The following is a 115343-nucleotide window of genomic DNA, read 5'->3' as shown; positions in this document are numbered from 1 at the left end:
CATATTCAAAGACGCCACGAGGAACGCGCTCATCCCCGTCGTCACCGTCATCGGTACCGGATTCGGCGGATTGATGAACGGGGCCGTTTTGACCGAGTCCGTGTTCAGCTTACCGGGCGTTGGACGCCTCCTCATCCTCGCGATCAGCCGACGGGATTACCGGGTCATACAGGCGCTCGTCCTCTTCATAGCGATCGTCTTCGTGTTCATGAACCTCGCCGTCGACGTTCTGTATGCGTATCTCGACCCGCGAATCCGTCAGGAGGGGCAGAACTGACATGGCGACCGAAGACGCCACTCGGTCCGAGCGAATCGGACCACACCGAACGCAGTTGCAGCAGTTCTGGCACGACTTCCGGCGGAACCGACTCTCCTTGGTCGGTGGCGCGATCATCGGAATCGCCGTCTTCGCCGCGATTCTCGCACCGGTACTCGCGCCACATCCACCCGCCGCGCAGTACGACGCTCCGGGGATGTCACACAATCCACTCCCACCTGGCTCAACCGTCATGATAAAGAACGAGAACGGACAGGTCGTCGGATCGACTACCGTATTGCTCGGGACCGATAACCACGGGCGGGATATCCTGTCGCGAATACTGTTCGGGCTCCGAACGTTGCTCACGGTATCGCTCGGTGTCGTGATCTTCTCGATGATCGTCGGCGTGGCCGCGGGCGGAGTTGCCGGTTACTACCGCAACTCGTGGGTCGACGAGGGGATCATGCGATTCATGGATATCCTCTTTTCGTTCCCCAGTCTGATCCTCGCCATCGCTGTGGTGGGGGTGCTCGGCGTGGGAACGACGAAATTCGGTTCGTTCGTGATACCGAACATCCTGAAGATAGTGATCGTCATCGGCATCGGATACATCCCGAACTTCGCTCGGGTGATGCGCGGGGCGGTTCTCAGGGAGATGGAGGAGAACTACATCAACGCCGCGAAGTCCATCGGAGCGGGGGATATCCAAATCCTCACCCAAGAGGTCGCGATCAACACCATCCCGGTCATCATCGTTCAAGCGACGCTCTACATGGCGACCGCGATTCTCGCCAGCGCGGGACTCTCGTTCCTGGGGCTCGGGTTGCAGCCACCGACGTCCAGCCTCGGATTGATGCTTTCGAACGCCAGGAGCTACATTTACAGCGGTCAATGGTGGTTCCCGGTGTTCCCCGGAATCGGGATCATGCTGATCATCCTCGGGTTCAACCTGCTCGGCGACGGTCTACGTGATGCGCTCGATCCGCGGTACACCGAGGAGGGTCGAGAATGACGGCCGAAGCGGTTCTCCGGGTCGAGGACCTCGTGACGCGTTTCTACACGGAAGAAGGCGTGGTCAAAGCCGTCGATGGAAACTCGATCACGCTACACGAGGGAGAGATACTCGGAATCGTGGGCGAGTCCGGATCGGGGAAGAGCGTCAGCGCCCTGTCGATCATGGGCCTGATCGATTCCCCCGGACGAATCGAATCGGGGACGATTCGATACCGCGGTGAAGACCTGCTGGAGAAGACGGACGAGGAGATGAGACGACTCCGCGGTGACAAGATTTCGATGGTGTTCCAGGACCCGATGAGTTCGCTGAATCCCGTCTACACCGTTGGGAGTCAAATCGCACGGGTCGTCCGGGAGCACCGAGGTGTTTCGAAGCGGGATGCTCGGGAACGAACCATCGAACTGATGCGGGAAGTCGGTATTCCCGAACCCGAAGCGCGCGTGGACAACTATCCGCACGAGTTTTCGGGCGGGATGCTGCAGCGTGCGCTCCTGGCGATGGCGATTTCCTGTGACCCGGATGTGCTCATCGCCGACGAACCGACGACGGCGCTCGACGTGACCATCGAAGCGCAAATCTTCGAGGTACTCGACGACCTGCAAGAGAAGTACGGGATGAGCATCATCCTCATCACGCACGACCTCGGCGTCGTCGCCGGTACCTGTGACCGCGTCGCGGTCGCATACGCGGGCCGTATCGTCGAACGAGCCACCGTCGATGCGCTGTTCGAGAACCCACGCCATCCCTACACTCGCGGATTGATGCGCTCGATCCCGCGCGTTCGCGGGGGTCGAAGCCGACTGACGCCCATCGAGGGACAGGTTCCGAACCTCACCGCACTTCCGTCGGGGTGTTCGTTCTCCCCCCGCTGCGTCCACGCGACCGAGGAATGTCGGACGTACGACCCGGAGCTACGAACGGTGGAACCCGGACGGGAAGCGGCGTGCATCCATGCCCGAGGATACGGCGCACACGACGTAATCGCTTCGCGCGAGGAGGTGGCCGATGACTGACGACACCGAGGAATCGTTCCTCCGAGTGGCGGATCTTCGAAAGGAGTTCGTTCAGAACGACGGCGTCATCGACAGACTGCTCGGGTCGACCCGGGAGGTAAAAGCGGTACGTGACGTTTCGTTCGATATCCAGCAGGGAGAGACGCTCGGCCTGGTCGGGGAGTCCGGTTCGGGGAAATCGACGACGGCACGGAGTCTACTCAGACTGATCGAACCGACCGCAGGCACTGTCACGTTCGACGGAACGGACATCACTTCCCTTTCCGAACGGGAGTTGAAGCGATTCCGAAAGCGGATGCAGATCGTGTTCCAAGACCCCGCATCCAGTCTCAACCGTCGAAAGACGGTCGATCAGATCATCCGTCAGCCGATGAAGATCCACGGATTGTACGCCGGGGAACGAACGCAACGGGTTCGAGAACTGATGGAACAAGTGGGACTCCCATCGGGGTACTCCAACCGATACCCGCACGAGTTCTCCGGCGGGCAACGCCAACGGATCGGGATCGCACGAGCGCTGGCAGTCGAGCCGGATTTCCTCGTCTGTGACGAACCTGTCTCCGCACTAGACGTCTCGATTCAGGCGCAGATATTGAACCTTCTCACGGATCTTCAGGACGAGTACGACCTCACGATACTGTTCATCGCACACGATCTGTCCGTTATTCGTCATGTTTGTGACCGGGTCGCGGTGATGTATCTCGGTGAGATAGTGGAGGTCAGCGACACGGAGTCGTTGTTCAGGAGCCCACAACATCCCTACACGAAGTCGCTCATTCGTGCGATTCCCGAACCGGATCCGACGCTCGCCCGGAAGCGGGAAGCGCTGTCTGGAGAGGTTCCGTCCCCGATAGACCCCCCATCCGGGTGTTCGTTTCACCCGCGTTGTCCCATGGCAACGCCGGAATGTCAATCACGAGACCCATCCCTCGAACAAGTATCGGGAGCGAAGGCATCACATGAGGTGTCGTGCATTCACGTCGATAAGTTCGAAGAAGGGTCGGATATCCGAGTCGATGATCGGTCGGTGGATCGATACGCGCCGGAAGCGTTCGATCACGAGTCCGAAGCGACGCCGATATACGAGGAGGAACAGCGATGAATCTGCGGACGGACGACGTGCTGATGCCCGTGATCCACCTCGGGTTGACGTTCGTGATCGTGGCAGCGTATCACTGGTTGCTCCCCCTGTCCGGGATGGTCGGGTTCGTCGTTCTGATCGCCCTCTCGATCACGACGTGGGTGATCGTCCAGTTGCTGTTTCTTCGTCGGAACGGACCCCAGCATCGGAACGTGGAATTCCGGTAACACTCCGATCCAGATGGGAGTCGGACTGCGAACGTTCGATTCTGCGGGTGCGAATTCGACGGGTGCTACGCGCTGTCGTTTCGTAGACGTCTCGTAACCTCGTTGCATAACCGACGAACCGCCGAGGTAGAGTGCGGAACGTCTCGGCCACCGATCCTCGAAAGAGTTTGAAGATTTCATAAACTCGATGTCGCAATACAGATTCGAGGCGACTGGAAGGCACGCACCGAAGGATCGGGTCGGATCGAGATCCCCTAGCACCCTTCGGGAAAGAATCGACGTTTTACTGACGGTGCGCTCGATGCAAATGGCATCAGCTACTGGCTCGATTATTGGTTAATGCAAATGATCAGTTCATCGATGACGATGCGGTCGTAAACTCGAAAGGAGATGCGATCACTGCTGGATTCGTCCCCTAATCACGGACGAGCAGTATGTCGAAATCGGCACCACTACGCTTTTTGACGACCGGATAGTATGTCTCTGATGAGACCGCTTACGATACACCGATGACGAGCGGTCCACGGGGGGACATGGATGTACGCAACAAGCACGAACGACGGAAAGGGGGAGACGACGGTTCTCACGCAAACCGTCGATGGAGTATGAAACGAAGAACGTTCATCGCCGGTCTCGGTACCGGAGCGGCCGGGGCGACTGGAACCGTCGCCGCCCAGGATTCCGGCGATTCGGGGTCGGGAAACGGTGCCAATCCTCGGCGAGGAAGCGGAAGCAAATCCGACCCGTACGTCGTGGATATGGTGACGAGCGGATCGAGCTACTACTTCGACCCCGTCGGATTGTACGTCGAGAAGGGCAGTTACGTCCGCTGGGTGATCGAGTCGGGAGGCCACTCGACGACGTCGTACTCCAAGAACAATCCCAACTCGTCGTCGTCACTGATTCCCGACGGAGCGAAGTCGTGGGACAGCGGCGTCATCAACCAAGGACATTTCGACTACCAGTTCACCACCGAAGGGACGTACGACTACTACTGCATTCCGCACAAGACCCTCGGCATGGTTGGCCGCATCGTCTGCGGAAGCCCTGGCGGTCCGGCGGAGAAAACGCAGATTCCGGACGACGTCGGTTCCGGCATCATGCCGGACGGGAAGACCATCGTGAAGAAACAGTCGCTCTCGTACCCGTACGTTCCGACCACGGGCCACGGTGGGCCGCCAGCGTTGTTCTGGGCAGGGGCAGGCATATTCGGAGCCGTGAGTCTTTACCTGTTCCACATCTACGACGTGAAAACGGGGCGGTACGACGAGGACCACTCCGAATACCCGAAAACGAAGTAGGCGTTCAACCGTGACCGCGAAAGCCGAGTCGCATTTCCCACGCGGATCGGGTCACTTCGACCACCCGAGTCTTTATCGAAACGGATGAGCAATCACGGGGCATGTCTCCGACGGTCGAATACTGCCTGAGCAACGTCGAGGAGGACGTACGATGCCGGTTACGGGAAGTCGGCGCGGACGAACATCCTTGCCTGGAACACTGCGGTATCTGTTATGCGCGGCCGTTTCTGGTGGTCGATGGAACCCTCAGGGACGGCGACGACCACGAGGAACTGCTCGACGGTAGTAGACGTGAGACGGAGGACCGATGAACGTTCTCTTCGTCTCCATCGACAGTCTCCGCCGCGATTTCCTCGGTGCATACAGCAAGAAACCGGCCGTTGTCGGGTACGACGTCGAGACGGACAACCTCGACCGATTCGCGGAGAAAGCGGCCGTCTTCGACACGCACTACGCCGGGAGTCTCCCGTGCATGCCCACCCGGCGGGAGTGGCAGACGGGGACACAGGAGTTTCTCTGGCGGCCCTGGGGACCCATAGAGCCGTTCGACGCGACGCTTCCCCAACTGCTCCGGAAGAACGGCACCCTGACCGAACTGATAACCGACCATTACCACTATTTCCAACACGGGAGCCACGGCTACTACGAGGACTATAACGGTTTTTCGTTCGTTCGAGGGCAGGAGATAGACGCGTGGCGAACCGTTCCGAAGGAACCGGACGACCGGATGCGCGGACGACTCGCCGGAGCGGCCAGCACCCACCCCGACTCGCTCCGGTTTCGAAACCGAAACCAGTACGCTCGAAACGTCGATGAGTTCGAGTCGGTGGACGACTTCTTCGCGCCGCGGGTGTTCTCGTCGGTCACCGACTGGCTGGAACGGAATCAGGAGTGGGAATCGTGGTACTGTAACGTGGACAGCTTCGACGTGCACGAACCGTTCCACTGTCCGGAGCCGTACGCGTCGATGTACACGGACGAGGACCCCCGCGACGGCGACTTGCCCATTTGGCCCCACTACGGGAGAGTCGACAGCGGGCAGAGCGAACTGACCGAGCGACAACTCGACTTCCTTCGGTCGCAGTTCGCCGGGAAGGTGACGATGGTCGACCACCAGTTCGGGGACGTGCTCGACGCGCTCGATGAGCAGAACTTGTGGGACGAGACGATGGTCGTCGTCACGTCGGACCACGGATTCCTCCTCGGCGACCACGGCTGGATCGGGAAAAACGACGGGCCGGTGTACGACGTTCTCGCCAGAACCCCGCTGATGATTTGGCACCCGGACAGTCCGCGAATGGGCGAGCGGGTGTCGGAACTCACGTCGGCCGTCGACCTGTACGCGACGGTGCTCGACGCGCTCGATGTGGAGATACCGGGGCAGACTCACAGTCGGAGCCTGTACCCGCTCCTGATGGGCGAGACGGAGCGACACCGGGACTGGGCACTGTACGGCTACTGGGGGTCGTCGGTAAACGTCACGGACGGCGAACACACCTACCTCCATCCGTGCGACGGGGACGTTCCCACGGACTGTTACTCGACGACGATGATGAACCCCCGTTCGTGGTTCACCCCCGTCACACCGAAACACGATGCCGACGCCGGTGAGTTCCTCCCGTACAGCGAGTCTCCCGTATGGCGTTACGCCGGAAAGTCGTACGAACAGCACGATCGACCCATGCTGTTCGACGTTCGGACCGACCCCCGACAGCGAACGAACCTCGCCGGGGACGCGACCGACGTCGAAGGCGAACTGCGCGACGTCCTCCGCGATGCCATGGCGGAACTCGGCGCGCCGGAGACGCAGTTCGAGCGCCTCGGTCTCGCCGAATGAGCTTCCCGAGGGGAAATCGACGCCGCTTCCGGTCGGTACTCGGACGGGTCCGAGGGTTCTCACCCGCTCCGAGAACCAATTGGTAACACATATGCAATACATTGATGCGAGCGACGGCGACATCCTCCGTATGGACCATCACGAATACATCGAGGAGAATCGCGATCACTGGGACGAACTCGCGGAACACCATCCGGAAACCGACTTCTACGACGTCGAGGCGTTCCTCGACGGTGAGTCGTCGCTTCGGCGACTCGAACGGGAGGAGTTGGATATCGCCGACAGGAGGCTGTTACATCTCCAATGTCACTTCGGGATGGACACCCTCTCGTGGGTGCGGAACGAGGGTGTGGCCCACGCGACGGGCGTCGATTTTTCGCCGACCGCCATCGAGACCGCACGCGAGTTGCGGGACGAAATCGGCCTCACGCCGGAACGGGCGCGGTTCGTCGAGAGCGACGTCTACGAACTGCCGTCGAATCTGGACGGGACCTTCGAGGTGGTGTTCACCTCCTACGGCACCATTTACTGGCTTCCCGATTTGGGACGATGGGCGGACGTCGTCGCCACCCACCTCAAACCCGGCGGGACGTTCTACATCGCGGACGGACATCCGCTGACGAACCCTTTCGCGTACGAAAGCACCGCCGAGAGCTTGCAGGTCGCACATCCCTACTTCAACACCGAGGCGGTCACCGAGGAGTTCGACGGTAGCTACGCCGGGTGGGACTTCGGCCTGGAAAATCAGCGCTCGCACGGATTCTCGCACTCGATGGAGGACATCGTCACCGCGCTGATCGATGCGGGCCTCAGAATCGAGTTCCTCCACGAACACCCGTGGGCCACGTTCGGTCGGTTCGAAGCCATGGAACCGGACGACGACGACCGATGGCGACTTCCCGATATAGAATACGAGCTACCGTTCACGTTTTCGCTAAAGGCGACGAATCCCGCCTGACTATCGCTCCGGGTCGCGCCGTCGCTCGATGATGAGTTCGACGATCCGTTCCGGCTCCTCGGCCGCGAGCGAGAGGACGGCGTCGTGAATCTCACGCTTTTCCTCGTCGCGGATACCCTCCCGACGGAGTTCGGGGACGACGGAGATGCCGATCGCGTCCTCGAACTCGTCCCACGTCTCGCCGCGCGCATAGAGGGGGCGCTGGCGAACTTCGGAATAGTCGAACGACGGCCCCGAGACGGGGGCGGACGACTCCTCCGTTCGGTCCGACCCCTGGTCCGACGATGACTCCGGCGAGGTGGGGGCGTCCGTGGATTCGACGACGGGTTCGTTCGAACCCTCGACCGTGTCGTCCGAGTCGTCCTCGACCGCTCCCAAATCGTCGAACGGGTTCGCATCGGTCATCGTTCGACACCTCCGTTGGCGACGATGGTGGCCAACTCGTCGAAGTTTTCGAGTTGGCTGTTGTCGGGGTCGTAATCCATCAGTGGCTGCTGTGCTTTCAACGATTTCGAAAGCGCTGCGCTGTATCGGATTCCGGGTTTCGGGGGTTTCATCTCTCCATTATCGATGGCATCGAACTGGTCGGCCGTGATACGCGCGAAGTTCGGGACTTTTCCCTCCGTCGCGTCGGCGGTGTTGAGGTTTTCGAGCAGTTCGCGGTCTTCCGTTCGGTGATCGATCCGTTCGCGGAGTTTGTTCGGGACCAACGCGAGCACGTCGATGTCGATATACTCTCGGGAAGGGGTGATGAGTCGCTCCATCGTGCGTTTGTATCCGCCGATGGAACTGGATCCGGGTTCGAGCGGGATGATGACGTTGCCCGAGGCGACCAACGCGTTGTTGTTGAGCATGCCGGGGTAGGCCGGACAGTCGAACACGATGTAGTCGTACCGCTCGCCGAGCAGTGGGTCGACGATCTTCGTCTTCACCCGTGCGGAGCCCTGCAATGCCCCCGCGAGGTCCTTTTCCACGTCTTCGAGCGAATCCGACGACGGAAGGAGATCGAACCCGAACTCCGTCTCCTGGATCAGGTCGGAGACGGTCGCGTCCCCGTTGTCGAGGATAACGTCCCCGAGGTTCGTCTCCCCCCGATAGACGGTCCCGAAGCCGAGACCGTTGGTCGCGTGGCCGTTCGGATCGAGGTCCGCGAACAGGACGCGACCGCGTTCGGAAAGCTGTCGCGCGAGGTTCATCGAAATCGTTGATTTGCCGACGCCGCCCTTCAGGATGACCACGCTTACGGCGCGTGGAGTGTCTATGCTAGCTCCCATTTTGTGTAACCCAGCCGTCGCGATTTTTGGTAGGTAGCTCAGGTACAACAGCCACCTATTATGACTCGTACGCTCGTTTTGACGGTTAAAAGAGCCATCCTACCGAGAGGATATAAAGTTGCCGTAAGTAGATGCCTGAGCTACAATAGGTAGCTCAGATGCAATAGCTTAGTTACCTATTGTAGAAAATTGGGGCGTCACACCCGTGAAATCCGTAGCGGAATACGAACAGCGCACGAATACGGGTCGAACACGACGAACATCGATAGAGAGATGGTGGTAGAGTCACACATCCATAGAAATACGCTACATTTTTATTTTAGTAATTTGGAAGTAATAATCCAGAAAACGTTGACTTATAGGAAATTGTAGAAACGGTAGGGAAGTGTTCCGTCGTACTATCCGGTTTTATCGAATTATCCGTCCCCTTTCGTAAGTTCTGATATTCGAATTATTCCTGTGTTTCTACGACAATCGATGATTGTGGTGCTTCGTCGATGCGAGTGGCTACGTTACCCCAATCGAACCCCCTTCATCGTCGTCGTAATCGGACGATCACCCTTCCGGAATCCGCGTTCCGGACTTCGGTCTCGGTTCGATGTTCAACCGCGTCTAACGCCGTCAACTATCCGCGGAACCGTTGACCGAGGTCAACGTAGTGTTCGTGCGTGTTCGATATTTCTTCCAACTGTTCGTCCGTGAGCGGTTTGATCTCGGCGGGCGTTCCGTACGCCAGATGGCCTTCCGGAACGACTTGGTCCTGCAACACGACGGCGTTCGCCGCGACGATGCAGTTCGATTCGACGGTCGCACCGCCGAGAACGGCGCTCTGCATCCCGACGAGCGAGTGGTCCTCGACGGTCGCAAAATCGACGACAGCGCCGTGTCCGACCGTCACCTCGTCGCCCAACGTGGCCCCGTGCAACATCGTGAACTCCTGGACGTTCGTCTCCGCGCCGACGCGGACGGGACCGCGGTCCCCCCGCAAGCAGACGAACGGCCAGAGACTGGACCGTTCCCCGACGGTGACGTCGCCGACGAGGTACGCCATCTTCGAAACGAACGCGCTTTCGGCGGTCATAGGAGACCTCCCCTCGAATTTCTCCTGCATGGTCGACCGTATGAACGTCCGCCGACCTAATTTCGTCGATCGTTCGATAATCGTCCATCGAGCGAAAAGTGTCACACGCCAACGTACAACATTTTTCTACATCCCTCACGATTTAAAACTATGTTCGGCCAGAAGCCTTGGCAGTCATCTAGCCAACGGACTTGGAAACGGGAGGAAGACCAAGGGCAAGCAAAGACGATTCACGACGCTGAAACGGGTTCGTTCGAGACGATTCCGGTGTTGCGATTCCTGTTCGCGTTCTGCCTCGGCGTGTTCTTCTTCCTCGTTCCCGTTTCGTGGGAGGGCCAGATCACCGTGCCGTTCGACATCGCCGCCGGATTCATCACGGGAGCGTTTCCCACCCTCACCAGCGTCGCCGGGCTAGCGTTGATAACTGCCGGAGGTGCCCTCTCGCTCGTCGCTGAACTCCAGGACCGGGGAACCGTCGCGTTGGACGACCGAACCGTCGAACGATTCGACCTCGACTACTGGAAGACGACGCCCCTCTTCTGGCTCCTCCGGATTCTCGGCATCTTCGTGGCGTTCCTCCTGTTTTTCGACGTCGGTCCGGATATGTTGCACACCGACCTCGTCGGTGGTCTCGTCTGGGGGAAAATCGTCATGAGCATCGTCGTCATCATCCCGCTCGGGGCGGTGTTCGTGAACCTGCTCGTCGAACTCGGCGGCCTCGAATTCGTCGGCACGCTGGCGCGACCCGTCATGCGACCGGCGTTTCGACTGCCGGGACGTGCCGCACTCGACTCGCTCGCCTCCTGGATCGGCGCGTTCACGGTCGGCTACTACGTGACGTACAACGTCTTTCACCGCGGCGGCTACCACAAGCGCGACGTGTTCGTCATCGCCACCTGCTTCGCGCCGGTGAGTATCGGGTTCGTCGGCGTCGTCGTCTCGACGGTCGGTCTCCTGCAGATATTCCCGCTCATTCTGGTGTCGTGGGGCATCGCCGTACTACTCTGCGGGGTCATCCTTGTCCGCGTGCCGCCTCTCAGCAACATTCCCAAGGAGTACATCGCCGAGCCTTCGCCGGAACCCTCGTTCACCGGCACCCCGACCGACTACGGTCGGTTCGCCGTGGGGAAGGCCTTGGACGAAGCGGAGAACGGTCGCATCCTCTCCACGGCGGTTACCGGACTGATCGACGGGTTGAAAGTGACGGCGATAACGCTCGGAACGGTCGTCGCCATCAGCACGGTGACGCTCCTCGTCATCTCCCAAACCGACGTGTTTCGGGTGGTCTCCGCACCGCTCGGCGTCGTCATCGCCGGTCTCGGCATTCCACAATCGAATCAGGTCGCGTCCGCGATACTCATCAGCGGTATCGAGCAGGTGTCGGCGGCGGCCGTCGTCGCGAAGACGAGCGCGATGGCCCGCTTTTTCGTCACCATCGTGTCCATCTCCCAGATCATCTTCTTCGCCGCGTCGGCCCCGATGATGATGGACATGTTCAACGACATCCCGGTTCGATTCCGCGACCTCATCGTCATCTTCGCGCTTCGCACGGCGATTCTGATTCCGACCGCGGCGATCCTCGCACACGTCGCGAACTATCTGGGACTCCTGCCGTAGTCACGTCGAAAAAATCGATTCCCGACTCGACTCAGTGGTCGAGAACTCGTCGAATACCCTCCTCGATGCGGGGCGGATTCGGAAGGTAGTAGTCCTCCATCGAGAGCAACGGGACGGGAACGTCGAACCCGGTAACGCGCTCGACGGGCGCTTCGAGGTGGTACAGCGCGTCGTCGTTGATACGAGCGACGAGTTCGGAACCGAACCCGCCCGTCCGGGCCGCTTCGTGCACCACCAGCGCTCGGCCGGTCTTTTTCACCGACTCCACGACCGTCTCGTGGTCGAGCGGCGAAATCGTTCTGAGGTCGATAATCTCGGCATCGACGCCGAGGTTCGCCACGGCCTCCATCGTCGGTCGCATCATCGCGCCCCACGAGATGACGGTCAGTTCCGACCCTTCGCGCCGCACGGCGGCCGTTCCGAGCGGTTCTTCGTAGGATTCCTCGGGTATCTCCCCGCGGAACGACCGATAGACGTGTTTCGGTTCCATGAACAACACGGGGTCCGGGTCGCGTATCGCGGCGATGAGGAGTCCCTTGGCATCGCGCGGCGTGCTCGGAACGACGACCTTCAAACCGGGGACGTGACCGTACGCGCCTTCCAGGCTCTCCGAGTGATGTTCGAGCGCCTTGACCCCCGCGCCGTACGGCGTCCGAACGACGAGCGGCGCGGTCCATTCGCCGCGAGTTCGCCACCGCATTCGGCTTGCCTGCGTGACGAGTTGGTCGAACGCCGGGGTGAGAAAGCCCGAAAACTGTATCTCGGCGACGGGGCGGAAGCCGTACGCCGCGAGTCCGACAGCACCGCCCACGATGGCGATTTCCGAGAGCGGCGTGTCGACGACCCGTTCGCCGCCGAATCGGTCCTTCAGTCCGTCGGTGGCGCGAAAGACGCCGCCGCTCTCCGCGACGTCCTCGCCGAAGACCAACACGCGGTCGTCGTCCGCCATTTCGCCGTGTAACGCGTCGTTGATTGCGCCGACGATGGTTTCTTGCATGTTCGGTCACCCCTTGGGCCGCTGTTCGATGTGATCGTCGGCGTCCGGTCGCGCTTCGAGGAACGCCTCGAACTCGGCCAGTTGCCGCCGAAGAGACGGCGGCAGTTCGGCGTACAGATACTCGAACATCTCGCGGACGCTCCGCTCCTCGTACTCGTCCGCGGCGGCCAGCGCGGCGTCGAACTCGTCGTCGATGTCGTCCACGAGTGCTTCCCGGTCGATATCCCCCCACAGCCCTTCCGAGCGCAGAAACGACTCGTACCGCGTGAGCGGGTCTCGCTCCTCCCACTGGTCCACCTCGGACTGGTCGCGGTATCGACTCGGGTCGTCGCTGGTCGTGTGCGCGTCGAGACGGTACGTCACCGATTCCACCAGCGTCGGGTTCCCGTTGCGGGCGGCGTCGCGCGCTTCGGAGACCGCCTCGTACACGGCCAGCACGTCGTTTCCGTCGACGCGAATGCCGTCGATTCCGTACCCGACCGCTCGTTGTGCGAGTGAGCGGGCGTTCGTCTGCTTCTCGAACGGCGTCGAGATGGCGTACTGGTTGTTCTGACAGAAGAACACCGCCGGGGCGTCGAGCACGCCCGCGAAGTTCACCGCCTCGTGGACCGCACCGGTGCTGCTCGCTCCATCGCCGAAGTACGCCGCGACGACGGAGTCGCTGTCGGAGAGTTTCATTCCCCACGCGGCACCGGTGACGACGGGGAGGTGTCCGCCGATGGAGATGGCTATCATCTGGTCGTGTTTCGCCAGTTCCCGGTTCGCGTCCGCGACGCCACGCCAGAACAGGATCAGGTCCCGCATCGGTAGCCCTTGGAGCAACATCGCGCCCGCTTCGCGTCCCATCCCGAGCAACCAATCGTCGCGTTCGAGCGCGTATCCGGACCCGATGATGCTCGCCTCCTGTCCGCGGCCCGAACCGAACGTCCCGACCTGTCCGCGCCGCTGGAGCTTTACCATCCGTTCATCGAACGTCCGCTCGACGAGCATCCATCGGTACAGGTCGCAGAACGCTTCGTCGTCGAGGCTCGGAACCTCGTCGGAATCGTACGAACCGTCGGGAGCGAGGATTCGAAAGCGTCCGACGTCGAGATCCTCCTGTGAGACCCGCCCTCGGTTCGGTCCGGTCGACACCGTTGCGCTACTGTCGTTGGCCATGGCTTCTTACCACCGTTGTTTCGAACACGCACGGTCGAGAGATAAATCCATCGGGGACGTGTCATGGTGACAAGCCACACAAGAGACGTGGGCGAACGTCACTCCAACTCTCGGAGTTCGTATCGCAGTATCTTGCCACTCGGGTTGCGGGGGAGTTCGTCGACGAACGCGTACTCGCGGGGACGCTTGAAGTCCGCGAGGTCGTCGTTTCGCAGGCACCAGTCGTCCAACTCCGCCGCCGACAACCCGTCGTCCGCGACGACGTACGCCTTCACGATTTCGCCCCAGTTGTCGTGCGGTGCGCCGATGACGCCGACGTCCCGGATTTTCGGGTGGGAGACGAGGACATCTTCCACGTTCTCGGGGTGGATGTTCTCCCCGCCGCTGATGAGCATATCGTCGGCGCGGCCGGTGAGGACGATGTTTCCGTCCTCGGTCCGACGGGCCGCGTCGCCGGTGAAGAACCAGCCGTCGCGGACGGCCTCGGCGGTTCGCTCCGGCTTGTTCAGGTAGCCGTCGAACGCGAGCGGGGAGTCGGTGTTGACGATGAGTTCACCTTCCGTCCCGCGTTCGACCACATCGTCCGGTGTCCCGTCCAGTTCGACGATTCGCACCTCGTAGAAGAGATTCGCCGGGCCGGTCATCGCCGGGTTATCGTCGCCGTCCAACGCGGCGTGTGCGGTCGTTCCGAACGCCTCCGTCGTGCCGTACTGGTTCGTGATGTGCTCCGGGTCGAAGACATCCACGACGCGGTCGAAGAGGTTCGAACTCATCGGCGCGCCCGAATACCCCACGGCCCGCACGCTACTGACGTCCGCCTCGTCTATCGCGTCGGTTTCGAGGTACTGGTTGAATATCGTCGGCGCTTCGTGGAGGGCACTGACGTTCCACTCGGGAATCGACCGAACGCAGCGTTCGGGGTCGAATTCCGGCATACAGAGGTAGGTTCCGGAGACGCTCAACGCGGCGCACAGGACGCCGTGCAGTCCGACGGTGTGGTACAGCGGCATGACGCCGATGAGCGTCTCGCCGAGGTAGTACCGCTGGCCCATCGCGTTGACGAGCGTTCGCCCGGTCGTCGCTCGATGGTCGAGGGGGATTCCCTTCGGGTCGCCGGTCGTCCCCGAACTGTACAGGATGACGCTCGGGTCCTCGCTCGACGGGACGATTTCCGGTTCGTCCGCCGACGCGTCCAGCAGCGAATCGAACGCCGTCGTTCCCGACGGCGGGTCGTCTCCGACGTAGATTCGGCCGGAATCGAGCGAGTCGACGGCCGCTTCCACCGCCTCCCGCGACAAGTCGTCGTACAGTAGCACGTCCGCGTCCGAATCGGCGACGTGATATTCGACGCCGCCGGGAGCCACCCGGAAGTTGAACGGGACGGCGACGGCCCCGACGAACTGCGTCGCGAGGAACACCATCGCGTTCTCCGGCCGATTTCCCATGCAGACGGCGACCCTGTCCCCACATCCGATGCCGCGCTCGCGCAGTCCATTGGCGAGCGAATAAACCTGGTCTGCCAGTTCTCGGTACGTGAACTCCCGTCCGGACTGGAGGTTCACGATGGCAACGGTGTCCGGCGTCCGCGCCACCGATTGCCTGAACAGTTGCGGAAATAGCATACCCGCCTATTGAGAACATACCACAAATAATGTTCGGGGTACCGGGAGGTGCAAGCCTCGACCAAGAACCTTGACAGCGATCATACTTCTAGCAGTCAGTTCTGGCCGCCCTTCTGAACGTCCACGTCCTCGAATCGAACGTCGCTGCCTGTGACGTCGACGCTCATCGAACCGACGTTCTCGATTTCGGCGTCCACGGTGTCGCCGTCTTCGAGTGCGCTCACGCCCTCGGGCGTTCCCGTCGTGATAACGTCGCCCGCCTCGACAGTCGACCCGATGGACGCGTACTGGACGATGTCGGCGCAGGTGTACACCATGTCGCCGGTGTTCTCCTGCTGGCGCGTCTCGCCGTTGAGTCGGAGTTCCATTTCGAGGTCCTGCGGGTCGCCGATTTCGTCCGGCGTCACGACGCAGGGGCCGATGACGGTGAACGTGTCGTAGGATTTCCGGTTCGACCGGTCCTGGTCGCCACGAATTGAGATGTCCAACAGGATGGTGTAGCCGAAGATGTGGTCCCACGCGTCGTCCGCGTGAACGTCCTTGACGTCGTCGTCCATCACGAACGCGAGTTCGATTTCGTGGTCGGTGCGTCGGTCAGCGAACGGCAACTCGATACCGTGGTCCGGGCCGACGACGCTCGACGGAGCCTTCAGAAAGTAGCCCTTGTCCTCGATGGTAAACCACTCCTCGGTGGTGATATCGCGGTCGGCTAACGCCTCCTCGATGTGGTTTTCGTAGTTCAGCGGGGCGGCGATGACCTTGCCGGGTCGCTGGACGGGTGAGTTGAGTTCGACGTCGTCCCGGTCGTGGTCGGGAGATGCGTCCGCGTACTCGCTGGCGTCGTACTCGCCGCGGATGTATTCGAGCAGCGGATCGTTCGACTCGATGCCCAATCGCTCGGTCAGGTCGATGATACCGGTCCCGTCGTCGGTGAGCAGTCCCAGTCGGTCGCCGTCGAAGTGGACGAATCGCATGGAACCATATCCGTTCAGCGTACACATAAAAGATTGCGTTGGAAATCCGAATATAACGCGCAGTCGTTGGATGTGAGAGTCTCCGACAAGGAAACTAACTAATAGGGCGAATCCGTCGTTAGGTGTAGAATGGGTTCCGACGAAAGTGGCAGTGAGTCTTCAGTAATCGTCACCGGTGCCGGTCCGACCGGGATGACCGCCGCACTCGCGTTGCACGCTCGTGGCGTTCCGGTTACGATCCTCGAAGCAGATCCGCAGGACCGAGAACGACCCGGTAGCCGGGCGATATACATCCACGGCGCGACGCTTCACACCCTCGAACAGAACAGTCCGGGGTTGGGCAAAAAGCTCGCCGATGAGGGAATCGTCTGGCCGACGAGACGGACGCTCTGGCGCGGCAAACAAGTGTTCGAACGGACGTATTCGAATCCCGGTGGCTCCGGCGAACTACCGCACTTCACCAGTCTCCCACAGGTGTGGACGGAGGATTACATGCTCGAAGCGCTCGAAGACGCGGGCGTCGAAGTTCACTGGGATTCTCCCGTCGAAACGGTCGAGTCGTCCCTCGACGGCGTCCGCGTCGAGACGGAGGACGGCGACGAATGGGAGGCGTCCTATCTCGTCGGTGCCGACGGTGCCGGTTCGACCGTTCGCAAGCAAATCGGGGCCGAGTTCGACGGCGAGGAGTCGAAGAACTCGTTCGTCATCGCCGACGTGGAGGAGGACCCCGAAAATCCGAGACGACTTGAGCGGGTGTTCCACTACGACCACCCGGCCGTTGACGGCCGAAACGTCCTGCTAGTCCCGTTTCAGGGCGGTTGGCGGGTCGATATCCAGTGCAAGGAGACCGACGACCCCGAGCGTCTCGCCAACGACGACGTCATTAGCAACCTCGTGGCGACGACGCTCGGCGAACGCTACCGCGACCGCGTCTCGTGGGTATCGACCTACCAGTTCCTCCAAGTTACCGCGGACAGGTTCATCGACGACCACCGTCGCGTCCTGCTCGCGGGCGAGGCGGCACACCTGTTCGCCCCGTTCGGCGCGCGGGGGATGAACTCCGGTATCGCGGACGCCGACGCGGCGGCATCCGCCATCACGGTCGCATTGCAGTCGAACGTCGATTCGGTCAGACGGGCCGAAGTCGAGCAGTACGCCGCGCTACGCGAGCGGTCCGCAGCCTGGAACAAGGATGCCGCCGGGCAGGCGCTCGAATACCTCCAAGGGGACAGTCCGGTCACCAAGGCGAAAAAGCGCCTCGCGGCGGCCGCCTCCGACCACTGGGAGCGCGCCGGAGAGTGGCTCGACGACGCACCTTACGGCCCGCACGGCAGTCCGCCGACCTCAGTCGGCCAGTACTGAACGAGAAAACGAGGTCTTTTTTACATCTACGAGGGCTGTGCCTCGGCGTAGAAGTTGAACGCCTCGAACACCGGTCGGTCGGTCATGCCGAGGAGAATCGCCTCGTCGTCGGGTTCGTGGTGGTGAGTCGCGTCCGGCGGCACCACGAAGATGTCCCACTTGCCCCACTCCAGCGCCTCGTCGTCCACGTGGGTCGCACCCTCGCCCTCGATGACGAAGTACACCTCCGTCGCGTTGTGGAAGTGCGGGTCCGTCGGCCCTTCGTTCACCAACTGCGCGCGAAAGGACATCGTCGGGAACAGCGGTTGGTCCCCCGTCGCTGGATTGACGTACGCGAGACTGTACCCGTCATGCGGGTCGGGTTCGTCGTTGTCGGACCGCTGGCGGAGCGTCTCCAGCATCTCGTCCCACCCGAAGCGGTACGGCGGCGTCGCCTCGCGGACGCCCTCGAACGGTCCCGGAATGGAACCGTCGGACTGCTGATCGGCGGGGCGGCCGCGACCGTATTGGGAGTCCCAGTAGCCCTGCGTTTTGGTCACGGGTTGGCGTTCGAGTTCGTGATTCTCGAACACCTGTCGCTTGTTCAGCGAGTCCAAGAAGAGGGGGAGGTCGAGGACGTCCAGCCATGCGGCTGTCTCGTCAGAGTCGTTGACGTGGTCGTGCCACTCCCACTGCGGCGTCGTGACGAGGTCGTTGTCGCGCATCGGGAACTCCTCGCCCGCGACGACCGTCTTCATCTCCTCGTTACCGTCGATGGTGAACCGCAGGGCGTTCGCCGAGTGGCGGTGCGACGGGGCGGTCTCCCCCGGCGAAACCGTCTGCACCCCGACGTAGATAGTGTTCGAGATGGCGTTGCCGAGCGCGGTGTTGATCGGAACCGCGACCCGCCGCTGGAATCCCGGCGGCAGGTCGGCGATGGGCACGTCATCCTCGATGCTGTCGATGGCGGTCTGGATGTCCTCCCACTTCCAGATGTCCGGTTCGAGGTCGTCCATGACGTTCCCGAAGTCGTCCTCGACCTCCCAGAGCGGGCGGAGGCCGTGTTCCTCCAGAATGCTTCGCGTACCGGAACTCAGCTCTAAGAGTTCCTCCGGGTCCTTCTGAGCCATAGTCACACATTCGCACAGATTCATCATAAGTCTAGTGGACACGGCCATCTGGTGGTGGTCGGAGACGAGCGACGACGGGGATTTGGTTCGCTTCGAAGAGGCGTGTTTGCGTGGTGTAGAGTTACGGTTGCTGCGAAGCAGACCACCCCTGTCCGCTCGTTACGCAGAGATTTGGTTGGCCTTTCTTGGATTACAACTACCGAGCGGCAATGAAACCGCAACCGCACCGCCGCCGCATTGCACCACATTCCCTGTGCGAGACCGACCAATCGACACGGCGCGCGAGGTCCTCGTGAACGGAGTGAACGAGTGGCTCGTCAGAGCTCCGCTCTGACGGTGGATGACGACCAAGGAGCGAAGCGACGATGGGAGTTCTCGTGAGCGACAGGGGAGCGAACGAGCGGGGGGTTTCGGGGTCTGCCTTCCAGTAACTGCAATCACACACCAATCAAACACGTCTCGTTGTCGCGAACCAGAGAGAACGTTCGAAATCTGCCGCTCGGTGGTCCGATCACATCAAACCCAGAATCACCACGAAAAGACGAATCGTACACCGCGTATCGTCACTCCGCCTGCGCATCGAAAACTTCGTCGGAAGGGAAGACTGACCGGCAGTCTTCACAGACCATCTGGCCCTGAATGGCGTACTCCCAGAGCTTTCCGCCACAGCTCAGACAGTCGAAGTGCGCCTGCACGAACGGACTCTCCTCGGCGTAGATGTTGTCGAACTCGGCCATGGTAGTACATGACGATGGGAATCCCAAAAGCGTATCGTCCGCGACGAACTGCTCGAAGTTCGAGACCCGACTCAGTCGGCATAGGGTTCCAACGCTTCGCGGAGGTCGTCGGGCAGTTCCATCGAACCCTCACTGCCGGTGCGGGCGCAGACGCGTTGTTCGTACCCCGAGAACGCCACTTCGCCGTCGCAGCGCGCGACGTACTCGAACCGAACGCTTCGATTGCCGAGCGACGGCGTGAGTCCGACGGTAACTTTATCGCCCGCCTCCACGGGATTCTCGAACTCGAAGTTCACCTCGACAATGGGCAGACCGTACCCGTGGTCCTGTGAAATCTCCCAGAACGGAAAACCGATATCCTCCATGAAGATGTCGGAGGTCTCGTGGACGGCCTCGATGATACGCGGGTAGTAGGCGATACCGAACGGGTCGGCGTCGGAAAACCGCACCGTCCAGATGCGCTCGTACATTTCAGTTCACCTCGTCTCCGCTGTTTCCCGTCGTCCGGGACATCGAAACCCGCGATAGCGTCCGGAACGTACCAGTATCCACGATAGCGTCCGATTCGAACATTCGTTTGAAACTCACAGGGTGGCAATAGAGAGAGAACCGTGATATACGTTTTCCCGATCCAGCGGTATTCACACTCCGGTCCGAGTCGGCGTCAACTGAAGTGGCGCTCAACGAGACGCTCTCGCTGTATCGTTCCCGTGTCGGTTCGCGGCAGGGAGTCGGTGACAATGGCGTACCGTCGCGGGCGTTTGAAATCGGCGAGCGAGTCGAGGTTCCTGCAGAACGCGTCGAGTTCCTCCGCATCGAGTGACCCCCCATCGAGCGACTCCTCGGTGACCACGACGCTCGTGACTACCTCCCCCCAGTGATCGTCGTCCACCCCGAACACGCAGACTTCCCGTACCGCCTCGTGTTCCTCCAGCGCGCGTTCGATTTCGCGAGGATAGACGTTCTCCCCGCCGCTGACGATCATATTGTCGACGCGGTCGACGACGTAGAGGAATCCGTCGTCGTCCACCCGTGCCACGTCGCCCGTTCTGACCCACCCGTCGAAGTATGACTTCCGTTCGGCTCGTTCGTTATCGATATACCCGGTCGACATTCCGGGACCGCGGGCGATGATTTCGCCGCGTTCGCCCGCATCAACGACCGCCGTCGGGTCCGGATGCTCGGTCGGCGTCGCGGCTTCGACCACGCGCAACTCCCAGACGAACGACTCTTTGCCGATGGTTCCGGGATGCTCCGCTTGAACGGACGGGTGGGCGAACGCGAGATTCGGTCCGCCTTCGGTCAACCCGTAGGTGTTGTAGACGTTTTCGGTGAGCAGTGTCGCGGTCCGTTCGATCAGGCTCTCGGTCACTATCGAACCGCCGGTCCGGATGTACGACAGCGATTCGACACCATAGTTCGCGTCGGCCTGCGCGTCGTTCAGCGCGTTCAGTTGCGTCGGGACGGCGAGCATCCCCGTCACGTCGTGTTCCTCGATGAGTTCGAGCGCCTCGTCCGGATGGAATTGCGAGTGCAGGACGAGCGTGGCCCCCGCGAGCAGGTGAGGGTACAGCCACGCGTCGGTCGTCACCATGTGATACCATGGCGTCGTCACGAGTGCGACGTCGGTCTCGTCGATGCCGTGTTCCATGACGACCTGCGTCGCGCCGAGCCACATTTGTTCCTGATCGAACCGGACCGCCTTCGGTTGGCTCGTCGTCCCGCTGGTGTAGAACACGGCGCACTCGTCTCCGTCGGGCAATGCCTCCTCGCGATCGGATGGAGCAACCGAGAGCACGGTCCCGTATGACTCCACGTCGGGACGGTCGAGGCTCCGTGTTCCGACGTGAATCGCGGTCTCGAACGCCCCGCCGTCGAGCATCGAAAGCGCGGCCTCCGCGTTCGCGTCGTCGAATATCAGGCCCGCCGCGTCCGCCGTCTCGGCCATCGAAACTAGCTCCCTCGAACTCCCCCGAAACGGAAGTTGGACAGTGGCCGCGCCGCGCTTCTGTCCCGCGATCATCGATGCGACGGTGGCGGACCCATTGCGCGTGAGGACCGCACATCGCTCGGACGGGATTCGCGCTTCGAGAGCGTTCGCCAGTTCGGTGCTTCGTCGGTCGAGTTCCTCGTAGGTGAACTCGGTACCATCGTCGGTGACGATAGCGGTATCTGTCGTGTGCACTCGGGCGGTTCGGTCGAACGCCTCTAAGTAGTTCATAGTGTATCTGCGGTATGGTACAGCATACCGACAGTGACTATTAATTGTTGTGATTAGCGAGGTATCTGCACTCGTGTCGGAGGACGATTACGGGAGGATTTTTGTACGCCTTCGAGCAACGATACCCATGCTCGCCGAAACCGCCCGTTCACAGGGCCGCGGACTCCTCTCGTACCTCCACCCCGCGTTCATGGGTCCCGCCGTGGGGATGTCGCTGTTCGGGGGGCTTCTCGCCCGGGAGTTCGCCGCCGTTCCGGGTACGGTCCACGCTTTCGCGGTCGGACTCGCGCTCTACACGGCTCACCTGAAGGACGGCTACGTCGACGGCCACCTGCGCGGCGAGGAGACGCCAGCCCTGTCCGCCATAACGAACCGACAGTCGATTTGGGTCGCCAGCACCGGATTCGCCGTCGTTCTGGGTGCGCTGTGGCTGACAGTCGGGTTCGTCTCCGTACTGTGGGTCGTCCCGCTGTGGATACTCGCGATGCTCCACGCACCCTATCTCGATAAGAATCCCCTCGGCGGAACCGTCGGCTATCCGGTCGGTATCGCGTTGGCTATCGGCGGCGGGTTTTTCGTTCAAGCACACCGTCTCCCGGTTCGAATCATCGGAGTTTCGCTCGTGTTCCTCGTGCTCCTCTCGGCCGTCAAGATTTCGACCGACAGGGAGGATTACGAGTTCGACCGTTCGATCGAGAAACGAACCGTCCCGGTCGCGCTCGGTACGGACACGGCGAACGAGATCAGCATCGGGGTGTTCCTCCTCGCTTCAGCACTCGTCGTAGGATTGATTGCCGTCGGGACGTTTCCCCCACTGACGACCATCGCGGCGGTCTTCCCGCTTTGTGCGGCGTGTGTCTCCGCTTTCGTATCGAGGGACAGGTCGATTCGTCTCCAGATGCTGCTGATGTACCCGTTCGCCGCTACGCTCTTTCTAACGCTTCGATGAATCGAACGCTGTCGAGCGTTACACTACGGAACCCACAACCCACGAAGGTCTACTACGGAATCGACCATCGAGCGTTCCTCCTCCGGAACTCCCTATCGAGTGCTCACCCTCCACCACCGAATGTCCACCCTCGCTACCAATCAGCCGACCGCTATACACTCGCGATTCGATCGACGACATGTGTTCGATGCCAACGAACGATTGCATTCGGAAGAGAGTGAGGTCGAGGACGACAAAATGACCACGAGGGGACAACAAGAGCGGTTTATCGGCCATTTTCGGCCGTCTAAGAGCTCACAGTAGTATGACGCTGCTATGATTGTAACGTTGAACGCGAACGGCAGATACCGAAAATCGAACTGTGATTTCGGCGTTCGTTCGATGATAGCGAACTACGGGTGACGGTCCTGCCGTCCACTACTTTTTCGATGCGTTCGATTCGAAGACTCGCGGTAACCCGTAGAGACGGAGAACGTCGTGATTCCAGCCATGCCGAGAATCGGTTCGAGCGAGGGCACTGGCTGCCAAGATTTAAATATAAATCGTGATGTTTATCAACTATGGGCGCAGGCATCGATGGCACGGGGCGAATAAAATCCGACGAAACGCTATTCGCTATCATAGAACAGTTGCAGGAACGGGACGGGGCGGGCGTTTCGGAACTCGCCCGCGAGTTGGACATGGCCAAGAGTTCCATCCACAAGCATCTGAGCACCATGTCCGAGCACGGATACGTGGTGAAACGAAACGGCACCTATCACGTCGGACTCCAATTTCTGAACGTCGGCGAGTACGCTCGGGATAGCTACGAACTATATCATGCCGCGAAGTCACAAATCCACGACCTCGCGGCGGAGACCGGCGAGATGGTTTGGTTGATTGTCCCCGAAAACGGCCTCAGTTGGTTTCTATACGGTGCGAAGGGGAACACCGAAATCAGCGAGGAATCGATCATCGGATCACGGGCGTACCTCCACCACAACTCCGGCGGCAAGGCGATTATGGCACACCTTCACTCGGACGAAGTCGAGCGAATCATCGACCGGCACGGACTCCCGGCAAAAACCGAAAACACCATCACCGACCGGGAATCGCTGCGAACACAACTCGAAACCATCCGGGAACGCGGCTACGCGGTCAATCACGGGGAGGACATCGCGGGTATTCACGCCATCGGCGTCCCGCTGATTTTCGAAGGGGAAGTTCGCGGCGCGCTATCGGTCGCTGGCGCCGCACGGCGAGTTACCAGAAACGAGCGCGAAAGCGAACTAGTGGAACGACTCCTCGCCGCCGCGGACGACGTGGAGGTCAACTTGGCGTATCAGTAGCCCTGACGGCCCCCGATAGCCCCGTTTCGCGTCCCTGCCGTCCGACCGAAACGGAGCGTCGAATCGTTCGCTCACAGCGAACGATTAGAGTAATTAGGGTGCGACGATGGCCCATATGGCATTCGGTTACACGGACCACAATGTTGAAACGTATGCTCGCAGATATCCTGAGTGATGCTATCGGAGTCAATAGACCGCGTCACCGTTCTCGGTGCCGGAAGCATGGGGCACGGAATTGCGGAAGTGGCGGCTATAGCCGGATATCAAGTAGTGTTGCGTGACATCGAGCAGGAGTTCGTCCGGGACGGCTACGAGGAAATCGAGTGGTCGCTCGGGAAACTCGAAAAGAAGGGACGACTCGACGAGGATGCCGAGGCGGTCCTCGGCAGGGTCTCGACGGCGATTGACCTCGAAGAATCGGTCGCCGACGCCGACCTCGTCGTCGAGGCCATTCCGGAACAGATGGCGTTGAAACGGGAGACGTTTGCGACCATCGACGAGGCGGCACCCGACCGAGCCATCCTCGCTACGAACACGTCCAGTCTCAGTATCACCGAAATCGCTTCCGCAACCGAGCGCCCCGAACGGGTCGTCGGGACGCACTTTTTCAACCCGCCCGTGAAGATGGACCTCGTGGAAGTCATCGAGGGTGAGGTGACGAGCGACGAAACGGTCGATGCGGCGTTCGACTTCGTCGAGGCGCTCGAAAAGACGCCGATTCACGTCCGGAAGGACGTTCACGGCTTCGTGGTGAACAACGTGCTCCTCCCGTTCATGGAGGAACCCGCGCGGATGCTCGCCGCCGACGAGACGACGGTTCGGAAGGCCGACGCGGCGATGGTGTACGAACGAGGATACCCGATGGGGCCGTTCGAACTCCTCGATTACACCGGTATCGACATCGCCTACCACTTCCGCGAGGAGGCCGGGCAGAAACCGCCCGACCCTATCGCCGAACGAGTCGAGCGCGACGACCTCGGAACGAAATCCGGAGCGGGGTTCTACCAGTACGAGGACGGGGACGGTGCGACGTACGAACCCGACGACGGCGAAGGATTCGATACGCTCCGCGTCGAAGCGCTGATGGTCAACGAGGCGGCGAAACTCCTCGGGAACGACGTGACGACTCCGGAGGAGATCGACATCGGAATGCGACTGGGTGCGGGCCTTCCCGAAGGTACCTGCTTGACGGGGGACAAACTCGGTCTCGATACCGTCCTCGACAAACTTCGAACGCTCCACGACGAGACGGGCGAAAGCCGATTCGTCCCGGCGGATTACCTCGTCGAACTCGTCGAGTCCGGAAAAACAGGCGCGGACGCGGGCGAAGGGTTCTACCAACACGGCGAGGGTAGTCCGTTCCACTACGTCAGTTACGACCTCTCCGAGGACGGCGTTCTCACGGTTACGCTCGATAGGGCCGAGCGTCTCAACGCCTTCTGTCCCGAGATGTTCGAGGAAGTCGACCGACTGCTGTCGCGGGAAATCGACGGCGACGACGTGGTCTGTGTCGTCTTCGAGGGGGCAGGCGACCGAGCGTTCTCTGCGGGGGCGGACATCACGGGCTTTATGACGTCCTCGCCGACGGAGATGATGGACGTGGACGACGTGTTTCGGACGGTGTACCGGTACGACCGCCCGACGATCGCGAAGATAGACGGCTTCTGTCTCGGCGCTGGGTTCGAACTCGCACTCGCATGCGACCTCCGCGTCGCGACCGATTCGGCGCGGTTCGCGAGTCCCGAAATCGATCTCGGTCTCATCCCCGGCGGCGGCGCGACCCAGCGCCTCGTCCGTCTCGTCGGCGAGACGCGGACGAAAGAACTACTGTTCACCGGCGACCAGATCGACGCCGAGCGCGCACGAGACTGGGGAATCGTCAATCGAGTCGTACCGGAGGACGAGTTGAACTCGGCCGTGGACGAGTTCGTCCAAAACTTCGTCGGCGGGCCGACGACGGCACTGAAAATCGCAAAGCAGGTCGTTCACGAGGGGCAGGACGCCAGCCTCGACACCGCGCTGGCACTCGAAAGCAAGAGCTTCGGACTCCTGACCAGCACCGACGACATGCTGGAGGGCGTCACCGCCTTCCGACAGGGACGCGACCCTGAGTTCGGTGGTGGAGATGACGCGTAACGTCGGCATCGTTGGCGGCGGCCACACGTCGTGGGGGCGGCGACAGGCGACGTGGAAGGATTTGGCGCAGGAGGCCGGGAAGGCGACGTTCGACGCGGTTCCTGGCATCGGTCCGGAAGATGTTGAAGGGCTGTTCGTCGGTGCCGTCCAACCGGAACGGTTCGCGTTCCAATCGCACGTCGCGCCGCTCGTCGCCGAGTTATTGGGAATCGACGTGGATTCGATGATCGCCCGCACCGAACTCGCCTGTGCGAGCGGGCAGGCGGCGCTGCGGTACGCGTGGCTCGCCATCGCAGCGGGGCAACTCGACGTGGCGCTCGTCCTCGGCGTCGAGAAGATGAACCTCCCGAAATCTGCGAGCGAGGAAGCGCAGGCGAGCATGACGAACGTCCTCGACCGGGAGTTCGACGGCGTCAACGGGTTGAACGCGCCGCCCTACTTCGCCATGATCGCCCAGCGACACATGCACGAATATGGAACGACCCGCGAGCAACTCGCGCAGGTCAGCGCGAAGAACAAGAGCCATGCCGCCCACACCGACTACGCGCAGTTTCGGAAGGAAGTGAGCGTGGACGACGTACTGGAGTCGTTTCCCCTCTCCCCGCCGCTGTGTCTGTACGATTGCAGCGGCGTCACGGACGGCGCGGCGGGACTGCTTCTCGTGAGCGAGGAGAAGGCCCGCGAGGTGACCGACGAGGCGACGTGGATAACCGGGAGCGGACAGTCGTGTATGGCGAGTAACTCCATCAACAACCTCCCGTCGCTGTCGGCGTGGCCGCAGGCGACCGTCGCCGCCGAAAACGCGTACGAGCAGGCCGGGATCGACGATCCACTCCGCGACCTCGACGTGGCGGAGATTCACGACTGCTTTTCCATCAGCGAAATCGTCGAGTACGAGGACCTGGGCTGGGTCGAGAAGGGTGACGGCGGGCAGTTCATCGAGGACGGACGGAGCGAACTCGACGGCGACATCGCGGTCAACCCGCGCGGCGGCCTGTTGGGATGCGGACACCCGCTCGGCGCGACGGGCGTCTCGCAGGCGCTCGAAATCCACTCGCAGTTCACGGGCGACGTGCCGTCGGAACGACGCGTCCCCGATCCCGAAACCGGAATGATACACAACTTGAGCGGGAGCGGTTCCGTCCACAGCATCATGATTCTGGAGCGTGAGCGACCATGACCGACGAAGGGAACGAAACGCGGAGGAATGAGGATCGGACGAACGGGAAACGGATGAACGGCGAGAGCGACCGGCGGACGACGGTCGAACTCCCGGAAACCATCGAACTCCCGCGACTGCTCGACTTCTACGAGCTACAGACCGACGAACACACGCGAATCCACGAGTTCTACGACAATCTCCGCGCCGGGGTGCTCTCGACGACGCGCTGTCGGAACTGCGGCGAGCGACACTATCCGCCGCGAGTCGTCTGCCCGGAGTGTACGAGCGACGAACTGGAGTACGTTGCCCTCCCAGACGAGGGCAAATTGTACGCGTTCACGGCCGTTCGGGGCGGCGCACCGCTCGGAATGGGCGACGACGTACCGTTCACCGTCGGCGTCGTCGAACTCGACGGCGTCCGGTTGTCCGCACGTATCGACGACGCGGACGTGGACGACCTCGAAATCGGCGACCCGGTGGCCTTGAAAGTCGTCGAAATCGACGGCCCCGCCGACCACGAGCGTGTTTTCTACCGGTTCGAACCGAAGCGGCGGGGAGCTGACCGACCATGAGCGAGTACGAACTCACCATAACGAAGTGCCTGCAACGGGCGAACGACCTATACGACCACAAGGAAATCGTGACGAAACTCCCCGACGGGGGGATTCATCGCTACACGTACGGCGACGCGTACGAGCGGATTTGCCGACTGGCGAACGCGCAAGACGAGTTCGGTCTCGAAACGGGGGACCGGGTCTCGGTGATGGCGATGAACAACTACCGACACTACGAACTGTACTACGGGCCGAGTTGTAGTGGGCGGAGCATCCACACTACCAACCATCGACTCCCCGAGGAACACCTCATCGAGATCATCAACGAGGCCGAGGATCGCATTCTCTTCGTTGATCCAGCGTTCGTCGAGACGGTCGAGTCCATCGCCGACCGAATCGACACCGTCGAGCAGTACGTGGTCAACGCAGCCCCCGAGGAAGTTCCGGAGACGTCGCTCGATCCGGTCACGTCCTACGAAGCGTTCATCGAGGGACAACCGACGAGCTATGACTGGCCCGAACTCGACGAGAATACCGAGGCAGGGCTGTGTTACACGTCGGGGACGACCGGTCTCCCGAAGGGCGTCCAGTACACCCACCGCAAACTGTATCTCCACGCGATGATGCACGGGATGGTCGACACCTTCGGAATCGGCGAGAACGACGCCATCCTGCCGGTCGTTCCGATGTTCCACGTCAACGGCTGGGGATTCCCGTACTCGGGGACGCTCTACGGGTCGAAGCTCGTGCTTCCCGGCCACTACACGGACTCCGATGCCGTCCTCGAACTCATCGACGCCGAGGACGTGACCATCGGCACGGCGGTTCCGACGGTGTGGATAGAGATAGACGGCTACCTCCGAGACCACTCGGACCGCACCGTCGAGTCGCTGGAGAAGGTCATCATAGGCGGGGGATCCCCACCGGAGTGGCTCATCGAGCGGTTCGACGAGGTGTACGACGCGCCGGTTTACCAAGGGTACGGGATGACCGAGGCGGCACCGCATCTGGTGAACACGTTCGATACGACGGAAGTACAGTCGCTCCCGCAGGAGCGCCAGTACGAGTTCCGGATGAAAGCGGGAATCCCAGCGCCCGGCGTCCGACTCCGCCTCCGAACCGTGGACGGCGAACCGGTTCCGCACGACGGCGAATCCGAGGGCGAGATTCAGGCACGAGCGCCGTGGCTTATCGACCGCTACTACGACCGCCCGGCGAAAACCGAGTCGTCGTTCTCCGACGATGGGTGGTTCAAGACCGGCGACGTCGGCACCATCGACGAATTCGGCTACCTCACGGTCGTGGACCGACTCGACGACATCATCAAGAGCGGCGGCGAGTGGATATCCTCGCTCGAACTGGAGAACGAACTGATGGGTCACGAACGGGTCGAGGAGGCGGCCGTCATCGGCGTCGCCCACGAAAAGTGGCAGGAGCGACCGGTCGCCTACGTCACAGCGGACGGCGTTGCCGAGGGCGATCTCGAAGAACACCTCCTGAAACGATTCCCGAAGTGGTGGCTCCCCGACGAAATCGTCTTCGTCGATGCGGTTCCGAAGACGACCACCGGGAAGTTCAACAAGAAGGAATTACTCGAGGAGTTCGAGACAGAACACGGGTCGCTTCCGCTCGAAACGGAGTAACGACCCCGTCTCTCCTGACGTTGCCGTCCTCTCCGCGACTTCGGTGACGACGTCCGAGTACGAATCGACTCCGCGAGCAGGGTTTCGTACGAAACGATCCGACGCGGTCGGGGAGCCACTTTCTCGCGGATCGATAAATCGGTGCGGCAGTCGCTTTGCCCGACGACGACACCCTGTTGTTCAACGCTCTTCACCGCAGTTCGTTACGAACAGGCGAGTGGAACGGAGATGGTCGCTCCGATCGTCCGAAATAACCGAACGATTATGGGAGCGTACACTGTTCGCATCGGTATGGAACGAACATCTGCCCCCCTCCAAACGGTCGTCCGCGCATTCGAAATCATCGAACTACTGTGGGAAGGAAACGTAACCGGGCCATCCGACGTTTCGAAACAAATGGGAATGCCACGAAGCACCGCACACGATTACCTTAAGACGTTGCAAGCGACCGGCTACGTCGTTCGACGGGACGGTCAGTATCAGGTCGGATACCGATTTCTGGCCATGGGGAGTCGGTTGAAGCATCGGAGCCGTCTCTTTCACGCCGCGAAGCCGGTAGCAACGGAATTGGCCGCCGAGACGGGAGAACTCGTGACCGTCAGCGTCGAAGAACGGGGACGGTGGGTCGTTCTCCACAACGAAGGCGGGACGCGTGCGCTCAATCTGGGGACGTATCCCGGACGGCGAACACCGCTCCATTCGCACGCCGCCGGGAAGGTTCTGCTCGCGCATCACACCGACGAGTACGTCGAGGGGGTGTTCGAAACGCACGGCTTGGATCCGGTGACGGAACAAACGATAACCGACGCGGACGTGTTGTGGAGCGAATTGCGAACGATTCGAGACGACGGGTACGCGGTGGACTGCAACCAACAGATACCGGGGATGTGCGTGGTGGCAGCGCCGGTGTGCGCCGAGACGGATCTACTCGGCGTGCTTTCGATCGCGTGCCCGGTGGACAGATTACAGGATTCGACGTACCGCTCCGAACTGGTCCGGCACGTCCGGCAGAGTGCAACGGTTATCGGCGAACAGTACTAAAACCGACGGTGGGGACGTACACGGGATACAACCTGAAAACGACGGAAGATGGAGGCGTGAGTGAAATCGATGGAAGGACTCACATCGGGACGTACGACGTCCCTCGTACCCGTCGAGGTGCGTTCGGATATTTCGGACGGCGTACCGACGAGGTCGTAAAAAACGACGTCACAGCGGGTGACGATTTTTATTCGCTACCGGAAATTTCCCAGATGTTAAGATCCATAGTAATTTCATTGGCAACCACCAATATATGAATAATTCTATTCGTTTGCACCGGATAGTTTCAGTGAGTACGAGACGAAAATGGAGAATCCAACCGGCGAACTCCCGCAAGCGCGGCGGAGAAAAATCCCTCAAATATCGACTCCTGAAACATCCGACGAAAGGATAGAGAGCCCCGCTACCATTACAGAAATAGTACTGTAATTTTCTCGCACAGAAAATGAACCATTTATATTGGAGGAAGCACAACGAGTTCCTATGGAACTATCGGACAAAGCCTTGAACCAGGTGGATCTAAGCGTCCAAAACATCGGCGGCATCGACCAAACGGAAGTCAGCTTTTCCCCCGGAGTGACCGCCCTCACCGGTCGCAACGCGACGAACAGAACCTCCTTGCTACAGGCGATAATGGCGGCACTCGGTAGCGACCAATCCTCGCTGAAAGGGGACGCAGAGGAGGGTACCGTCGAGATGACTATCGGCGACAAATCGTACACGCGAACGTTGACACGCCAGAACGGGACGGTCGTGACCAGCGGCGACCCGTATCTCGCCGACCCGGAACTCGCGGACCTCTTCGCGTTCCTGCTCGAATCGAACGAAGCGCGCCGCGCGGTCGCACGCGGGGACGACCTGCGCGACCTCATCATGCGCCCCATCGACACCGATGCGATCCAAGCCGAGATCGAACAACTGCGGGACGAGAAACGGCGACTCGACGACGAGCTCGACGAACTCGATTCGCTCAAGGAGGAACTACCGGGGCTCGAAGAGAAACGAACCAAACTGCGAACCGAGATCGAGGAGAAACAGGACGAACTGGCCGAGAAGGAAGCCGAGTTGGAGGACGCCGATGCGGACGTCGGCGAGTCGAAATCCGAGAAGGCCGCACTCGAAGAGAAACTCGATGAACTGAGCGACACGCGCTCACGGTTAGAGGATATCCGATACAACATCTCGACCGAGGAGGAAAGCATCGAGGCGCTTCGGGACGAAGTTGCGTCGCTCGAAGACGAGCAGGCGGACGATTCGGATGCGTCGGAGACGGACGTATCGATGATCACGGAGCAAATCCAGCAACGGCGGGACGAAAAACAACGGCTGGATTCGACGATGGCCGAGCTCCAGACCATCATTCAGTTCAACGAGGAGATGTTGGAGGGAACGAGCCCCGAACTGCTCTCGGCGCTTCGAGATGGAGAGCACGGAGGGCACACGGAGTCGAACGAGTCCCTCACCGACCAACTCGTCTCCGACACGGAAACGGTCGTCTGTTGGACGTGCGGAACGGAGGTCGAAAAATCGTCGATCGAGGGGACGGTCGAACGGCTTCACGAGCTTCGACGGGAGAAACACGCCGAGCGCTCGTCGCTCGAATCCGAGATATCCGAACTTCGGGACGAAAAACAGGAACTAGAGGAGGCACAGCGACAGCGGGAACGCACGGAACAGCGCCTCGACCAACTCGAATCGGAACTCGAAGACCGAGAAGCCCGGTTGGACGACCTGCGCGGGACGCGGACGGAGTTGACCGACGAGATCGAAGACCTCGAGGGACGGGTCGAGGAACTCGAACAGGAGGAGTACAGCGACGTGCTGGCGCTTCACAAGGAGGCGAATCAACTCGAATTCGAACTCGGGCGACTCGAATCCGACCTCGACGACGTCGAGGCCGAAATCGAGGAGATCGAATCGCAGGTCGGCGAACGCGAGCGGATCGAGGAACGGCGGGAGGACGTTCGGGAGGAACTGGCGGACCTCCGGACGCGGATCGACAGGACGGAGTCCGAGGCGGTCGAGCAGTTCAACGAGCACATGGAGACCGTGCTCGACTTGCTCGATTACGCCAACCTCGAACGAATCTGGATCGACCGAACCGAACAGGACGTTCGGGAGGGACGCCGCAAGGTCACCAAAAGCGTGTTCAACCTGCACGTGATCCGGAGCACGGAATCGGGGACCACGTACGAGGACACCATCGACCACCTCAGCGAAAGCGAGCGTGAGGTGACGGGACTCGTCTTCGCCCTCGCCGGGTATCTCGTGCACGAAGTGTACGAATACGTGCCGTTCATCCTGTTGGACTCGCTCGAAGCGATCGATTCGAACAGGATCGGCACGCTCATCGAGTACTTCAGCGAGTACGCCGGATATCTCGTCGCCGCGCTGCTACCCGAGGACGCCGCCGCCGTCGACGAGCGACACGAACGCGTGACCGAGATCTGACGACGCGCTCACCGAGCGCGTTTACCGGTGCCGTACCGGTGGAACGGATCACCGTACCGAGGATGGAGAACGAGTGTCGGGAGAACCACTGTCGAATGGTTGTTGACATACGTTTTCAAATAGTCCAGAGTCGTCGAATATTATTCTAGATAGTAGTAAAGAAATATACAATAAGGCAGTATTTTGCCATATGGTTCGAGTATGACAGAAAATCCAGATATCGTTTTGTCGTTCCCTGATATGCACAACAGTGGACAGTTGGGTGGCCGTTCCGCGGTATAGTGACCGACCGTTCCATCGTATCGTTCGTGAACGAATATGAAAAATTAGTCCCAATACATTTTAAATAGTACTGCTCACTATTTGTTTCCCAACGGGTAGAAAACGGCGACACGCGGTTTTCTAGCCGGAGGTATACGAATGAGCAAGAACGATTCACGGAGTTCCGAGACGCAGAGCCGAACGGGGGCGACACGACGAACGTTCCTACAGATGACGGGGGCGGGTGCGCTCGTCCCGCTGGCCACCACCGAGGTGAACCGAGCGGCGGCGGTCGAACCGTCTGCAACGGACACACCGGAGACGGAGGGGGGCGGCCCCGGACGGATAGAGAACTTGACCGACTACATCGAGGACCCGAGCGTGTTCGCACAGCACCGCGAACCCACGCACACCACGCCGACGATACCGTACGGGTCCGCCGAAACCGCCCGCCGCGCCGACGAACCGTTCTCGGCGTTCGAGGAGCGGTTCGCGGAATCGGCGTACTTCGAACTACTGAACGGCGACTGGGAGTTCGCGTTCTACGAGCGCCCCGACGAACGGCCGTCGACGCACGACGAAACGGAGTGGGAGGACATCACCGTCCCCCGACCGTGGCAAATCGAGGGGTACGGCCAGTACATCTACACGAACTGGCAGGAGACGTGGGTGAACTACGACCCGCCGCTCGAAGGGGACCTGGTACCTGCCGACGACGGCACCGTCGATATCCCCGACATCAACCCGACCGGCACGTATCGCCGGACGTTCGACGTCCCGGAGGACTGGGACGGGAGGGAAACGTTCCTCCACTTCGAGGGCGTCAAGCAGGCGTACTTCGTCTGGGTGGACGGCGAGTACGTCGGCTTCCAACAGGGGTCGATGACGCCGGGCGAGTTCGACATCACGGACCACGTCACGCCGGGCGAAGAACACCGACTGACGGTGCAGGTGTACCGCTTCTCGGATGGCGAGGCAATGGAGACCATCGACATGTTCCGGTACTCGGGCATCTACCGGAGCGTCTACCTGTTCTCGACGCCGAAAGTACACGTCAGGGATTTCGACGTCGAATCGGGACTGGACGACGAGTACGAGGACGGCCACCTCCGAGTCACCGCCGAACTCGCGAACTACGGCGATGCCCGCGGCAGGTACGAAGTTCGCGGAACCCTGCACGAACCCGAGGATGACGACGAAGGGAGCGCTACCGTGGACTGTGGCGACGGAAGAGGACCGAAGAAAGTCGAGCTATCGGGCGCGACGGCGGTCGATTCCGACGGCGGGGTGGTGACGCTGGAAACCGACGTGGACGCCCCGAAACAGTGGTCCGCCGAACACCCGAACCTCTACACGCTCGTGCTCGAACTGGTGGCCGAGAACGGGCGGACGACGGAGGTCGTGCTCGACAAGGTCGGGTTCCGGACCTACGAGGTGAACCGCGGCGGTCCCGGCGCACAGGTGCTGGTCAACGGCGAACCGGTCAACCTCGGCGGGACGAACCGCCACGAGACCGACCCCGATTCGGGGCGGACGCTCCCCGTCGAGACGATGCGGGCGGACTTCGAGCGGATGAAACAGTTCAACGTCAACTCCGTCCGGACATCCCACTACCCGAACGACCCGACGTATCTCCGACTCGCCGACGAGTACGGGATTTACGTGATGAGCGAGGTGTGCTGTGAGACCCACTGGTGGGAGGGAATTCTGGCCCAGACGACCGCCTTCCACGAGCAGACGGTCGAGCGCTTCCGGCGGATGCTCCTCCGGGACCGCAACCACGCGTCCATCTTCGCGTGGTCCACGGGCAACGAAGCGGGGACCGGGGCCGAACACATCAACATGGCCGCGCTGGCGGTCGGGTCCGACGACCCGCACGTTCCGGACAGCACGGCGGACGCGGCACGCCTCGCACCCGAACCGGCCGAATCGTTCGACGGGGATGGCATCGAGGCGCTCGCGCCCGACAGACTCCTGTACCACCAGCCAAACCACGGCGGTTGGGACATCGAGTACGCGGACATGCTGGGTCCGCGCTACATCGATCTCGACACGCTTCTCGACCTCGCGGCAGGGAACGACGTGAGCGACAGTCCGCGGTTCGGCGACAAGACGGCGGGCGACGGGTCGCCCGGCGACGGCAAGCGTCCGGTCGTGATGGGCGAGTACAACCACGCTATGGGAACCAGCCTCGGCCTGGTCCATCGGATGTGGTCGGAGTACATCCAGCCGACGGTCAGGAAGGCACGCGACGGGAGTGGGAGCGGAAACGACGGCGTGCTGGTCGGGTCGCCGACGGTCGGCGTCGGGCGAACGGGCGGAAGCGTCACGTTCCGCGACGGCGACTACATCGACTTCCCGACCGACGCGTCGGATTTCGCGTCCGGCGATTTCACGGTCGCACTGACGTTCGAGGGCGTCGAACCGGGGACGGGAACCGACCTCGTTTCGATGGGTGACCGAACGGTGCTCGCTCTCGGCGAGGACGGTCGGATCAAATTCGGTGGAAAAGTCGCCACTGGCGGCGGCTCCGTGGCGGCCACGGCCGCGGACAGCGACGAGTGGCACACGCTCGTCCTCGTCCGCGACGGCGGTCGGTTGCGGTTGTACCTCGACGGTGAGCGCGTGGCCGAGTTCGGCCACGCGCTGGGGTCCTTCGACGCGAAGACGAAGTCGAAGTCGGTTCGCGTCGGCCCCGCGCCCGGTAACGGAAACCGGAAGAACGGTTTCGACGTGACGGTCGACTCCATCCACGCCATCGACCGTGCCCTCTCCGGGGACGAGGTGGACGACGTGGGCGATATCGCGGCCGACGAGGGCGTCCTGAGCTACACCTTCGCGGGACTGCTCCGCGACAAGAGTCTCCAAGGCGGGTACATCTGGGACTGGGTCAACCAGGACGTGACGCGGACGACGACGGTGGACGGCGAGAGCGTGGAGTACGCCTTCTACGACGGCAACCCGTTCTGCATCAACGGGATGGTCTGGTCCGACCGCGAGCCACAACCGGAACTCTGGCAGCTCAAGCACAGCCAACAGCCCGTAAAAGCCGCACCGGCGGACCTGAGAGACGGTGAGCTGTACGTCACCAATCACTACAACTTCACGAACACGGCTGCGGTGGACTACCGATGGGAACTCGTCGCCGACGACAAGACGGTGCAGTCGGGCGAACTGAATCTGGACATCGAACCCGGCGAGACGCGGGTGGTTCGGGTTCCGTTCGAGGAACCGCGCGAACCGACCCCCGGAACCGAATACTGGCTGAACGTTTCGTTCAGAAACCCGGAGGCGTCGGCGTACGCCGAGGCCGACTACGAGGTGTCCCGGGAGCAATTCGAACTGCCGTTCGAAGCGGAAGTGAAACGGTCGCCGTCGCTCGATAGCCTTCCGTCGCTCGACGCTTCCGAAACGGACGCCGGGGTGGTCGTCACGGGCGACGGGTTCGAGTACCGGTTCGACACCGACGTCGGGACTATCACCTCGATGCGGTACGAGGGGACGGAACTGCTCGAACGCGGGCCGCTGTTCAACGCGTGGCGCGCACCCATCATGAACGAGGTGCAGGCGTGGGGAAGCGAACAGGCCACGAGTTGGCAGACGGCCGGGTTGGATTCGCTCGAAAACGTCGTCGATTCCGTGTCGGTCGAGCGACCGGACGATTCGCTGGTCGAAATCGACGTGAAGAGCTTCGCGAAGGGCAAGAAGGCGAAGTCGGGAGGAAAAGCCGCTGGATTCGAGACGACCTACAGGTTCCACGTCTTCGGGAACGGCGCGGTTACCGTCAGCGTCGATGCCACGCCGAACACGGAGTTGCGGGACATCGTCACCGATTACCTCCCGAAAGTGGGCCTGCAGGTCGAAGCGCCGAGCAGTTTCGGCCGGTTCGAATGGTACGGCCGCGGACCGCAGGAGACGTATCCAGACCGAAAGACGGGCGTCGATATCGGACGGTACTCTGGAACGGTCGCCGACCAGTACGTCCCGTACATCCCGCCGACGGACAACGGGAACAAGGCGGATACCCGCTGGGCGACCCTCTCGGGCGACGACGGGGCCGGACTGCTCGCCGCCGCGACGGACGAGCCCATGAACGTGAGCCTGAATCGCTTCTCGAACCTCGCGGAAGCCGAATACGAGTACGAACTCGAAGACCGCGGGTCGGTGGCGTTCAACCTCGACCACCGCGTTTCCGGCGTCGGCGGAACGCCGGTCGAACCCTACGACGAGTTCCAAGTCCAACCGGAAGAAACGTCTTTCGAGTACCTCCTCCGCCCGTTCACGGTCGGGGAGGACGACCCGATGGCGCTCGCTCGGACGGGGTTCGACGGGGACGCCTGAAAAAAGACGGAGACTACTCCCCGTCGTTGGACCGAACCGGAACCGTCACTTCCTTTTTCGCGCTGTTGTCCGTCTCGTCGCGTTCGCGCAGTCGCCGCGCCGGGCCTACGACGACGCGGAGTTGGCGGGGGCCGTCGGGGATACAGGAGGTGTCCCACTCGATGGTCGCCTCGAACGATCCGTACGACGGGATGGCATCGACCGGAGCCTCGCCGATGGTCGAGGGATGACCATCGGTCACGTCGATGACGCGGACGGCCGTCGGCGGGGTCTCGCTTCGACTCGCGTTTCGGACGACGACGGACACGGTGTGCATGGCTTCCCCCGTTCGCTCGACTTGCACGTCGGTCGGGTGGACGGACACGTCGCGTTCGACCACCGGCGTCACGTCGTTCGTCCGGTCGCCGTCGGTGAGCGTTCGGTTCGGATCGATGACGGCCCAAACGTGTCCGATTTCGGGGAGGGCGTCGGTCGCCGCCTCGACCGTCGCGTCGAACGCCTCGCCCGGTTGAATCGACGGGATTCGCCGTTCGGCTATCGTCGGCCGGTCGGAGTCGCTCACGTCCACGAATCGAAGTCTCGTCGGGGACGACCGCGCGGTCCCGTCGTTCCGAACCGGTACCTCGATTCGGGTCGTCTCCCACGTCTCGGTGATGGAGATCGACTTTGGATCCAAGGTCAAATCCGGCAGTTCGACCGGTTTGGCCTCGAAAACGAGTTCCTCTCCAGCACGCGTGTCCACCTCGACGACCTGCGGGCCGATTCGGTCGAGGGATTCGTCGCAGTCCGTGTTCGATGCGGGGTCCAACTGAACTCCGAAGGTACGGAGACGACAGCGGTTGCCCGCCGACGAGCGGACGACGGCACGCCGGAGGCGGCCGTCGTCCCATTCGAGATCGACCTCGAACCCGCCAGCGGCTTTGAGGCCGGACACGCGTCCGGATTCCCACGCGTCGGGGAGCGCGGGGAGTAGTCGGAGTACGTCGTCGTGGTCCTGTAGGAACATCTCCGCGATTCCCGCGGTGCCGCCGAAGTTGCCGTCGATCTGGAACGGCGGGTGCATGTCGAAGAGGTTCGAAATCGTGGACTGCTCGAACAACTTCCGGAGGTGTTCGTGCGCCAGGTTACCCTCCTCGAACCGCGCCCACTGGTTTATCGTCCACGCCCTGCTCCAACCCGTCCACCCACCGCCGTAGGTCAATCGGCGTTCGAGCGCGTTCCGGGCCGCGTTCGACAGGATCGGCGTTCCCCGGAGCGTGATGTCGCTTCCCGGGTGGTTCGCATACAGGTGGGAGATGTGTCGGTGTCCCGGGTTCGACTCCTCGTAGTCCTCCAGCCACTCCTGCAGGGTTCCGTTCGCGCCGATTTGGAGCGGCGGCAGTCGGGCGACCGATTCGGAAAGCTCGTCCCGGAGCGACGGGTCGGCGTCGAGGATTTTCGCGGCTTCGATGGTATTGTCGAACAGGTCGCGGATCAGTTCGATGTCCATCGTCGGCGCGACGGCGTACAACGCCTCGTACCCGTCCGAGTCCACGAACCAGTTCTCCGGCGAATTCGAGGGAACGGTGACGAGTCGGCCCTCGTCGTCCTCGATGAGATAGTCGAGTAGAAACCGCGCGGCGTCCTTCATCACCGGGTACGCGACGGATTCGAGGTACTCCGCGTCCCGGTTCACGTCGTAGTGCTCCCAGAGTCGCCGACACATCCACGCCGCGCCCATCGGCCAGACGCCGCCGAACCACGTCGGTTCGGTGCTCCCCCACGGGTCCGAGGAGATGTGGTTCACGAAGCCGTCCGCGTCGTAGTGGACCGCCGCGGTCTCCGCACCGGGGCCGCGGAGGAAGTCCATGTACTCGACCATCGGTGCGGCACAGTCCGAAAGGTTACAACGCTCGGCGGGCCAGTAGTTCATCTGGAGGTTAATGTCCTTGTGGTAGTCGGCCTGCCAAGGCGGCGTCATGGACGTGCTCCAGATTCCCTGGAGGTTGGCCGGTAATCTGCTCGGCGGTCGGGAGCTTCCCATCAACAGGTAGCGTCCGTACTGGAAGTACAGTTCCGTGAGATGCGGGTCGTCAGCACCGTTTTGCACCGCTTCCAACCGCTCGTCGGTCGGTATCGGCGGACCGTCGTTTCCGCCCAGTGCGAGTTCGACCCTCCGGAACAGTTCGCGGTGGGCCTCGACGTGCCGCCGCCGCAGTCGGCCGTAGGGAGGTTCGAGGGAATCCAGTCCCTCGGAGACGGCCGCGGTCGGGTCCTCGTCCGTGCGGTAATCCGTCGCGGCGTCGAAGGTGAGCGTCAAGGCGTCGGCGTCGCGCACGCGAAGCGTCCCGTCTTCCGCCGAGACGGTCCCCGAATCCCCCTCGGGGAACGCCCGAACCCTCCCTTCGAAGGTGACGCCAGGGGCTGGGTTTTGGACCGTCCCGCGAAGGACGAGTTCGTCCCCCTCGGTCGCGGTCCGTGCGTCCTGTTCCCGCGTCATCGCCACCGACGTCGATATCTTCCCGTCCGATTCGAGACGGACGACGAGCGCGTCGTCAGCGGCCGACACGAACACTTCGCGGGTGTATCGGGTCCCGTCCGCGACGTACCCCACGCGGACGATTCCCTCGTCCAGATCGAGTTCCCGACGGTAGTCGGTGACGTCGCCGTGGTCGAACGCCAGTTCGAGTTCGCCGAACGGCTGGTACGGCCTGATGAGGGTTCCGTACTCCGGTGGGTCGCCGAGCATGTCCGGGTCGATGAGCGCCTCGGCCGCCTCGTGTTCGCCCGCGAGGAGGAGTTCCCGAACCCGCGGGAGGACCGCCACCGCGTTCGGATTGTTCTTCGGCTCCTCGTCGAATCCCCCCGCCCAGATGGTCTCCTCGTTCAGCCGAATTCTCTCGGTCCGAGGGGTCCCGTACACCATCGCCCCGAGTCGGCCGTTGCCGAGCGGGAGCGCCTCCAACCACTCGCTGGCGGGTGATTCGTACCACAGGGACAGCGGTGATCTGTCCGCTCCGGTTTCGGTCGGGTCGTCGTCGGCAGTCGCGGTTCCCGCCGTTCCCGCGACGACCGAACCGATGCCGGTTGCCCCTGCCATCCGAATGACGTTTCGGCGGGTGTATCCCGCTGACGGATGTCCTGTGGCCGCGTCGGACGTCGGTCCCGATTTTGGTCCCGATGTCGATTCCGTTCCTTCCGATGTCGATTCCGTTCCGTCTCTCTCGCCGCTGTGTTCTCGTTTGCTCATTGTGAGTCAAAACCGATGATCGTTCGTTCCGCGTTGCTCGTCGGGCGCGACTCGTGGCCACGAGTCGCGCCGTCAGCGATACCGGATGAAATCCTCCGATGTCCGGGGACGTTTCAGTCGAACTGGACGGTGTGCGCACGGAATTCGCCGCGCGCGACCAGATACACCGTTCGATGGCCGCCCGTCGCTCCGCGAAGCGCCGTCGTCACTCGTTCGTACTCGTAGACGTCGCCCGTGGAGGGAACGTCGGCCGAACCCAACAGACGTCCGTCGGGGGACCCGAGTCGAAGTTCGGCCGTCGCCGAACCTCCCTCCGCCCGGGCGACCGACACCGCCGCTTCCTCCGGGCGGTCGTGCAAATCGACGTCCTCGAACGCGACCCACGAACCGTCGGAGAAGCCCACGGTGGTTCCGTCGGCCTTCGACTTGTCCAACAGTTCGATCGACGACCACGACCAGTCGTCGGCATCCACGGTGCGGGTTTCCTCGGACAGGTCGCGCTGTGGGATCCGTTCGCCGTCCACGCGGAGCGTCCTGCGCGGACCGAAGTCGTCGGACGCCGATCCGATTGCTACGTCGTGTTTCGCTCGCTCGACGACCCAGCGGTTCCGCGTGACGTCCCAGAACGAGAACTCGTCGTAGTCGAGTTCGAACTCGATGCACGTGCGTTCGCCCGGTTCGAGGTGGACGCGCTCGAACCCACGCAGCACTTGCTCCGGTTGCCGGGTGCGCGACCGGCGCTGACGGCTGTACAACTGCACGACGTCGTCGGCCGCCATCGAACCCGTGTTGGTGACCCTGACTTTCACGGTCGCCGTTTCGCCGGGAGACAGGTGTGAGCGCGGTGAGATTCGGAGGTGGTCGTACCGGAACGACGAGTACGACAGCCCGTGACCGAACGCGTAGAGCGGGTTCTCCTGCCCGTAGCGGTACGTCATCCCGGTTCGAGCGATGTTATACTCCTTGATGTCCGGAAGCCCGTCGGCCGAGCGGGGCCACGTCTGGGGAAGTCGACCGGACGGGGAAACGTCGCCGAACAGCACGTCCGCGAGCGCACGACCCGTCTCCTGCCCGGCGTGTGAGGTCCACAGGATGGACGGCGTGTGTCGGTCGGCCCAGTTGATGGCGACGGGATAGCTGCTCTGGAGCACCAGCACGGTTCGCCGGTTGGCGCTCGTCACCGCTTCGATCAGCCGTCGCTGTGACTCCGGCAGGTCGAGGTCATCGCGGTCGTGGGTTTCGCGGGCACCGATGAGGGGATGGGTACCGACGACGAGGACGGCGACGTCGGCGTCGCGGGCCGTTCGAGCCGCGTCCTGGACGCCGTTTCGACGTCGCTCGACGTCGAACCGTGCGGCGTCGGATTCCGTCTCGCCATCCACGGCCAGTCCGCCGTCCGCCGCGGTGACGAAGGCGTCCGTTTTTCGGTGTCGAAGCGCCGTCGAACCGTCGTCCAGTCGGACGAACTCGAACGCTTCCGCGACCTCCTCCCAGCCGTAGGGTTTCTCGGCGGAGTTGATCAACTGCCCGTCCTCGACGGTGACGTAGCGGTTGTTCCCCGTCGCCCGGAGCGTCCAGGCGTCGGAACTCCACTGTGCCGCGTCGAACTGCTGAACGCCGGGCGCGTTCTGGTCCGATAGATAGAGTCCACCACCGCCGGGACTCACGCCAGCCGTCACGTAGCTCCCGGAGGAAATTTCCTGGAGCGCGATGCGGTCGATTCCCTGGGCGGTCGTCACGTTGTCGGCACCGATTCGGTCGCGGATGCCCTCCTCGGCCGTGATTCGATACGGTGGCGTCCCGCTGTACCAGTCGGTGAACACGCTGTCGGCGAGCGGACCGACGACGGCGACGGACCGTTCGTCCGAAATCGGTAGCCCTCCGTCGTCGTTTTTGAGCAACACCGTTCCCTCCTGTGCGGCTTTCCGAGCGAGTTCACGGTGTTCCCGTGCACCGACGACTTCGTCCGTAAGGTCGTCGTACGGGGTCTCCCGGTCGAACTCCCCGAGACGGAACCGAACCGAGAGGACGTGGCCGACTGCCGCGTCGATTTCGTTTTCGCTCAAAATTCCCCGATCGACCGCCTCGGAAAGCGCCTCGACGGTCGTCGTGTCGTCCGGGCCATGTTCGGTGAAGACGTCCAGCCCTGCGACCACCGCGGCGGCGCGCGCTTTCGCCTTGGTGTCGAAGTGCGCCTGCGCACCGGTCAGGGTCTCAGGTGCCCACGCGTCGCTCACGTTCATGACGGCCGACCCGTCCGGTGCCCAGTCGCGGACGACCCGGTCGAGGAGCGGCGACACGGTGTTCGGTCGCCCGTTGACGAGGTTGTACGAGGCCATGACGCCGACCGCGGTTCCGGCTTCGACCGGCGGGCGGAAGAACTGCAGATAGTAGTCGTGGAGCAGTCTCGGCGGTAGCTCGGCGTTGGTGGTGGTACGGTCGGTTTCGTTGTTGTACGCGAAGAAGTGTTTCAGCGACGGTGCCGTCTTCAGGTAGTACGGATCATCGCCGGACAGACCGCTCGTGTATCCGAGCGCTAACTCGCCGCTCAGGAGCGGGTCCTCGGAGTATCCCTCTTCGTTTCGTCCCGCTCGGGGGTCTCGAAGAGGGTCGACGGTCGGTGCCCAGACGTTCAGCCCGGCGGCGCTCGGGGTGACGTTGTGCTTGCCGCGTACCTCGTCGCCGACTGCGCTCCCGACGCGTTCCACCAGGTCCGGGTCCCACGTGCTCCCGAGCCCGATGGGTTGCGGAAAGACGGTTGCCTCTCCCAACCAGGAAACCCCGTGTAACGCCTCCGTCCCGGTTCGAAACGCGTCCATATCGAGCCGCGGAATCGGCGGTTGGTACTGGTGAAGGAGCGTCAGTTTCTCGTCGAGGGTGAGTCGTGAAACGAGCGCTGCGACGCGTTCGTCCACATCCTCGCCCGAATCGCCCGACCACCCGTTCGCCGTCCCGTCGTCGGTTTCCGCGCTCGCTGCCCCGCTGTTGAGTGACAGTGCCGAACCTGCACTGATAGCTGCAAGTACCGTTCGGCGGCTAGTATCGACCATTGCTGATGCCTCTTGAAACACCATGTAGTACACTTTAAAAAATGTTTGGAAGAAAATGATAATTGATAGTAATTATTCGTTCTACATCCGAGAACAAGGGGTTCGACGGTGGGTGGCGAAGTATTGGCAGGGATCTGTGATGAGATCATCCGAACAGTGCGGTCCCGCTCATCAACGGACGTTCTACCGGGGATGGCGACACGATTTCCAGGTCGTTCCATGATGGCCCCGCGTTCTGTATTTCACCCGAGGTACTGTCGATGGCGAATTCGACGTGCCGGAACGAACGAGGTCGACTCCATCCGTTGGTTATCAGATACCTTTACAGACATAGGACCGTTCGTGATTGAGAGAGGGGTGAATAGTCCATCAAAATCGAATATAATCATCGATCGGCCGAAAATCGCCACCCAACAGTGTTTTTACGATGAGAGGGCCGGACGAACGCGACGGGCAGTCTGTTCCGTATTTCAGAACAAGTTCATTGCGAGTGCTTTTACAGGTGGTTCGTGCGAGCCGCGACGTTCGAACAATGGCGGATGAAATCGGATGTTACGGAAGATATAAATGAGCGAACGGGAAACATGCTGGTCGTATGGGATCGCTTCGCTTGAGTCATGTGACCAAACGGTACGACGACGTTGTCGCGGTCAACGATATGAACCTCGACATCGAGGACAGTGAGTTCATCTCGCTGGTCGGACCGTCTGGTTGTGGAAAATCGACGACGCTAAAGATGATCGGCGGACTGACGAAGCCGTCGGACGGGAACATCCTGATCGATGACGAGGACGTCACGAACGACCCGCCGAAGGACCGCGGATTGGCGATGGTGTTCCAGAACATCGCCCTGTTTCCGCATATGAACGTCTACGACAACATGAGCTACGGCCTCCGGATACGCGGGACCACGAAGGACGAAATCGACCAACGGGTCGATGAAGCCGCGGAAACGCTCAAACTGGAGGGGATGCTCGAACGGATGCCGAGCGAACTGTCCGGGGGACAGCGCCAACGTGTCGCGATCGGCCGCGCCATCGTTCGGGAACCGGAGGTGTTCCTCATGGACGAACCGCTGGCGAACCTCGACGCGAAGCTCCGCGTTCACATGCGAACCGAGCTACAACGTATTCAGCGCAAGTTCAACGTGACGACCATCTACGTGACACACGATCAGGAGGAGGCGATGACCATGTCGGACCGCGTTGCCATCATCAACGAGGGGGAACTCCAGCAGATCGCACCGCCGTTGGAGTGTTATCACGAACCCGAGAACCGGTTCGTCGCCGGATTCATCGGGTCGCCCAGCATGAACTTCATCGAGGGGACGGTCCACGAGGGCCAGTTCCGGTCCGAAAAGTTCGACCTCGACCTTCGTGACTTCGAGTGTGATGGGACCGAAAACGTCACCGTCGGTATCAGACCCGAGGACGTCTATTTGGCCGATTCGAAACCGGTCGACGGGAGCAAGACGATTCGAGCGACCGTGGACGTTACCGAACCGATCGGCGAGAAGGTCTTCGTCTATCTGTACACACGGGGCGAGGAGAGCACCGAAACGGAACTGTCCGAACTCGACGGGACGGAGGGGAGTCGCTCGCAGTTCCTGATGAGCGCGCCGCCGGACACGGAGATTTCGGAGGGGGACGAGATCGACATCGTCCTTGACCGCCGGAGCATTCATCTGTTCGATACGGAGACAGGTGAGGCGATCGTCCACGGCGCTGAATCGGAACCGGCCCCGGTACCGTAACCAGAGAGACACGATAGCAGGTGTTCGCAGAGGTGTCACGGCCGCTTAGTCGTGACTTTTCCCGCGGCGTACATCACAATTGATGGAAATGTATATATACTTCTAGTTTAGAGCAATGGGTATGCCTAGCAAGCATCGGCCAGACACTGATATTGATAGATCTGCGGACAGGTCAGTCGATCGGCGAACGTTCGTCAAAGCTGTGAGCGCTGGGGGCGTCGCGACCGGTTTAGCCGGGTGTTCCGGTTTCGGCGGCAGTAGCTCGGGGTCGAACGGCGGAAACACGCTTCGAATCACCGCCCATACCGAGTGGCGGAACAACGAGAAGAAGATCGTCAAGGCGCTTCACGACGCCGGTTTTCCGGACGACATCGATATCAAGATGATCAGCGCCGGGCAGACGACCGACGAAATGCAGACCAAATATCGGCAGTGGCTCTCCGCCGACCGGCCGGACCCTGACCTGATGGTGTTCGACTGCGGATGGACGACGCCGTTCATCGTTCGTGGACAACTGAAGAAGCTCGACGACGTGCTTCCGAAGAAGGTGAAGAACAAGGTCGAGAACGACTACTTCCAACAGAGCGTCAAGTCGGCGCGGTCGAACGACGGGAGCCTCTACGGGGTTCCGCTGTACACCGACTTGCCGACGATCCAGTATCGGAAGGACTTGGTGAAGAAGGCCGGGTACGACTGGACGCAGTACAAGACCAAGCCGATGTCGTGGAAGCAGTTCTCCAACGAGATGGCCGACGTTTTCGAACAATCCGACGTGAAATACGGCTTCAACTGGCAGGCCGCGTCCGAGATTCAACTCGCCTGCTGTGTGTTCAACGAGTTCCTGAGTTCGTGGGGTGGCGCGTACTTCGGCAACCCGGAAAAGAACCTCTACAAGGTCGGTGATCGCCCGGTTACGGTCGACGAGAAACCGGTCATCGACTCGCTGAAGATGGCGCGGACGTTCATTCACGGGACCGACGCATCGGACACGATGGACGGATACGGCGCGAAGATCACGTCCTCGGAAGCCTCGCAGTGGGGCCTGTCGCCGTCCATGCGGCCGTTCACGCAGGGCAACGCGGTCGCGCTTCGTAACTGGCCGTACTCCATCGCCATCAACGGCGCGGACGACGCCCTCGGGGAGAAGATGGGCGTGATGCCGATTCCGTACGGAGTCAAGCCGAACGACGCGAAGTATCCCGGAACCGGCGGTTCCATCGCCGCACTCGGCGGCTGGAACTACTCGATGAACCCGAACACGGAGAACGAGGACGCGTGTGTCGAGTTCTTCAAGGCGATGTCCACCAAATCGTTCCAACTCGACAACTTCCAGATCGCGGGCCACATCCCGCCGGTCTCGAAGACGCTGAAGAACGCGACCGACGTCCCAGTGATGGGCCGGTACGTCGATACCCTCGCGTACACCGGTCAACACACGCTGGCTCGTCCGGCGACCGTCATCTGGCCGGAGCAGTCACAGGCTGTGGCCCAGAAGGCGAACGCCGTCATCATGGGCAACGTCGGTGCGCAGAAGGGGATGGATCAATTGAAATCACAGCTTCAAAAGCTCGAAAAGAAGGTGTAGAAGCGAATGGCAACAGACGAATCCACGACCTCGAATCGCCGCTGGCGGTTCGGACCGGGTATCGCCGTCCTGAACCGCATCGAGCGGCTGAGCGAGACGCAGTTCGTGTATCTGATGCTCGTGCCGCTGTTGTTGCTGCTCGGGACGATGGCCATTTGGCCGCTCATCTACACGGCCAACATCTCGCTGCACGCCGACAGCATCACGACGTCGAATCCCGTCGGGAAGTTCGTCGGCTTGAAGAACTACGCCGACCTGCTCACCGGTCAGTCGGACGTCATCCTGCAACGGCCGTTCTTCGACCTGAGCCAGCCGTTCAAAAGCGCCATCCCGGTGACGATACTGTTCACCGTCGGTGCCATCGTCGTCGAGACGATTCTCGGGTTCGCGATGGCGCTCGTGCTGGACCAGCAGTTCCGCGGTCGACGGTGGGTCCGGGTCGGACTCATCGTCCCGTGGGCGGTTCCCATCGTCATCCAGGGAATGATCTTCTACCTGATGTTCCAGCCGTCCATCGGGTTCGCGGTCGAACCGCTCCAACACCTGGGGATCATCTCGTCGTCACCGCTGGCGACGAGCCACGACTCCCTGCTGATAACCATCGTCGCGGACATCTGGAAACAGTCGGCGTTCATGGCACTGCTCATCCTCGCCGGGTTGCAGAGCATCGACCGCTCGCTGTATCAGGTAGCGAAGATTTCGGGGGCATCGAAGTGGCAGCAGTTCCGGACCATCACGTTCCCGTTGGTGCTGCCGACGCTCCTCGTGGCGCTCCTGTTCCGGACCATCGCCGCGGTCAAGGTGTACGGGACGATCGAGACCATCTCCAGTTGTAACACGGTTCCGTCGATGAGCTGTCTGGTCGTTTCGATGTGGAACGCCAGCCGATACGGCTCCGCGGCGGCGATAGCGTTCATCATCGCGGCGGCGATAGGGATGCTGTTGATCGTGTACCTGATCCAATTCAACAAACAAGAGAGTATGGGGCTGTAACATGTCTGGAATCAATTCGGACGACGAAGCCAACGTGGTCGAACGGTTCGCACAGTATTCGATAGAGCATCCGAACGCGGTGTACAGGGTCGTCATGGCGGTCGCCATCGGGTTCTTCCTGCTCATGTCGCTGTTCCCGTTCTACTGGTTGCTCGTCATCGCGCTCACGCCGAACCGCGCCATCGCGAACATGGGGCTCCTGCCGAAGGGGTTCAACCCCGGCGTCTTCATCGACATCTTTCGGGTGATACCGTTCCACCTCTACATGTTGAACAGCCTCATCATCGCCGGACTGACCACGATCATCGTGTTGCTCATCGGTAGTTTGGCGGGATACGTCTTCGGCAGGTACGACTTCCGCGGACGCACCCCGCTGATGCTGGTCGTCCTGGTAATCTCGTACTTCCCGCCGGTGACGTTCCTCATCCCGCTCTTCCGCCTGTTCAACGGGAAGGTGGACATCCTCGGGCTCTCGTATCCCGAACTGTACAACACGCCGTGGGCAGTGGTGATGCCGCTGAGCGCGCTCACGCTGCCGCTCATCATCTTCCTGCTCTCGACGTTCTACAGCCAAATTCCGGACGGGTTGGAGGACGCCGCGCGGATCGAGGGGTCAACACGGCTCGGTGCGTTGTTCCGCATCATCGTCCCGCTCTCGGCACCCGGCGTCGCCACGGCGGGCATCCTGACGTTCATCATCGTCTACAACGAGTTCTTCTTCTCGTATCTGATGGTGAACGGTGCCGTTGAGAACTGGGCACCCGTGCTGCACGGTATCTTCCAGTTCCAGGGCACCCAGTCGGTCGCGTACAACATGATGGCCGCCGCGAGCATCGTCGGCGTCATTCCGATGGCCATCATCGTGCTCATCGCACAGGACCGCATCGTGAGCGGCCTCACGCAGGGCGCGCTCAAGGGATAGCTCGACCCCCCTGTTTTTGGGGTCTCGGTCTCGGAAAATCCAACCGGGCGGCCGGATAGACAAGAGTTATTAGCACCCGGTAACCTTTTGTAGTCGATTGGTAACAATGACCTATCGAGTCATACAAGTCGGTACCGGCGGACAGGGCGCACACTGGTGTTCGACGTTCCTCCGCGAGAATGTGGACGACGGACTCATCGAAGTCGTCGGAGCAGTCGATATCGATCCGGAGCAACACGAGAACGCGATGGAGCACCTCGGATTGGACGAATCACAGTGTTACACGGACGTGGAGGAGGCGTTCGCGGAAGTCGATGCGGACTTCTGTACGGTCGTCATCCCGCCGTGGCTTCACGAGGACGTGGTCGATGCGGCCATCGAACACGACCTCGACATCCTGAGCGAGAAACCCATCGCCGACACCCTCGAAGCGTCCGTTCGGATTGCCGAGAAGGTCCGGCGAGCGGGAGTGCAGATGGGAATCACGATGAGCCATCGGTTCGACCAGGACAAAACGTCGCTCAGACGACACATTCAGGGCGAGGAAGCGGGACCGCTCGACTACATCGTCGGGCGATTCACCTGCAATGCCCGGTCGTACGGGACGTGGGGCGCGTTCCGTCACGAGATGGAGGACGTGTTGATGATCGAGGGAGCGGTACACCAACTCGACTTCATCGCCGACATGGCCGGAAGCGATTGCAAGACGATATACGCCGATACGTGGTGTCCCGACTGGGCCGAGTACGAGGGCGACGTCCAGGCGCTCGTCCAACTCCAGTTCGAGAACGGCACGCGGGCGACGTGGGAGGGTGCGAAGGCCAACGCCGTCGGGTTGAACGGCTGGAAGAGCGATTACGTCCGCGCCGAATGTCGGGACGAGACGCTCGTCCTCGACGACCGGGAACTGGTCCGGTACCCGTACGACCCCGAGGGCGAACAGGTGGTCGGCGGTCGGACGGCCGACCCCGAACCCGTGACGCTCGACGAACAGGAAAAGTGGAGCAACACGTGGCTCGTCGAGCAGTTCGTTGAATGGCTCGACGGCGGCGAACCGATGGCGACGAACGTCGAGGACAACCTCCAGTCGATGGCGCTGATCGAGGCGGCGATGCAGAGCAGTCGAACCGGCGAACCGGTCGAGGTTCAATCGCTGCTGGAGGACACGCGAGCGTCGGTCGAGGCGGAGCTATCCGACTGAACGCGATACCTGACGACGGGTTTCGAGGAATACAGCACCGAGTGGGAAGATATTTTTGGCGACGTTGACGTGTTCTACAACCTCGGTCCGAATGCGATTCACGCCGATCCATCCATCGCTGCGCTCGAAGCAGGGACCGTCCGTTCTCTGCGAGAAACCGCTCGCACACACGCTGTCCTACGCGGAATGGGTGCAGAATGCGGCCCGAGAATTCGACGCAGCCGCTGGCATCGAATTGGGCACTTCCACGAGGAGGTTCGCGAGTCTCCCGGTTTCGTCCATGGGCGATTTGATTTCAGGTTCCGCAACCACGTAGAGTTCCATCGATTTCCGGATGTGGCCGCCGACTTCGAGGAACTTCAACCCCAGTTGGTACTTGTCCACACCCTTCACGTTGTAGCCGTGTTTTCCGAGTGTTGTCTGGTGGTTGTGAACCATGTTTTTCCCCCTGTTCGATCCGCCAGCAAGGCAGGTCACACCACACGAGCCTCGCCACATCAACTCCTCGGCCAGTGCGAGCGTTTTTGGTGTTTGCATCGGATATTTGCATCCATATCAACGTAGCTCGTACATTCATTCGGCATATCCATTCCGGATACTGGAACAGGAATTTGAACATCCATTTCGAAGTGATATACCGCGCTACTCCACGGTTTCGACTCGTGTCGTCGTGAAGTACGTTCGACCGGCTGCCGGTACTTCTTTCGTCGCAGTCACGTCGAACGCCGCCGTGGAGACGATGTCGCTCGCCGACCGACCGACGCGGAGTTCGTAGGGACCTTCTTCGACGGCGAGATTCATGTCACGGTCGTGGAACGCGAGTTGTGAGGCGTCGATTTCGAAGGTGACGCGTTTCGACTCGCCGGTGTCAAGCGACACCCGTTCGAACCCAATCAGTTCTTGGACCGGCCGGGCCTGACTCGGAGCCTCCGCGCTCGCGTACAACTGGACGACTTCGTGTCCGTCGCGGTTGCCCGCGTTACGGACTGCAACTTCAGCGCTCATCCGTCCGGCCGGGGCGAGCGCGTCCGTCGACAGCGATAGGTCGCCGTATTCGAAGTCGGTGTAGCTTAACCCGTGGCCGAACGGATACAGCGGTTCGCTTCCCACGTATACGTGTTCCTCGTTCGCGGTGTTAGGTTTCCGGTTGTAGTAAACCGGCAGTTGACCGACTGACCGTGGAAGGGAGACGGGGAGACGGCCGCCGGGATTGTATTCACCAAACATCACTTCGGCGATTCCCTCGCCGCCGTGTTCGCCAGGAAGCCACGCATAAAGAAGCGCGGGCGCTTCCTCGGCGATCCACTCGAGAGAGTGGGGTTTCCCGCTCACGACGACGACTGCCAGCGGCGTCCCAGTCTCGTGGACACGTTCGACGAGTTCCTGTTGCACGCCGGGGAGACCCAAATCGACCACATCGCAGCCTTCACCGCTGGTCGGGACGCTGGGGAGGTCGGCTTGCTTCTCGTTCAAGTCTGTGAAGTCGACGGCGGAGCGTGCGCCAACGAACGCGACGGCGACGTCGGCGGCTTCGGCCGCCTCGGCCGCCGAATCGAAGTTATCAGTCGAGGACCCGGTCGTTGTACACCCCTGCTCGTATCGAACATCGAATCCAGCTTGCTGGCCGCGTGCCTGGATGGCGTCGAGGGGAGTCGTGGCATCGAGGTTGACCTCCTCCGTGGGATAGTGGGCCGGATACGCGTAATCACCCATGAGTTCCTGTGCGTTGTCGGCTTTCGGCCCGACGATGGCCACGGCGTCCAGTCTCCCGGCGTCGAAGGGAAGGACGTCGCCCTCGTTCTTCAGGAGGGTCATCGATTCCCGAGCGGCACGAGTGGTGAGATTTCTCGCGTTCTCGGTGTTGAACGGGTCGGCGGCGGCGGCGACGTCAACGGTCGGATCGTCGAGGAGCCCCTTCTTGGCCTTCGCACGGAGCACCCGCCGAACCGCCGTGTCCACCGTCGCTTCGGCCACGTCCCCATCTTCGACAGCGTTCACGAGATGCTCGCCGTAGCAGTCCGTATAGGGGAGTTCGACATCGATACCGGCCTCAACCGCCATCACCCCCGCCGCTTGCTCAGACGCCGCGACGCCGTGCTCGCTTCGCAGGAATTCGACGCTGTAGTAGTCAGAGACGACCGTCCCGTCGAACCCCCACTCGCCGCGGAGAACGTCCGTTAGCAACCACTCGTCGCTCGCGCATGGGATGCCGTCGATGTCGTGGTAGGCGTTCATCACGGATTCAGCGTCGGCCGTTTTGATGACAGCCTCGAACGGGAACAGATGGGTTTCCCAAAGTTCCCGGCGTCCGACGTTGACAGAACTGCGATTTTTTCCGCCTTCTCCGGCCCCGTGGCCGGCGAAGTGTTTGAGCGTCGCCGAGATTCCGTCACCGTCGCCTTGGAGGCCGTTCACGTACCCGCAGGCCATCGCCGCGACTAAGTACGGATCCTCGCCGAACGTCTCCTCAACGCGTCCCCACCGAGAATCTCGTGCGACGTCGAGGACCGGAGAAAGCGCGTGTTTCGTACCGATGGCCGCCAATTGACGACGAATCGTGACCGTGATTTCCTCGACGAGCGATGGCGACCACGTACTCGCCATCCCGATCATCTGGGGGAACGTTGTCCCCCCCGGACCCATGTATCCGGACAGACACTCCTCGTGGGGAATCGCGGGGATGCCGAGTCGAGTCTCGTCTCTGAGAAAAGCTTGAAGTTCGTTCGTCCGTTTCGCGGCCTTCCGTGGCGGAAGGCTTCCCTCTCCCCCGAGTCTCGTCAGGTGACCGATTCCGTTTTCGAGGTGTTCCTCCATCGCCTCCCGATCGTGTGTCGCGTCGTCATTGAGCAGTTTGTTTGCGTTTACCGAGCCGAGCTGTGCGACTTTCTCCTCTACGGTCATTTCATCGAGGAGTTCCTCTATCCTCTGCTTGTCGGCGATACGACGCGATCCAGGATCCGGTCCAGTTTGCATCACATAGGCCTTGCAATCACATCTATTAATAGTTTGGACGGATGCATGAAGAACATTTCGTCTCACCGAAAAGTTTCGTGTAGCAATTTATTCTCCGTATCAGAACCCAACGAACGAACGGAACCCACCGAGTCGAAGACAAAAGAGTCGAAGAACGCCGAACTCGTCGTCACACCGTTGGCACTGTAACTCTGGTTCGAACCGCGATACGAGACCGCTATCCCATCGTATGGGGGCTCTCACCAACGAAACCCCAGATACGTTCCCTAATACGGAAACGTCTTTCCGAGACGTGACCGACGAATGCGCACCTTCGGCGTCGGTACCCGTACCCCCGTTTCCCGCCGTAGATGGGCTAATATAGAATACTAACCTCCCAGACCAAAATCGAGATTGCGAACCCATTCGTGACGCTATGAAGAACGTGACAGTCCGATTTGATACTGTCGCCAACACTCACGACGTCTTACGATCCGAGTATATTCGTGATCACATGTCGGACTATATTTGATGGAGACATATTCGTGTGATACCTGACCTAAACCTACAGTGAGGTGACTCGTGAGGTAACTTACTAGCGTTTCTAGCGCCTTGAAGCATCCTTACTCTTGTTCAGCGAACGAAGTAGTATGCAGGGGAGGGTAACGTAACCCATAGCAGTTCGACTCAATGACTAGCAATAAATGCGCAAAATAGCGTTCCAAGTTCGTACCCCTTGATCCCATCTCCACAAATTGGATCAGCGTTCCACTCGATTATCCGATCTACTTCAGCAGACCCATTACATAGATATGTCTGTAATGGTTGCAGAGATTGTCGCACCTAGCGCTGTCGGAACCAGTCTCCGTTGCCAATCGAGTGATTTCGGTATGGGGTCCATTTGCAACATCTGTGACTCCTGCTCCCGACCGCATCAAGTAATTGATGACCCCAAACGCTGACTGTAGCTATTTGAGTAGCTTTGTATTCACACCGGACATAACTTACCGTGTAAATTGTACCTACAAATACGTTCCACCTCGACGAGAGAGATGGCGACCACCTGCAAGAGTTCGTCTCCTATCTTGGGCGACACAACCGTCTCCCCGAGACGCTGGGTCTGCTCATGAGAACCGCGCTCGTACCGCTAGAGTCGTTCACCCACTCCTATGGCGCCCTCGTGCCATCGATATCGGCGCATCGCCGATTCGTGAACGATACCGTCTGAGCGACCATCGGATCGGTTCCGGAAGATGACTGGTGCCGAGTCCGGTGTAGTTTGTTCTGTATCAAGGACTAAAAGAAAAACGGTCGCCACCCGGAGTCTACTATCGTTTGCCGTCAAAGGTGCAGTTCGGAAACCAACATTTATCTGATAGAAGTCAGGGAAGAACGTCGCACCGTCACTCGATTCCCGTCCTCGGCTTAATTCGATGAAAGAAAGACAAACTATTCTCTATTACAAAACGAAAAGTAAATCAACGTAGCGAATCAATTTATATTGACTGTTCGGAGATTTTTAAGGATAACGTTAAACACATAGGTAAAAGGAAAGAATGCGAAACAGAGAGCACGTCAACGAGTACCATTCGTCCCGTAACGTGAGGATGAACTGGCATCTCGATGTTTTCCCCTGTTCTACAATACAGAACGCCACAGTCAACGAAGGACGGTTGAGTAGATTACCACAATCGACCGAAGCTTTATGCTCCCGTCTCCGTAGATGGAAGTCATGACCGATCAGACCAGCGTGCTTCTCATCGGGGAGAACACGTTTCCCTTCCACGAATTTGATGAGATGGCACCACGTATCGAGAATGCTCTCGGGGACAACGTTGCCGTGACTCGAACGACGGATCGAAATGCCCTGCGCAGCCTCGACGACTACGACGTCCTTGCCGACTACCTCACCGACAGCACCTTTACCAGCGCTCAGCGAGACGGTCTCACCTCTTTCGTCGCGGACGGTGGCGGTTATCTTGGGATACACTGTGCCGCGGACATCACCAGTACCCACGACGGGTCCGGTGGCATCGACCACCGGGACGAACCGTTCCCAGAACTCCGGGAGTTGCTTGGCGGGCACTTTATCGGGCATCCGGAGCAATCGACGTTTCGCGTCGATATCGTCGACATCGATCACCCAGTCACTGAGGGGGTCGAGGATTTCGAAGTGTTCGATGAGCCGTACACAGTCGATTACGACGAGGACGCGATACGCGTGCTCGCCCGGATGGACCACCCCGACCTAGACGACTATCCGGTCGCGTGGGTACGGCCGGTCGGCAACGGAAATGTTTGCTACGTCTCACTCGGACACACCGCCGAGGCATTCGAAAACCCGCAGTACAGACGCCTCCTTCGAAACGCTGTCCGATGGGTGAGCGCCTGACCGCGTCTACTTTTCTACCGATACATTGGCGGGAGTCCCCTCGACCACGAGCAGATCGTAGCCGGGAACGGTCTCCTCGCCTAACTGAATGACCGCATCGCCGACATCGACGTCTATCGGTTCGCTGCCGTAATTGAACACCCACGTCAGATCGCCACGATGGGCGACCCGGACGTGATCCGGGAGCGGGTTGGCTGCGTGTATGACGTTGGCCCGCGTGAGCACGTCGGAGACGAGGGCGTCCGCGAGGTTGTCGTCCGGCCAGATTCCAACGTAAGCGACCGACCCAGGTTCGACTTCACGCACAGTGATGGCCGTACGGCCTTCGCCAATCCCGGTCGCGTACTGCCCTACGATCTTCGCGTCGTCGGCGTCGATCCACTCCGCCCACGTTCGATATCCGTACCGTTCACCCCGATACGAGAGGCAGGCGTCGGACGAGTCCGCTGGGACGCTCTCGTGCTGATCGACGCGAACACCCGCGAGGTCGGCGAGTGGTCCCGGTGGTCGCGTGGCATGAAGCTTGTTATGCAGGTCCTTCTCTCCCGAACGAATCGTGAACAACAGGTGACCACCACTCTCGACGTAGCGTCGGAAGGTCGATACGACCTCGTCTCCGACGAGGTGCAGCGATGGGGCGAGGACCGCATCGTAGTCTTCGAAATCGGCGCCAGTCGGAAGTACGTCGACTTGTACGCCGCGACCGCGAAGCGCGTGGTAGTACGTGTGGAGGTGGTTCCAATAGTCGAAATCGGGCGACATCGCCTGTTCGTCGAGCGCCCAGAGGCTTTCGTAGTCGAGGACGAGCGCGACGGGAGCGGTGACAGAACCCTGGTCGAGATCGGCGAGTTCTGCCGCCGTCGTCGTCGCGTCGTGATATCCGCGGTCGGCGGTCCCGTTCCGCTTTCGAAGCCCGGCGTGATACTGCTCCTGTCCCTCCAGACACCGTCGCCACCTGAAGTAGGAGACGACGTCGGCACCGTGAGCGACCGCGTGGTGTGCCCAGAGACGCATCGCACCCTCTGCCGGTTGGGTGGTCTCGGGCGGCCAATTGATCGACCCCGGTTGCTGCTCCATCACCCAGAAGTTCCCAGGCGCGGCGCAGCGATAGCGGTCGTGATTGAATCCGATCTGGTCCGGGTTTCCGACCCGAAGTTCGTCCGCATCGGCCGGGTCGTCGCCGGCGATTTGGGGGAATCCAGTTGGATATGAATCCCATGCGGCGAAGTCGAGATCGTCGCCGACGTCGTAGGGGTCTAACTGGCCGAAGTCGAACATGAAGTTGTGGGTAACGAACCAGTCGTCGTTCGCCTCCCGAAGTCGATCCGCTTGCGATCGGTTGTAGGATACGACGCTCGCGCTCGCGAAGCGGTGGTAGTCGAGCACCCGTCCCGGATGGTGATCGGTGACCGTGTGGCGCGGCGGATCGATCTCTTCGAAATCAGTGTGATGCTGGCTCCAGAACGTCGTCCCCCACGACTCGTTCAGCGTGTCGATACCGCCGTACTTCTCACGCAGCCAAGTCCGAAAGGCCGTCGCACAGTCGTCGCAGTAACACCGGATGGTGTCGTGGCAGCCGTACTCGTTGTCAGTCTGCCAACCGACGACCGCTGGATGGTCGGCGAAGTGTTCGGCGAGGACGGTAACGATGCGGTCGGTCTGCTCTCGATAAGCCTCCGAGTTGAAGCAGTAGTGTCGCCGACTGCCGAAATGGCGAGCATCCCCGTCCGGTTCCTCCTGAAGGATGTCCGGGTGCTTGTCGACCAACCATTTGGGTGGCGTCGCCGTGGGGGTACATAGTACCGCTTTCATTCCATGCTCGTGCACGAGATCGACCGCGGTTTCGAGCCACTCGAAGTCAAGTTCGCCGGGTCGCGGTTCGAGTCTCGACCAGGAGAACTCGCCCATGCGGACGTATTCGATTCCCGCCTCGGCCATCTGCTCGACATCGGTGGTCCACCGTTCGCGGGGCCAGTGTTCCGGAAAATAACACACGCCTATCGACATACCTTCGTGTGTCGTGGAAACCATTATCAAGCTGTCGGTGGCATCGAACGGCGCTCGTTCTCGACTCCGGCTTCTCGCCGATCACGTCATCGAGGTAAATACGATGAAGGCGATGGTCGTCGGAAGCAACGCCAGCGTGCTTCGAATCCGACCGAGACTGTAGCGTCGTGCGAGCACTGGTCGAAGGAATAGCGCACAGAGAAGCCATCCGCTGATCCGGAGCAGTCGTACGATTTGCATCTGCTGTGTGCTCCGGATGTTCATCCGTACTTCCATGATCTTCGGTGCCATCTGTGAGACGTTACCGCCGGAAACAGCGGCAATGCCGACGTCCGAGCCGGAAATCGTGAGCGCGAGAACGGATGCGACCACGAAAATCGGGACGAACACCACGGAGAGGTACCCACCGACTTTGAACGTGGTAACGTCGAGACTTCGATTGGAGGCGATCAACCCGGCGATTGCACCGATCGTTCCGAAGAAGAAGAACAGCAACAACAGCGTCTGGAAACCCGTGTAGATAAAGTTGAGGACGAACGCCGACAGCAGCGACTGAAACGGCTCACCACCCTTCATCACTCCCGGTTCGATGAGGTACGTAAATCCGCTCCGAAAGAGGACGTGGGCGAACACACCGATCGCGGGCGCCGTCCAGCCGTAATATTCGATGGATTCGACCGCCTCGCCGAAGTCATCCGCGTCGAGGAAGGCCCGCCACGCGTCGGTGGTCGAATCAACCCTGGCGCGCCAGGCCCCGTATGCAGTTTCGAACGCCATGCAACGTTCAATTTCACCGAGCTGTCAAGAGTGTTTCGACGATACACCAAGACGTTCGGTACCAAAATATTATTACCATCCGGGGAATGTAGTGAGACGAAGTAGCATGGTGAAATACTATCAGTTACGGAATCAGTTTCTCAACCGAGTTTCGCTACCCCGAAAGTATCGTCACCTCCTGTCGAAGGAGAGCGTTTGGGGTTGGTTATTTCTCGTTCCGACCCTGGTCTCACTCGGTCTGGTAAGCGTCTATCCAGTCATCCGTGCGGCATACCTGAGCATGAACGAGTACAACGGAATCACCCCGCCGACGTGGGTCGGCCCGGCACACTACGTGAAGATACTGTCGGGGTGGCCGGAGTTCTGGCAGGTGTTGCTCAACACCGTCTCGTGGGCGTTCGGCTCAATCATCATCATGCTCATCGTCGGGATGGGATTCGCCGTCCTTCTCAACCGCGAATTTCGAGGGCGAAACGTCGTTCAGGGGTTACTTCTGCTACCGTGGGCGATGCCGTACATCGCCGTGGCACTGAACTTCCAGTGGATGTATAACTACAATCTCGGGGTGTTCAACGGCCTCTTACGGTTGGTCGGTCTCGGCGCGATTCCGTGGATCGGGAGTTCGAAGTTCGCGTTGTTTTCGGCCATGCTCGGCTGGGTGTGGCGAAACTTCCCGTTCTTCATGATTAGCTTCCTCGCCGCAATGAAGGCGATCCCCGATTCGCTGTACGAGGCGGCGCTCGTCGACGGCTCCACCCGATGGGAGCTGTTCCGCCACATTACACTTCCGTACCTACAGCCGGTTATCATCGTGACGACGCTGCTGATGAGTCTGTGGACGTTCAACAATTTCACCATGATATTCGTGCTGACGAGCGGCGGGCCGGGGATGTCGTCGATGGTGCTCCCGGTGTACGTATACAACAACGCGTTCCTGTCGAACTCCGTCGGGTTGGCAAGCGCCATCGGAATGGTCATGATGTTCATCATGCTCGGGTACGGACTGGTATACCTCCAGCTCTACCGGCAGGACATCGGTCAGGTGTGAGGTGAACACGATATGGCAACTAAATCACCGCAATCGAACTCGTCATTCCTGAACGACTCGGTACTCAAAACGATCGGATTCCACGCGTTCGTGTGGAGCCTCACGCTCATCGTTCTGTTCCCCATCATCTGGATGGTCATCACGTCGGTGAACGTGACGACCGTCGAGGAGCTAACGCGAATCGGTATCACAGGGTGGCTAAGCGGGGTGAGCCTGAACAACTACATGACGATGCTGAATCAGACGACGTTTCTCACGTGGTTCATCAACAGCGCCATCGTCTCGCTGGCGTCCACGCTCATCAGCATCGTCGTCTGTATCTTCGGAGCATACAGCATTGGGCGGTTGCGATTCCGCGGTCGAAAGGTGGTCGCAACGTTCCTCCTCATCACGCAGATGTTCCCGTACGTAGTCATCGTCATCCCGCTGTTCCTCGTCTTCCGTGACCTCGGGCTGTTCAACACGCTCACAGGCCTCGTCATCGCGTACATCGCCTTCACGTTACCGTTTACTACGTGGATGTTGCGGGGATTCTACGAGAACCTCCCCGCCCAATTAGAAGAAGCGGCGATGGTCGACGGCAGTACCCGCATCGGGGCGGTCATCAGTGTCATTCTCCCGCTGTCCGCGCCCGCCATTGCGACGACGTTCATCTTCGGGTGGATTTTGGCGTGGAACGAGTTTCTCTTCGCGCTCGTGCTCATCAACGACCCGACCAAGAAGACGCTGCCGCCGGGAATCGGTTCATGGATCGGACAGAACACGGTCAACTGGGGGCTCATCATGGCCGGTTCGACGGCCGTCAGTTTGCCGCTCCTCCTGCTATTCGTCTTCCTGCAACGCTACCTCGTCGAGGGACTGGCAGAAGGTGCCGTCAAGTCGTAACGGACGACCGTGGGAAAACGACACGAATTTTCACAAAAGTAAAGGCCGGTGGATCTGTTCTATTTCCTATGGAGCAATCACCTACTTCCCCATCCGGTCAGATCTCCGGATACACTCATTTCGACCGGTCCGAAACGAGCGAAATCATCAGAACCGCGGCCGAGGAGATGGGGAGCCTCGTCCGAAGCACGCTCGGACCGTCTGGCCTCGACAAACTCGTCGTTCGCCGACAGCAAGACGACGAGATTCGCGGACTCGCGAGCAACGATGGGATTTCCATCATCGAGGAGTTCGAGGGGGAGACGAACCATCCGGTCGCACAACATTTCATCGAAACGGCGGAAGCACAGGAGGACAACTTCGGGGACGGGACGACGACCACGATACTGCTGACGAGCGAAATGATCACTGCCGGACTCGACCTCGTCGCCGAGGGTGTTTCCCCGACGACCGTCATCGAGGGGTTCTCCATCGCCGCCCAGCGGACGCTCGAAGTCTGGGATGACTCCAGCGTCTCATTAGCGTCGTCAAACGGTGCATCGCTCGACCGCGATCTCCTTCGGAACGTGGCGATAACCGGGATGACGAACGGGAGTACGAAATCCTGGTCGCTGCACGGCCTCGCCGATCCCGTCGTGGAAGCTGTCCTCCGTGTGTCGAACCCGCAAACGGGTTCGGTGGACCTCTCGTTCGTCCGAACGGAGGCGATGCCGGGCGGGGGTGTTGCCGATTCGTCCCTCGTGCCCGGTGCATTCCTTCCCCAGGAACCGTACTGGGGAACCAGCGAACTGCCGGTCGAGGGATCGGCGCTGCTGGTCGGCGGTGACGTGGCACCCAGAGATCAGGCGTTCCAAGGCAACGTAACGGCGGACACGGACGGATTCGACGGTGTACGGACCGTAGACACACGTCGGTTCGACGACATCGTGGCCGCGATTTGCGCGACGGGCGCGGTTGCCGTCTTCGCGAGCGGGGATATTCACCGCGATATCGCCCAAGAGCTGGGTAGCCGTGGCGTGCTCACGGTGCAAAACGTGAAGGATTCGCGCATCGAGTTCCTCGCCCGTGCGACTGGAGCACCGGTATCGACGCCGCTCGTTTCGGCCGACGTGGTGGAAGCCGAAGCGACGGCACCCGTGCACATCGACCAACGGTTCGACCAGCAGGACGAGAGCTGGTTGGCAGTGACGGCGACCGGCCGGAATGTCCCCGAAGCGGTGTCGTTCGTCGTCCGCGGCGGCAGCGACTCCGTCGCCCGCGAAGCCGAGCGGCGGGTCAAGGACGGACTGAACGCCGTTCGCGCGGCGGTGATGCGCCCGGAAGCGCTTCCCGGCGGCGGGGCGGCGGAAATCGCCGCGGCAGTGGCGCTCCGCGACTTCGCACCGAGCGTCACCGGACGGGCACAGCTTGCAGTCGAAGCGTTCGCGGACGCGATAGAAACGATACCGCTCACGCTGGCTCGCAACGCCGGTCGCGATGCGCTCGGTACCGTGCTCGACCTCCGGAGCCGTCACGCCACTGGGAGTGGACGAGCAGGGATCACGTCGAACGGAGTCGTCGTCGACGACGTGATTGACCACGGCGCGTTCGACCCGCAACTCGTTCGGACCAGCGGATTCGTTCGTGCCGTCGAGTTCACGAACAGCTATCTCCGCATTGACGGCATCCTCTACAACGCGAACCCCGGCAGTCCGGTCGACGGGGCATCATCGTGACTCGGAAGAAGGGTCGATGGTTGCGAGACCGGAATTGCTTACGAATACCGGTGTAGCCGTCGAGTTGTAGGTCCCCGTCTGGTCGGCAGTGAGCGTCGTCCGTTTTCCATAAACAGCTATCGAACCGGTGGGTCTTCCCGCTGCGTCCGCCCCTCGACAAGGAGGTTGTCGCCCGTCTCCTCGTCAAACAGGTGAATGTCGTCAACTTCGAAGGTGATGTGCACCTCATCGCCGACATCGGGATTCACGTCGGGCGGAACGAACATCACGTATTCCCGTTCTTCGTCCACGTCCACCTCCATCGCCGACGGCTCAAAGTACAGAAGGTTGTCCCTGCCGAGCGGTTCGACCAGCTCGACGGTGACCGCACTCGCGTTCCGGTGGGACGATTCGCACAGTTCGAGGTCTTCCGGTCGGATGCCGAGGACGAACCGGTTCGAGGCGGTGCGTTCGGCCTTCCTGGCGATATCGTCCGATAAGACGTGGTCGATCTGGCCCGTGAACCGGGAGACACCTTGTCGGTCCTCGACGATTCCGTTGAAGATGTTCATGCTCGGACTCCCGATGAACTGGGCCACAAACAGGTTCGTAGGGTCGTTGTATACCTCCCGTGGGCTGCCCACCTGTTGGAGCTCACCGTGGTTCAGGATGGCGATTCGGTCCGACATCGTCATCGCCTCCTCTTGGTCGTGCGTGACGTAGATGGTGGTCGTCCCGAGTTCCTGCTGGATGCGGTTGAGTTCTGTCCGCATATGTTTGCGGAGCTTGGCGTCGAGGTTCGACAGCGGTTCGTCGAAGAGAAACACCTCGGGTTCGCGGACGATAGCGCGTCCCGTCGCCACGCGTTGTTTCTGTCCGCCGGACAGCTGACGGGGTTTATTGTCGAGGAGTTCCGGGATGCCAAGCAGATCGGCCGTCTCCTCTACGCGTCGGTTAATTTCCCCCTTATCGAGCGTCGTCGAACGCTTGAGCCCGAACGCGAGGTTTTCACGCACGCTGAGGTGCGGATACAGTGCGTAGTTCTGGAACACCATCGCGATATCCCGGTCACGAGGCGGGAGAAAATTCACGACTTCGTCGTCGATGGATATCTCCCCAGCCGTTATCTCTTCAAGCCCGGCGAGCATCCGGAGCGTCGTCGATTTGCCCGAACCGCTCGGCCCGACTAACGTCAGGAATTCTCCGTCGGCGACCTCGAGTTCGAAATTATCGACGGCAACCGTTTTGCTGCCGTAGACCTTTTGAACGGAATCGAAAACTATTCGTCCCATATACCATGTTAATAGGGAACAGTTGTCTATAAAAATATTCCGTCGTTATCGACGGGAATTTCCCATCAGATACACCTCTCCGAACCGAGAAATCGTCGTTTCAGTGGATCGGATGGCGGAGGTTATCGATCCGGACCGGACCTGACGGGACTCATGGATATGGTGTCTGGAACGGCGAGTGTATCCACCATGGCGTCATTCGTAGGGATTCCAGATCTTCGGCGTGTTGTTGGAACCGGTGATCCAATCCTGTACCTCCTTCGGGGCATCGTCGAGGCTCGGTTTCTCGGACTTGCTCTTGAGCGTGTAGTCTAGCTTCTTGTTCGCCTCGTTCCGAACGTTGTTGGCCATGCCGACCAACGCTTCCTTCGGATCCTTATTCGAGCCCAGGATGGCTGAAATCGCTTGGCTATATCCGGTCGTCGAACCTTCGACCGACCCGAGGAACGGCGTGTCCTGTCCGCCACCGTAGACGCCGTATCGCCGAGTCTCCTGTGCTTGGGTGACGAACGCGTCAAGCCAGTCGTCGGGAAGCTTCGTCGGATTCTTCGTGAATAGGTCCATCTGCTCCTGACTCTTCCGTACCGGCATGAAGACGGGTGCGGACGCCGCGAAGTAGTCGGACTGGTTGTCCGGTTGCATCATGTACTTCACGAACTCGTTCGAGAGGTCCCCGACATCGTGTTTGGAGACGTCATTGGTGAACGGGCTGAGACAGGAACCGCCGCGGAACGACCACTGTTTGCCCAACGGTCCCTCGGGCATCGGCTGGATACCCACGTTATCCCGAAGGCCGGCGTGTTCCTTCGTCCGGGCGAGACGCGCGTCCTCCGCGCCGAGGTGCGCCATCCCGGCGTCTCGCTCCCGGAAAAACTTGTCCGTCGCGCTCGAATCCTGGCTCGTCCAACCATCGGCCGTGAGATTCCACGCCTTCTTCAGGCTAGCGTAGAACAGGTGGCCGAACAGGGATCCGGCCGAATCGAGTTCCACCTGCCACTTCTCCTCCTTCTTGCTGTAGAACTTCCCGCCCGCGTTTGCGGTGTACGCGAACGTGTGTTGACCGGTCGTGAAGTCGCGAGCGCCGGGTTCGATGTACCCCGGATTTCCGGTTTCCTTGACCACGTCTTTCCCGATTTTAACGAGTTCCTTCCAGTCCTTCGGCGGTTTGCTGTGACCCGCCTTTTCGAGGAGGTCCTTCCGATAGTACATCGGTCGCGTCTCGACGAACCACGGGACGCCCCACTTCTTGTCGTCCCAACTGGCCCACGCTTCCATTGGCCCGTACCAGTCGTCGTACGAATCGTAAATGTCCGTGACGGGTGCCGTCGCACCGAGACTTCCGAAGTTCACGGCGTGTTCGTTGGCCATCTCCGAGACGTTCGGCGTCGTTCGTCCCTGAATGGACGCGTTCCACTTCGGGAACACCTGATTCCACACGATGACGTTCGTCGAGACGTTGACCGGCGAATCCGAGTATTTTTCGAAGCCCTTGGCGGCCTGCTTGATGTTCTTCGTCACTTCAGGGATGTATCCGCGCATCGTCCAGAAGATGAAGTCCTTTTCACCCTTCGTTTTGCTATTACCGCCGCTACCGCCGAACTGTTCAGTACATCCGGACAATCCGACTGCGGCACCGGCTGCACCCATGGATGCAGCAGTCTCCATGAAACCGCGCCGGGAGTAGCCATCCTCGTCGGAGGTACTGGTTACCGTCTCGTCAGTAGCGTCGTCGACCGATGAATCAGTTGCCTTCGGCATAGTGACACGGATTATCATTATTATAGGAGACAATAACCTTTTCGCTGAGGATGATTCACTTCATCAAACAGGCTTTCGGAGAAAAGCAAAAAAATGTTACCCGTTCAGGATAGCACGACAGTCGCTCACGGCCGCGGCGTCGTCACCTTCGGGGGAGAATTCGCACCCGATGTACCCGTCGTAACCCGCAGCGGCGAGCGTGGGGAGGATGTTACCGTAGTCGAGTTCCCCCGTTCCGGGTTCGTGTCGACCGGGAACGTCCGCGATGTGGACGTAACCGATATGGTCGAGGTGACTCGTCATGTTGGCGATGACGTTTCCTTCCGTGATCTGCTGATGGTACACGTCGAAGAGGAGTTTGACGTTCGAATCGCCGATCGTATCGACGATGTCGTATCCTTCCGCCGACGATTCGAGGAAGTAACCGGGGTGATCCACGGCCGTGTTCAACGGTTCGACGGCGAGCGTAACGCTCGCGTCGGCGGCGTCGGGGGCGACGCTCTCGAGAGAATCCACGATAGCATCTCGTTGAGTTGGGTGGTCGATATCCGCCTGTTCTTGTCCAACGGTGATAATGAGGGTCGAACAGCCGAGGCGTGCGGCCGTTTCGATGGAGTCGCGCATGGATCTGCGGGCCTCAGAGGTTCGGGTCGGGTCCGTCAACGGGACGTCGCTGCCGAGCATGGCTGCGACGTTCAGGTCGTGTTCGTCACACGCGTTGGCGACCGCATCGAGGTCCTTGTCGCGCCATCCCCAGAACTCCACCGCGTCCGCACCGGCCGCCGCGGCGAGACTGATTCGCTCCGTAAACGGTGCTCCTTTGAAGACCATCTCGACACAAACCGACAGTTCTGGCATCGGTCAATCCTCGGCCGGTTCCGGGGTGAGCGTTCCTTCTTCGATCAGCGCATCGAGTGGATTGTCCTCGATGTCGAGCGGCAACTCGACGCGGCCGTGTCGTCGTGACGATTCCCACGCGCCGAAGACGATTTCCGTCGCCTTGAGCGCGTTCTTCGCGTTCAGTTCGGAGGTGGAATCGTTCTCGACCGCTTCGACGACGTCGGCTATCGCACGGTCAATGAAGACTCGACCGAACTCCCGGGAATCGAGGCCGTGGAGACCCTCGCCGTCACAATCGACGTGTTCCCACTCGTCGTCCCCGTCGCGCTTGATGCGGAGGATCTGGTCGTCGGTTTCGTTGTTCGGGAAGCCGTGTCCGATTTCGACGGTGCCCTCGCTGCCCACAAGGCGGTTATGACAGTTGACCAGATCCGCTCCGATTCCGGTCGTCGCGAGTCCGTAGACGCCGTTCTCGTATCTCCAAGAGGTGAGCGTCTGGTTCTCGTTGTGAGCACCGAACCACAGGTCTTCGTCTCGGTAGTCGAGTTGGGAGATGACCCACTCGGCCCTCCCCTCGTCGTTGAAGTAGTTACAGAGGTCCACCGAGTGGGACCCGTAGTCGTAGATGTTGGGAGCCGCGCACTCGACCCGTTGGAGATCTCCGATTTCGCCTGCATCGAGCAATTCCTTGGCCCTTCGATATCCTCGGCCAAAGCGGCGTTGGTGATTGAACGTCAATTTGACGTCCTCCTCGTCACACACCTCTACCATTCGCTCGACGTTCGACCACGTCCGATCCATGGGTTTCTCGCAGTGTATTGCCTGTACCGCATCGCTCCGTGCGATGTCGGTCACGATGTCGGCGTGCGTTGGTGGGGGCGTACAGACACTAACAATGTCGGGTTCGACCGCGGTGACCATGTCGAGATACTCTTCGAACACACCGTCCGCTTCGATATCCCAGTACTCGGCGAACGCTTTTGCGTTGGGTTCGACGATGTCGGCACAGGCGACCAGCTCCGCTCCCGCGTGGTCGTACGCCGCGGCGTGACGATACGCCATCGCAAATCCTTGGTTGTTCTGTGTCTCCGGGTCCGGTCCGGTTCCGACGAACGCGCTAGTAATTGCTTTCATTGCCTCTGAATCACGTAAGGAGGTTACTCGAATTCAACAATAAAGTTTGTGATTTGGTAACTTGTATCTCTCCGATGGCGTTCGGGAGCGTGACAGCACAACGTATATGAATCGACAGTGTGATTCTCGATCATGGATGTTGGTGTCCTAACGGTCGCATTAGCGGAAGAATCGATAGAAGACACGTTCTCGTATCTCTCCGAACTCGGCGTCGGCGCGGTCGAACTCGCCTGTGGCGGGTTCGTCGGCGACGCACACCTACCGAAGGAGGAGTATCTGGACGACGAGGACGCACAGTCCGAACTGCAAGCGCTCCTCGACGAGAACGACCTGTACGTCTCGGCGTTGGCGACGCACAACAACCCGCTGCATCCCGTCAACGGCGACGAGGCGGACGCGGAACTCCGCGACGCGATTCGACTCGCGAGTCAACTCGGCGTGGACACTGTGACGACGTTTTCGGGGCTTCCGGCGGGCGGACCGGACGATTCGGTGCCGAACTGGATCACCGCGCCGTGGCCGGACGAGCACCACGAGGCACACGAGTACCAGTGGAACGAGGTGGCGATTCCGTACTGGCAGGAACTGGAATCGTTCGCGGACGACCACGGCGTGAACGTCGCCATCGAGATGCACCCGAACATGCTCGTCTACGAACCGCGCGGACTGCTCGAACTCCGCGAGGCGACGGGCGACCGCATCGGCGCGAACTTCGACCCGTCCCACCTGTTCTGGCAGGGTATCGACATCACCGACGCGATTCGACTGCTCGGCGAGCACGACGCCATCCACCACTTCCACGCCAAGGACACCGAGGTGTACGATGCGAACTCCCGCGAGAAAGGAGTGCTCGACACGACGCCGTACACGGACGAAATCGACCGTTCGTGGCTCTTCCGCTCCATCGGCTACGGCCACGGCGAGGAGTTCTGGAAGGACGTCGTCTCGACGCTGCGCATGGTCGAGTACGACGGCGCGCTCTCCATCGAACACGAGGACTCGCTCACGTCCGCGACGGAGGGAATGGAGAAAGCCGTGGACGTACTCGACCGGGCGGTCTTCGAATCGAATCCCGGCGACGCCTACTGGGCCTGAACCATGAGCGAACCACTCTCCGTCGGTGTCCTCGGCTATCGGTTCATGGGCAAAGCACACGCCAACGCCCTCGCCCGCTTGCCGATGTTCTTCCCGGACGCACCCGAAATCGAACGGCGCGTGCTCGTCGGGCGGGACGAGGCGGCGCTTTCGGACGCAGTGGACGAACTCGGCTTCGAGGGGTACGGCACCGACTGGCGGGAGGTCGTCGGGGACGTGGACGTCTTCTACAACCTCGGGCCGAACTCGATTCACGCCGACCCCACCATCGCCGCGCTCGAAGCGGGAACGTCGGTGTTCTGCGAGAAACCGCTCGCGCACACGCTGGATGACGCGGAGCGGATGCGGGACGCCGCCCGCGAGTCCGATGCGGTCGCGGGCATCGCGTTCAACTACCGATTCGTCCCCGCCGTCCGCTACGCGAAACGACTCATCGAGGATGGCGAACTCGGCGAGATTCGTCACGTCAGAGGGAGCTATCTCCAGGATTTCCTCGCCGACCCGGACGCGCCGTGGGCGTGGCGACTGGACGAGGAGGTCGCCGGAAGCGGCGCACTCGGCGACCTCGGCGCACACACCCTCGACCTCGCAGGATTCTTGGTCGGGGACCGAACCGGCGACATCGAGGATATCAGCGGTCGGCTCAGAACGTTCGTGGACGAGCGGCCGGTCGACGGGGAGGACGAAACACGTCCGGTCACGGTCGATGACGCCTACACGGCACACGCGACGTTCGAGAACGGCGCGGTCGGCACGTTCGAGGCGTCGCGCTTCGCCACCGGGCACAAGAACGACCACTCCCTCGAAATCAACGGCTCGGAGGGAAGTCTCCGGTTTTCCATCGAGCGGCCGAACGAACTGGAGTACCTCGGACCGGACGACAAGGGGTTCCAGACGGTCATGGTCACGGCGGACGAGGACCCGTATCTCGCACAGTGGTGGCCGGATGGGCACGTCCTCGGGTGGGAACACACGTTCGTCCACGAAAACTACGAGTTCCTCTCGACGGTTGCGAACGGTGGCGTGGACGATACCATATCGAGCGACGTACCGACGTTCGAGGACGGCTACCGCGTTCAGCGGTTGCTCTCAGCGATAGTGGAATCGGACGAACGCGGAGAATCGGTGGCGCTCGGCTGAGTCGGCGTGTACTAAGACATGGCCACCCACTTCGGTTCGACGACAATTTTTCGAACTCAGTAGTTGATGTTGAGTTCGATGACGTTCGCCGCGTTGAGCACGCGCTTAGACAGTTCACCGTGAAGGTCGTCGTCACTGACCCGACTCGCCGGAGCGGACACGCTGATGGCACCCAACACCTCGTTCGAGGAGGCTCTCACTGGTGCCGCGATGCAGCGGAGCCCTTCCAATCGTTCACCGTCGTCGATGGCGTATCCGCGGTTCCGGATGTTTTCGAGCGTCTCGTACAGTTCCTCCCGACTGCCTATACTCTGTGGCGTTACCCGCGGCAGTCCGTAGCGCTCGATAATTTCCTCGACGCGCTCCTCGGGAAGGTAGGCGAGAATTGCCTTCCCGAGACCCGTCGTATGGAGGTACGTTCGAAGTCCCGCGTGGGTGTCCAGATCGACGGCCTTCGCACCCTTGGCCCGCATCAGGTACACTCCCTTTCCCTGTTCTTCCACGAGGAGGTTGGCGAGTTCACTCGTCTCGTCGGCGAGCGATTTGATCTCCGGTTCCGCGACCTCGTAGAGTTCCATCGATTTCCGGATGTGACCACCGACTTCGAGGAACTTCAACCCGAGTCGGTACTCGTCGCCGGACTTGACGACGTAGCCGTGTTTTCGGAGCGTCGTCAGATGGTTGTGTACCATGCTCTTTCCCATTCCCGAACCCTCAGCGAGTTCCGTCACGCCACACGACCCCCGTTGCATCAACTCCTCGACCAACGTGAGGGTCTTTTCGGTGGTTTGTACCGGGTGTTTTGCGTCCATGTCAACAGAGGCCACACAATCATCCGTGATAAACATTCTGGATATCAGAACGCACGATGGACGAAACGTCTTCGATTCCAATATAAAAGCGAAGTGAACGATGGAGAGCCGAAGGTAACGGACGGTTCAGTAGTTGTCGTAGACGGTTTTCTCGATGGTGTAGAAATCCAGTCCCTCGTCACCCTGCTCGCGCCACGTCTCGCTGGACGAGCGCTTGAATCCGCCGAACGGAACGTGGAGTTCGAGGCCAGTCGTCTTGTCGTTGACCTTCACGACCCCGGATTCCGCCTCGCGGACGAAACGGTTCGCTTCCGTGTGGTCGTCGGTGACGATGCTCGCCGCGAGTCCGTACTCGACGTCGTTCGCGACGGCCAACGCCTCGTCGAAATCGCTCACCGCGATGACGGCGACGAGCGGGCCGAACACCTCTTCCTGTGCGATGCGCATCTCGGAATCGACGTCGGTGAACACTGTCGGCTCGACGAAGTAGCCGGATTCGACGGCCGAACCCTCCGGAATTCCGCCACCCGAGACGAGCGTCGCCCCTTCCGCCTCGGCGACTTCGACGTAGTCGAGCGTCGATTCGAGTTCGCTCTCGCTCACCTGCGGACCCATCTCGTGCTCGTCGCCCGGGCCGATATCGATGGATTCCGCGCGATCCACGAGTTCGGCGACGAACTCGTCGAGGACGTCCTCGTGGACGATGGCACGGGAACACGCCGTGCACGCCTGCCCGGTGACGCCGAACGCGCCGCTCGCGACGAGGTCGGCCGCTTCGGCGGGGTCGGCCGAATCGGCGACGATGGTCGGGTTCTTCCCGCCGAGTTCCGTCTGAACGCGCTTGCCGGAGTCGGTCGCTTGGTCGTACACCATCTCGCCGACTTCGCTGCTGCCGGTGAACGAGACGGCGTCCACCGCGTCGCGTTCGATGAACTCGGTGCCGACGACGCTTCCCGAACCCGTGACGACGTTCAGAACGCCGTCTGGGAGACCTGCTTCGTCCAGCGCGCGTGCGATTTCCATGGCGACGCCGGGTGCGGCCGACGCGGGTTTGAGAACGACCGTGTTCCCCGCCGCGAGGGCCGGTGCGAGTTTCCACGCGGGGATGGCGATGGGGTAGTTCCACGGCGTGATGAGCGCGGCGACGCCGACCGGTTCCTCGATGGTGTAGAGGTTCTGGTTCGGAGAACTCGGGTTTTTGACCGTCCCGCCGCGTTCGGCCGCTTTCACCGCGAAGTGATAGAAGATGTCGATGGCGCGCTGTACCTCGCCACCGGCTTCGGCGTTCGCCTTGCCTTCCTCGGCGACGAGCAGGTCGGTGAGTTCGTCCTTCCGTTCCGCGAGCAGGGTCGCCGCTTCACGGAGGATTCGGCCTCGCTCCGGGCCGGGCGTCGCCGCCCAGTCGTCGGCCGCATCTGCGGCAGCCTCGACGGCCTCGGTGGCGTCTTCCGTACTGGAGTCCTGGTATCGCGCGACGACTTCGCTCGGGCGTGCGGGGTTCTCGACTTCGATGGTCTCCCCCGTCGCCGATTCGATCCACTGTCCGCTGACGTAGTTCCGTGTCGTATCCGACATCACGCTAGTGTTCTCACTTCCACCATACGACTGTTACGGTCCGAGTAACGTTTGACAGAAATTTTTACTACCGTTATCATTATCTTTTTGCCGACTGGGTCGAACATCCCGGTTATGACCGCCATCGACGACCTGAACGGGATCAGGGAACGAGACTGGGAAGCACTGGAGTCCGGAACGCTCCGCATCGCCGTGGTCGGCCTCGGTTGGTGGACGCGCGAGCAAGCCATCCCGGCGATCCGGGAGTCGAATTTCTGCGAGACGACCGTGACCGTCAGCAGTTCCCACGAGAAAGCCGAGGACGCGGCCGAGGGGGTTTCGACGGCCACTGCCGCCATCACGTACGACGAGTTCGTGGACGGCGAGGCGACCGACGAGTACGACGCCGTGTACGTCTGTACGCCGAACGCGTATCACCTCCAGTACGTGCGCGCCGCGGCGAACCACGGCAAATCGGTGCTCTGTGAAAAGCCGATGGAGGCGACGCTCGAACGCGCCGAGAAACTCGTCGCGGCCGCCGAGGACGTGCCGCTGATGGTCGCCTACCGGATGCAAACAGACCCGCAAGTGCGTCGGATGCGCGAACTCGTCCGCGAGGGGGCCATCGGCGACCCGGTCGCCGTCCACGGTCACATGGAACAGCAAATGCTCGACTTCGTCTCCGGCAATCCCGACCAGTGGCGGCTCGATCCCGACCTCGCCGGCTACGGCGCGACGGTGATGGACTTGGGAATCTACCCGCTGAACACGACCCGGTTCGTCCTCGACGCCGACCCGGTGAGCGTCACCGCACAGATGCACTCCGAACACGACGCCTTCGACGAGGTCCCGGACGAGCACGCCACGTTCACGGTACAGTTCGACGACGGCACGTACGCCGCCTGCACGGCCAGTCAGAACGGCCACCTCTCGGGTGGCCTCCAGATCATCGGAACCGAGGGCGAGTTACGGCTCGACCCGGCGTTTTTGGGCATCACGCCGCAGACGCTCACGATCCGCCAATCGGGCGGCCGCGAGATGGAGATCGACGACGGCCGCCGCGACCTGTTCGGGGACGAGATGACCGAGGAGTTCGACTACTTCGCCGACCGCGTCATGCGCGGGGTCGAACCGACGCCGAACGGTGAACACGCGCTCGTGGACATGCGAACGCTCGCGGCCATCTACGAGGCCGCCGAGACCGAAGCGCAGGTCGCGGTCGAGTAAGGTCGCAGTCGAGTAGTTCGTACCGCCGCCTTCTGTCCTTTGCGACCCTCACGACTCACCCCATTCGCAACCTTTACAACGGACCTCTGGGAACCAGCCTCATGCAATGGTTGATCATGCGAAGCTCCGCGACCCGAACGCGGAGTATACGATGCGTGACCTCTCCGCCGACACGATGGGAATCACCAATCGGCGCGGCGGGGTCCGTGATGCGGAGATAACCGACGTCCAGACGACGATGGTCGATGGCAACTACCCGTGGATTCTCGTCCGCGTCTACACCGACGCCGGTGTCGTGGGGACCGGCGAGTCCTACTGGGGTGGCGGCGACACGGAAATCATCGAACGGATGAAACCGTTCCTCGTCGGTGAGAACCCGCTCGACATCGACCGACTGTACGAACATCTCGTCCAGAAGATGTCCGGGGAGGGTTCCGTCTCCGGAAAGGTGATTTCGGCCATCTCGGGCATCGAAATCGCGCTCCACGACCTCGTGGGCAAACTCGTCGAACTCCCCGCCTACCAACTCGTCGGCGGAAAGTACCGCGACGAGGTGCGGGTCTACTGTGACCTCCACACCGAAAACGAAGCCGACCCGCAAGCCTGCGCGGACGAAGGCGTCCGCGTCGTCGAGGAACTGGGCTACGACGCCATCAAGTTCGACCTCGACGTGCCCTCGGGTCACGAGAAGGACCGCGCGAACCGTCACCTCCGCGGCCCGGAAATCGATCACAAGGTCGAAATCGTCGAAGCCGTCACTGAAGCCGTCGGCGACCGCGCCGACGTCGCCTTCGACTGCCACTGGTCGTTCACGAGCGGGAGCGCGAAACGCCTCGCGCGCGAACTGGAGGAGTACGACGTGTGGTGGCTCGAAGACCCGATTCCGCCGGAGAACCACGACGTTCAAGCGAAGGTCACGGATTCGACGACGACGCCCATCGCCGTGGGCGAGAACGTCTACCGGAAGTTCGGCCAGCGGACGCTGCTCGAACCGCAGGCCGTGGACATCATCGCACCCGACCTCCCCCGCGTCGGCGGCATGCGCGAAACGAGAAAGATAGCCGACCTCGCGGACATGTACTACATCCCGGTCGCCATGCACAACGTCTCCTCCCCCATCGGGACGATGGCGTCCGCACAGGTCGCGGCCGCGATTCCGAACAGCCTCGCCGTCGAATACCACTCCTACCAGCTCGGTTGGTGGGAGGACCTCGTCGAGGAGGACGACCTCATTCAGAAGGGCCGGATGGAAATCCCCGAAACGCCCGGTCTCGGCCTCACGCTCGACCTCGACGCCGTCGAGGAACACATGGTCGAGGGTGAGACCCTCTTCGACGAGGCGTGAGCCTCGTCGAGCCAGCAAATCAGTGATTTGCGCTGTTCGACGAAGTGTAACCTTCGTCGAGCCAGTGAGCTCGACTCACGTCGTTCGATGAATAACGACCGTCGTCGAGTCGGCAGATAGGAGGTTCGAACGGCTTGCCCGAAGCGAGTAGTCTCGACGCCGTCTGCGACTCGTCGGGCCTCCCGCGGCGATACTCTTTTAACACTCTCCGAGCATCACTGTGTATGCGCTATTACCGACTCCCCGGTGGAGAGCCACGCTCATCCACAGACAGCTTGGTAGTGATGGACGACGACGGAGCCGCCTACGACCTCACCGCCGTCTCACCCGACCTCGGTTCGTTCCGGGCGCTCGCCCGCGCCGCGAACGCGAGCGACGAATCCATCGACACCATCGCCCGCAGACGCATCGACGAGGCCGAGCGGATCGATTTCGACGCGTTCGACCGGAATACCCTCCAACCGGTCATCGCCGAAGAGGTGTGGGCGGCGGGCGTCACGTACCGAATCAGCGAGGAGGCGCGTAAAGCCGAGAGCGGCAAGCCGGAAGTGTACATGGACGTCTACGACAGCGAGCGACCGGAACTGTTCCTCAAGGCGACGCCCTCCCGGACGGTCGGTCCGTGGGATGACATCGGAGTGCGCGGCGACTCGGGGTGGGACGTCCCGGAACCCGAACTCGGGGTCGTGCTCCATCGCGGGGAAATCGTCGGCTACACCATCGGCAACGACGTCTCCAGCCGCGACATCGAAGGGGATAATCCGCTGTATCTCCCGCAGGCGAAGGTGTACGACCGCTGTTGTTCACTCGGTCCCTGCGTCGCAACCGAGGAAACGATCGGCGATCCGCACGACCTCGAAATGTCGCTGACGATCGAACGCGACGGCGAGATCATGTACGAGGACTCGACATCGACGAGTGAGATGGCGACCACCTGCGAGGAACTCGTCTCGTATCTCGAACGGCACAACACGCTCCCCGAAACGCTGGTTCTACTCACCGGAACTGCGCTCGTCCCTCCGGAGTCGTTCACCCTCACCGAGGGAGACGAGGTTACCATCGACATCGATCGTATCGGACGACTCGTCAACGGAACGGTGAGCGTCTAATCCGATAGCACGACACGCCCGAGCACCGGGATAGCGACGGCTATCCTCGACTGCCGACGACGCCCGGACGGACGGGGCCACGTCCCGACGTTGGTCGGCGAGGGGATTCGGGGACGGCGTTCCGAGCCATCTTCGTGGAGCTGTTTCTACGGAATCACGTTTCGTCGTGTTCTGGATATCAGAATTCGATTGGCCGCGGCCGTCACTCCCGTTCGTTCGACATCCCCGCTAAAACAGGGACAGCACCGCAGTCGAAGAGTGGTACGGGAAAATACGGAGTCGTAGATGATGGTCAAATGAAGACATTGTGTTCTGGTATCGAGAACGAGCTCGTGGTCTGCGAGATTCTTGTCGTCCCGGTCTCCCGCCGAGCCAACTGTCCATTACAGGCATATCAATGTAATTCCTGTCGTGGGACGGATATTCTACTGCTGACGGTCAACCGCTCGGTTACACGTGTTTAGGAGAGTTGAACGCATTACGTCGAACGCGGTAGGAAGTTGAACGCGTCACGCCGAACGCAGGTCGAGTTCTATCTTCTTCGCGGTGCTGAACACCTGTCCCGTGACGTCCTCCTCGAAATGTCGTCCGTGGAGGACCTCGTCCGGACCGACGACGCAGATGGCCGCCCGTCCGTCGGTGTCGCCTCCACGGATCGGAGCGGCGACACCGTTCACGTCCTCGATTCGTTCCCCACGGCTGTACGCGACGCCGTCGTCGCGCACCTTTCGCAACTGTTCGAACAACCGTGACGCGTCGGTAATCGTCCCGTCGGTATAGCGGTCCAATCCGTGGTGTCGGATACAGTCCTCGACGCGGTCGTCGGACATGGAGGAGAGTATCGCTTTCCCGGCCGCGGTGGCGTGCAACGGCACTTGATCGCCGTTGACCGACGAGGGGGACCACGAATCGGAGCACGTCGCGTGATACACACGAGTCGCGCAACCCGTTTCCCCGACGTAGAGACCGGCGTACTCGCCGGTCGTCTTCGTGAGGTTGTCCAGATACGGCTTTGCGACCCGGAACAACTGCATCCGATCCCTCGTCCGCTCGCCCGTCGCGAGCGAGCGAAGCGTGAGGTCGTATCGGCCATCGACCTGTTTGACGTACCCCAGGCTACGCAACGTCGTCAGGTGGTTGTGAACGGTTCCCTTCGTCGTGTCGATTCGGGAGGCCAGTTCCGTCACCCCGAGTGGACCGTCGGCCGCGAGGGTTTCAAGCAGCGTAAACGAGGTCTTCGTCGCGTTCACCGGACAACGCCCATCTACGTTCATGGTACCTATCAATGGGTCATCCACTTATATCTGTTCACCACAGTTAAACTGAAAGATAAAAAATGTACCGAACGATCACGATAGATTCGCGGTGGCATCGATGTTTTGGGGGACGAATCCATCAGATGGACGGTATCGAGGAGGAGACGGAATATGAGCGGCGTTTTTCTGTGGTAAACGGGGGGAGGGGAGTGCTACGACCGGCGCTGGTCGGCTGACACGAGGAGCTTCGCGCGGGAAACACTCAAATCACTGGGATACACAGTGACGAAAAGAACGGCATGAATCACCTCGCAGTCGATATCGGCGCGAACGGTGGCACGGTGTTCACCGGAGAAATCGAGCCGAACCGGATGGACATCACCGAAGTGCATCGATTCGACAACCACCCGGTCGAGCGGAACGGCCGGTACGTCTGGGACGTTACCGACCTCCTCACGGATATCGAGGAGGGACTCTCCGTGGCGGCGTCGTCGCTCGACGGGATCGACACGGTCGGCATCGATACGTGGGGGTTGGATTTCGGACTGCTCAACGACGGCGAACTGTTGTGTGATCCGTACTCGTACCGTGACCCCGAAGTCAGCGCGACCCGCGATGATATCATCGAAACGGTCGGCAAGCGGGAACTGTTCGAGGCGACCGGCCTCAATCACTGGAACACGCCGAACACGCTGTGGCAGTACCACGCGCTGGCCCGGAACGAACCGGACCTCCTCGCGGACGCCGACCGCCTCCTGATGATGCCCCAGTTGTTGACGTATCTCCTCGGCGGAGAGGCGGTGACCGACGTTACGGTCGCATCGACGAGCCAGATGTTGGACCCCGGACGGCGGTCGTGGAATACCGCGCTCCTCGATCGATTGTCGCTGCCGACCGAACCGCTGCCGCCGTTGTGCGAACCCGGGACCATCGTTGGAACGGTAGACGCGGAAATCCTTCCGTCGGAACCCACGCTCGTGCTCCCGGCGAGTCACGACACGGCGGCGGCGGTCGCCGGGATGCCACTTTCGGAAAACGCCGCCTTTCTCAGCACTGGGTCGTGGTTCATCCTAGGCGTGGTTTCGCCACGGCCCGACCGTTCCGCGGCGGCCTACGAGGCGGGCGTCTCGAACGAACTCGGTGTCGACGACACCGTTCGACTGCTCAAAAATATCAACGGGTTCTTCCTGCTCGAAGAATGTCGGCTGGCGTGGAATCGGGACGGCGGCGTGACCTCGTACGAGGAACTATTGAGGGCCGCCGAGGACGCACCCGCACACGCGTCGATAGTCGATCCCGACGCCGACGCGTTCAGTATCGACGGATCGATGCCAGAGCAGATAGCCGACTACTGTCGCGACACGGACCAGCGGGTGCCGGAATCGGAGGGCGAAACCGTCCGCTGTCTCCTCGATAGCCTCGCCGCGACGGCGGCGCTCACCCTCGAAGGGATCGCGGCGGCGACCGGACGAACCCCCGAAACGCTCCACGTCGGCGGTGGCGGGGTTCGAAACGAACTGTTCTGTCAACTGCTCGCCGACGCGACCGGGTTAGTCGTCCGCGCGGGACCGACCGAAGCGACCGCGACCGGAAACCTGCTGACGCAGGCGGTCGCCGCCGGATCGCTTCCCGACCTCGAAACCGGTCGCCAACTCGTCGAATCGACGATGGAAATAGCCACGTACGAACCGGCGGCCGCCAAGGGCTGGGATGAAACGATGGAAAAGCTTCGCGCGCTTCGCTCGTCGTCGTGAAGTTCCGGTCTCAGCGCGACGTGTAGCCGCCATCGACGCGGACGATTTCGCCCGTCATGTACGGGGACGCCTCGGACGCGAGGAACACGACGATTCCCTGCAAGTCCTCGGGACGACCGAGTCGTCCCATCGGCGTGTTGTCCAGCCACGTGCGTTCCATTTCGGGGTCGGCTTCGAGCACTCCTTCCACGAGTTCGGTCCGCATGTAGCCCGGCGCGATGGCGTTGACGCGGACGCCACGGTCGGCCCACTCGACGGCCATCGACTTCGTCACCATCAGCACGCCCGCCTTCGACGCGTTGTAGCCGACCTGCGGTTGCGGGACGTTGACGTTGTAGGCCGACATGGAAGCGATGTTGATGATCCGTCCCTCGCCGCGGTCGAGCATCCGCCGTCCGACGTGTTTCGCGCACAGGAACACGCCCGAGAGGTTCACGTCGAGCGTCCGTTGCCACGTCTCGTACTCCATCTCCTCGGCCGGTTCGTTCGCGGCGATGCCCGCGTTGTTCACGAGAACGTCGATGGGACCCAGTTCGTCGGCCACCGCCTCGACCATCGCCTCTACTTCGGCTTCGTCGGTCACGTCCACCTCGACCGCGGCGGTATCGACGCCGAGTTCTTCGAGTTCGGCGGCCGCCTCCTCCGCCATCTCGATGTCGATGTCCACGATTGCAACGTCGGCACCAGCGTCGGCGAGCGCTGTCGCCATTTCCTTGCCGAGTCCACGGGCCGCACCCGTGACGATGGCTGTCTCTCCGTCGAGCGCAAATCGGTCTAGTACACCCATTTGTCAATATATCCCACGCATCGGTAGTAAGTATTTCGCAGGAGAATGTCGGTTGGAAGTGCGACACTGTAGGGGGAAGTTTTAACCGCTGGTCCACGGATTAGCAGGTGTCGATAATGAAAGCAGCTGTACTGACGGACGAGCGGACCGTCGCTATCGAGGAGCACGAAAGACCGAACCCGGACGATGGGGACGTGCTCGTCCGGGTGAACGCCTGTGGCGTCTGTATGACCGACTATCACATGTACCACGGGACGTTCCCCGTCGAGTTCCCGATGATACCGGGCCACGAGAGCGCCGGGGAAGTCGTCGCCGTCGGGGACGACGTGTCCAACGTCGCCGTCGGCGACCGAGTGGCGATCAACCCATCGATCCCCTGCAACGACTGTCGAGCGTGTCAGAGCGGGAAGGAGAACCTCTGTGAGAACTTCACCTCCATCGGCGGCGCGGCCGACACCATCATCGACGGCGCGTTCGCCGAGTACGTTCGCGCACCCGAAGGCTACGTCGAACCCGTGGGGGAGTTGGCGTACCGGAAAGCGGCGTTCGCCGAACCGCTTGCCTGCTGTATCCACGCCGTCGATCAAGTGGACCTCGAATCCGGGGACACCGTCGTCATCATCGGTGCTGGCCCCATCGGCCTACTCCTCTCACAGACGTTCCGCGCGAGCGGCGCGGGAACGGTCATCGTCTCCGAGCCTGTCGATCACCGACGCGAACTGGCGCTCGAAACCGGCGCGGACTACGGTATCGATCCCGTGGAAACCGACCTGAAATCGGAACTCGACGAACTCGTCGATGGCGTGGATATCGCCGTCGAGGCGGTCGGGTTGCCCGAAACCATCGAGATAGCGCTGTCGCTGCCGTCCGCCGGGGGAACCACGTTGATTTTCGGCGTCCCGCCGCAGGACGCGACGGTCGAAATCGATCCGTTCTCGGTGTACTACGACGAGACGGAACTCGTCGGAACGTTCTCCCTGACGCCCAACGATTTCACCCGCGCCGTCACGTTCCTGAGAAACGGGCGGATCGACGTCGAATCGCTCATCACCGACGAGTATGGTCTCGACGGATTGTCGAACGCGTTCGATGGGATGGAGGAAAAGGAGGGGTTGAAGAAGATGATCTATCCGAATCGGGACGAATAATCGTCTAACGATTATCCAATCGCCAGCTATCGATGGGGACCTGTCCGCCGTCGACGCGGAGTTCGTGGCCGTTGATGTAGTCGCTAGCGGGCGACGCGAGGAACGTCACGGCGTTCGCGATGTCTTCGGGTTCCGCGAGTCGGCCGATCGGGTTGTTGTCCAGAATCTGCTGGCGAACGGCGTCGCTGAACCCCTCGGTCATTCTGGTGTTCACCCATCCCGGTGCGACGGCGTTGACGCGGACCCCCTCGCGGCCGAGTTCGAGCGCGAGGCTCTTGGTCAACCCGAGCAGGCTGTACTTGCCCACGTCGTAGGCGGGTGACATCCCGACGCCGTTTTTCGTATGAATCGACGTGATGTTGACGACCTTCCCGTAGCCGCGCTCGACCATCCCATCGATGACCGCGCGAGTGCAGTTCAGCGACCCGTAGAGGTGCACGTCGAGGTTCAACTCGAAGGTGTCGTCGTAGGAGTCATCGACGAACGGCCCGGCGTCGCCGACGCCAGCGTTGTTCACGAGGATATCGATGGGACCCAGTTCCTCCGTCGCCCGTTCGACCATCGCCTGAACTTCCGCGGCGTCGCTCACGTCGGCGGCGATGCCGACGGTTTCGACGCCGAGGTCCCGGACTTCCGCGGCGGTTTCCTCCGCCACGTCGGGGTCCACGTCGTTGATGACGACGTCGGCACCGTTTCGTGCGAACGTCTTCGCCGTTTTCTTTCCCATTCCGCGGCCAGCACCCGTGATGAGGGCGGTACGGTCTGTCAAGTCACAGTCCATGGCTACGGTGAGCGATTCGCCGAACATAGTCGTTGTGGTAGCATACAAGATATGAACTATCAATGTGATCATCGATAAGGACAATACTTAATTATCTGTAATCAAATTACTCGCGTGGATAGCTGAACCGCATCGAACCGGACGGTGTGACACGAAGTCCCCTCACGGGGATGGCGGTGTGGATGACAGGCGGACACAGAACCATGAACACCAGCAACCGAATCAGCGCAACGGATCGGGTGAACGATGACGACGAATAGAACGCGCCGCGACTTCCTCGCATACGCGGGTACGGGTGTAGCGCTCACATTGAGCGGCTGTACGCGCGGCGGCAGTGCGAGCTCGGGGAACGACGGAACGAAGACCGTGGACCCGTCGAAGGGAGACGGAACCATCGACCTCTCGGCGTACACCGACGCGAACATCAAGTGGAAGAAACACTCCGGGAAGAAGGTCAACGTCGGTGCCGTCCAGCACGCGTGGATCGACAGCATTCGACCGCTCGTTCCCATGTTCGAGAAACTCACAGGGATCGACGTGGTGTGGAACATCCTCCCGGAACAGCAGTTCCGAACGAAGCGGCTGACCGACGTGAGCACCGGGGCCGGGAAGTTCGACGTGTTCTTCATGGACCAAGTCGTCAACCAGTTCCGGCAGGCCGGATGGCTCCAGTACCTCGACCCGTACTTCCAGGACGACGACCTCTACGACCCGGACTGGTACAACCGGGACGACCTTCTCGGCGTGTGTCAGGAGGCGGTCCACGGGGCCGGGCGGACGAAGAAGTGGACGGGGATGCCGATAACCGTCGAGGTCCACACGATGTTCTACCGGAAGGACCTCTACGAGAAGCACGACCTGTCGATTCCGAAGACGACGGACCAGTTCCTGCACAACGCGAAAGTCATTCAGGAGAACGAAGACGGCGTTTCGGGGCTCGTCAACCGCGGTCAGAAGGGGTACGGGATGAACGTCTACACGATGGACGCGTGGCTCCGCGAGTACGGCGGCAAGCTATGGAAATCGTATCCGGAAACGTCCGGCCTCGACACGGACATGGCGAAGAAGGCGGGCAAGTACTACGTGGAAGCGCTCCAGAACTACGGCCCGCCGTCCATCGGCACCATGACGTGGTCCGAAGTCGTCGCGGCGATGCAACAGGGCACCGCCGCGCACGTGATGAACGACGCGAACCTGTTCTGGGGGACCCTGGCGGACGCCTCCCCGGACGGCGGCGACATCGGCGTCGCGAAGATGGTGACGCCGAAGACGAAGGAAAGCAAGTTCGCGCCGGGCGCGTTCACGTGGCAACTGTCCACGTCGAAGGCCGCGAAACACTCCGAGGCGGCGTTCCTGTTCATGCTCTGGGCCACGTCGAAGCCGACCCAGCGATGGATGGCGATTCAGCGGAGCGCCTCGTTCCCGACGCGAAAATCCATCTGGTCGCAGAAGGCGTACGAGAAGAAGTACGGCGAGGAGTTCAGCAAGGTATCCCTCGAATCGCTGAAGAGCGCCGAGACGGAGCCGTACGACGCGATGTACCCCGTCTGGGCCCAGAAGTACTCCATCCAACTCCAGAAGGCGATAACCGGCGGGAAATCCGTCGATTCGGCGATGAAGAAGGCGGCACAGCAGGCCGAGTTGACCGTCGGAGGGAACTGACATGAGTCGAGAACCGAACCACCGACAACCATCGATTGACTTCCGATCACCGAACCACCACAGAACGACGAATTCGACCGAGAAACCATGAGTTTAGACACCCAATCAGGAACGAACCAAGGAACGCAGTCCGAGGGGCGATTCCGCAGCGCGTGGAACGAGTACCTGCCGGTGTGGCTCGCCACACCGATGGTGCTCGTCGTCCTCCTCATCACTATATTCCCCGGAATATACGACCTGTACCTCAGCCTCGTCAATTACAACTACGTCCACCCCGAGCAACTCGGGACGTTCACCGGACTCCACAACTTCCGAGTGATATTCACCGACCCCGTCGTCTGGAAATCGATCACGGTGACGGCCATCTTCGTGACGTGTGCGTTGATCCTCGAACTCGTCATCGGGTTCTTCCTCGCCGCGTTGCTGACGAACGTGGAGAACAGGTGGGCCGAGACGTTCTACAGGATCGTCTTCATCCTGCCGATGGCCGTCGCGCCGGTCAGTTTGGCGATGATCGGACGGATCATGCTCGACCCGCAACTCGGCATCATCGCGTACGCCATCAACACGTACACGCCGTTCGCGGCACCGAACTTCCTCACGAACCTGCCGCTGCTGACGGTCATCCTCATGGACGCGTGGAACTGGACGCCGTTCATGTTCATCATCCTCTACGCCGGGATGTCGTCGGTTCCGGACGAACTGAAAGAGGCGGCGCGCATCGACGGCGCGCCGACGTGGCGGACGTACGTCCACGTCATCATCCCGTACATGAAACCGGTCATCTTCGTGGCGTTCCTCATCCGCCTCATCGACCTGTTCCGCACGTTCGGGACGGTGTACGGACTGACCCGCGGTGGCCCCGGCAACGCGACGAAGCTCATCAGCATCCAGATCTTCCAGACAGGGTTCACGTACATCGACATCGGTGCAGCGAGCGCGCTCGCCATCGTGTACCTCGTCGTCGTCCTCATCATCTGTAACGTGCTGATTCGCGTCGTCGGCTTCGAGGGGGTGTTGGAGTGATGGCAGTCTCGGATAGGACGAAGAACGTGGGGCGACACGTCGTCCTGCTCGTGTGGGCGTTCGTCTGTCTCGCCCCACTCTGCTGGATCGGGTTCATGTCCCTCAAACCGCCGGGACACGCGCTGGACCTCCCGCCGAAGTGGGTGTTCCTGCCGACGGTGTACAACTACATGCAGTTGGCGAACGACCCGTCGTTCGTCCACGCGCTCACCAACAGCCTCATCAGCGTGACCGCCTCGGTGATCATCGTCCTGGTGGTCGGCGTTCCGGGCGCGTACGTCCTCTCGCGCTACGACGTGCCGAAGAAGCCGGACGTGCTCATCTGGATACTGTCGTCCCGGATGTTGCCACCCATCGCCGTGGTGATCCCGTTCTTCGTCATCTTCCGGACGTTCCACCTCTACGACACGCTGGTCGGACTGGTGTTCATGTACGTGACCATCAACATCGCGCTGGTGGTCTGGGTGATGAAGGCCTTCTTCGACGGCATTCCGCAGTCGCTCGAAGAGGCGGCGCTCGTGGACGGCGCGACGCGCTCGCAAGCGTTCCGGAAGGTCGTGTTGCCCTCGGCACTCCCGGGCATCATCTCCGTCGCCATCATCAGCTTCATCTTCGCGTGGATCGAGCTGCTGTTCTCGCTCATCCTCACGAACAACCACGCACAGACGCTTTCGCTGGCGGTGTACGGCTTCATCGGCTCCCGAAACATCGAGTGGTCGATGCTGGCGGCCGCGTCGATGACGATGATCATCCCAGTGTTGGTGCTTCTCGTCGCCGCGAATCGCTACCTCGCGTCGGGACTGAGCTTCGGCGCCGTGTTGAAGGAATAAACATATGAGATTTGAAATGAACCGAATAAAGTCAACATTTATTTGGGAAGAACGAGCATACTAGACCAATGGCAGGAATCAGTATCGACAGCGTCGTCAAACGGTTCGACAGTCGGCAGGGTGAGATCACTGCCGTCGATGATGTCGACATCGACATCGGGGATGGCGAGTTCGTCGTCCTCGTCGGACCGTCAGGGAGCGGGAAATCGACCCTGCTCCGGATGGTATCGGGACTCGAACAGCAGACGGAAGGTGACATCTGGATTCAGGACGAACTCGTGAACGGGATGTCGCCACGCGACCGGGACATCGCGATGGTGTTCCAGAACTACGCGCTCTACCCGAACATGAGCGTCCGCGAGAACATGAGCTTCGGCCTCAAGATGTCCACCGACCTCTCGGGCGAGGAAATCGAGGAGCGCGTCGAGCGCGTCGCACGGACGATGGACATCGAGAATTTACTGGACAACAACCCGTCACAGATGTCCGGTGGCCAACGACAGCGCGTCGCGCTCGGCCGCGCCATCGTCCGTGACCCCAACGCGTTCCTGATGGACGAACCGCTGTCCAATTTGGACGCGAAACTGCGAACCGTCATGCGGACCGAAATCAATCGCCTCCAGTCGGAACTGGACGTGACGACGCTGTACGTCACCCACGACCAGACGGAAGCGATGACGATGGGCGACCGCCTCGTCGTCCTCAACGAAGGCGAATTACAGCAGATCGGCACCCCGCTCGAATGCTTCTACCGGCCGGAAAACCTCTTCGTCGCGAGTTTCATCGGGTCGCCGTCGATGAACTTCTTCGAAGCCGAACGCGAGGGGCGAACGCTCCTCGCGGACGGGTTCGACTACGAACTTTCCGAGGACATCACGGCGTCCACCGAGGGGCACGAGCGCGTGACCATCGGCGTTCGACCGGAGGACGTGGAGATCAGAACCGGGGAGGAAAGCGAGAACGGGTTCCGGTGTCAGGTCGATGTCGTGGAGCCGATGGGAAGTATCCGATATCTGTACCTCAAACCGGTCGAACAGTCACACGACGGCACGTTCGTCGTGGAGATAGACGGCCAGCGTCCGGTGGACGAAGGCGAGGAGTTGTACGCCGACATCCCCGCCGAGACGATGTATCTCTTCGACACGGAGACCGGGAACGCGATTCATCACCGAACACTCACCGAGGAAGCCGAATCCGAACTCTCCGATCGGATGGCTGACGTCGGCGTCACATCGGAGTAATCACAACGGTGGAGCGAATAGGAGACAACATGGACGAAACGGAAGACCCATATCACGACGAACGGGACGCGATACGCGAGTACGGCATCGAACTCATCGAACGCGGACTGACCGAGGGAACCGGCGGAAACCTGAGTATGCGAATCGACGACGAACACATCGCCATCAGCCCGTCCGGCGTCCCCTACAGCGAAATCGACGTGTGGGACGTTCCGGTCGTGGACCTCGACGGGAACGTCCTCACGGGCGACCGGGAGCCATCGACGGAACTGCCGATGCACTTGGCGGTGTACGAGCGGCGCGACGACGTCGGCGGCGTCGTTCACACCCACTCGCCGTACGCGACGTCCTTCGCGGCGCTCGGCGAACCGATTCCGGCGTCACACTACCTCGTGGCGTTCGCGGGAACGCACGTCCCGGTCGCGGAGTATCGGACCCACGCCACCCCCGAACTCGGTGAAGCGGCAACGGAATCACTCGGTGACGAGTTCAACGCGACGCTGTTGAAAAACCACGGGGTGTTGACGGCCGACGACTCGCTCGCGAGCGCGTTCGACGTGGCCGAGATGGTCGAGTACTGCGCCCGGATCCATCACCTCGCGTCCACCGTCGGGACGCCCGATATCCTCCCCGACGAGGAGATCAGGCGGATACAGGGCAAACTGGAGAGCTACGGCACGAGCGAATAGCGACCGTCGCCGTCGCTTCGAACGTCCATTTGATTCCCCCGTCCCGCTGGTGCACGGAAGGATCAAGTGGTTCCACCGAGAGGGTCGCGTATGCGCATCGTCGACTACGAACTGTTCGAAGTGCCGCCCCGGTGGCTCCTCCTGCGGTTGGAAACCGCCGACGGAACCGTCGGGTGGGGAGAGCCGATAGTGCAGGGACGGATCAAGGCGGTTCGCGGCGCGGTCGAGGAACTGCTGGAGACGTATCTTGTCGGCGAGGACCCGCTCCCCATCGAGAAACACTGGGAGACGATGTATCGCGGCGGGTTCTTCCGCGGCGGTCCGATCCTGATGAGCGCCATCGCCGGTATCGACATGGCGCTGTGGGACATCAAGGGAAAACACTACGGAGCGCCCGTTCACGCGCTCCTCGGGGGGCCGGTTCGGGACAGACTGCGGGTTCACCAGTGGATTGGCGGCGAATCACCCGAGGAAATCGCCGTCTCGGCGCGCGAGATGGTCGCCGCGGGCTATTCCGCGCTGAAGCTGAACGGGACGACGGAGTTTCGACCCTTGGCGTCGCCAGCGGAAGTGGACGCCGTCGAATCCCGATTGCGGGCGGTTCGAACCGCCGTCGGCGACGACGTGGACATCGGGATCGACTTCCACGGCCGCGTTTCGTTTCCGATGGCGAAACGGATCGTGAGCGCGCTGGAGAAGTACAGCCCGATGTATTTCGAACAGCCGGTTCCGCCGGAGCAGAACGGACGGCTTCGGGAAGTCGCCATGCACACCACGGTGCCGGTTTCGACCGGCGAGCGACTGTACTCGCGGTGGGAGTTCGAGGAGGCGCTCATCGACGGCGTCGTCGGCGTCTTCAACCCCGACATCACGCACGTCGGGGGTATCTCGGAGATGCGAAAGGTAGCCACGATAGCCGAGACGCACGGTGTCGCGCTCGTTCCCCACTGTCCCCTCGGCCCCATCGCGCTCGCCGCCAGCCTCCAAGTGGGGTTCTGCTCGGGGAACATCGTGGTACAGGAACACAGTTTGAACCTTCACGACGTGGAACGGAGTACCGGCTTGGCCCTCCTCGAAGACCCATCGGTGTTCGGCTTCGCGGACGGGTACGTGACGGCACCGGACGCGCCGGGACTCGGCGTGTCCATCGACGAAGAGCGAGTTCGGGAGCGTGCCGAACACGACGTGATGTGGCACAATCCAATCTGGCATCACGACGACGGGAGTTTTGCCGAGTGGTAACGCTTCGGGCGCGAGTTCCGGTTCGCGTATAAACGGCAGGGATATGCCGGGACGAAGGATAGCCACGCTGAGCCCGTATGACCTATCCATGGAAGAAAGCGTTTCGGGGTTCAAGCAGGAAGGTGGATGGGTCGCCGTGGTCGAGCACGGCGAGCGCATCACTGCCGCGCTGGAAGCGGAAGGGATTTCCGGGGCAGAGTTCGAGGACTGGGACGAGTGGCGGCCCAAGGCGGAGGAACGATTCGGGGAGGAGGTCAACGAGAAGACCGCGGAACAGGCCAGCACGAGCGAGGGGGACGGCGAAAAATCCGGGAAAACTCCGCTGGAGGACATCAGTACCGCGGGGGATAGTATTGGGGGGACGATTCAAGAGCTCGAAGACGGCGATTTAGAGGACGCGGCCGAAGAGGGGCAAGAAGCGGTGGAACACGCGACCCGTGCGGCCGACACGGCGGCACGGAAAGGCCTCCGTGCGGTCGAGAACACGGTGTACAAACACGTGATGACGAAAGTATCGCCATGTTACTTCGACAACGCGCTCGTCAGCGCGAACATCGACCGAATCGGGTCCGGACGGCCGCAGTATCGATTCGAGGTAAACGTCAACGACGATTCGCTGAAACGGAGCGTCAGCGACCTGCTGGCGGAGTACGAGGACATCGAGCGATGGCGAATCGAGACGGAGAAGAACACACGGAGCGCGGCGATATCGGAAGGTATCGAATCGGTAACCGAAGAGTAGTGTACCGGTTCCGAATTCGCTCGTAAAGTTGTGAACCGGTTCCGCATCCGCTCGTAAACACCTCCCCCGTGGGCGTGCCCGTTATTGCGGTAGCGAACGTTAGTATCGGTCATGGGTGTCGTCGTAGAGGCGGAAATTCCGGCGAACGAATTCGCGCTGTGGGAGACGGGGACGGCGGTAGAGGGGTTGGCGTTCGAAATCGAGCGAATCGTCGCTCACGACCCCGAGCGAGTCATGCCGTTCATCTGGGTGAGTGGAGAAGATGCCGACGGCGAGCGAGTACAGCGGGCGCTGGAGGGCGACCCGAGCACCGCGAACGTTCGGTTGGTCGCCGAACTCGACGACGAATGGCTGTACCAGATGGACTGGATAGATTCCATCCAGACGCTCGTGCAAATTCTGGTCGAAGAGGAGGGAACCATTTTGGCGGCGTTCGGCCGGGACGGAACGTGGCACGTTCGGGCGCTGTTTCCGGAGTACGGTTCGCTGTCGAGAACGTACGATTACTGTACGAACAACGACCTGACGTTCGACGTCAAGCGGATTTATCGGTTGGACGAGGGGAAAGGCGGCCGGTTCGGCCTCACGGAGCAACAACAGGAGACGCTCGAAGCCGCGTTCGAGCGCGGCTATTTCGAGATTCCACAGGAAGTCACGATGGACGATCTCGCGGGGGACCTCGACATCTCCCCGCAGGCGCTCTCGGAGCGCCTGCATCGCGGTCACAAGAACCTGATCAAAAACACGGTCATGGTCGGTCGGGGTGCCGAAGGAGAGGGAAAATAGCCGACGGGTCGTTCAATCGTCGTGACGGTGTTCGTCGAAGCCGTAGATGTTCGTGTCCATGGAATCGTGGCCGTCCGTCGGCGACGAGCGAACGTCGTGGCGCATGATGGCGTAGAAGAGGAGGCCAAGACCGATCGAAAACAGCACGCCTTCGCTCGATTGGAGCAACAGACGTTCGGTACCGTTTAGGAAGTACTCACCGCGAATACCGAGCCGATACACCGGGTCGACGAGACCACCGAGGACGATGAACCCGAACCCGATGGTCGAGAACAGATACGATTTCATTTTCGGATTTTGATAGTACGCGATGAAGCTCAGCGCCATCAGGAGACTGCTCATGACGAACATCAGCAAATTGGCGAAGATGAACGCCCACAGTTCGACTGGTCTAGCCATGATGCGGGTCTCTCCAGAAGCTCGGCCAGTCGAGCGAGGTACCCGTCCCCCCACCCGCCTCCTGATAGGAGGTCAACAACCCGCCGAAGAATCCATCGAGCCTGCTCACGAGACGGTTGTCGGGTTCGTTGAAGATCGTCACGACCTTTTCGAGCGCGGGATTGCCAGTGTACGCAACCCGACCGGATTCGGGGTTGTATCGGACGATATCGGCCGTCGCGAGCATCGGGAGATGGATGTGGGTCAGGGCCAGCAGGATTTCGTCGAGCGTCGACTGATCCGGTTCCTCCGTATCGGTTTCGTGTCGAGCGATTCGACGGGCGAGGGCCGAGCGCGACATCGCGGTTCGGTTCTGCCAGTTGTCACGGAGGACGGAGAGGAGATACCGGCGTCGTCGGTCCGACAAACCGAACAGGACGTCGTCGACCCCCGCTTCCTCGGTTTCGAGAAGCTGCCTGAATCGCGGGTCAGTGAGCGCGCGGTGGTCCGTCGTGGTCACGGTTCCGGTCCCCTCGTCCCAGCCGACGAGACCGCTGTTCCGTAACACCGGGAGTTGTTTGTGGTGGAGGTCGAGGCGGATGGCCCGCACGTCTTCCTCCGAGACATCCGCCACCTGTGTTCCCCCCTCGGTCGCCGCGAGGAGACGGGCGAGTTCACGCTCGTCCGTTGCCGCCGTTCGGTCAAGGAGTATCGCGAGAGTCGATCGCCGTCGGTTGGTTTCCACCGCAGCGAACATCGGATGTTGCACCTCGGGTTCCATCGGGCGGTTTTGTTTCTCCATCGTTCGTCCCTACTCGCTGGGGCGGGTATAGACAGAGCGGCTAATAGCAGAGCCTCCGAATACGAAAGGTAGACGCCCCATACCGGTTTCGAGGGACCGGTTAGAGCCGTCTCGATCGTAGCACACCTCCTGGAACGTTCGGGAGATCGTCCATGGCAGAAACTCAGTCGCCACGTCATCAGTCATCGGCACCGTGAGCAGTGGACTCGTCGTCGAGGTAGTCACCCTGAATCTCCGCCGTAACGCGTATCACGCTCGTCGTCGTGGTGATGGCGTACAGTCGTTGGAGTGCGCATCAGGATTCGACACCGAGCGATGATATCTGAAACGGAGGGAAGCGACGTTTCGGCCCGTGCACGGGACGTACTGGGTTTTTCGCGATGGTGGCAGATCGTGGCTGGCGTCGTCATGATGGGATTGGTCAGCCCGTACCAGTACATGTGGTCGTCGGTGCAGGGACCGCTAGCGCGGGACCTCGGGGTCCCGCTGTCAGCCCTCGGAGCGGTGTTCAGCCTGTACGTGTTCTTCCAAGCCGGGTCGCAGTTCCCCGCAGGGTGGTGGCGGGACAATCACGGACCACGACCGATGGCCGTTCTGGCGGGCGTGCTCGCCGGGAGCGGGTACGTCGGACTGACGTTCGCCACCGAACTATGGCAGGTGTATCTGCTCTACTCGCTGGGGGCCATCGGTACCGGAATGGTGTATACGGTCGCCATCAACACCGCCCTCAAGTGGTTTCCAGATCGACGTGGGATCACCACCGGTGCGGGTTCGATGGCGTTCACCGCGGGGAGCGCGTTGTTCGTCCCCTACATTCGGTTCCAATCGGCTTCCGGCGCGTTTCTGTCGGGGCTTCGAACCATCGGCTTGCTCGTCGGAATCGGCGTCATCGCGTGTGCGCTCGTCCTTCGTGATCCCCCGAAGGATTGGCTGGACGACGACGGTGGTAAGGACGATGACGAGGGGGATGAAAACGAGGACGCTGACAACGACGGCGGTGAGGATGACAGGGATTTCGTCGATGACGCCCGCGACGAGGGATCGGAAACGGCGAGCGAGTGGACCGGAATCGGAACGGGTCGTCAGTACACGTGGCGCGAAGTCGTCCGGACGTGGCAGTTCTGGACGATGTATGCCCTATTCGTCGGGATTTCCGGGGCGGGGCTGATGCTCACGGCGAACCTCATTCCGTTCGCGGACCAGTTCGGCTTCGCCGCGCTGCTGGTGACGCTGACGGCGACCATCCTCCCCGTCGCGGACGCCATCGGCGAACTCGTCGTCGGCGGGATTTCGGACCGTGTCAGTCGGGAGCGATTGATGACGGTGACGTTCTCGCTCTGCGGAATCGGACTCCTGTCGCTCGTCGGCACGGGAGCGGTCGGGTCGTCGCTCGGATTCCTCCTCGCCCTCGTCGTGGCGGCCGGTTTGGAGGGATCACAGTACACGCTGTTTCCGAGCCTCGTCGCCGATTACTACGGGGAGCGTCATTCCTCGGCGAACTACGCCGTCCTCTATTCGGCGAAGATACTGGGCGGCGTCTTCGGCGGGGTCGTCTCCGGATGGCTCGCCGGGGTCGCGGGGTGGACGCCGGTGTTCCTCGTCGGCAGCGGTCTCGCCATCGCCGCCGGGGTCGGTGCGTTCACGCTTCGCCCGCCGGACGACGAACGAACTGACTAACGGACCGACTAACGCTTCGCTTCGCCCGCGCGGTACGGCGCGAGCGCGTCCCGCCAGGCGTCGGGAAGCAGGGTTGGCTGGCCGTCGTCGTCGAGGTAGACGGAGACCGTTCGGCCGGTAGCGACGGTGGCGTCCCCGGTCCCGAGTTCGTACTCGATGGTGAGGCTGGTCTTACCGGTTTCGACCGGACCGAGCGCCGCGGTGACGGTGGCGTCCGGTTCGATGGGGGCCACGTACTCGACGTCTAGCGACCGCACCACGGTCGGTGCTGACGAGAGCGAGGTATCGAGCACCTCCTCGAACAGCCGTTCTTTCCCGCGTTCGAAGTAGCTGGCGTAAACGACGTGATTGACGTGCGAGCGGGTATCGAGATCACGAAACTGAACCTCGATGTCGTGGGTGTACGTCCGTGGTGTCATGTCGAAACCGAGTTCGGGCGGGAACTTGAGTTCACCTATCCGAAACGTCCCCACGAAATCGGTCGCTGGAGAGCGGATGGGTCGGTCACGCCGGGATGCAGTCATCACAACACGTACGAACAGACCGTTCGGAGGGAGAAATCATCAGGCGATACGGAACGGCGTACCGTAGGGAGCAACCACGTGAACGGAGGAAGAAATGTAATTCTAAACTCAGTAACGCACCGCTCTGGGAAACAGCCGTCAGTATGAAAGCAAAATATGGAAAGTTATATGACATGATATTACATCGACTATTGGTTCGAAAATTGAACGATAATCAAAAAACAGAGCCGGTCAAAATAGACCTATATAGGCCAATATGCACGGTCCTGAGTGCCAGTAGCAGAATAAGTTCAACAATATGTGAATTCCCCACACGCACTACACCAATATAATCTGTTTGTTTCTTATTTTGTTTTATGTTTTATTTATTAATAATAAATTAGATATTCGATTGAGAGGTGGTTCGACAGGGCGGTCGAAGGTCGTCGACGAACGAGGAATATCCGTTTCCGAGCCCATTACAGGACTACTGCTGTAATAGTTTTGAGTGGTTTGCGGTCGAATCATCAGTGAGAGTGGAGGGGATGAAAACCCACGAAATCCGGTCAGACAGCGACTCGGCGTGCCTGTCACTATGACGAAACATTCCCGACGAATCGTGTCGTGGTTCCGGCCGCACGGTCACACTCGGTGGCGCGCGTGTCGCCGAGCGCGTGATTAGTGGGACGTCGAAACCCGTCCGGGGATGCGACCCTATTGGGGTCGAGGGGAAGGAATTTCGTCCTGAGAAATTCGAACGAAATCGGCAGTGTCCGCGTCTGTCAGGGGCCGATTCACGGTGGTTGCCTTCCGGAGAGTTTCCTCACCGTCCGTTCTCCGATGCGACCCCAGAGCGGTCTGAATCGCCCGTCCCCCGAAAACGATTCGTGACGACTTCGGTTTCGGATGGGGTGTCACTATGACGAAACACCCACCTATCGTATGTGGACAGGAGAGGACGGCAAAATTTAATGTTTTGTTCCAGATATAAGTATTAGTCTATATCAATAGGTGAATTTAAATTGTTGTACTCTAAAATAAACCGCGAGGGTCGGGCACACAGTTTCGGCACACCGATGCCGGTCGTGAGTCACGACCCCGTCAACCGAACTCATGAAACAAACGCGACGAAACGTATTACGCAAGGTATCGGCACTTTCGGCACTGACGCTCGGCGCGAGTGGGCTGGCGGCAGCGGCCGACTGCAGCGGTTACTCCGACTGGCAGTCGGACGTCGCCTACACGGACGGCGACCGTGTCGTCTACGACGGCGCGCTGTGGGAAGCCCAATGGTGGACGCAAGCCAACGAACCCGAGACGAGCGACTCCGTCTGGGTGAAGGTCGGCCCGTGCGACGGGAGCGGCGGCGGTGGTGACGGTGGCGACGGCGGGGACGGCAACACGGCCCCGACCGCCTCGTTTACCGCGAACCCGATTTCGCCCGCACCGGGTGAGACGGCCACGTTCGACGCCTCGGGGTCGTCCGACTCGGACGGGTCCGTGGCATCCTACGACTGGACGTTCGGCGACGGCAGCAGCGCGACTGGCCAAAGCGTCACGCACAGCTACGGCAGCGCCGGTAGCTACACCGTCACGCTGACCGTGACCGACGACGCCGGGGCGACCGGTTCGGCGACGAAGACCGTCACCGTCGCCGACGGCGGAACGTCGCTCAACCAGCGCGTCACGGGCTACTACATGCAGTGGTCCCAATGGGACCGGGACTACTATCCGGGCGACATCCCGGTGGACAAGGTGTCGCACGTCAACTACGCGTTCCTGACGGTCGAACAGGACGGCACCGTGGACTACATTCAGGAGAGCGCGGCGATGAACGTTCTCCAACCGAAGTCGTGGCAGGACTGGACCGGCTTCGACAGCCTCGTGGACGACCCGAACACGAAGTTCCTGTTCTCCATCGGCGGGTGGAGCGATTCGACGCACTTCTCCGATGCGGCCAACACGCAGGCGAACCGCGAGCGGTTCGCGAGCACGGCCATCGACATCATGCAGGAGAACGATTTCGACGGCATCGACATCGATTGGGAGTATCCGGGCGGCGGCGGCAAGTCCGGAAACGTCGTCCGTGACGGTGACAAGGCGCGGTTCACGAAACTCCTGCAGGAAGTCCGCTCGCAACTCGACGACGCCGAAGCGGAGGACGGTAAGGAGTACCTCCTGACCGCAGCGATGTCCGCCGACCCCGACAAGGCGGAGGGGCTCGACCACGCGGCGAACGCGGAGGCGCTCGATTACGCGAGCATCATGGCCTACGACTACCACGGCGCGTTCGACGACTACACCAACCACGACGCGCCGCTGTACGCCAAGTCGAGCGACCCGTCGCCGCGGGCCGCCGATTTCAACGTCAACGCCTCGATGAACTACTGGGCCAACACGGCGTTCGACGCGTCACAGCTCTCGATGGGGATGCCGTTCTACGGCCGGAGCTTCGCCAACGTCACGAGCAGCACGAACGACGGGCTGTACCAGTCGTTCGACGGAGCCGCCAGCGGAACGTGGGGGCAGGACAACGGCGTCAAGGAGTTCTGGGACATCAATCAGAACCTCGAACCGAGTTCGGCGTACGACTACTACTGGGACGACACGGCGAAGGTCCCGTGGCTCTACTCGCCGTCGAAGGACATTTTCATCACCTACGACAACGAGCGGTCCATCGGTGCCAAGACCGATTACGCCGTGGACAACGACTTCGGCGGGGTGATGTTCTGGGCGTTCGCCAACGACAAGAACGAGGTGCTGCTGGACGCGATGCTCGACCATCTCTAGCGACCGGGAACGGTCAGAGCGAAAAGTTCGAGTTTTTTCGAGGAGGCGATCAGAGTGGCAGTCGTTGAGGGTGCGACGGGGGAGCGAACTCTACGAAGACGTGCGCAGATTCGGGTGAGAGGGAGGCCTCGAACGTCCCATTTGTTTCGAGGAGAAGTGTTTGGTTGGCGTGTAGTTACAACTACTGAGAAGACGACGATTCTCGTAGAGACTCGGCGTTTCGTCTCAGAGCGCCGTTTTGAGTTGTCGGACCGTGCCGAGCACCAGCCCCGGAACGTTCTCTTCGAGTCGCTTGCTACTCAATCGATCAGCGTGCCCCGCCACGTACACAGCGGCGACGTCGCCGTCGTGTTCCAGCGCGACGGCGATGCCGTTTCGCTCGGGGTGCTGTTCGCCCCGCTCGATGGCGATGCCGCGGTCGCGGATGCCGTCCAGTTCGCGTTCGAGTCGGTCCCGGTCGGTGATGGTGTTGTCCGTCCGCTCGGGAAGGCCGACGTCGTCGAGTATCGCGTCGATTTCCGTCGGCGAGAGACGAGCGAGGATGGCCTTTCCCGCGGCGGTACAGTGGAGATAGCGGTCGGTGAGTTCGGATTTCGACGGGGTGTCCGTGGACTGGTAGAGGTCGATGGTCGACGAACCCTGTTTGACGACGAGACTGGCCGTCTCGTCGGTGGTCGTCGCCAGTCGGTCGATGGCGGGCCGTCCGGCGCGATACAGGTCGGAATCGTACTGGATTCGGGAGCCGATTTCGAGGAAGCGGTACGAAAGGGAGTATTCGACGCCGTCCTTCTCGACGTATCCCAACTCCCGCAGCGTCGCCAGGTGTTTGTACGTGGTGCTTCTGGTGAACTCCAGCGCGTCGGCGAGTTCGGAAATCCCGACGGTTCCACCGCGGTTCGCCATCGTCGTTATCAGGGCGAACGTCTTCTTCGGTGCCGAAACCATCGATGTCTGGCCACCATCATCCATACCCACGTATGGAATTAAATGCTGATAAGTATTTCGTGATTCGAAATCGGTGCCGACGAGTACTGGTCGATGACCGGATTACCAATCGGCGATGCTGCCGTCCTCGTTTCGCCACGTCGGGTTGTACCACTCGACGTGACCCTCCGACCGTTCCTCGACGGCGGCCTCGTCGACATCGATACCGAGACCGGGTCCGTCGAGGATGTCGAGGTAGCCGTCCTCGAACGAGAAGACGGAGGCGTCTTCGAGGTAGTCGTACGCGGGGCCGCGGGCCGACGGGTGGACGTCGAACCCGTGGTCCTGCACGGCGAGGTTCGGAATCACGGTATCGACCTGCAACGACGCCGCGAGCGCGATGGGACCGAGCGGGCAGTTCGGGGCGACGGCCACGTCGTGTGCTTCGGCCATCGCCGCGAGTTTCACCAGTTCCGAAATACCCCCGGCGTGGGAGACGACGGGTTGGATGAGGTCCACCGCCCCGCCGCGGAAAACCGGCTTGTAATCCCATCGGGAGTACAGTCGTTCCCCGGTGGCGATGGGAACGTGTGACCCCTCGGCGATTCGGGGGAGGTGTTCGACGTTCTCCGGGAGGACGGGTTCCTCGACGAACATGAGGTTGCAGTCGGACAACCGGGCGGTGAGCGTCTTCGCCATCGACTTCGAGACGCGACCGCGGAAATCGACGCCGATGTCCACCGTGTCGTCCACGGCGTCCCGCACCTCCCGGATACGGTCGACGACCCGGTCTATCGTGGCGGCCGTCTCGATGTGACGGGTCTGGTTCGTCGCATCCATCTTCAGCGCGGTGTAACCGGTATCGGCGAGTCGGTTGGCCTCCTCGATGACGTCCGACGGGCGGTCGCCGCCGACCCACTGGTACACGCGGATCTTGTCCCGGCACTTCCCGCCGAGCAGTTCGTAGACGGGGAGGTCGTAGTACTTCCCCTTGATGTCCCACAACGCCTGATCGATTCCGGCGATGGCGCTCATGAGGATGGGACCGCCTCGATAGAACCCACTCCGGTACAGCGCCTGCCAGTGGTCCTCGATTTGTCGAGGGTCCCGCCCGACCAGATAGCCGTCGAGCATCTCCGACACCGCCGCCCGGACGGTCTTCGCCCGCCCCTCGACGATGGGTTCGCCCCATCCGACGATACCCGCGTCGGTTTCGATCTTCAGGAACAGCCATCGGGGCGGAAGTTCGTACAGGTCGTAGCCGGTAATTTCCATACTCGTCGATGCACGGAAGATTACAAAACCGTGACGAACGGATCGTGTCGAGGGGGCGAGTGAGGAATTTCGCCGATTGGCCAATTTCGCGCCAAATTCATCCAGCCTCCCTCCATCCAGCTTTCCATCACGTTATATCCACTAATTAGTGTATTTTAATTATAGAAAATTATTTACCATCATATGTATTTTTTACCATCGTAGTTCAGAAAACAAAGCGGTTAGAGCGTACTCGGGGGCGATAGCCAGCGGCTTTGGAGACGAACGGGCGTCGCAGATGAGCGGGACCGCTGGTCGTCGCCTCCATCGCGGTTCAGTCGAGAAACCATGAAATACACTCGCAGACGACTACTGAGGGATGCATCGGCACTTTCGGCACTGGCGATAGGAGCAAGCGGGCTCGGGTCGGCGGCCGACTGTAGCGGCTATTCGGCGTGGCAATCGGACGTCGCGTACACGGACGGCGACCGGGTGGTGTACGACGGCGCACTGTGGGAGGCACAGTGGTGGACCCAGGCGAACGAACCGGAGACGAGCGACTCCGTCTGGGTGAAGGTCGGTCCGTGCGACGGCAGCGGGGGCGACGGTGGCGACGGTGGAGGCGGGGACGGCAACACTGCGCCGACCGCCTCGTTCAGCGCGTCCTCGCTGTTCCCCGCTCCGGGCGAGTCGGTGAGCTTCGACGCGAGCGACTCCTCGGATTCGGACGGGTCGGTGGCGTCCTACGACTGGACGTTCGGCGACGGCGCGTCCGGGTCGGGTGGGTCGGTAAGCCACTCGTACGGGTCGGACGGGGATTACACCGTGACGCTGACCGTCACCGACGACGACGGGGAGACGGGAACCGCCACCCGGACGATATCGGTCGGAACGACGAGTTCGAGCGGGAGTACGGCGTTCGCGCCGTACAACGACATGAGCGTCGAGTCCGGAACCACGCTGACGGACATCTACGGGCAGGCGAACAACGACACCGTCACGGCGGCGTTCGTCCTCTCGGACGGCAGCGGTAACGCCGCGTGGGGCGGTTCGGTCAACAAGCTCGTCGGCGAAGCGGGATACGGGTCGGAAATTCAGTCGTATCAGGACGCGGGCGGCACGGTCATCGTCTCGTTCGGCGGCGCGATGGGGACGATGATAGCGCAGGATACCACCGACGTTTCGAAGATACGATCGGAGTACGAGAAGGTGATGGACACCTACGGCGTCACGCATCTCGATTTCGACATCGAGTCGGTGAACACGGACGCGGTCGACCGGCGCAATCAGGCGCTAAGTCGACTCCAGTCGGATCGACCGGATCTCAGCGTGTCCTACACGCTCCGCTGTAAAACGACCGGGCTGACCAGCCACGGGAAGGACATCCTGAACAACGCGGTGAGTCACGGCGTGGACGTCGACATCGTCAACATCATGACGATGGATTACGGCTGGGTCGAACCGAGCGCGAGCACCATCGAGGATTCGGCCAACGGCACGCACGACGACATCGTGGAGATATTCTCCGGGGTGTCGTCCGACGAAGCGTGGGGAATGCTCGGCATCACGCCGATGATCGGAGCCAACGACGCCGGTGGTACCCATCACTTGGACGACGCACAGCAGGTCGCCTCGTTCGTCGTGGAGAAGGGCATCGGACGCGTGGCGTTCTGGTCCATCGACCGCGACAACGGCGGCTGTCCCGACGGGACGGTGTCGGCCACGTGTAGCGGAATCGCACAGGACCCGTACGAGTTCTCGAACATCTACAATCAGGTGCAGTGAGGAGGGAAAATCATGGATCACTCACGACGGGACCTCCTGCGGAAGGTGTTGGCCACCCCTGCCCTCGCGTACGGTATCAGCGGCGTCGCATCGGCCGCGGACTGTAGCGGCTATTCAGCGTGGGAGTCGGATACGGCGTACACCGACGGTGACCGGGTCGTCTACGACGATGCGCTCTGGGAAGCCCAGTGGTGGACCCAAGCGAACGAACCGGAGACGAGCGATTCGGTTTGGGTCAAAGTCGGCCCGTGCGACGGGAGCGGCGGCGATGGCGGCGACGGCGGAAGTGGAAACGACTCCCCGACCGCCTCGTTCACCGTGACTCCGTCGGTGCCCGCGCCGGGAGACGAAGTCACGTTCGACGCGTCGGGGTCGTCCGATTCCGACGGCACCATCGCATCCTACGACTGGGACTTCACGAACGACGGCACCGACGACGCGTCGGGCGAAACCGTCACGCACACGTTCGACTCGGCGGGGACCTACGCGGTCGCGCTGACGGTCACCGACGACGGCGGCGCGAGCGCGTCGGCGACGACGAACGTTTCCGTCGGCTCCGAACCGACGGACGAGTTCAAGATCATCGGCTACTATCCCGGTTGGAAGGCCACGCCGGAGTACGACTACTACCCCGAGGACGTGCCGTGGGACAAGGTCACCGACGTGCAGTACGCGTTCCTCGGCGTGGACGCCGAGAACGCGGTGCCGACCATCATGAAGGACCGAGACGAGCAGAACCTGGAGAAATTCAACGAACTGAAGTCGGGAGCGGCGGCCGACACCCGCGTGAAGATATCCGTCGGCGGGTGGGCCAACTCCGAAGGGTTCAGCCAGATAGCGGCGAGTGCGGACAAGCGGACGACGTTCGCCGACCGCTGTGTGGAGATCATCCGGCAGTATAATCTGGACGGCGTGGACATCGACTGGGAACACCCCGGGAGCCAACAGGGCAAGTGCCAGTGCGGCAGCAACGACGACTACGTCAACCAGATCGACTTCCTGCAGGCGCTCCGGGATGCGTTGGATACCGCAGGACAGGAAGACGGGAAGCGATACTGGCTGTCGGTCGCGAACGGCGGTTCGGACTGGAACGCCGGTGGCCTCCGACACGATCGGATCGGCGACGTCTGTGATTACACGTGCATCATGGCCTACGACTTCACGGGGTCGTGGATGGACTCCGTGGGGCAGAACGCGCCGCTGTACGGCGACGGCCACCCGACCGACAACACCCAGTACGGCGAGACGTACGACACGCAGTACTACGTCGAGTACGCCGTGGACACGCTGTGGGCCGGGGACCCCGACGAGACGGGCTACTGGCCCGGTCAGTGGAAGTATCCGCCGTCGCCACCGGCCGACCACGGAGAACTGGTGCTCGGGTTGCCGTTCTACGGCCGCGGCTTCAACGGTACGGAACTGTACGGCAGTTATCAGGGCCTCCCGGCGGGAACGTGGGACGACTCGGAAAGCGGCGGTGCCGACATGACCGGGGCGTTCGACTTCGGCGACCTGGAGGAGAACTACGAGGGCGAGTCGGGTTGGACGAAGCAGTATCACGACCCCGGCGCGGTCCCGTACATCGTCAACGAAGAGGAGGAGACGATCATCAGCTACGACGACGAGCAGTCCATCGCCGAAAAAGTCCAATTCGCAAAGGACCGCGGCATGGGGGGAGTGATGTTCTGGGAACTCGCACAGGACTGGAACGAGACGCTCCTCGACACCATCGTGGCGAACGTATAGCGCGAAGAGTAAAACGAAGAACGAACACGACAACACGATCATGAAATACACACGACGCAACGTACTACGCGACGTATCGGCACTGACAGCACTGGGACTCGGCGCGAGCGGCCTCGCGGCGGCGGCGGACTGCAGCGGCTATCCGGACTGGCGCTCGGACACCTCGTACACGGACGGCGACCGGGTCGTGTACGACGGGGCGCTCTGGGAAGCCCAGTGGTGGACGCAAGCCAACGAACCGGAACCGAGCGATTCGGTCTGGGTGAAGGTCGGACCCTGCGACGGGAGCGGTGGCGGCAACGCGGCTCCGACGGCAACGTTCAGCACTTCATCGTCGTCCGTCTCGCCGGGCGAGTCGGTGAGCTTCGACGCGAGTGGCTCCTCGGATTCCGACGGAAGCATCGCGTCCTACTCGTGGGCATTCGGCGACGGCACCAGCGCGAGCGGGCAAACGACCACACACAGCTACGGCAACGCCGGTAGCTACACCGTCACGCTGACCGTGACCGACGACGCCGGGGCGACCGGGTCGGCCAGCAGTACCGTCTCGGTCGGCGATTCGGGGGGCGGCACCACAAAGGATGACGACGCGTTCGCCCCGTACGAGGGGACGTGGGGCGACGTCGTCGGGGACACGACCGGCGCGAACACCGACCGCATCGTCGTGTCGTTCCTCGGCGACGGGACGTCCGGCGACGGCGTGAACCCCGGCTGGCTCACGTCGAGCGGACAGCGCCCGGTGTCGGACTTCTCGGACGAGATTTCGACGCTCCAGAACCAGGGTATCGACGTGTGGGTCTCCATCGGCGGCTGGGACGGCCGCGTGGTCGCCCGCGACGCGACGGACGCCACCGAACTGAAGGAGGCCTACGCGGGTATCCTCGACACGTTGGGCGTCACCCACCTCGACATCGACGACGAGAACGCGGACGAATCCGGACGCGACGGGAGCGTCTACCAACTCCGCAACGAGGCGCTGGCGATGCTCCAGTCAGAACGGCCCGAGGTGACGGTCAGCTACACCGTTCCGGCGGGACAGAACGGCATCGAGAACCGGAACTACGCTCCCGCGCGGGACATGGTCTCGGATGCAATCCAGCAGGGCGTCGAACTGGAGTACGTGAACATCATGACGATGGACTTCAACCCGACGACGGCGGACATCGTGGCGTCGGCGGGGCAGGGAACCGTCGATTGGCTCGCGGGAATCTACCCGAACAAGTCCGAAGCCGAACGGTGGGAGATGCTCGGCGTGACGCCGAACGTGGCCGAATCAGGGTTCACGACCGACACCGCCCAGCAGGTTCTCGATTGGGCCGAGAGCAAGGACATCGGCCTGCTGAGCTTCTGGGCGCTGCACAAATCGAACGCGGCGGCGTACGCCGACGTGTTCCACCAGTTCGAGGACGACGAGGACTGAGCGGGGAAGAGCGAAAGAGCGGATAGGCGAGCGAAAACGAACAGGGAGAGAAAGAGCGGACGACAGAGCGAGAACGGCCCGCGAAGCGGGTCAGTTCGCGCCGTTTTTCGATTCCCACTCCACGTCCTCGTCCAGCGGGAACGTCGGACGCGGGATGTCTTCGTACGGCAGATCGGTGAGCAACTGGTTCGTGTCGCCGGGCGTGAGCGCGAACAGTTCCCGCGCCGCGACGGCTTTCCACGCGGGACTCAAGTAACCGCTTTTCAGGACGACGCAGTCGTAGTCGTCCGGGGCGGCGTCGAAGCGGTGGAGGAACGTGGGGTCGCGGTGCAGGTTCGTCCGCGTGTCAGCCACGACCACGTCCACGCCGCCGTCGAGCGAAACGAGGGCGGTTCCGCCTCCGTCAAATTCGACCAGTTTCGACACGGTTCCGTCCGCCGTGAGCGGCGTGTTTTCGGGAACGTTCCGGCCGAGGTCGAGTCGGACTGATCGGCCTTCGCCAGCGGTGTAGCATTGCTCGTAGCTCGCATCGTCCGCGACGACGGCGAACAGCGACGGTCCGAGGTCCGAGCGCTCGCGCATCTTCGACAGGACGTTCGTCGTGTCCTCGGACGCGCCCGCGCCGGGGATATCGCCCGTGTCGGAGATCACGACCGGTCGGCGTCGGTCGTGCGTTGCCGATTCGAGGGCGACGGACGGGTCGTAGGCGTCGGTCGAGAAGTCGAACTCGCGGCGTTTCAGCCAGAACGCCCGTGCGAGTTCGACCGCCGTCTCCGCGACGGTTTCGGGCGCGGCGGCGTCGCCGGTCACGAGCGCGTGGCAGCCAGCGTTCGGGGAGTCGGCCCACGGAAACCCAAGGAAGAAGTTCGCGTCGTGGATGCCGTCCCGCTCGTCGGCGTCGCGGAGCGCCGCGACAAGCGAGCGCATCGGTTCGAATTCCGATTCGGACTGCTCCCCGGCGAGGAGCATCGGCAGCCGTTCCCAGCCGAGCGTGAGCGAGGCGTCCCCGCGCAGGTCGGCGAGAAGGAGGTTCGCGGCCCGCGTTCCAGTCTCCGTGACGTCGGTGTGCGGCGCGGTGCGATATCCCGCGACACCGTCGAGGTTGGAGACCATTCGCTCGGTGATGGTGGCGTGCATGTCGAGCGCCGCCGTGATCGGAACGTCCTCGCCGACCACCGCGCGGACCGCTTCGAGCAGCGCGCCCTCGGGGTCGGGTTCCCCCTCGACGTACATCGACCCGTGCAGGTCGAGACAGACGCCGTCCACGGGTTCGCCGTCGAGTCTGGAGACGAGTTCGTACCGCATCCACTCGAACGCGCTCGCCTCGACGGTCGGGGCAGGAAGCGCGCTCGCGCCCACCGTCGGGAGGATATCGACGCCCGCGCGTTCGAGTTCGTCCACGATGCCGCGAATCGAGCGGCCGACGTGCTCCGTCGTCAGGAGGTCGGCACCCGTCGTGGTCGAGAACGTTTCGAGTCCGGTCCGCCCGTCCGCGAACGTGTTCGTTTCGTGGCTGATGGCACCGACGGCAACTTGCATGTTCCCAATCTCTCGGGAAGCCTCTTGAGTGATACCCCTAGAATAAAAAGCGGTCAGGTCAGTGCGGCCACGGCCGCCACGGCCAGAAGAACGCGAGAAACGCCATTCCGAGCAGGAGGAACCCGCCCACCTTCATCAACGGCCCCGCGTCCATCTCGTCGCGGACGAACGAGAGATACAGCAGTCCCACCGCGGCGACGAAGAAGACGAGCGCGCCGCCGACTACCGGTTCGTTGCGCCCGGAGTAGCCGAGACGCAACAGGACGGTGAACAGGGGGGCGGCGGAAAGGGTGGTCATCCCTTCCCTCCGGTCAGCGCGATTCCCTCCATGAAGGTACGCTGTGCGAGCAGGTAGGCCGCGATGACGGGCAGCGCGGCGAGCACGACCGCCGCGAGGAGCTGACCCCACTGTGAGCTGTACTTACCCGTAAGCAGGCCGATGCCGACCTGAAGCGGGTACATCGCCGAATCGTTGAGGATGACCAGCGGCCACAGGAACGCGCCCCAGACGAAGATGAACGTGAACACGCCCAGCGACGACAGGGCGGGTTTCGCCAGCGGCAACATGACCCGCGTGTAGATCTGAATCGTGCTACAGCCGTCCATTCTGGCCGCCTCGATGAGCGAGTCGGGGACGCCGAGGAAGAACTGTCGCATCATGAACGTCCCGAACGGGTTGGCGACGTACAGCACGATGATGGCCCAGTAGGTGTTCGACCAGTTGAGGGCGTTCATCTCCAAATACAGCGGGACGAGCACGACCTGCGGCGGGATGACGAGCGTCCCGATGACCAGCGTGTAGACGAACGATTTCCCCTTGAAATCACCCTTCGCCAGCGCGTAGCCCGCGAGCGTGTCGAGCAATAGGGTGAAAAACACCACGCCGACCGTCAGGACGAGGCTGTTGAGCACCCAACGGTCGAGCGGGTTCTGCAGCCAGACGTTCACGTAGTTGGCGAACGTCGGATGCGACGGGATGATTTGGTGAATCGTCGTGAATATCTTGTTCTCGGGTTTCAGCGACGTGAGAAACGCCCAGAGGAACGGAATCGTCATGATGGCGCTCATGACGATGAGGATGCCGTGGGCGACCCATTTCGCGAGCTTGTCGTACCGCGAACCCTCGTACTCGACGCTCGGCTGGTCGTCCTCGAAGTCGAGGTCCTTAGTAGCCAACGTCGTCACCCCACGTGCGCTGTTGGAGAACGCTCAACCCGAACACCAGGAGGAACAACACGACCGCGATGGCGCTCGCATAGCCCATCTCGAACTGCTGGAAGCCGGTCTGCCAGAAGTAGTAGACGATGGTGTAGGTGGAGTGGACGGGGCCGCCGTTGGTCATCACGTACACCTGCGTGTAAACGCGGAACGAGAAGACGAGCGTCACGACGAACACGAAGAACGTCGTCGGCTTCAGCAGCGGCAGGGTGACGTAGCGGAACCGCTCCCAGCGGTTCGCGCCGTCGATGATGGCCGCCTCGTACAGGTCGTCCGGGATTCCCTTCAGCCCGGCGAGGAAGATGACCATGTTGAACCCGATGTGCTTCCAGATGCTCATGAGGGCGATGGACGCCAGCGCCGTCTTGGAACTCTGGAGCCACGAAAGCTGCGGGAGACCGATGGTCCCCAACATCGTGTTCAACAGCCCGTACTGCGGGTTGTAGATCCACGACCAGATGAGCGAGACGACGACCCACGAGGTCACGACCGGGAGGAAGATGGCCGCCGAGTAGAACTTCGTCCCGCGCATGTTCATGTTCAACAGCAGCGCCAACCCAAGCGCGATGGGAACGTCGAAGACGAGGAGGGCCAGACTGTAGCCAGCGGTGTTTATCAGCGCGTCCCAGAATATCGGGTCTTGCACCAGCCGAACGTAGTTATCGATCCCGACGAACGGATGGGATCGAGCCAACGGCTCCCACTGATGAAGGCTCACGTAAAACGCACCGAGGAACGGGATCAGCAGGACGGCGGCGAAGATGAACACCTTCGGGAGGACGATGGCGTACCACGATAGGTCCGTATCGGCGTTGCCGACGGTGAAGCCGGAAACGACTCCGCTGAGACGCTCCCGAACGCCCGTGGTTCCCTGAGATTGTGACATGGTTAGAGGAGTTTGTTGATGTCGCTAGCGGCCTTGTCGAGTGCCTTTTTCGGGTCCGTTCCCTGCCACATCGCCTGTGCCTGCTTGTGGACGGAATCCCACATCTTCGACACGTCGGGGTGGCTCGGGAAGGGAACGGTGTTCTCCATCTCCTGTTCAACGGGTTTCAACTTCGGGTTGTTGTCGATGAAGTTCTTGAACTCGTCCGAATCGTAGGCCTCCTTCCGCCCCGGGAACCCACCCATCGATTTGGTGACCTTCTTTTGAACCTCCATGGAGTTCACGTAGTTCAGCCATTCGAGGCCGACTTCCTTGTCCGCGCCGCCGCGGTTCGGAACGGTGTAGAACACGCCCGCGCTCCACGTGTGGCTTTTATCGATCTTCGGACCGCTGGGGTACGGAATGTACTGCCAGTCGAGACCGCTCTTGCGCAGTCGCGGGTAGTTCCACGACCCGGCGAAACACATCGCCACTTCCCCGGCGAGGAAGTCCTCGATTGCTTGGCTACTGCCGGAGTTTCGGGTGATGACGGTTTCGTCCTCGACGACCTTCGGCTGAAGGTATTTCGCCGCTTGGACCGCCGCGTCGTCGTTGATTATCGCCTTCGTCCCGTCGTCGTTGAGGTAACCGCTCCCGTTCGAGAGCGCGAAGCAGTCGAAGCCCTCACCGGCGGACATGGAGAACGCCGCCTTGTTCTTCTTGCCCAACTCGTCGATCCACGAACCGAACTCGTCCCAACTCGGACGGTGGGTCGGTTCGGGAACCTCCAAGCCCGCCTCCTTGAACTTCTTCTTGTTTATCGCCACCAGACGACAGTCGGCGTACCACGGGACCGCCCACAGGTTGCCGTCGTAGCTTGCGTTGCGTCGTGCGGCCGAGACGTAGTCGTCCGGGTTGAAACCGTTCTTTTCGAGGTTGAGTGCGACGCCCTTGTCGGCGAACCGCGGCACCCACAGGACGGACAACGCGAGGCTGTCCGGCGCGTTACCTGCGGGAATCGCGGTCGTCGCCTTGGCGAGGTAGTTCTCGAACGGGTAGTACTCCCAACTGAGGTCGGATATCTTGTCGCTCTGCTTCGCGAGGGCTTTCGCCTGCTTTTTGCGAATCGGCGAAAGCCCGGGGTCGTTCCACGCCCACAGCGTTCCGGACTTTGCGCCGCCGTCGCCGTCACCGGAACTGCCGGGCATCATGCCTGAACAACCGGCGAGGCTTGCTGCGCCGACCGAACCGGTCAGAGTGAGAACGTTACGTCGAGTGAGGTTTCTGTTGCTCATACCGCTCTGACCGAAGAACGATGCTACTCCGTAATAAATATTTGCCATGGGGTACCAAATACCATTCCAATCTAGCCAGTAATCGGAGGGAAGTCGAGACGATCCGAGTGTTTTACCCGGAGTCGAGTTGTTTTTCGGAAATTATGCGCGAGCGTCGACGTTGGTGTCGGTCGCGGTCGAGACGCTCCTCGTCTTGACGGTTTCGCCGGTGTCGGGGTCGAAGAGGTGTATCTTGTCCTCGGGGAAATCGATGGTGAGCGTCGTTCCGGATTCCACCATCCGCTCCCCGGAAAGCGTCACCGTACACGTCTGGTCGCCGATATCGACGTAGGCGTACGTGAGCTCGCCCATCGGCTCGGTCACCGAGACGGTCGTCGAAATCGCTCCCGGCTCGTCGGCCGGGACGGTTTCGATACTCTCCGGGCGGATACCGAGCGTCATCCGTCCCTCGTAGCCGACGAGTTGCTCGCGCGCCTTCGGCGAGAGGTCGTACCGGAACGTGTCGTGGACGAGTGCGCCGTCGACGTAGTCGACCTCGAAGAAGTTCATCGAGGGGGAGCCGATGAACCCGGCGACGAACCGATTCGCGGGTTCGTAGTAACATTCGAGCGGCGTTCCGAGCTGCTGGAGTTTCCCGTCGTTCAGGATGGCGATCCGGTCGCCCATCGTCATCGCTTCCGTCTGGTCGTGGGTCACGTAGATGGTCGTGATGTTCAGGTCCTGCTGAAGGTTCTGTAGCTCCGTCCGCATCGTCGTCCGGAGCTTCGCGTCCAAGTTCGAGAGCGGTTCGTCCATCAGGAACACCTCCGGTTCACGGACGATGGCGCGGCCGAGCGCGACGCGCTGTTGTTGCCCGCCGGAGAGTTCGCCCGGTTTCTTTTCGAGTATCTCCTCGATGCCCATCATCTCGGCGACGTCATCGACCCGACGTTCGATTTCGTCGGCCCCCATGTCGGTGGACATCTTGAGACCGAATCCGATGTTCTTGCGCGCGGTGAGGTGCGGGTACAGCGCGTAGTTCTGGAACACCATCGCGATGTCGCGCTCGGTGGGGGGTTTGTTCGTGATATCGGTTTCGTTCAACAGGATGTTGCCGCCAGTCGGCGATTCGAGTCCGGCGATACAGCGAAGCGTCGTCGATTTGCCGCACCCCGACGGACCGACAAAGATGAGGAACTCCCCGTCGTCGATGTCGATATTCAGATCCTCGACCGCGACGATCGACCGGTCCCCGTCGAGAAACTCCTTCCGGAGGTTGCGTATGTCTAACTTACCCATACTGAGGCACTACTGATGGCCTTTGTAACCAGCCGTAATAAATTCATAGGGTGGTACCGGCGTTCGAAACGTCGACGGCCGTCTCGACCGTTGTACGGACCTTTTCACCCGTTTCCGCCGCCTCGCGGGCGGCGAGCGTCACGTCGAGCGTCGCAGCGGCGTCGTCGAAGTCCGAACGGATATCGACCGATTCCGCGTCGTTCGTCCGTCGTTCGCCGCGATCGGTCGCCGACGCACGAAGGAACGCCTCGAACTCCCGTCGGTACCACTCCCCGTCGCCGTCGAACGCCACGGGTTCGCCATCGACGGTCCCCGTGAGCGAGTGATCCATGTAATCCAGTTCGAGGACGGCGTCTTCGGCCGCGATACGCACCTCGAACCGTGGTGTCGGCGACGCACAGGTCGACGAGACGTGCGAGACGGCACCGGAATAGTGGTCAAGCGTGACCGAGGTCGCGTCCTGAAAGTCGACGGTCCCGACGAGCAAGCCGTCGGTTCCGCTGCCCGTCGCCGCCACGACGTCGCCCGCCAGATATCGGTGGAGGTCGTAGACGTGGGTGGATTGTTCGACGATCTGTCCGCCGGAGTAGCGCCGTTCCCGCCACCAATCGGATTCGGGAACCGGGACCCAGTAGGTGCTGTCGATATGGCCGATTCGCCGACCGTCGAGGAGTTCCCGTGCGTGCTCCGTAATCCGTGCGTATCGACAGACGTAGCCGACGTGCGAGAGGCCCTCGCTGTCCGCTAGACGTCGGGCCGTCTCGCGTGCGTCCCCCATCGAGAGGGCCACGGGTTTCTCGATGAACAGGTCGAGGTCCCGGTCGGCGGCGGCCTGCTCGTACTCGCCGTGGGCGAACGGCGGAACGGCGATGACGAGCGCGTCGAGCGGTTCCGACTCGATCAGTTCGACGCCGTCGGTGTACACGGTCGCTCCTCGTGGACCGGCGGCGGCGCGCGCCGTTTCTCCGTCGATGTCCGCTATCGCCGCCAGTTCGATATCGCACGGCGCTCCGTCTTCCCCGACCGTCCCCGACTCGACCACCGCGTCGAGCGTTTCCAGGTGGATCGACGCGATGCCACCGGCACCGATGAATCCGACACTGTGTGTCATGTGCCACCGTGTCTGGTGCGGGGTGTGTTAAAGTTAACTTCGATAAAACAACACCAAGACCGGCACAAACGTATAAATCACCGCAAACGAGAGGCTAGGAGTGATGCGGTTTGCACTCAATCAGATGGGGTTCCCCGAGGAGGGGTTGCTGGAAAACGCACGACTCCTCGCGTACGCCGGATACGACGGTATCGAACCGAACCTCACGGCCGACGGTCCGCTGTGGGACGACGAGTTCGTGGAGGAATTGGCCGACGAACTGGAGCGACTCGGACTCGACGTTCCGGCGATTTCGACCACGCTTCACTGGGAGCGCCGGTTGTCCGCCGCGGACGACGAAACGCGCACCGCGGGTCTCGAAGCGGGCGAGCGAATGCTCGAAGTCGCCGAGGAACTCGGTGCGGGTGCGGTGCTCATCGTCCCGGCAGTCGTTGACGAGCGGACGCCCTACGACGAGGCGTACGACCGCGCGCTCGACTCGGTTCGGGCGTTGGCGGCGAGCGGTGCCGACCGCGGCGTGACGGTCTGTGTCGAAAACGTGTGGAACGACTTTCTGCTGTCCCCGCTGGAGTTCGCTCGGTTCGTCGAGGCGGCGTCCGACGCCGGACCGGTGGGCGCGTACTTCGACGTCGGGAACGTCAAGCGGTTCGGCTATCCGGCCCAGTGGATTCGGATCCTCGGGGAGCACGTCGAGCGGGTTCACGTCAAGGACTATCGGACGGATATCGACACGATGGAAGGGTTCACCTATCCGCTGGAGGGTGATATCGACTGGACCGCGGTCGACGAGACGTTGGCGGAAATCGGCTACGACGGGTGGATAACGGCGGAGGTGTCCCCGTATCGGACCGCACCCGAGCGACTGCCGCCCCGGTTGCGCGCGGACCTCGAGCACCTCTTTTCGTAGCAGATCACCTCTTTTCGTAGCACACCGGCGACACAATATTTATTACCCGCTTGGAGTAGGTTCGTGTGTATGCATCTCGTAGCAGTAGTTGCACATCCGGACGATGCCGACATCTTCTGTGGCGGTACCCTCGCAAAGCACGCCGAACGCGGCGACGACGTGACCGTCGTCTACATGACGCGCGGCGAGTACGGCGGGTTCGACACCACCGAGTCGGCCGTCGCCGCGACTCGTGAGAAGGAAGCCGAGGCGGCGGCGGAGACGCTCGGCGCGGAAACGGCGTTCCTCGGCTTCGAAGACGGTCGAATCACGTACTCGATGGAAAACAGGCTCCGACTCGTCGAAGCGCTCCGCGAGCACCGGCCCGACGTCGTTCTCACGCATTTCAGCGACGACATGCATCCGGACCATCGAGCCACCTCGCGGTTGGTGACGGACGCGTACTACATGGCCGCACTGCCGCTGTTGGAAACGGACGACGAACCATGGGAACCCGACAACGTCTACTACTTCGGCAAGGCGACGTCGTCGTTCGAACCGGAGGTGTACATCGACATCAGCGAACAGCAATCGACCAAGGAGGAGGCCATCCTCGAACACGAATCACAGGTCGAGTGGTTGAACGAACACGGCGGCGTCGATTCCGAGTTCGAGGACATACTGGCGGATGTGAGGGCGCAAGCGCGCGTTCTCGGACGGACGCGCGGCGCAGGGTTCGCCGAGGGATTCGTCCCGCTACACGAGCGGGCGTCCGAGTTCCTCGACTGATACCGACCGCATCTTTTCGTCGTGAAGGAAAACGAGTCGACGGTGAGTCTCGCCGCCGGGACGGACCTCGAGTACGAATCCAAACTGACAGATCAGGGGTGTGAAAGACACACATACCATTACAGGAATATGGTCGTAATGGAATACAGGTGAAACGAGGGGGGAGGGGGCTGTGGAGGCGGGCAAAAAACCGTACGGAAGTCGGCCCCGTCGCACGAATCGAGGCCGACGGCCGGGACGACATCCCTCGAAATTCCAAAATTCAACGGTCGATTTCCCCGACGAATTTATGAGGAAGTAGCCGCAGTACTGTGTCATGACACGGCGTGACATCCCACCGGAGAACGCGGACGCCCTCGACGGAGTGTTTCGGTTACAGGAGGACGTTTTCGCCAGAAAGGGCCTTCTCGAAATCGGATACGCGCCGGAGCCACGGCACATCGTAGCCCGCAACGAGGAGATCAGACGCCTCGCGACCGCGTTGAATCCCGCCATCGGCGGGGGTGCGCCGAACAACACGTTCCTGTACGGAAAGACGGGGACTGGAAAGTCCCTCTGTGCCCGATACGCGACGGGTCGTATCGTGGATGCCTCGAGGGAGAACGGGGTTTCCATCGCCCGTGCAACCATCGACTGTTCGCAGGAGGACACCGAGACGCGCGCGGTCAGGGCGCTCGCTCGGGAGATAAACGACCCGGACGAAACGGGCATTGACGTTCCCGAGACCGGCTTCGGACGGTCGCGGTACTATCGTCTGCTCTGGGACGTCCTCGATTCGCGATACGACGTCGCGCTCGTGGTACTGGACGAGATAGACCGACTCGAAAACGACGAACTGCTCCTGCAGTTGTCGCGCGCCGAGGAAACCGGGAAGCTCTCCCGTTGTTCGGTGGGTATCGTCGGAATCAGTAACAAGGTGCGATACCGCGAACGATTGCAGGAACGCGTCAAGAGTAGCCTGCAGGAACGTGAGATCATATTCGCCCCGTACAGTCGGGATGACCTCCGTGAAATCATTCGAAGCCGCTCCGAGGCGTTCCGTCGTGGGGTGCTTTCGGACGAGGTGCTCTCGACCTGTGCGTCGCTCGCGTCGGAGGAACACGGCGACGCACGGAAGGCCATCAATCTGATCCGTCACGCCGGGGAACTCGCGGTCGGGGAGGAGTCCGAAACCATCACCATCGACCACGTCCAAAGCGCCGACACGCTCGCCGAGCGCGACCGGTTCCAAACGCTGTTCACTGGGGCGACGGCCCAACAGAAGGCGACACTCCTCGCCATCGTCTCGCTGGCTCTCGTCGAGCGGTCGCGGACGTTCAAGACGACGGACGTGTACGCGGCCTACGAGGACGTCTGTGCCGACGCCGGTCTCACGGTCCTCTCGAAGCGGCGCGTCCACGACCTGCTCCGGGAGTGGGAGTTCCTCGAAGTGCTCGATATCACGCGAACCGGGGACGGACGCGCTCGGGGCAGTTACCTGCGTCTGCACCTCATCGAAGACCCGTCCGTCATCCGGCCGGTGTTCGACGAGAGCAGTCGGTTCGCCGGGGTCGGTCCGACATCGGGAGCGACCGCGACGACGTGGTCGAACATCTGAAATTTATCCGGGGCGACAGAAGGTTTAAGACCACTACTTCCACAGTATAGAATGATGGAACGAATCGGATTAGTGGGAACTGGATTCATGGGCACGACACATGCTAACAGTTATCAGGAGATAGACGGGGCGGAGATCGCGGCCGTCGCGTCGCTCGACGAGGAGCGTTTCACGTTCGCCGAGAAGCAGACGGCGAACGCCGACGTGTACAGGGACGCGGCGGAGATGATGAGCGACGCCGACATCACGGCCGTCGATATCTGCACGCCGACGCCGACACACCGGCCACTCGTCGAGGCTGCCGCCGAGTGCGGTCTCGACGTGTTCTGCGAGAAACCGCTCGCCCGAACGACGACGGATGCGGACGCCATCGTCGAGGCGGTGACCGACGCGGATATCACCTTCATGACGGGGCACGTGCTGCGGTACTTCCCAGAATACGTCGAAGCCAAGCGCCGTATCGACGCCGGAGATGTCGGTTCGCTGGGAACGCTTCACACCGAGCGGCTCTCCTCGCCGCCGCGATACGGCACCAACTCGTGGTTCGGCGATACCGAGCAAAGCGGGGGTGTCCTCCTCGACATGGCGATTCACGACTTCGATTATCTCCGCTGGATTGCCGGTGACGTGGACCGTGTCTTCGCCCGAACGGCGTCGTGGAACGACGGCCACCTGAACCAACACTCGTCGGTGACGCTGCGGTTCGAGAACGGCGTCGTCGGCCACGTCGAAGCATCGTGGGGCTATCCTGAGGGGACGCCGTTCACCACGAGCTACGAGTTCGCGGGCGACGAGGGGCTGTTGGAGTTCGATTCACGCGACGAGAACTCCGTCCGCGTCTCCGGCGGTGCCGAGGGAACCAACGCGCCGTCCAGTCCGCTGGCGACGAGCCCGTACACGCTGGAACTCGAACACTTCGTCGATTGTGTGAGCAACGGCACCGAGCCGGACATCTCGCCCGACGACGCCCGTCAAGCCGTCAGAATCGCCCTCGCCGCCATCGAATCGAGCGAGCGCGGTGAAGCCGTTTCCCCCGCGGAGGTGCACACATGACCGTCCGCATCGGCATCTGTTCGACGGCCCACCTCCACGCCGACTCGTACGCCGCCTGTCTGAACGACCTCTCGGACGCCGAACTGGTCGGCGTCACGGAGACCGGCGACGGGGTCACCGCGACCCGCGCGAAAGCCGACGAGTACGACGTCGAGTTCATGGAGCCGACCGAACTGCTGGCCTCGGTGGACGGCGTCATCGTCTGTTCGACGAATATGGACCACGCGACGTGGGTGCAGGACGCCGCCGCGGCGGGCGTCGATATCCTCTGTGAGAAGCCGCTCGCGCCGACCGTCTCCGAGGCGCGCGAAATCGTGAGCGTGTGTGAGACCGCGGGTGTGAACCTCGGCGTCGCCATGCCGCTCCGGTTCAACCAGCCGGTACGAAACGCGAAGACGGCGCTCGAAAACGGCGTCCTCGGCACCCTCCAGTTCCTGAGCGGGACGAACCGCGGCCAGATGCCCGGCGGCTGGTTCGTCGATCCGGAGGCCTCCGGCGGCGGGGCGACGACCGACCACTCGGTTCACATCGTGGACATCGTTCGGTGGCTCACCGGTGAGGAGGTGAGCGAAGTGTACGCCGAAATCGGAACGCGATTCCACGATATCCCGGTGGAGGACGTGAACCTGCTGTCGATGAAGCTCACCGACGGGACGGAGTTCGTCCTCGACGGCTCCTGGAGCAAACCCGACGAGTGGGATTTCTGGGGCGACGCGACGCTCAGGCTCGTCGGTACGGAAGGAGTCGTCTCCATCGACTGCTTCGACCAGAAGATAAAGCAGACGCGCGATACCGACGATGCCGGTATTCGGTCGCTGTACTGGGGGTCGAACCCGGACGAGGGACTCGTGGCCGATTTCGTCGAGAGCGTCGCGGAGAACCGACCGCCGCTCAAAACCGGTGCGGACGCCGTACGCGACGTCGCCGTCGTGGAAGCCGCGTACGAATCCGCGAAACGGGGCGAGTCCGTCGCGGTCGAGACGACC

The 115343-nt window shown here is 61.5% G+C and carries 92 protein-coding genes (2 of these 92 only partly in view); 54 read left to right on the top strand and 38 right to left on the bottom strand.

Features of this window, described 5'->3' with window-relative positions; genetic code table 11:
* From NKF25_RS06875 to NKF25_RS06835, 9 genes are all read left to right on the top strand, one after another.
* On the top strand, positions 1-277 hold the 3' end of the coding sequence (locus tag NKF25_RS06875; RefSeq protein WP_066146759.1) for an ABC transporter permease. 692 nt of this gene lie to the left of the window's left edge; 277 of the gene's 969 nt are visible here — the last part of the coding sequence; the start codon falls outside the window, past its left edge; the stop codon is at positions 275-277.
* A gap of 1 nt (position 278) precedes the next feature.
* Positions 279-1271, top strand: coding sequence for an ABC transporter permease (locus NKF25_RS06870; protein ID WP_253225957.1), 993 nt, complete (start codon positions 279-281; stop codon positions 1269-1271).
* Positions 1268-2287: an ABC transporter ATP-binding protein gene (locus NKF25_RS06865; protein ID WP_253225956.1), complete on the top strand. Its 1020-nt coding sequence runs from the start codon at positions 1268-1270 to the stop codon at positions 2285-2287. Before NKF25_RS06870 ends, NKF25_RS06865 begins: the two co-directional genes overlap by 4 nt.
* Entirely contained in the window at positions 2280-3389 is a 1110-nt protein-coding gene (locus NKF25_RS06860) for an ABC transporter ATP-binding protein (protein ID WP_253225955.1), read from the top strand. Before NKF25_RS06865 ends, NKF25_RS06860 begins: the two co-directional genes overlap by 8 nt.
* Positions 3386-3595: a hypothetical protein gene (locus NKF25_RS06855; protein WP_253225954.1), complete on the top strand. Its 210-nt coding sequence runs from the start codon at positions 3386-3388 to the stop codon at positions 3593-3595. The genes NKF25_RS06860 and NKF25_RS06855 overlap by 4 nt, the downstream gene beginning before the upstream one ends.
* Before the next feature lie 605 nt (positions 3596-4200).
* Complete coding sequence (locus NKF25_RS06850; RefSeq protein ID WP_253225953.1) at positions 4201-4896, top strand: plastocyanin/azurin family copper-binding protein; 696 nt, start codon at positions 4201-4203, stop codon at positions 4894-4896.
* Positions 4897-4997: 101 nt separating this feature from the next.
* Positions 4998-5207, top strand: coding sequence for a DUF1450 domain-containing protein (locus NKF25_RS06845; protein ID WP_253225952.1), 210 nt, complete (start codon positions 4998-5000; stop codon positions 5205-5207).
* Positions 5204-6733 (top strand): sulfatase-like hydrolase/transferase, encoded by a 1530-nt coding sequence (locus NKF25_RS06840; RefSeq protein WP_253225951.1) that lies wholly within the window; start codon positions 5204-5206, stop codon positions 6731-6733. The genes NKF25_RS06845 and NKF25_RS06840 overlap by 4 nt, the downstream gene beginning before the upstream one ends.
* A 91-nt stretch (positions 6734-6824) precedes the next feature.
* Complete coding sequence (locus tag NKF25_RS06835) at positions 6825-7691, top strand: class I SAM-dependent methyltransferase (RefSeq protein WP_253225950.1); 867 nt, start codon at positions 6825-6827, stop codon at positions 7689-7691.
* Here NKF25_RS06835 and NKF25_RS06830 read toward each other — a convergent pair whose 3' ends face one another.
* The 3 genes from NKF25_RS06830 to NKF25_RS06820 form a co-directional block, all read right to left on the bottom strand.
* Positions 7692-8096, bottom strand: a complete 405-nt coding sequence (locus NKF25_RS06830; RefSeq protein ID WP_253225949.1) for a hypothetical protein — start codon at positions 8094-8096, stop codon at positions 7692-7694. It lies immediately after the preceding gene.
* A complete protein-coding gene (locus tag NKF25_RS06825; protein WP_253225948.1) occupies positions 8093-8965 on the bottom strand; it encodes a ParA family protein in 873 nt (290 codons plus the stop codon). The genes NKF25_RS06830 and NKF25_RS06825 overlap by 4 nt, the downstream gene beginning before the upstream one ends.
* 625 nt (positions 8966-9590) lie before the next feature.
* Positions 9591-10046, bottom strand: a complete 456-nt coding sequence (locus NKF25_RS06820; RefSeq protein WP_253225947.1) for a gamma carbonic anhydrase family protein — start codon at positions 10044-10046, stop codon at positions 9591-9593.
* A gap of 150 nt (positions 10047-10196) precedes the next feature.
* On the opposite strand from NKF25_RS06820, the gene NKF25_RS06815 reads away from it, so the two are divergent.
* Complete coding sequence (locus NKF25_RS06815; protein WP_253225946.1) at positions 10197-11663, top strand: nucleoside recognition domain-containing protein; 1467 nt, start codon at positions 10197-10199, stop codon at positions 11661-11663.
* A 31-nt stretch (positions 11664-11694) separates the two neighbouring features.
* On the opposite strand, the gene NKF25_RS06810 is transcribed toward NKF25_RS06815, so the two are convergent.
* The 4 genes from NKF25_RS06810 to NKF25_RS06795 all read right to left on the bottom strand — a co-directional run bounded on the left by NKF25_RS06810 (position 11695) and on the right by NKF25_RS06795 (position 16414).
* A complete protein-coding gene (locus NKF25_RS06810; protein ID WP_253225945.1) occupies positions 11695-12660 on the bottom strand; it encodes an alpha-ketoacid dehydrogenase subunit beta in 966 nt (321 codons plus the stop codon).
* Positions 12661-12666: 6 nt separating this feature from the next.
* On the bottom strand, positions 12667-13818 hold the full coding sequence (locus NKF25_RS06805; RefSeq protein ID WP_253225944.1) for a thiamine pyrophosphate-dependent dehydrogenase E1 component subunit alpha: 1152 nt from the start codon (positions 13816-13818) through the stop codon (positions 12667-12669).
* Between the two features lie 98 nt (positions 13819-13916).
* Entirely contained in the window at positions 13917-15440 is a 1524-nt protein-coding gene (locus NKF25_RS06800) for a class I adenylate-forming enzyme family protein (RefSeq protein ID WP_253225943.1), read from the bottom strand.
* Positions 15441-15535: 95 nt separating this feature from the next.
* The gene (locus NKF25_RS06795; RefSeq protein WP_253225942.1) at positions 15536-16414 is read right to left on the bottom strand and encodes a fumarylacetoacetate hydrolase family protein; all 879 of its coding nucleotides are present in this window, start codon (positions 16412-16414) and stop codon (positions 15536-15538) included.
* A 129-nt stretch (positions 16415-16543) separates the two neighbouring features.
* Here NKF25_RS06795 and NKF25_RS06790 point away from each other — a divergent pair, with 129 nt between their 5' ends.
* On the top strand, positions 16544-17776 hold the full coding sequence (locus NKF25_RS06790) for an FAD-dependent monooxygenase (protein WP_253225941.1): 1233 nt from the start codon (positions 16544-16546) through the stop codon (positions 17774-17776).
* 26 nt (positions 17777-17802) lie between these two features.
* On the opposite strand, the gene NKF25_RS06785 is transcribed toward NKF25_RS06790, so the two are convergent.
* The 4 genes from NKF25_RS06785 to NKF25_RS06770 all read right to left on the bottom strand — a co-directional run bounded on the left by NKF25_RS06785 (position 17803) and on the right by NKF25_RS06770 (position 21843).
* Entirely contained in the window at positions 17803-18885 is a 1083-nt protein-coding gene (locus NKF25_RS06785; RefSeq protein WP_253225940.1) for a cupin domain-containing protein, read from the bottom strand.
* Between the two features lie 563 nt (positions 18886-19448).
* The gene (locus tag NKF25_RS06780; protein ID WP_253225939.1) at positions 19449-19622 is read right to left on the bottom strand and encodes a hypothetical protein; all 174 of its coding nucleotides are present in this window, start codon (positions 19620-19622) and stop codon (positions 19449-19451) included.
* A gap of 71 nt (positions 19623-19693) precedes the next feature.
* Positions 19694-20092 (bottom strand): thioesterase family protein, encoded by a 399-nt coding sequence (locus NKF25_RS06775; protein ID WP_253225938.1) that lies wholly within the window; start codon positions 20090-20092, stop codon positions 19694-19696.
* A 194-nt stretch (positions 20093-20286) separates the two neighbouring features.
* Positions 20287-21843: an AMP-binding protein gene (locus tag NKF25_RS06770; protein ID WP_253225937.1), complete on the bottom strand. Its 1557-nt coding sequence runs from the start codon at positions 21841-21843 to the stop codon at positions 20287-20289.
* Positions 21844-21970: 127 nt separating this feature from the next.
* Here NKF25_RS06770 and NKF25_RS06765 point away from each other — a divergent pair, with 127 nt between their 5' ends.
* The 9 genes from NKF25_RS06765 to NKF25_RS06725 all read left to right on the top strand — a co-directional run bounded on the left by NKF25_RS06765 (position 21971) and on the right by NKF25_RS06725 (position 37709).
* Positions 21971-22792, top strand: coding sequence for a UbiA family prenyltransferase (locus tag NKF25_RS06765; RefSeq protein ID WP_253225936.1), 822 nt, complete (start codon positions 21971-21973; stop codon positions 22790-22792).
* A 560-nt stretch (positions 22793-23352) separates the two neighbouring features.
* Positions 23353-24120, top strand: a complete 768-nt coding sequence (locus tag NKF25_RS06760) for an IclR family transcriptional regulator (protein ID WP_253225935.1) — start codon at positions 23353-23355, stop codon at positions 24118-24120.
* A gap of 174 nt (positions 24121-24294) precedes the next feature.
* The gene (locus tag NKF25_RS06755; protein ID WP_253225934.1) at positions 24295-26256 is read left to right on the top strand and encodes a 3-hydroxyacyl-CoA dehydrogenase NAD-binding domain-containing protein; all 1962 of its coding nucleotides are present in this window, start codon (positions 24295-24297) and stop codon (positions 26254-26256) included.
* The gene (locus NKF25_RS06750) at positions 26246-27436 is read left to right on the top strand and encodes a beta-ketoacyl synthase N-terminal-like domain-containing protein (RefSeq protein ID WP_253225933.1); all 1191 of its coding nucleotides are present in this window, start codon (positions 26246-26248) and stop codon (positions 27434-27436) included. Before NKF25_RS06755 ends, NKF25_RS06750 begins: the two co-directional genes overlap by 11 nt.
* Positions 27433-27990 carry a Zn-ribbon domain-containing OB-fold protein gene (locus NKF25_RS06745; RefSeq protein ID WP_253225932.1) on the top strand — a complete coding sequence of 186 codons (558 nt, stop codon included), beginning with the start codon at positions 27433-27435 and terminating at the stop codon, positions 27988-27990. Before NKF25_RS06750 ends, NKF25_RS06745 begins: the two co-directional genes overlap by 4 nt.
* Complete coding sequence (locus NKF25_RS06740; RefSeq protein ID WP_253225931.1) at positions 27987-29615, top strand: long-chain fatty acid--CoA ligase; 1629 nt, start codon at positions 27987-27989, stop codon at positions 29613-29615. The genes NKF25_RS06745 and NKF25_RS06740 overlap by 4 nt, the downstream gene beginning before the upstream one ends.
* 291 nt (positions 29616-29906) lie before the next feature.
* Positions 29907-30656 carry an IclR family transcriptional regulator gene (locus NKF25_RS06735; RefSeq protein WP_253225930.1) on the top strand — a complete coding sequence of 250 codons (750 nt, stop codon included), beginning with the start codon at positions 29907-29909 and terminating at the stop codon, positions 30654-30656.
* 483 nt (positions 30657-31139) lie between these two features.
* On the top strand, positions 31140-33107 hold the full coding sequence (locus NKF25_RS06730) for an archaea-specific SMC-related protein (RefSeq protein WP_253225929.1): 1968 nt from the start codon (positions 31140-31142) through the stop codon (positions 33105-33107).
* A gap of 420 nt (positions 33108-33527) precedes the next feature.
* Positions 33528-37709 carry a glycoside hydrolase family 2 TIM barrel-domain containing protein gene (locus NKF25_RS06725; RefSeq protein ID WP_253225928.1) on the top strand — a complete coding sequence of 1394 codons (4182 nt, stop codon included), beginning with the start codon at positions 33528-33530 and terminating at the stop codon, positions 37707-37709.
* A gap of 13 nt (positions 37710-37722) precedes the next feature.
* On the opposite strand, the gene NKF25_RS06720 is transcribed toward NKF25_RS06725, so the two are convergent.
* Positions 37723-40938, bottom strand: a complete 3216-nt coding sequence (locus NKF25_RS06720) for a glycoside hydrolase N-terminal domain-containing protein (RefSeq protein WP_253225927.1) — start codon at positions 40936-40938, stop codon at positions 37723-37725.
* A 113-nt stretch (positions 40939-41051) separates the two neighbouring features.
* Positions 41052-43988, bottom strand: coding sequence for a glycoside hydrolase family 3 protein (locus NKF25_RS06715; protein WP_253225926.1), 2937 nt, complete (start codon positions 43986-43988; stop codon positions 41052-41054).
* 595 nt (positions 43989-44583) lie between these two features.
* On the opposite strand from NKF25_RS06715, the gene NKF25_RS06710 reads away from it, so the two are divergent.
* The 5 genes from NKF25_RS06710 (at position 44584) to NKF25_RS06690 (ending at position 50442) form a co-directional block, all read left to right on the top strand.
* The gene (locus NKF25_RS06710) at positions 44584-45741 is read left to right on the top strand and encodes an ABC transporter ATP-binding protein (RefSeq protein WP_253225925.1); all 1158 of its coding nucleotides are present in this window, start codon (positions 44584-44586) and stop codon (positions 45739-45741) included.
* 202 nt (positions 45742-45943) lie between these two features.
* Entirely contained in the window at positions 45944-47326 is a 1383-nt protein-coding gene (locus NKF25_RS06705) for an extracellular solute-binding protein (RefSeq protein ID WP_253225924.1), read from the top strand.
* Between the two features lie 6 nt (positions 47327-47332).
* Entirely contained in the window at positions 47333-48319 is a 987-nt protein-coding gene (locus tag NKF25_RS06700; RefSeq protein WP_253225923.1) for a sugar ABC transporter permease, read from the top strand.
* Between the two features lies 1 nt (position 48320).
* Positions 48321-49241, top strand: a complete 921-nt coding sequence (locus NKF25_RS06695; RefSeq protein ID WP_253225922.1) for a carbohydrate ABC transporter permease — start codon at positions 48321-48323, stop codon at positions 49239-49241.
* Between the two features lie 106 nt (positions 49242-49347).
* Positions 49348-50442 carry a Gfo/Idh/MocA family oxidoreductase gene (locus NKF25_RS06690; protein ID WP_253225921.1) on the top strand — a complete coding sequence of 365 codons (1095 nt, stop codon included), beginning with the start codon at positions 49348-49350 and terminating at the stop codon, positions 50440-50442.
* Positions 50443-50619: 177 nt separating this feature from the next.
* On the opposite strand, the gene NKF25_RS06685 is transcribed toward NKF25_RS06690, so the two are convergent.
* Together NKF25_RS06685 and NKF25_RS06680 are read right to left on the bottom strand one after the other, a co-directional pair.
* Positions 50620-50979 carry a hypothetical protein gene (locus NKF25_RS06685; protein WP_303647124.1) on the bottom strand — a complete coding sequence of 120 codons (360 nt, stop codon included), beginning with the start codon at positions 50977-50979 and terminating at the stop codon, positions 50620-50622.
* A gap of 105 nt (positions 50980-51084) precedes the next feature.
* Positions 51085-53343: a glycoside hydrolase family 3 N-terminal domain-containing protein gene (locus NKF25_RS06680; protein ID WP_253225989.1), complete on the bottom strand. Its 2259-nt coding sequence runs from the start codon at positions 53341-53343 to the stop codon at positions 51085-51087.
* Between the two features lie 1783 nt (positions 53344-55126).
* Here NKF25_RS06680 and NKF25_RS06675 point away from each other — a divergent pair.
* Positions 55127-55786 carry a ThuA domain-containing protein gene (locus NKF25_RS06675; protein ID WP_253225920.1) on the top strand — a complete coding sequence of 220 codons (660 nt, stop codon included), beginning with the start codon at positions 55127-55129 and terminating at the stop codon, positions 55784-55786.
* 6 nt (positions 55787-55792) lie between these two features.
* Here the strand turns inward: NKF25_RS06675 and NKF25_RS06670 are convergent, their stop codons facing one another.
* Both NKF25_RS06670 and NKF25_RS06665 read right to left on the bottom strand, forming a co-directional pair.
* Positions 55793-57793, bottom strand: coding sequence for a beta-galactosidase (locus NKF25_RS06670; protein WP_253225919.1), 2001 nt, complete (start codon positions 57791-57793; stop codon positions 55793-55795).
* Positions 57794-57874: 81 nt separating this feature from the next.
* On the bottom strand, positions 57875-58570 hold the full coding sequence (locus NKF25_RS06665) for a hypothetical protein (RefSeq protein ID WP_066147273.1): 696 nt from the start codon (positions 58568-58570) through the stop codon (positions 57875-57877).
* 280 nt (positions 58571-58850) lie between these two features.
* Between NKF25_RS06665 and NKF25_RS06660 the strand changes: the two genes are divergently transcribed.
* The 3 genes from NKF25_RS06660 (at position 58851) to NKF25_RS06650 (ending at position 62218) form a co-directional block, all read left to right on the top strand.
* Positions 58851-59618: a sugar ABC transporter permease gene (locus NKF25_RS06660; RefSeq protein ID WP_253225918.1), complete on the top strand. Its 768-nt coding sequence runs from the start codon at positions 58851-58853 to the stop codon at positions 59616-59618.
* Between the two features lie 12 nt (positions 59619-59630).
* Positions 59631-60503, top strand: a complete 873-nt coding sequence (locus tag NKF25_RS06655) for a carbohydrate ABC transporter permease (protein WP_253225917.1) — start codon at positions 59631-59633, stop codon at positions 60501-60503.
* Positions 60504-60571: 68 nt separating this feature from the next.
* A complete protein-coding gene (locus NKF25_RS06650) occupies positions 60572-62218 on the top strand; it encodes a TCP-1/cpn60 chaperonin family protein (RefSeq protein ID WP_253225916.1) in 1647 nt (548 codons plus the stop codon).
* 116 nt (positions 62219-62334) lie between these two features.
* Here the strand turns inward: NKF25_RS06650 and ugpC (NKF25_RS06645) are convergent, their stop codons facing one another.
* The 4 genes from ugpC (NKF25_RS06645) to NKF25_RS06630 all read right to left on the bottom strand — a co-directional run bounded on the left by ugpC (NKF25_RS06645) (position 62335) and on the right by NKF25_RS06630 (position 67221).
* Positions 62335-63489, bottom strand: coding sequence for a sn-glycerol-3-phosphate ABC transporter ATP-binding protein UgpC (ugpC, locus tag NKF25_RS06645; RefSeq protein WP_253225915.1), 1155 nt, complete (start codon positions 63487-63489; stop codon positions 62335-62337).
* 195 nt (positions 63490-63684) lie between these two features.
* The gene (locus tag NKF25_RS06640; protein WP_253225914.1) at positions 63685-65247 is read right to left on the bottom strand and encodes an extracellular solute-binding protein; all 1563 of its coding nucleotides are present in this window, start codon (positions 65245-65247) and stop codon (positions 63685-63687) included.
* Positions 65248-65343: 96 nt separating this feature from the next.
* On the bottom strand, positions 65344-66105 hold the full coding sequence (locus NKF25_RS06635) for a TIM barrel protein (RefSeq protein WP_253225913.1): 762 nt from the start codon (positions 66103-66105) through the stop codon (positions 65344-65346).
* Positions 66106-66108: 3 nt separating this feature from the next.
* Positions 66109-67221: a Gfo/Idh/MocA family oxidoreductase gene (locus NKF25_RS06630; protein ID WP_253225912.1), complete on the bottom strand. Its 1113-nt coding sequence runs from the start codon at positions 67219-67221 to the stop codon at positions 66109-66111.
* A 132-nt stretch (positions 67222-67353) separates the two neighbouring features.
* Between NKF25_RS06630 and NKF25_RS06625 the strand changes: the two genes are divergently transcribed.
* Positions 67354-68316, top strand: coding sequence for a sugar phosphate isomerase/epimerase (locus NKF25_RS06625; RefSeq protein WP_253225911.1), 963 nt, complete (start codon positions 67354-67356; stop codon positions 68314-68316).
* Between the two features lie 3 nt (positions 68317-68319).
* Complete coding sequence (locus NKF25_RS06620) at positions 68320-69456, top strand: Gfo/Idh/MocA family oxidoreductase (protein ID WP_253225910.1); 1137 nt, start codon at positions 68320-68322, stop codon at positions 69454-69456.
* A 56-nt stretch (positions 69457-69512) separates the two neighbouring features.
* On the opposite strand, the gene NKF25_RS06615 is transcribed toward NKF25_RS06620, so the two are convergent.
* Positions 69513-70268 (bottom strand): IclR family transcriptional regulator, encoded by a 756-nt coding sequence (locus NKF25_RS06615; protein WP_253225909.1) that lies wholly within the window; start codon positions 70266-70268, stop codon positions 69513-69515.
* Between the two features lie 126 nt (positions 70269-70394).
* Positions 70395-71843 (bottom strand): aldehyde dehydrogenase family protein, encoded by a 1449-nt coding sequence (locus NKF25_RS06610; RefSeq protein WP_253225908.1) that lies wholly within the window; start codon positions 71841-71843, stop codon positions 70395-70397.
* Between the two features lie 114 nt (positions 71844-71957).
* On the opposite strand from NKF25_RS06610, the gene gfo6 reads away from it, so the two are divergent.
* The 3 genes from gfo6 to NKF25_RS06595 all read left to right on the top strand — a co-directional run bounded on the left by gfo6 (position 71958) and on the right by NKF25_RS06595 (position 75503).
* A complete protein-coding gene (gene gfo6 / locus NKF25_RS06605; RefSeq protein WP_253225907.1) occupies positions 71958-73049 on the top strand; it encodes a D-xylose 1-dehydrogenase Gfo6 in 1092 nt (363 codons plus the stop codon).
* 106 nt (positions 73050-73155) lie between these two features.
* Positions 73156-74394, top strand: coding sequence for a mandelate racemase/muconate lactonizing enzyme family protein (locus tag NKF25_RS06600; protein ID WP_253225906.1), 1239 nt, complete (start codon positions 73156-73158; stop codon positions 74392-74394).
* 224 nt (positions 74395-74618) lie between these two features.
* Positions 74619-75503, top strand: a complete 885-nt coding sequence (locus tag NKF25_RS06595; RefSeq protein WP_253225905.1) for a fumarylacetoacetate hydrolase family protein — start codon at positions 74619-74621, stop codon at positions 75501-75503.
* Between the two features lie 509 nt (positions 75504-76012).
* Here the strand turns inward: NKF25_RS06595 and NKF25_RS06590 are convergent.
* Positions 76013-76777, bottom strand: coding sequence for an IclR family transcriptional regulator (locus NKF25_RS06590; RefSeq protein WP_253225904.1), 765 nt, complete (start codon positions 76775-76777; stop codon positions 76013-76015).
* A 281-nt stretch (positions 76778-77058) separates the two neighbouring features.
* Here NKF25_RS06590 and NKF25_RS06585 point away from each other — a divergent pair, with 281 nt between their 5' ends.
* Complete coding sequence (locus NKF25_RS06585; protein WP_253225903.1) at positions 77059-78513, top strand: rhamnulokinase family protein; 1455 nt, start codon at positions 77059-77061, stop codon at positions 78511-78513.
* A gap of 10 nt (positions 78514-78523) precedes the next feature.
* Here NKF25_RS06585 and NKF25_RS06580 read toward each other — a convergent pair whose 3' ends face one another.
* The gene (locus tag NKF25_RS06580; RefSeq protein ID WP_253225902.1) at positions 78524-79300 is read right to left on the bottom strand and encodes a glucose 1-dehydrogenase; all 777 of its coding nucleotides are present in this window, start codon (positions 79298-79300) and stop codon (positions 78524-78526) included.
* Positions 79301-79416: 116 nt separating this feature from the next.
* Between NKF25_RS06580 and NKF25_RS06575 the strand changes: the two genes are divergently transcribed.
* Positions 79417-80448 carry a zinc-dependent alcohol dehydrogenase family protein gene (locus NKF25_RS06575; protein WP_253225901.1) on the top strand — a complete coding sequence of 344 codons (1032 nt, stop codon included), beginning with the start codon at positions 79417-79419 and terminating at the stop codon, positions 80446-80448.
* Positions 80449-80452: 4 nt separating this feature from the next.
* Here NKF25_RS06575 and NKF25_RS06570 read toward each other — a convergent pair whose 3' ends face one another.
* The gene (locus tag NKF25_RS06570) at positions 80453-81229 is read right to left on the bottom strand and encodes an SDR family oxidoreductase (protein WP_253225900.1); all 777 of its coding nucleotides are present in this window, start codon (positions 81227-81229) and stop codon (positions 80453-80455) included.
* Positions 81230-81475: 246 nt separating this feature from the next.
* On the opposite strand from NKF25_RS06570, the gene NKF25_RS06565 reads away from it, so the two are divergent.
* From NKF25_RS06565 to NKF25_RS06530, 8 genes are all read left to right on the top strand, one after another.
* Entirely contained in the window at positions 81476-82891 is a 1416-nt protein-coding gene (locus tag NKF25_RS06565; protein WP_253225899.1) for a sugar ABC transporter substrate-binding protein, read from the top strand.
* 87 nt (positions 82892-82978) lie between these two features.
* A complete protein-coding gene (locus NKF25_RS06560) occupies positions 82979-83917 on the top strand; it encodes a sugar ABC transporter permease (RefSeq protein ID WP_253225898.1) in 939 nt (312 codons plus the stop codon).
* A complete protein-coding gene (locus tag NKF25_RS06555; RefSeq protein WP_253225897.1) occupies positions 83917-84747 on the top strand; it encodes a carbohydrate ABC transporter permease in 831 nt (276 codons plus the stop codon). The genes NKF25_RS06560 and NKF25_RS06555 overlap by 1 nt, the downstream gene beginning before the upstream one ends.
* 68 nt (positions 84748-84815) lie before the next feature.
* Positions 84816-85988, top strand: a complete 1173-nt coding sequence (gene ugpC, locus NKF25_RS06550; protein WP_253225896.1) for a sn-glycerol-3-phosphate ABC transporter ATP-binding protein UgpC — start codon at positions 84816-84818, stop codon at positions 85986-85988.
* A 29-nt stretch (positions 85989-86017) separates the two neighbouring features.
* Positions 86018-86677 (top strand): class II aldolase/adducin family protein, encoded by a 660-nt coding sequence (locus NKF25_RS06545; protein WP_066147244.1) that lies wholly within the window; start codon positions 86018-86020, stop codon positions 86675-86677.
* Positions 86678-86767: 90 nt separating this feature from the next.
* The gene (dgoD, locus tag NKF25_RS06540) at positions 86768-87919 is read left to right on the top strand and encodes a galactonate dehydratase (protein WP_253225895.1); all 1152 of its coding nucleotides are present in this window, start codon (positions 86768-86770) and stop codon (positions 87917-87919) included.
* A gap of 88 nt (positions 87920-88007) precedes the next feature.
* Positions 88008-88661 carry a DUF5828 family protein gene (locus NKF25_RS06535; protein ID WP_253225894.1) on the top strand — a complete coding sequence of 218 codons (654 nt, stop codon included), beginning with the start codon at positions 88008-88010 and terminating at the stop codon, positions 88659-88661.
* A 111-nt stretch (positions 88662-88772) separates the two neighbouring features.
* A complete protein-coding gene (locus tag NKF25_RS06530) occupies positions 88773-89447 on the top strand; it encodes a helix-turn-helix domain-containing protein (RefSeq protein WP_253225893.1) in 675 nt (224 codons plus the stop codon).
* A gap of 12 nt (positions 89448-89459) precedes the next feature.
* Here NKF25_RS06530 and NKF25_RS06525 read toward each other — a convergent pair whose 3' ends face one another.
* Together NKF25_RS06525 and NKF25_RS06520 are read right to left on the bottom strand one after the other, a co-directional pair.
* A complete protein-coding gene (locus NKF25_RS06525) occupies positions 89460-89846 on the bottom strand; it encodes a hypothetical protein (RefSeq protein WP_253225892.1) in 387 nt (128 codons plus the stop codon).
* Positions 89839-90627, bottom strand: coding sequence for a hypothetical protein (locus tag NKF25_RS06520; RefSeq protein WP_253225891.1), 789 nt, complete (start codon positions 90625-90627; stop codon positions 89839-89841). Before NKF25_RS06520 ends, NKF25_RS06525 begins: the two co-directional genes overlap by 8 nt.
* A 315-nt stretch (positions 90628-90942) precedes the next feature.
* Here NKF25_RS06520 and NKF25_RS06515 point away from each other — a divergent pair, with 315 nt between their 5' ends.
* The gene (locus NKF25_RS06515) at positions 90943-92304 is read left to right on the top strand and encodes an OFA family MFS transporter (protein ID WP_253225890.1); all 1362 of its coding nucleotides are present in this window, start codon (positions 90943-90945) and stop codon (positions 92302-92304) included.
* An 8-nt stretch (positions 92305-92312) separates the two neighbouring features.
* Here NKF25_RS06515 and NKF25_RS06510 read toward each other — a convergent pair whose 3' ends face one another.
* Positions 92313-92828, bottom strand: a complete 516-nt coding sequence (locus NKF25_RS06510) for a thioesterase family protein (protein WP_253225889.1) — start codon at positions 92826-92828, stop codon at positions 92313-92315.
* 1092 nt (positions 92829-93920) lie between these two features.
* Between NKF25_RS06510 and NKF25_RS06505 the strand changes: the two genes are divergently transcribed.
* Positions 93921-95597 carry a glycosyl hydrolase family 18 protein gene (locus NKF25_RS06505; RefSeq protein ID WP_253225888.1) on the top strand — a complete coding sequence of 559 codons (1677 nt, stop codon included), beginning with the start codon at positions 93921-93923 and terminating at the stop codon, positions 95595-95597.
* A 225-nt stretch (positions 95598-95822) separates the two neighbouring features.
* Here NKF25_RS06505 and NKF25_RS06500 read toward each other — a convergent pair whose 3' ends face one another.
* Positions 95823-96566 (bottom strand): IclR family transcriptional regulator, encoded by a 744-nt coding sequence (locus NKF25_RS06500; protein WP_253225887.1) that lies wholly within the window; start codon positions 96564-96566, stop codon positions 95823-95825.
* 78 nt (positions 96567-96644) lie between these two features.
* Positions 96645-97796, bottom strand: a complete 1152-nt coding sequence (gene dgoD, locus NKF25_RS06495) for a galactonate dehydratase (protein WP_253225886.1) — start codon at positions 97794-97796, stop codon at positions 96645-96647.
* Between the two features lie 327 nt (positions 97797-98123).
* On the opposite strand from dgoD (NKF25_RS06495), the gene NKF25_RS06490 reads away from it, so the two are divergent.
* The 3 genes from NKF25_RS06490 to NKF25_RS06480 are packed head-to-tail and all read left to right on the top strand — an operon-like array spanning position 98124 to position 102726.
* Complete coding sequence (locus tag NKF25_RS06490) at positions 98124-99560, top strand: PKD domain-containing protein (protein ID WP_253225885.1); 1437 nt, start codon at positions 98124-98126, stop codon at positions 99558-99560.
* Positions 99561-99572: 12 nt separating this feature from the next.
* Positions 99573-101306, top strand: a complete 1734-nt coding sequence (locus tag NKF25_RS06485) for a glycosyl hydrolase family 18 protein (protein WP_253225884.1) — start codon at positions 99573-99575, stop codon at positions 101304-101306.
* 40 nt (positions 101307-101346) lie between these two features.
* Positions 101347-102726 (top strand): PKD domain-containing protein, encoded by a 1380-nt coding sequence (locus NKF25_RS06480; RefSeq protein WP_253225883.1) that lies wholly within the window; start codon positions 101347-101349, stop codon positions 102724-102726.
* 90 nt (positions 102727-102816) lie between these two features.
* Here the strand turns inward: NKF25_RS06480 and NKF25_RS06475 are convergent, their stop codons facing one another.
* The 7 genes from NKF25_RS06475 to NKF25_RS06445 all read right to left on the bottom strand — a co-directional run bounded on the left by NKF25_RS06475 (position 102817) and on the right by NKF25_RS06445 (position 110032).
* Positions 102817-104265 (bottom strand): M81 family metallopeptidase, encoded by a 1449-nt coding sequence (locus tag NKF25_RS06475; RefSeq protein WP_253225882.1) that lies wholly within the window; start codon positions 104263-104265, stop codon positions 102817-102819.
* Positions 104266-104323: 58 nt separating this feature from the next.
* Entirely contained in the window at positions 104324-104563 is a 240-nt protein-coding gene (locus NKF25_RS06470; RefSeq protein ID WP_253225881.1) for a hypothetical protein, read from the bottom strand.
* Complete coding sequence (locus NKF25_RS06465) at positions 104560-105441, bottom strand: carbohydrate ABC transporter permease (protein ID WP_253225880.1); 882 nt, start codon at positions 105439-105441, stop codon at positions 104560-104562. Before NKF25_RS06465 ends, NKF25_RS06470 begins: the two co-directional genes overlap by 4 nt.
* The gene (locus NKF25_RS06460) at positions 105431-106369 is read right to left on the bottom strand and encodes a sugar ABC transporter permease (RefSeq protein ID WP_253225879.1); all 939 of its coding nucleotides are present in this window, start codon (positions 106367-106369) and stop codon (positions 105431-105433) included. Before NKF25_RS06460 ends, NKF25_RS06465 begins: the two co-directional genes overlap by 11 nt.
* A 2-nt stretch (positions 106370-106371) precedes the next feature.
* Entirely contained in the window at positions 106372-107643 is a 1272-nt protein-coding gene (locus tag NKF25_RS06455) for an extracellular solute-binding protein (protein WP_253225878.1), read from the bottom strand.
* Positions 107644-107784: 141 nt separating this feature from the next.
* Positions 107785-108921, bottom strand: coding sequence for an ABC transporter ATP-binding protein (locus tag NKF25_RS06450; RefSeq protein ID WP_253225877.1), 1137 nt, complete (start codon positions 108919-108921; stop codon positions 107785-107787).
* Between the two features lie 43 nt (positions 108922-108964).
* The gene (locus tag NKF25_RS06445) at positions 108965-110032 is read right to left on the bottom strand and encodes a Gfo/Idh/MocA family oxidoreductase (RefSeq protein ID WP_253225876.1); all 1068 of its coding nucleotides are present in this window, start codon (positions 110030-110032) and stop codon (positions 108965-108967) included.
* 103 nt (positions 110033-110135) lie between these two features.
* Here NKF25_RS06445 and NKF25_RS06440 point away from each other — a divergent pair, with 103 nt between their 5' ends.
* The 5 genes from NKF25_RS06440 to NKF25_RS06420 all read left to right on the top strand — a co-directional run.
* Positions 110136-110939 carry a sugar phosphate isomerase/epimerase family protein gene (locus tag NKF25_RS06440; protein WP_253225875.1) on the top strand — a complete coding sequence of 268 codons (804 nt, stop codon included), beginning with the start codon at positions 110136-110138 and terminating at the stop codon, positions 110937-110939.
* A 69-nt stretch (positions 110940-111008) separates the two neighbouring features.
* Entirely contained in the window at positions 111009-111707 is a 699-nt protein-coding gene (locus NKF25_RS06435) for a PIG-L family deacetylase (protein WP_066147210.1), read from the top strand.
* Positions 111708-112023: 316 nt separating this feature from the next.
* Positions 112024-113304 carry an AAA family ATPase gene (locus tag NKF25_RS06430; RefSeq protein WP_253225874.1) on the top strand — a complete coding sequence of 427 codons (1281 nt, stop codon included), beginning with the start codon at positions 112024-112026 and terminating at the stop codon, positions 113302-113304.
* Positions 113305-113358: 54 nt separating this feature from the next.
* Positions 113359-114357 (top strand): Gfo/Idh/MocA family oxidoreductase, encoded by a 999-nt coding sequence (locus tag NKF25_RS06425; RefSeq protein ID WP_253225873.1) that lies wholly within the window; start codon positions 113359-113361, stop codon positions 114355-114357.
* Positions 114354-115343: the 5' portion of a Gfo/Idh/MocA family oxidoreductase gene (locus NKF25_RS06420; RefSeq protein WP_253225872.1), read on the top strand. The gene runs 21 nt beyond the window's last position; only the first 990 of its 1011 coding nucleotides appear in the window; the start codon lies at positions 114354-114356; its stop codon lies beyond the right edge, outside the window. The genes NKF25_RS06425 and NKF25_RS06420 overlap by 4 nt, the downstream gene beginning before the upstream one ends.

The organism is Haladaptatus sp. AB643 (assembly GCF_024136975.1).
Classification (GTDB): Archaea; Halobacteriota; Halobacteria; order Halobacteriales; family Haladaptataceae; genus Haladaptatus.
Note: the sequence above shows the minus strand (reverse complement) of the source record. Positions and strands in the feature narration are given on the sequence as shown.

Bases quoted from the DNA above. Each gene is read 5' to 3' on its own strand.
- NKF25_RS06590 (WP_253225904.1), bottom strand. From the start codon at position 76,777: ATGAACGTAGATGGGCGTTGTCCGGTGAACGCGACGAAGACCTCGTTT.
- NKF25_RS06500 (WP_253225887.1), bottom strand. From the start codon at position 96,566: ATGGATGATGGTGGCCAGACATCGATGGTTTCGGCACCGAAGAAGACG.
- NKF25_RS06490 (WP_253225885.1), top strand. From the start codon at position 98,124: ATGAAATACACTCGCAGACGACTACTGAGGGATGCATCGGCACTTTCG.
- NKF25_RS06620 (WP_253225910.1), top strand. From the start codon at position 68,320: ATGAGCGAACCACTCTCCGTCGGTGTCCTCGGCTATCGGTTCATGGGC.
- NKF25_RS06690 (WP_253225921.1), top strand. From the start codon at position 49,348: ATGACCTATCGAGTCATACAAGTCGGTACCGGCGGACAGGGCGCACAC.
- NKF25_RS06665 (WP_066147273.1), bottom strand. From the start codon at position 58,570: ATGGCGTTCGAAACTGCATACGGGGCCTGGCGCGCCAGGGTTGATTCG.
- NKF25_RS06630 (WP_253225912.1), bottom strand. From the start codon at position 67,221: ATGAAAGCAATTACTAGCGCGTTCGTCGGAACCGGACCGGACCCGGAG.
- NKF25_RS06730 (WP_253225929.1), top strand. From the start codon at position 31,140: ATGGAACTATCGGACAAAGCCTTGAACCAGGTGGATCTAAGCGTCCAA.
- NKF25_RS06525 (WP_253225892.1), bottom strand. From the start codon at position 89,846: ATGGCTAGACCAGTCGAACTGTGGGCGTTCATCTTCGCCAATTTGCTG.
- NKF25_RS06700 (WP_253225923.1), top strand. From the start codon at position 47,333: ATGGCAACAGACGAATCCACGACCTCGAATCGCCGCTGGCGGTTCGGA.
- NKF25_RS06855 (WP_253225954.1), top strand. From the start codon at position 3,386: ATGAATCTGCGGACGGACGACGTGCTGATGCCCGTGATCCACCTCGGG.
- NKF25_RS06520 (WP_253225891.1), bottom strand. From the start codon at position 90,627: ATGGAGAAACAAAACCGCCCGATGGAACCCGAGGTGCAACATCCGATG.
- NKF25_RS06820 (WP_253225947.1), bottom strand. From the start codon at position 10,046: ATGACCGCCGAAAGCGCGTTCGTTTCGAAGATGGCGTACCTCGTCGGC.
- NKF25_RS06865 (WP_253225956.1), top strand. From the start codon at position 1,268: ATGACGGCCGAAGCGGTTCTCCGGGTCGAGGACCTCGTGACGCGTTTC.
- NKF25_RS06740 (WP_253225931.1), top strand. From the start codon at position 27,987: ATGAGCGAGTACGAACTCACCATAACGAAGTGCCTGCAACGGGCGAAC.
- NKF25_RS06685 (WP_303647124.1), bottom strand. From the start codon at position 50,979: ATGCAAACACCAAAAACGCTCGCACTGGCCGAGGAGTTGATGTGGCGA.
- NKF25_RS06695 (WP_253225922.1), top strand. From the start codon at position 48,321: ATGTCTGGAATCAATTCGGACGACGAAGCCAACGTGGTCGAACGGTTC.
- NKF25_RS06565 (WP_253225899.1), top strand. From the start codon at position 81,476: ATGACGACGAATAGAACGCGCCGCGACTTCCTCGCATACGCGGGTACG.
- NKF25_RS06825 (WP_253225948.1), bottom strand. From the start codon at position 8,965: ATGGGAGCTAGCATAGACACTCCACGCGCCGTAAGCGTGGTCATCCTG.
- NKF25_RS06710 (WP_253225925.1), top strand. From the start codon at position 44,584: ATGGGATCGCTTCGCTTGAGTCATGTGACCAAACGGTACGACGACGTT.
- NKF25_RS06425 (WP_253225873.1), top strand. From the start codon at position 113,359: ATGGAACGAATCGGATTAGTGGGAACTGGATTCATGGGCACGACACAT.
- NKF25_RS06510 (WP_253225889.1), bottom strand. From the start codon at position 92,828: ATGACTGCATCCCGGCGTGACCGACCCATCCGCTCTCCAGCGACCGAT.
- NKF25_RS06505 (WP_253225888.1), top strand. From the start codon at position 93,921: ATGAAACAAACGCGACGAAACGTATTACGCAAGGTATCGGCACTTTCG.
- NKF25_RS06845 (WP_253225952.1), top strand. From the start codon at position 4,998: ATGTCTCCGACGGTCGAATACTGCCTGAGCAACGTCGAGGAGGACGTA.
- NKF25_RS06615 (WP_253225909.1), bottom strand. From the start codon at position 70,268: ATGGACGCAAAACACCCGGTACAAACCACCGAAAAGACCCTCACGTTG.
- NKF25_RS06785 (WP_253225940.1), bottom strand. From the start codon at position 18,885: ATGGCTCAGAAGGACCCGGAGGAACTCTTAGAGCTGAGTTCCGGTACG.
- NKF25_RS06840 (WP_253225951.1), top strand. From the start codon at position 5,204: ATGAACGTTCTCTTCGTCTCCATCGACAGTCTCCGCCGCGATTTCCTC.
- NKF25_RS06580 (WP_253225902.1), bottom strand. From the start codon at position 79,300: ATGGGTGTACTAGACCGATTTGCGCTCGACGGAGAGACAGCCATCGTC.
- NKF25_RS06765 (WP_253225936.1), top strand. From the start codon at position 21,971: ATGCTCGCCGAAACCGCCCGTTCACAGGGCCGCGGACTCCTCTCGTAC.
- NKF25_RS06560 (WP_253225898.1), top strand. From the start codon at position 82,979: ATGAGTTTAGACACCCAATCAGGAACGAACCAAGGAACGCAGTCCGAG.
- NKF25_RS06440 (WP_253225875.1), top strand. From the start codon at position 110,136: ATGCGGTTTGCACTCAATCAGATGGGGTTCCCCGAGGAGGGGTTGCTG.
- NKF25_RS06450 (WP_253225877.1), bottom strand. From the start codon at position 108,921: ATGGGTAAGTTAGACATACGCAACCTCCGGAAGGAGTTTCTCGACGGG.
- NKF25_RS06715 (WP_253225926.1), bottom strand. From the start codon at position 43,988: ATGGTCGATACTAGCCGCCGAACGGTACTTGCAGCTATCAGTGCAGGT.
- NKF25_RS06480 (WP_253225883.1), top strand. From the start codon at position 101,347: ATGAAATACACACGACGCAACGTACTACGCGACGTATCGGCACTGACA.
- dgoD (WP_253225895.1), top strand. From the start codon at position 86,768: ATGCGCATCGTCGACTACGAACTGTTCGAAGTGCCGCCCCGGTGGCTC.
- ugpC (WP_253225915.1), bottom strand. From the start codon at position 63,489: ATGGGACGAATAGTTTTCGATTCCGTTCAAAAGGTCTACGGCAGCAAA.
- NKF25_RS06675 (WP_253225920.1), top strand. From the start codon at position 55,127: ATGACCGATCAGACCAGCGTGCTTCTCATCGGGGAGAACACGTTTCCC.
- NKF25_RS06800 (WP_253225943.1), bottom strand. From the start codon at position 15,440: ATGCTATTTCCGCAACTGTTCAGGCAATCGGTGGCGCGGACGCCGGAC.
- NKF25_RS06455 (WP_253225878.1), bottom strand. From the start codon at position 107,643: ATGAGCAACAGAAACCTCACTCGACGTAACGTTCTCACTCTGACCGGT.
- dgoD (WP_253225886.1), bottom strand. From the start codon at position 97,796: ATGGAAATTACCGGCTACGACCTGTACGAACTTCCGCCCCGATGGCTG.
- NKF25_RS06435 (WP_066147210.1), top strand. From the start codon at position 111,009: ATGCATCTCGTAGCAGTAGTTGCACATCCGGACGATGCCGACATCTTC.
- NKF25_RS06870 (WP_253225957.1), top strand. From the start codon at position 279: ATGGCGACCGAAGACGCCACTCGGTCCGAGCGAATCGGACCACACCGA.
- NKF25_RS06750 (WP_253225933.1), top strand. From the start codon at position 26,246: ATGACGCGTAACGTCGGCATCGTTGGCGGCGGCCACACGTCGTGGGGG.
- NKF25_RS06515 (WP_253225890.1), top strand. From the start codon at position 90,943: ATGATATCTGAAACGGAGGGAAGCGACGTTTCGGCCCGTGCACGGGAC.
- NKF25_RS06535 (WP_253225894.1), top strand. From the start codon at position 88,008: ATGGAAGAAAGCGTTTCGGGGTTCAAGCAGGAAGGTGGATGGGTCGCC.
- NKF25_RS06635 (WP_253225913.1), bottom strand. From the start codon at position 66,105: ATGCCAGAACTGTCGGTTTGTGTCGAGATGGTCTTCAAAGGAGCACCG.
- NKF25_RS06530 (WP_253225893.1), top strand. From the start codon at position 88,773: ATGGGTGTCGTCGTAGAGGCGGAAATTCCGGCGAACGAATTCGCGCTG.
- NKF25_RS06575 (WP_253225901.1), top strand. From the start codon at position 79,417: ATGAAAGCAGCTGTACTGACGGACGAGCGGACCGTCGCTATCGAGGAG.
- NKF25_RS06595 (WP_253225905.1), top strand. From the start codon at position 74,619: ATGCGCTATTACCGACTCCCCGGTGGAGAGCCACGCTCATCCACAGAC.
- NKF25_RS06745 (WP_253225932.1), top strand. From the start codon at position 27,433: ATGACCGACGAAGGGAACGAAACGCGGAGGAATGAGGATCGGACGAAC.
- NKF25_RS06660 (WP_253225918.1), top strand. From the start codon at position 58,851: ATGAACGAGTACAACGGAATCACCCCGCCGACGTGGGTCGGCCCGGCA.
- NKF25_RS06470 (WP_253225881.1), bottom strand. From the start codon at position 104,563: ATGACCACCCTTTCCGCCGCCCCCCTGTTCACCGTCCTGTTGCGTCTC.
- NKF25_RS06755 (WP_253225934.1), top strand. From the start codon at position 24,295: ATGCTATCGGAGTCAATAGACCGCGTCACCGTTCTCGGTGCCGGAAGC.
- NKF25_RS06810 (WP_253225945.1), bottom strand. From the start codon at position 12,660: ATGCAAGAAACCATCGTCGGCGCAATCAACGACGCGTTACACGGCGAA.
- NKF25_RS06830 (WP_253225949.1), bottom strand. From the start codon at position 8,096: ATGACCGATGCGAACCCGTTCGACGATTTGGGAGCGGTCGAGGACGAC.
- NKF25_RS06655 (WP_253225917.1), top strand. From the start codon at position 59,631: ATGGCAACTAAATCACCGCAATCGAACTCGTCATTCCTGAACGACTCG.
- NKF25_RS06475 (WP_253225882.1), bottom strand. From the start codon at position 104,265: ATGCAAGTTGCCGTCGGTGCCATCAGCCACGAAACGAACACGTTCGCG.
- NKF25_RS06670 (WP_253225919.1), bottom strand. From the start codon at position 57,793: ATGTCGATAGGCGTGTGTTATTTTCCGGAACACTGGCCCCGCGAACGG.
- NKF25_RS06805 (WP_253225944.1), bottom strand. From the start codon at position 13,818: ATGGCCAACGACAGTAGCGCAACGGTGTCGACCGGACCGAACCGAGGG.
- NKF25_RS06680 (WP_253225989.1), bottom strand. From the start codon at position 53,343: ATGACCGTAGAGGAGAAAGTCGCACAGCTCGGCTCGGTAAACGCAAAC.
- NKF25_RS06640 (WP_253225914.1), bottom strand. From the start codon at position 65,247: ATGCCGAAGGCAACTGATTCATCGGTCGACGACGCTACTGACGAGACG.
- NKF25_RS06600 (WP_253225906.1), top strand. From the start codon at position 73,156: ATGGTTGATCATGCGAAGCTCCGCGACCCGAACGCGGAGTATACGATG.
- NKF25_RS06720 (WP_253225927.1), bottom strand. From the start codon at position 40,938: ATGAGCAAACGAGAACACAGCGGCGAGAGAGACGGAACGGAATCGACA.
- NKF25_RS06760 (WP_253225935.1), top strand. From the start codon at position 23,353: ATGGGCGCAGGCATCGATGGCACGGGGCGAATAAAATCCGACGAAACG.
- NKF25_RS06770 (WP_253225937.1), bottom strand. From the start codon at position 21,843: ATGAACTACTTAGAGGCGTTCGACCGAACCGCCCGAGTGCACACGACA.
- NKF25_RS06795 (WP_253225942.1), bottom strand. From the start codon at position 16,414: ATGCGATTCGTCCACTTCGACGGCGACCGACTGGGACTGCTCACCGAC.
- NKF25_RS06485 (WP_253225884.1), top strand. From the start codon at position 99,573: ATGGATCACTCACGACGGGACCTCCTGCGGAAGGTGTTGGCCACCCCT.
- NKF25_RS06725 (WP_253225928.1), top strand. From the start codon at position 33,528: ATGAGCAAGAACGATTCACGGAGTTCCGAGACGCAGAGCCGAACGGGG.
- NKF25_RS06445 (WP_253225876.1), bottom strand. From the start codon at position 110,032: ATGACACACAGTGTCGGATTCATCGGTGCCGGTGGCATCGCGTCGATC.
- NKF25_RS06735 (WP_253225930.1), top strand. From the start codon at position 29,907: ATGGAACGAACATCTGCCCCCCTCCAAACGGTCGTCCGCGCATTCGAA.
- NKF25_RS06610 (WP_253225908.1), bottom strand. From the start codon at position 71,843: ATGTCGGATACGACACGGAACTACGTCAGCGGACAGTGGATCGAATCG.
- NKF25_RS06790 (WP_253225941.1), top strand. From the start codon at position 16,544: ATGGGTTCCGACGAAAGTGGCAGTGAGTCTTCAGTAATCGTCACCGGT.
- gfo6 (WP_253225907.1), top strand. From the start codon at position 71,958: ATGACCGCCATCGACGACCTGAACGGGATCAGGGAACGAGACTGGGAA.
- NKF25_RS06860 (WP_253225955.1), top strand. From the start codon at position 2,280: ATGACTGACGACACCGAGGAATCGTTCCTCCGAGTGGCGGATCTTCGA.
- NKF25_RS06625 (WP_253225911.1), top strand. From the start codon at position 67,354: ATGGATGTTGGTGTCCTAACGGTCGCATTAGCGGAAGAATCGATAGAA.
- NKF25_RS06780 (WP_253225939.1), bottom strand. From the start codon at position 19,622: ATGGCCGAGTTCGACAACATCTACGCCGAGGAGAGTCCGTTCGTGCAG.
- NKF25_RS06430 (WP_253225874.1), top strand. From the start codon at position 112,024: ATGACACGGCGTGACATCCCACCGGAGAACGCGGACGCCCTCGACGGA.
- NKF25_RS06850 (WP_253225953.1), top strand. From the start codon at position 4,201: ATGAAACGAAGAACGTTCATCGCCGGTCTCGGTACCGGAGCGGCCGGG.
- NKF25_RS06545 (WP_066147244.1), top strand. From the start codon at position 86,018: ATGGACGAAACGGAAGACCCATATCACGACGAACGGGACGCGATACGC.
- NKF25_RS06570 (WP_253225900.1), bottom strand. From the start codon at position 81,229: ATGGACTGTGACTTGACAGACCGTACCGCCCTCATCACGGGTGCTGGC.
- NKF25_RS06460 (WP_253225879.1), bottom strand. From the start codon at position 106,369: ATGTCACAATCTCAGGGAACCACGGGCGTTCGGGAGCGTCTCAGCGGA.
- NKF25_RS06815 (WP_253225946.1), top strand. From the start codon at position 10,197: ATGTTCGGCCAGAAGCCTTGGCAGTCATCTAGCCAACGGACTTGGAAA.
- NKF25_RS06775 (WP_253225938.1), bottom strand. From the start codon at position 20,092: ATGTACGAGCGCATCTGGACGGTGCGGTTTTCCGACGCCGACCCGTTC.
- NKF25_RS06650 (WP_253225916.1), top strand. From the start codon at position 60,572: ATGGAGCAATCACCTACTTCCCCATCCGGTCAGATCTCCGGATACACT.
- NKF25_RS06835 (WP_253225950.1), top strand. From the start codon at position 6,825: ATGCAATACATTGATGCGAGCGACGGCGACATCCTCCGTATGGACCAT.
- NKF25_RS06555 (WP_253225897.1), top strand. From the start codon at position 83,917: ATGGCAGTCTCGGATAGGACGAAGAACGTGGGGCGACACGTCGTCCTG.
- ugpC (WP_253225896.1), top strand. From the start codon at position 84,816: ATGGCAGGAATCAGTATCGACAGCGTCGTCAAACGGTTCGACAGTCGG.
- NKF25_RS06585 (WP_253225903.1), top strand. From the start codon at position 77,059: ATGAATCACCTCGCAGTCGATATCGGCGCGAACGGTGGCACGGTGTTC.